Source organism: Xylophilus rhododendri, from assembly GCF_009906855.1.
Taxonomy (GTDB): Bacteria; Pseudomonadota; Gammaproteobacteria; order Burkholderiales; family Burkholderiaceae_C; genus Xylophilus; species Xylophilus rhododendri.
In genome coordinates, this window is the sequence record NZ_CP047650.1 from 732,509 (window position 1) to 846,683 (window position 114,175).

The following is a 114,175-nucleotide window of genomic DNA, read 5'->3' on the forward strand; positions in this document are numbered from 1 at the left end:
TTGACGATGGGCACGCCGCCTTCGAGCAGGCCCGACAGGCCCGGCGCCGTCAGGAAAGCCGTGCGGCCGCCGTTGATGATGTCTTCGAAAGCCTTGCTCTCGCGGCGGCCGACGGCGGCGGTATGCGCCTTGGCCGGGGCGATGCTGGCCGAGGTGGCGGCCGCGCCGTCGAGGCGCTGCACCCACAGCGGATAACCGCCGTCGTCGGCGATGGCGATGGTCACGGCCCAGCCGTTTTTCAGGGCTTCGGCTTCGGCGGCCGCGGCGATTTTCTTCACGTCGGCGAGTTCGAGTACGTATTTGGTTTTCATGCGGCTGATAGGTGGTAAGGTTTGACTCTGCTGCGGCGCAGGCCGAAAGCATAACGGGCGGTTACGCCTGCATTGGAACCTTGTGCGAATGATTGCCCTCTGAAAAAGCATGAAGTCGCCCGGGGCTTCAGGTCCGAAGGCCGATAACAACAACCTAGAATTTGCCGGAAGACGGTCCCATATGGGACACGGACGGCGCCCGATCGCGCACCTGCCCGCATTCCACCGATTCATCGATCACTCTGGGAGAACACCGTGAGCGAACCGCTTCAAACCTTCAACACCGGCACCGCCAATGGCTGGGCCACCGCGCAGCGCGACGAGCGCCAGCGCGTCATGCGCAACACCTACTGGCTGCTGGCCCTGAGCCTGCTGCCCACCGTGCTCGGCGCCTGGGCCGGCGTGGCCACCGGCATCACCCGCTCGCTGGGCGGCGGGCTGGGCCTGATCGTCTTCATGGCCGGCGCCTTCGGCTTCATGTATGCGATCCAGAAGACCAAAAATTCCGCAGCCGGCGTGCCGGTACTGCTGGGCTTCACCTTCTTCATGGGCCTGATGCTGTCGCGGCTGATCGCCATGGTGCTGGGTTACTCCAACGGCGCCTCGCTGGTCATGACGGCCTTCGCCGGCACCGCGGGTGTGTTCTTCGCCATGGCCTCGCTGGCCTCGGTGATCAAGCGCGACCTGTCGGGCATGGGCAAGTTCCTGTTCGTGGGCGTGATCGTGCTGCTGATCGCCTCGGTCATCGCCATGTTCGTGCCCTCCACCGGCGCGATGCTGGCGATCTCGGTGGCCTCCATCGCGATCTTCAGCGCCTACATGCTGTATGACTTGAAGCAGATCATCGACGGCGGCGAGACCAACTACATCAGCGCGACGCTGGCCCTGTACCTGGACCTGTTCAATGTGTTCCAGAGCCTGCTGGCCCTGCTGGGCATCTTCGGCGGCGAACGCGACTGAGATCCCGTCGGCTCCATCGAAAAAAGGCCCTTCGGGGCCTTTTTCTTTGTCAGTGGGGGCTTTGGATTTCAGTTGGCGGCGCAGCTGCCGATAATCTGGTGAACACCCGTCCAGAGCCTACGCCCATGTCCCCCCGCCTCATCGCGCTTCCCCTCATCGCCCTGCTGCTGGCCGGCTGCGAGATTCCGGGCATGGAGCCCGATCCCCGCATCGCCCAGCGCGAGGCCGATGCCAAGGCCACCGGCGGCGCCTGCCGCTACAGCCTTCGCGGCATCGAGGACTGCTATTCGCTCAATCCCAAGGCGAGCAAGTCCGCGGTCTTTGCCGGCTGGAAGGAGATGGACGCCTATATGCGCGAGAACAAGATCACCGGCCAGGCATCGGCCATCGCGCCGGTGCCCGCGGCGCCCGCTCCCACCGTCGATGCCGAGGCCAGCATCGACAAGGACACCGAAAAGGTCGTGGCGCCGCGCAAGTCCAAGGCCAAGGCGGCGCCGCTCTAGGCCCTATTCGGCGCCGAAACCCACGTAGTCGAACACCGCGATGCTCTCGACGTGCGCGGTGTGCGGGAACATGTTCACCGCCCCCGCCGCGCTGCAGCGGTAGCCGCCCAGGTGCACCAGCAGGCCCGCGTCGCGTGCCAGCGTCGCCGGATTGCAGCTGACGTAGACGATGCGCCGCGGCGGCGTCCAGCCCGCGAGCAAGGCCGGATCGACCGGCGCATTGGTGTTCTTGCTGTCCTCCCCCGCCTCGGCCTCGCCGGTGCCCACCGGCCCCAGGCCGGCGAGCTGGCGGCACAGGTCCGTCAGCGCGCGTGAGAGCGCGAAAGCCCCTTCGCGCGGCGGATCGACCAGCCACTTCTCGGCCACGCCGTCCTTGAGCAGCAGCTCGGGTGTCATGGAGAACAGATTACGCGCCATGAAGTCCGCCGGCGCCAGCGGCAGCGCCGGGCCGGTCGCCTGGTGGCGCTTGTAGTTGGCGCGCGCCCGCGCCACCAGCGTGTCGCTGCCCTCGATGCCGCGCACCTGGCGGGCGCGGGTGGCCAGCGGCAGGGTGAAGTTGCCCAGGCCGCAGAACCAGTCGATCACCCTTTCGGTCTTCTGCACATCCAGCAGGCGCAGCGCCCGGCCGACCAGCACCCGGTTGATGTGCGGGTTGACCTGGGTGAAGTCGGTCGGCTTGAAGGGCATCTCGATGCCGAATTCCGGCAGGCCGTAGGAGAGCGGGCGCGCATCGTCGGCATCGAGCAGCTGCACGGTATCCGGACCCTTGGGCTGCAGCCACCACTGCACGCCGGCATCGGCATGTTCGGCCGCGAAGCCGCGCAGGCGCTGCAGGTCGTCGGCGGACAGCGGCTCCAGGTGGCGCAGCACCAGCGCGGTGACGGCGTCGCCGCAGGCCAGCTCGATCTGCGGGCAGGTGTCGCGGGCGTCCATCGAGGCGATCAGCCCGCGCAGCGGCATCAGCAGCGCCTCCACATGCGGCGGCAGCACCGGGCAGACCTGCATGTCGGCGATGTAGCGGCTCTTGCGCTCGTGAAAGCCGATCAGCACCGTGCCCTTCTTCACCACATGGCGCACCGACAGCCGGGCGCGCCAGCGGTAGCCCCAGGTGGGGCCTTCGATGGGGCGCAGCAGCATGTCGGGCCGGGTCTTGCCCAGGTGCCAGAGGTTGTCCTCCAGCACCCGCTGCTTGACCGCCACCTGGGCGCCGGCGTGCAGATGCTGCATCTTGCAGCCGCCGCAGGCGCCCGGATGCAGGCCGAAATGCGGGCAGCCCGGCCGCACCCGCTGGGAGGATTCGCGGTGCACCGCCACCAGGCTGGCCGCCTCCCAGTTGTTCTTCTTGCGGTGCACATTGAAGCTGACGAACTCGGTCGGCAGCGCGCCTTCGATGAACACCACCTTGCCATCGGCGCGGCGGGCCACGCCCTGGGCTTCGAGGTCCAGCGATTCGACGGCGAGCGCGCCGGGAAACAGGGGGGAAAGCGGATCGGCCGGCCTCGTGGGGAGAGCCGCCGTCGCACCGTCTTCGGTGCGGGAGATGTCTTCTGTCATGGCGGCGATTGTCTCAGCACGTCGCGGGCCTAGTCCGGACGGCCTGCGCAGGCACCGTGCGCGGCGGGCATCCACCGGGCTACAACGCCGCTCATGCACTCAGACCACCTCGTCCGATGGCCCTTCAAACCCCGGATGCCGGACAGCATGCCCCCTGCCCTGCTCATCATGGCGATGGCGGGCGCCTTGCCGGGATGCGGCCCCGGCGCGGCCACGGTGGCCGAGCTCGCCGCGGCACGCCCCGGGTCCTGCGCCCCTTCCGCCGCCAACTACTGGCGCGAATGCAGCGATGGAGAGAACGCTACCAACTACCTCGACGGCCGCTCCGACGCACTGGTCAAGTCCGTCGCACCGGGAAACGTCAGCTGGGCGCCGGGCCAGTCGTTTTCGGGCTACTTCCAGGTGTCCGACGCGAACATCGATTACGCACCCGGCGACCATGCAGCGAAGGTCCGCTACGGCTTCTGGGGAACCGGCCAGTCCGGCGTGGTGATCGACAACGACGCTTCCGCCTTCTTCAGCGTCGGCACCATCACCGCCACCGACTTCGTGCACGGCAACAAGCTCTACCACTTCGACATCACCTGCCTGGCGCCGGGCACGGACGGCCGGCTGATGCTGACCTTCAACTACTACGGGCCGCGCCTGCGCACCTACATCGGCAGCGTGCACTGCCGCCCGGTGGCCGATCAGGCCAGTCCGTCGGCCACCGTCGGGTAACGCAGGCGCAGGCCGAGTTCGCGCTTCATGCGGCCGGCGTCCAGTTGCCGCGACTCCGACATGAAACTCAGCTGCATCGGCGAGAGCAGGGCCGCCGCCGTGGCCCGGTCCACCCTCGGCGGCGGCGGCAGGCCATAGAGCCTGGCCGCGAGCGCGAAGTAATCGCCCATCTTCAGCCGGGTATCGTCGTTCACGTGATAGACCCGCTGGGCTCCGCCGCGCCACATGGCGGCCAGGCAGGCGCGGGCCAGGTCGTCGGCGTGGATGTGGCTGGTGTGGACGTCGTCTTCTTCGCGCAGCACAGGCGTGCCGCGCAGCAGCCTGGCCCGGGGCGTGCCGCCTTCGCGGTCGGGCGCGTAGATGCCCGGAATGCGCAGGACCGACACCCGGCTGCCGCCCCGCCCGAATCGCCGCACGGCCTGCTCCGCCGCCACCCGGCGCCGGCCCCGCGCGGTCGCCGGCCGCACCGCGCGTGTCTCGTCGATGAGCGCGCCGCCGCAGTCGCCATAGACGCCGCTGGTCGATCCATACACCAGCGCCCGCGGCCGCGTGCGCAGCGCCAGCGCGCGCAGGAGCGCCACCGTGCGCGGATCGCCCTCGCCCTGCCCGGGCGGCGGCGCCAGCACCAGCACCCGCTGCGCCAGGCCGGCCAGGCGCCGCAGGCTCGCCGGATCGTCCAGGTCGCCCGCCAGGGGCACGATGCCGCGCCCACGCAAGGCCTCGCGGCGTTCGGGCGACGAGGTCAGCGCCAGCCGGCCGAGGGTGGCCGGCAGCAGATCCGCCGCCCGCAGGCCGACGTCGCCGCAGCCCACGATCAGGAGCCGGATGCGGCGAAAGCGCGCCGGCAGCGCGCCGGCAGAAAAGCGGGGATGGGCGGACACGGTCGTGACGGCCATGCACACGTTGGCATGGCGTGAAGCGGAGCCGTCAAGGATAACCATGCAGCGACAAGCCGGCGCATGGCGCATCTTTCGCCTTCGGTCCTGCAGCTTCGGATCGAGCGGCATCCGGCGGATGCGGGCTGGTCAAGCTCCGGCGACATGTCTGCCGCCGCAAAGCGGACGGCGCGCCGGACAGCCGCGCCGCCATCGAACGGCGCAGGCCCTTCGCATTCAAGGCCGCACATGTTCGATCCTGCTCCACCGCTGCCTCCAGGCCCACCGCCGCTGCAACCTCCTGCGCCTCCCGACGCCAGCCCCAGGCCGACGCCGTCACCGGTCAAAACCCCGACCCGCCATCCGCCAGTCCGGCCGTCGATCCGAAGAGTCTGCCGCTGCCCGTTTGCGCAGTCCCGTCCTTGGCCGCCGCGGACGATTTCGCAGCGCCCGCGGACACCGGCACCGACAACCCCTTCCAGCGCGCGCTCAACCTCACGGCCGTGCGCCTCTACACGCAGGGCGTGATCCTGCCCGGCGAACTCCAGGCGCAGACCGAAGCCGCCATCCACGCCCATGGCGCCGACGCCCCGGCCGCCGTGGCCTGCATCCTTCTGGCCATGGGCGCCTCCAACCCGCGACGGCCCTGCCCTTTTCTTCCCGGTGCCACCTGCTTCACCTCGGCCATGAACGCCTGCGCGAATGCCGGCCAGCCGCGCGAAGCCCTGAAGCTGCTCGACCTGCTGGAAACCCGGGCCGCGCTGCGCGGATTTCCGCCGACGCTGATGCATTACGAAATCGCCATGAAAGCCTGCATGAGACGCAAGCTGTGGCATGAAGCCCTGGAGGTGTTCGATGCCGCCGCCGCGCGCCTGTCTGCGACCGGCGTCTCATCGTTCCTTTATTCCACTGCGTCCCATGCCTGCGAGAAGTCGAAGGACACGGCCCGGGGCGCGCGCCTGCAGGCCATGCGCGCCGCGGCAGCGCTCCAGGAACCCCGCCTGCAGGCCCGCGGCGCCGACATCGCGCACAGCATCCGCAGCCTGCTGGAGGAAAAGCGCGCCCACGAAGCCCTGGCGATGGTCGGCGACTATTTCTGGGGCCGGTTCCGCTCGACGGTGGAGCCCGACAGCCACCTCTGCTCCGCCGCCATCGAAGCCTTCGGCATGGCGGGCATGACGGAATGCGCGCTCGGGCTTTTCTGGCAGCTGCAGCCGGCGGACCCCCGCGTGCGGCTGCGGGTGTTCGAATTCGCGGTGCATGTCTGCCACCAGACCGGACGCCAGGATCTGGTCGCCCTGCTGCTGCGCCAGGGCATCGACGAGGGCTCGCTGAGGCCGCAGCTGGGCCTGCTCATCGCCTGCAATGAGCTGGATTTCCACCGCAATGCCATCTACGCGGTCCTGCATCCGGGCAACGAGGGGGGTCGGGAAAACCACGGTGTCCACTGCGGCATGGCGCTGGGGATCTTCGAGCACTTCCGCTTGCTCGGCCTGATCAATCCGAAGACCCGCTTCGTGGTCGGCCGCCACGGCACGGGCGCGCTGCGAGAGGCAATCGCGCAGCGCATCCTGCAGCTGGGCTGCTGGCCGGTGGCCGGCACCGCCGCCGACGGCACGGGCAACCCGGGCGTCCTGACGGCCCGGCATGCGCCGCCGCCAGGCAAGACGGCCGGACGCCAGCCCGATCCGCTCGGGGAATGGTCGCGCAACCACCCGGCGCGCGAGCCCGACCGCCCGGATTGACCCACGGCGCGCGACTGCGCCCGGGTCCATCCGCGTTTGCGGGCAAAATCGAAGGTTCGACCCGAACACAGCGGGGCCCGCACCGGCGCCCCTCAGGACACCCCAGCGATGAGCTTTACCGCCTCCGTGCTGCCCAGCGGCCGCGCATTCACCCTCCAGGACGACGAAACCATCCTCGCCGCGGCGATCCGCCAAGGCATCGGCCTGCCCTATGGCTGCAAGGACGGCGCCTGCGGCTCCTGCAAGTGCAAGAAGCTCGAAGGCGAGGTCACCATGGCCGAACACCAGCCGCGCGCGCTCACGCCCGAGGAAGCCGCGCAGGGCTTCATCCTCACCTGCCGCGCCACCGCGCACAGCGACGTGGTGCTCGAATCGCGCAACGTGACGGATGAGAGCGCCTTCCCGATCCGCAAGATGCCGGTGCGCGTGGCCGCGCTGGAGAAGAAGTCCGACGACGTCATGCTGCTGCGCCTGCAGCTGCCGGCCACCGAGGCGCTGCGCTACCACGCCGGCCAGTACCTGGAATTCATCCTGCGCGACGGCAGCCGCCGCGCCTATTCCATGGCCACCGCGCCGCACCGCCAGGACGAGACCGGCCCCAGCACCGAACTGCACATCCGCCACATGCCCGGCGGCAAGTTCACCGACCAGGTCTTCAGTACCCTCAAGGAGCGCGACATCCTGCGCTGCGAAGGCCCTTTCGGCAGCTTCTACCTGCGGGAAGACAGCCAAAAGCCGATCGTGCTGCTGGCCTCCGGCACCGGCTTCGCGCCGATCAAGGCGCTGATCGAGCAACTGCGCCACAAGGGCAGCGATCGCCCGGTCACCCTGTACTGGGGCGGCCGCCGGCCGGCCGACCTGTACCTGCACGACTGGGTGCTGCAGCAGGCAGCGGAAATGCCCGGCCTCACCTATGTGCCGGTGGTCTCCAACGCCCTGCCGGAAGACGGCTGGACCGGCCGCGCCGGCTTCGTGCACCAGGCGGTGCTGGACGACTTCGCCGACCTCTCCGGCCACCAGGTCTATGCCTGCGGCGCGCCCATCGTGGTCGAATCCGCCCAGGCCGCCTACACCGCCCAGCGCGGCCTGCCGGCCGAGGAGTTCTACGCCGACGCCTTCACCAGCGAAGCGGACAAGCACCAGGTGGCCTGATCCATGCAGCGCCGCCAACTCATCCTCTCGGCCGCCGCCCTGGCCGCGCCCGCCGCCGGTTTCGCCCAGATGGGTGGCCGGCCGATCCGGCTGGTCGTGCCCTACGCCGCCGGCGGTCCGCTCGACGTCACCGCACGCATCCTGGCCGAACGGGTGAAAGACAGCCTGGGCCCGGTCATCGTCGACAACAAGCCCGGCGCCGGCGGCAACATCGGCGCCGACATCGTCGCCAAGGCCGCGCCCGACGGGCTGACCATCGGCCTCTCGGCCACCGCCACCCACGCGGTCAATCCCTGGCTCTACAAACGCATGCCCTTCGATGCGGCGAAAGACTTCGCCGGCATCACGCAGATGGTGCGGGTGCCCAATGTGCTGGTGATGAACACCGAGAACGCCCAGCGCCTGGGCATCCGGACCGTGGCCGATCTCATCGCCTATGCCAAACGCAATCCCGGCAAGCTCAACTACGGCAGCGGCGGCAACGGCAGCGCGGGCCACCTCGCCGGCGAGATGTTCAAGCAGCAGGCCGGCATCTTCGCCGTGCACATCCCCTACAACGGCGGCAGCCCGGCGCAGCTGGCGCTGCTGTCGGGCCAGGTCGATTTCAACTTCGACAACCTGGCCACCGCCGCGCCCAACATCCGCTCGGGCAAGCTGAAGGCCATCGCCGTGACCACCGCCGCCCGCAGCCCGCAGCTGCCGGAGGTGCCGCCGGTCTCCGAAACCCTGAAGGGTTTCGCCATCGACACCTGGTGGGGCCTGGTCGCGCCGGCCCATACGCCGCGCGACACCATCCAGCGCCTGAACCACGCCTTCGTCGAAGCGCTGCGCGACCCGGAAACCAGGACCCGCTTCGCCGCCCTGCTGGCCGAGCCGGTGGCGACCACGCCGGAAGCCTTCGACAGCTTCATGCATGCCGAACTCGCCAAGTACCAGCAAGTGGTCAAGGCCAGCGGCGCGAGCGTCGATTGACCGTGGCCGCCAGCCAGCCGTCCCCCGCCGACGAGGGCAGCGCGCCGCCGGTGCCCGGGGATGGCTATGTGCAGTCCTTCGCCCGCGGCCTGGGCGTGATCCGCAGCTTCAGCGCCGACGCGCCGCGCCAGACCATCACCCAGGTCGCCGCCAGCACCGGCCTGACCCGCGCCGGCGCCCGGCGTGTGCTGCTCACCCTGCAGTCGCTGGGTTATGCGGCCAGCGACGGCCGGCTCTTCTGGCTCACGCCCAAGATCCTGGATTTGGGCTTTTCCTACCTCTCCTCGCAACCGCTGTGGCATCTGTCGGAGCCGATCGTCGAGGCGCTGGTCGCCAAGGTGAAGGATTCCAGCTCGATCGCGGTGCTCGACGGCCACGAGATCGTCTACATGCTGCGGGTGCCCACCCGCAAGGTGATGCGGGTGACGCTGGGCGCCGGCAGCCGCCTGCCGGCGTTTTCCACCTCGCTGGGCCGCGTGCTGCTGGCCGGGCTGGACGACGAAACCCTGCAGGCCCTGCTGCGCCGCCATCCGCCGCAGGCCCTGACCGAGCACACACTCACCGATCCGGCGGCGCTGCTGGCGGCGGTGCACCAGGCCAGGCGCGAGGGCTTCGCCGCCAACGACCGCGAACTGGAGACCGGCCTGGTCTCGATCGCCGCACCGATTTTCGACCGCGCGGGCCGCACTGTCGCGGCACTGAACGTTGGCGCAGCTTATGCTCGCGATAGCGTCGCCCGCCTGCGCCAGGAAGTCCTGCCGGAATTGCTGAAGGCGGCGCACGACATCTCCGCCCTGCTACAGCGGACCTGATCCACCGTCCTTCTCCATCCATGCCCGACCAAAAAGCCGCCGCCGAATTTGCGCGAGAGACGTTCAAACAGCTGGCCCTGCGCCGGCTGCCGCCGACGCCGGAGAACTACCGCACGATCTTCGACGAAGTGGCCGGCACGCGGTCGATGCAGGGCTTTCCCGACCTGGCACTGCGTGCCATCCTGCGGGTGGTGCCGGGCCAGACGCCGGCGCAAAAGCGGCTGCTGCAGCAGTTCGAACACGCCATCGACCAGCAGAGCTGGAGCGAGCTGCAGCGCACCATCGTCGGTTATGCCAGCCTGGGCCTGGGCCAGAGCGCCGCTGGCGGACCCGGGCCGCGAACCCATCCGGACGCCCCCGCGCCGCAGGCCGCGGCACCCGCCGCGGCCGCGGTTGCGGCCCCTGCTGCCGAGCCATTCGCCCCGCCGCCAGCCACCATCGGCATCGCCACCCTCGCCGACGAAGCCGCCGCCGGCCTGCCGCGCGAAGTGCTGGAGCAGGTGGCGCGCCTGATCGAACATGTGGCGCCCGCCGCCTCGGCCGACGACGCCCGGGTGGGCGAGCAGGCGGTCGAGGTGGCGCAGGCCCTGCGCGACGCCCATCCGGATCCGGCCCGGCTCAAGACCCTGCTGGCCAATTTTTGCTTTCGCCTGTCCTTCGCGACCGAGGAGCAGACCGCCATCCGCAGCGCACTGCTGCTGGCCCTGCACGAACTGTTCCGCAACATCTCGGTGCTGGCGGCCGACGACAAGTGGCTCAAGGGCCAGGCCGAAGCCCTGCTGGCCGCCGCCACCCCGCCGCTGGAACTGCGCAAGCTCGACGACCTGCAGGCCCGGCTGCGCGACGTGATCTTCAAGCAGACCGAATCGCGCTCGCGCACCATCGAGGCGCAGGAACAGATGAAGGGCATGCTCAGCACCTTCATCGACCGGCTCGCCTCCATGACCGAGAAGAGCGACGTCTACCACGACAAGATGGAAGGCTGCGCCGAACGCCTGGGCTCGGCCCAGAACCTGGAAGACATCGCGCCGGTGCTGCAGGAGGTGATCGCCGCCACCCGCAGCATGGCGCTGGACAGCCGCAACACCCACGAAGACCTGCAGAGCATGCGCGAGCGCAGCGAGCGCGCGCAGGAAGACATGGGCCGGCTGCAGATGGCCCTGGAAAAGGCCAGCGCCGAGGCGCGGCACGACGCCCTCACCGGCGCACTCAACCGCAAGGGCATGGACGAGGCGCTGGAGCGCGAGATCTCGCGCGCCCGCCGGGCCGGCTCCAACGACGGCGTGGCGATCGCGCCGCTCTGCGTGGCCCTGCTCGACATCGACAACTTCAAGCTGCTCAACGACCGCATCGGCCACGACGGCGGCGATGCCGCCCTGGTGCATCTGGCCCGGGTGGCGCGCGAGGCCATGCGGCCGCAGGACATCCTGGCCCGCTACGGCGGCGAGGAGTTCGTGGTGCTGCTGCCCGACACGCCGCTGGATGCCGGCGTCGAAGCCATGCAGCGCCTGCAGCGCGAACTGACCCGCCGCTTCTTCATGCAGAACAACGACAAGGTGATGATCACCTTCAGCGCCGGGGTGGCCCAGGTGGCCGGCCACGAGGACCCCTTCGACGCCGTCAAGCGCGCCGACCAGGCCATGTACCTGGCCAAGCGCACCGGCAAGAACCGCGTGGTGCGTGCCTGAGGCGGACACGCATTAGCGCGGCTGATGGTTTGGATCGAAAAGTGATTTGAATCCGGGGTCCGGGGGCACATAAAGTGCAAGGGGTCTTATCTGACCGACCGTTTTCCCCGAGACCATGAGCATTCGCGACAGCGCCCTGCGCCCCCACAGTTCCCACTGGGGCGTCTTCTCCGCCGGCTGGCAAGACGGCCGGCTGCGGGTCGAACCCTATGCGGCCGACCCCGATCCCAATCCCCTGATCGAGAACTTCCCGGACGCGATCCACCACCGCGCCCGCATCGCCACGCCCATGGTGCGGCGCGGCTGGCTGGAGAACGGTCCGGGGCCGGATACGCGCCGCGGCTCGGACGAATTCGTGCCCATGGCCTGGGACGAGGTGCTCGACCGGCTGGCCGCCGAACTGCGCCGGGTGCGCGACCGGCACGGCCCGGGCGCGGTCTTCGGCGGCTCCTACGGCTGGTCGAGCGCCGGGCGCTTCCACCATGCGCAGAGCCAGGTGCACCGCTTCCTCAACGTCGCCATCGGCGGCTATGTGCGTTCGGTCAACAGCTACAGCGCCGGCGCCTCGGCACCGCTGATGCCGCACATCCTGGGCGGGCTCGACGAGGTGGCGCGGCGCAATGTCACCTGGGAGCAGATCGTCGAATACAGCGACGTGGTGCTGGCCTTCGGCGGCATGGCCCTGAAGAACTCGCGTGTGGCTTCCGGCGGCATCAGCCGCCATGTGGAGCGCGACGCGATGCAGGCGGCGGCGCGGCGCGGCTGCCGCTTCGTCTCGATCAGCCCGCTGCGTTCGGACATGCCCGAGGAAGCCGGCTTCGAGTGGCTGCCCGCCACGCCCGGCACCGACACCGCCCTGATGCTGGGCCTGGTGCACGAACTGGTGCGCCTGGGCCTGCACGACCGGGCCTTCCTCGCCAGCCACTGCGAGGGCTGGGACGGCTTCGAGGACTACCTGCTCGGCCGCAGCGACGGCGTGCCCAAGACCTGCGCCTGGGCCGCGCCGATCTGCGGCGTGCCCGAGGAACGGCTGCGCACGCTGGCCCGGTCGCTGGCCGGCAAGCGGGTGCTGGTGGTCATCTCGCATTCGCTGCAGCGCTCCGAGCACGGCGAGCAGCCGGTGTGGATGGGCGCGGTGCTGGCCGCCGCCCTGGGCCAGATCGGCCTGCCCGGCGGCGGCTACAACTACGCCCTGGGCACGCTGGCGCACTACGGCAAGCGCGACAACGCGGTGGCCGCCGCGGCCTTCCCGCAGGGCACGAACGGCGTGAAGGACTTCATTCCCGTGGCCCGCATCAGCGACATGCTGCTGCACCCCGGCCAGGCCTACGACTACAACGGCCAGCGGCGCGTGTACCCGCAGATCCGCCTGGCCTACTGGGCCGGCGGCAACCCCTTCCACCACCACCAGGACCTGGCGCGCCTCGGCCGCGCCTTCGCCACGCTGGACACCTTCGTGGTCCACGAAAGCGCCTGGACCGCCACCGCCCGCCATGCCGACATCGTGCTGCCCGCCACCATGACGCTGGAGCGCGAGGACATCGGCGCCACGCCCACCGACCCTGTCTTCGTGGCCATGCACCGCATCGCCGAGCCGCACGGGCTGAGCCGCGACGACTACGCGATCTTCTGCGACCTGTCCGAACGGCTGGGCGCGCTCGAAGCCTTCAGCGAGGGGCGCGACGCCCGCCAATGGCTGGCCCATCTCTACGAACGCACCCGCCAGGGCCTGGCCGACCTGGGCCTGGAAGCGCCCGACTTCGACAGCTTCTGGCAGCGCGGCATGCTGGAACTGCCGCAGAAGGAAGACCACGGCGGCATGCTGCGCGCCTTCCGCCAGGACCCGGTGCATGCGCCCCTGCCCACGCCCAGCGGCAAGGTGCAGATCTGCTCGCCGGCCATCGCCGCCTTCGGCTACGCCGACTGCCCCGGCCATCCCGCCTGGATGCCGCCGAAGTTCGCGCCCGACGCCACCCACCCCCTCTGGCTGGTGGCCAACCAGCCGCATTCCAAGCTGCACAGCCAGCTCGACTTCGGCGCCCACAGCCAGTCCACCAAACGCCGGGGACGCGAGGTCTGCACCCTGCATCCAGACGCGGCGCGCGCCCGGGGCATCGCCGAGGGCGACATCGTGCGCCTGTTCAACGAGGTGGGTGCCTGCCTGGCCAGCGCCACGCTGTCGCAGGACCTGCTGCCCGGCGTGGTGCAGCTGCCCACCGGCGCCTGGTACGACCCGCAGCCCGACGCCGAGGGCCGGCCGCTCTGCGTGCACGGCAACCCGAACGTGCTGACGCGTGACATCGGCACCTCCAGCCTGGCCCAGGGCTGCGCCGGCCAGCTCTCCACCGTGCAGGTGGAGCGCTGGGATGGCGCAGTGCCGGCCATCCGCGCCTTCGATCCGCCGATGCCGGCCGAACAGGCCCTGAAAGCCCTGGCGGCCTTGCAGGACTGAGAAGGATCAGCCGGCCATGGCGGCGAAGCCGCCGTCCAGGTCGGCCGTCAGGTCGGCCGGATCCTCCAGGCCGATGTGCAGGCGCAGGATGGGGCCGTGGGCGCTCCAGTCGGTCACGCTGCGCGCCGCGCGCAGGTTGGTGGGCGTGACCAGGCTCTCGTAGCCGCCCCAGGAGGCGCCCAGGCCGAAGAGCCGCAGGCCATCGACGAAACGGTCCACCGCCGCGGGCGCCGTGCCCTGGGCCAGCTCGAAGGACAGCAGCCCGTTGGTGCCCCGGCAGTCGCGCTGCCACAGCGCATGGCCGGGATGCTCCGGCAGCGCCGGGCAGTACACCGCCGTCACTTCCGGCCGCGCCTGCAGCCAGCGCGCCACCTCCAGCGCATGGCGCTGGTGCAGCTGCAGCCGGGCCGACAGGGTGCGCATGCCGCGCAGCACCAGCCAGGCGTCGTCCGGGCTCACCGTCATGCCGAAGGCGTCGCAGCGCTCGGCCAGCGGCTGCCAGCAGGCCTTGGTGGTGGCCACCGTGCCCATCATCACGTCGGAATGGCCGCTGAGGTATTTGGTCGCCGCCATCACCGAGATGTCCGCGCCCAGCGCCAGCGGCCGGTACTGCAGGCCCGATCCCCAGGTGTTGTCGGCCGCCAGCAGCGCGCCGTGGCCATGGGCCAGGGCGGCCAGGGCCGGCAGGTCGCACATCTCGTAGACCAGCGAGCCGGGGCATTCGGCATATACCAGCCGCGTATTGGGCCGCAGCTTGGCAGCCGCGTCGCTGCCGTCGGCCGCCATGAAGCTGCACTCGATGCCGTAGGGCGCGAGAAAGGCCTCGGAGAGCTTGCGCGCCGGCTCGTACACGCTGTCGGACATCAGCACATGGTCGCCGGGCTTGAGATAGCACAGCAGCATCATGCCGATGGCCGCCAGGCCGGTGGGGAACAGGCGGGTGCGGTAGGCGCCCTCCAGCTCGCTCACGGCATCCTCCAGCGCGAAGCTGGTGGGCGTGCCGCGCGCGCCGTAGCTGAAGATGCGTTCGCTGCCGCGGCGCTCGCGCATCTCGCGCTGCTCGGCGGTGTCGCGGAACAGCACGGTGCTGGCGCGCACCAGCGGCGGATTGACGGCGCTGCCGCCTGCATAGGCGGGCGACTTGCCGCTGCGGGTCAGGCGGGTCTGCACGGAGAGCGTGTCGGGGTCCGGTCGGCGGGGGTCGGTCATGGGTTCCGATCGGCGGGTGTCAGGCGGCAGCCGGGCTGTGCGCCGGCAGGTGGAAGGCGGCCAGCTCCTGCGCGTCGAGCTGGGCGACCAGGCCGGTCTCCCACTCCAGGTAGCGGCGCGCGGCGGCCTTGTTGCCGTCGTGGCGGTCGTGCACGAAGAAGAGGTAGTCGATGCAGTCGGCATCGGCCGGCAGCTGCGGGCTGGCCTCCACCGGCTGGCCGGCCGCGCGCCAGGCGGCCAGGCCGCCTTCGAGCAGCAGCGGCGCGGGCAGGCCCTGGGGCCAGTCGGAGGCGGCGGCCCAGGCGGCGAGTTCGGGCTCGTCGGCCACCAGCACCACCGGGCGGTTCACGCCCTGCAGGGCGGCGGCCAGGCGCGGGCGGATGGCCCAGCGCGAACCCGGCAGGTGGGCGGCGCGGTAGGCCATGCCGGGGCGCAGTTCGACCACTTGCACCTCGCCGCGCGCCAGGCGCTCGGCCAGGCGGGCGGCGTCGATGGCGGCCAGGGCCGGCGGCACCGGAGGCGCGGCGGGCGGCAGCGCCAGGCCGCTGGACAGGCCGCCGCGCAGCACGCTGGCCTCGTGGCCCATCTGGCGCAGCCAACTGGCCACGGTGGGTGCGCGGATGCCGTCGTCGTCGAACAGCACCAGCCGCGCGCCGCGCACGCCGAAATACTGGTCGCCCGCCTGCATCAGCTGGCCGCCAGGCGTGTGCTGGGCGCCCGGCAGGCTGCCGGCCGCGAATTCCTCGGGCGTGCGCACGTCGCACAGGAAGAGCGAGCGGTTCGCGTCTGCCGACCAGGCGCGCACGGTGTCGGCATCGACCTCGGGCACCTCGAAACGCTGCGCCAGCGCCCGGGCGCCGGCCTTCAGGCCATCGCCGGCCGAGCCGGGCGCGTAGCGGCGGGTGCCGCCATGCTCCAGCGAACGGTCGCTCAGGAACCAACCCTGGGTACCGTTCTCCAGCGCATAGACCGGGTTGGGCAGGCCGAGGTTGATCAGCGTCTGCGCGCCGATGATGCTGCGGGTGCGGCCGGCGCAGTTGATGACCACCGGCGTGCGCTCGTCCGGCACCAGGCTTTCGATGCGCAGCGGCAGTTCGCCGTTGGGGCAGCACACCGCCGTGGGGATGTTCATCTTGCGGAACTCGCTCACCGGGCGGCCGTCCAGCACCACCGGCGGCGTGGCGCTGGCCAGCATGGCGGCCAGTTCGTCGGCGCTGACGCGGGGTGTGCCGTAGGCATGCTCGGCCAGTTCGCCGAAGGTCTTGGACGGCAGGTTCACACCCGCGAACAGCGCATGGCCGGCCGCGCTCCAGGCCGCCGTGCCGCCTTCGAGCACACACACCTTCGCATAACCCAGCGCCCGCAGCCGCAGCGCGGCGCGTTCGGCCACGCCTTCGGTTCCACCGTCGTACACCACCGTGCGCACCGCGCGGCGCGGCAGCAGGCGCGGGGCGTCGAGTTCGAGCCGGCTGTAGGGCAGCGGCACGGCATAGAACAGATGCGATTCGCCGTACTGGCCTTGCTCGCGCACGTCGAGCAGTGCGATTTCCTGGCCGTCGTGCAGCCACGATTTCAGGGTCTGGGCGGAGATGTGCTGGGTCATGAAGAAAGGAAGTCTGTGGAATCGGGCGGCGCGGGGGCCTTGTCAGCGGCGGGTCTGCACGCCCACGCCCATCACCTCGCAGGTGCCGGCGGCCAGGTCGTAGCCGGTGCGGGTGCTCAGCGTCTCCAGCGCGCGGCCGTACATGTGCAGGTGGCGGATCACCTGGTCGCCCTGGATCTCCACCGAATGGATGTCCTCGGGCATGAGCGCGATGCCGGTGCCGGGCGAGACGACCACCAGTTCGGTCTCTTCCAGCTGTGCCTTGCCCGGCACCGAGCCGTCGTCCAGCCGGCGGTAGACACGGTTGTGCTCGGTGCCTTCGACAGCGGCGATGCAGGCCCAGGTGGTGTGGTTGTGCGGCACGATCTTCTTGCCGGGCCGCATCACGTTGAGATAGAGCGCGTAGCTCTGGTCGGCATCCTCGGCGATCAGGTAGCGGGCCTGGTGCTCGCCGGGCTCGGGGGCGGCGAAGCTGGATTCATCCCACAGGGAGGTGTCGGCGGCCAGGCCCTTGAGGCTGTCCAGCACCTGGCCGATGCTGGCGCGTGTGGGCCCGGCCTGGCCGATGGCGGTCTTCATCTGGCCGATGGCGGTGGCGACCGCCTCCTTGCGCGCTTCGGCGCGGCTGCTCATGACGGTACTCATCGGAAGGCTCCTTTTTTACTCGGATCGAAACAGGCACTGTAGTCCTGCCGCCGCCGCCGGACCGATTCAGGCCACGCAATAAAACATCAATAAAATTAATCGATGCGCACCTTCGACCTGGAACTGCTCCGCTCCCTTTCGGCCATCGTCACCCACGACAGTTTCGCGGCGGCCGCCATGCAACTGGGCCGGACGCAGTCGGCCGTCACCCAGCAGATGCAGCGGCTGGAGGAGCAGATCGGCCATCCCCTCTTCGAGAAGCGCGGCCGCCAGAAACGCCTGACCGAGCACGGCCAGCGCCTGCTGACCTATGCCCGCCACCTGCTGGCGATCAACGACGAGGCCATGCGCAACCTGCAGCAGGGCGCGCTGGAAGGCATGCTGCGCATAGGCGCATCGCTGGAGGTGTCGGGCTCCATCCTGCCGCCGCTGCTGGCCGAGGTGGCGCGCAGCTCGCCGATGCTGCAGCTCGACATCTCCATCGGCCGCAGCCCCTTCCTGGTGGAGTCGCTGCGCAGCGGCGAGATCGACATGGCCATCTCCAACCGGGTGGAGGACGACCTCGACGGCGTGGTGCTGCGCACCTCGCCCACCGTCTGGCTGTGCAGCGCCAGCTATGTGCACGACCCGGCCCTGCCGATCCCGCTGATCATGACCGACGCGCCCAGCATCTTCCGCCGCCTCGGCCAGGAGGCGCTGGACGCCTCCGGCATCCCCTGGACGCTGCGCACCAGTTCCTCCAGCCTGATCGGCGTGCGTGCCGCCGTGCAGGCCGGCCTGGGCGTGACCGCGCGCGGCGTGGAGCAGCTCGACGCCGGCCTGCGGGTGCTGGGCCTGAGCGACGGCCTGCCGCGCCTGCCCGACCTGGTCTACCGGCTCTACGTGCGCCGCAATGTGGTCAACCCGGTCACCCGGCAGGTCTTCGAGCACCTGAAGAGCCGCCTGCTGCTGCCCAGCGCCGAGCGCCTGCTCTAGCCGCACCGGCCCTCCCGGGCCATCCGCCACGCCGGCTTGGTGCGGTTTCGCACCCGGCCGCACCGCGCTGGCGCAATCCGCGCACCAAGTCCGTCCGCGCCCGCCAAGCATCAATTTTGCTTATACGTTTTGCGCAGGAACTAATTGGAAAACCGAGGAAGGGCCGCCCTACCATGGCCCACCGCCGCCCCTGGACTCAGGGTTTGCATGAGTAGACAAGGAATAAGTAAATGGCTTCGTTAGGTCAGATCGGTACCTGGCTGGCGTCCTCGCAGGACGCCGCCCGCACCTCCGGCACGCTGCGTGTCGGCTCCATGGCTTCGGGCGTGCCGGTGGCCCTGCCCTGGGTGGCGGTGCGTGGCGCCAGACCGGGCAAGACACTCTGGCTGCACGGCCAGGTGCATGGCGACGAGATCAACGGCATGGTCGCCGCCCTGCGTTTCATCCGCTCGCTCGATCCGCTGGCGATGTCGGGCAACGTGGTCGTCACGCCCACCGGCAATCCGCAGGCGCTGGATGCGCGCCGCAAGCGCAACCCCTACGACGAGCTCGACCTGGACCAGACCTATCCCGGCAATGCCGACGGCATGGTCAGCGAACGGGTCGCCCACGCCCTCTTCAGCGAAGTGGTGGGCGTGGCCGATGTGCTGATCAACCTGCACACCATGAACCCGCTGTTCGATGCGCGGCCCTACGCCGTCTACAAGGTGCATCCGGGCAGCAGCGTGACCGAGGACCAGGTGCTGGCCGCCCTGGGCAATTTCTTTCCCACGCTGTCCTGCCGCATGGACGTGGGCGGCAAGGGCGAGCTGCCCGGCAATATCGCCGGCGGCCTGGACTACCAGTGCCTGTCGCAGGGCATCTGCGCCTTCATGCTCGAACTCGGCAGCGGCAGCCGCCTGCAGCCGGACAACGTGGCGCTGGCCGAGCAGGGTTTCTTCGGCCTGGCGCAGCAGATGGGCATCCTGGGCGGCGAGCCGGCCCCGCGCGCCGCGCAGCTGCGCACCGTCAGCCGCCGCGGCTGGATCACGGCCGGTGAAGGCGGGCTCTTCGTGCCGCGTGTGCGCGCCGGCGACCTGGTGCGGGCCGGCGAATCGATCGGCGAGCTGCTCGGCCTGGACGGCAGCGCCCAGCCGGTGCCGCCCTTCACCCGCGACGGCATCCTGATCGGCCTGCGTTCCGACCCCGTCGTGCACACCGGCGAGCGCCTGGCCTTCGTGGCCTGGGAATGGACCGACCGCGCCACGCCCGCCGCTTCCTGACTCCCTCACTCCTCCATCGCATCGCCACAGGAACCGCCATGAACTCCGCCACGCGCACCTATTCCCGCCGCAGCCTGGTGGCTGCCGCCTGCCTGGCCGCCGCCTTCGGCGCGCAGGCCCAGCCGCAGGCCTGGCCCGAGGCCGGCCGGCCGATCCGCATCGTCGTGGGCTTTCCGCCCGGCGGCGGCGTGGACGCGCTGGCCCGCGCCGTCGCCGCGCCCCTGGCCGCCGAACTCGGCGGCGCCACCGTCATCGTGGAGAACCGCCCCGGCGCCGGCGGCCTCACCGCCACCGACTACGTGGCCAAGAGCGCGGGCGACGGCTACACCGTCTACCTGGCCACGCCCGGCTCCTTCACCATCTGGCCCTCGCTGCGCAAGCTGCCCTACGACGCCGGCAAGGACTTCGCCGCCGTCAGCCTGATGGTGACCATGCCCAACCTGCTGCTGGCCAGCGCCAATGCGCCCTTCAAGGACGTGCACGGCCTGATCGCCGCCGCCAAGGCACCCGGCGCGCAGATCGACTACGGCTCGGGCGGCGTGGCCACCATCGGCCAGATCGCCGCCGAGCAGTTCAACACCATGGCCGGCGTGCACATGAGCCATGTGCCCTACAAGGGCACCGCCCCGCTGCTGACCGACGTGATGGGCGGCGTGGTGCCGGTGACCTTCGCCGACCCGTCCGCCAAGCCCCTGATCGAGGGCGGCAAGATGCGCCTGCTGGCCGTGACCACCGCCAAGCGTTCGCGCCTGTTCCCCGACACGCCCACCATCGCCGAGGCCGGCGTGCCCGGCTACGACCTGATGAACTGGTACGGCATGGTGGCGCCCGTCTCCACGCCCAAGGCCATCATCGCCAAGCTGAATGCCGGCATGGTGAAGGTGATGGCCCAGGCCGATGTTCGCCAGCGCCTGGAGGCGGCTGGCATGGAGGCCACGTCGAGCACGCCGGAAGAATTCAACAAGCTGATGAACGGCGAGCGCGCCAAGTGGGCCGCCCTGATTGCCAAGGTGGGCATGCAGGCCGAATAAGCCTGCTGCCTTCCTGAAGAAAGGGGAGCTGCCGGGGGGCGCTCCCCTTTTTTCATGTCCCTCAGGCCGCCGCCGCCTTGCGCGCCGCCAGGGCCGGCACCGCGCGCTTGGCGCCGAGTGCCAGCAGCGCCGCCACCAGGCAGGCAGCGCCCGCCGCGTACAGCGCCGGGGTGTAGCTCATCAGGATGGTGCGCGAGAAACCCGCGCCATAGGCCGCCGTGGCGGCGCCCAGCTGGTGGGCGGCGAACACCCAGCCGAAGATCACGCCCACCTTCTGCGGCCCGAAGGCGTTGCCGGCCAGCTTGACGGTGGGCGGCACGGTGGCGATCCAGTCCAGCCCGTAGAACACCGCGAACAGGCCCAGGCCGTAGAACGAGAAGCCCGAGTGCGGCAGCCAGAATAGGGACAGGCCGCGCAGCCCGTAGTACCAGAAGAGCAGCTTGCGGCAGTCGAAGCGGTCCGACAGCCAGCCCGAGGCGATGGTGCCGATCAGGTCGAAGGCGCCCATCATCGCCAGCACCGAGGCCGCCGGCACGGCCGACAGGCCGTTGTCGCTGCACAGCGAGATGAAGTGCGTCTGCACCAGCCCGTTGGTCGAAAGGCCGCAGATGAAGAAGGTGCCCGCCAGGATCCAGAAGGTGCGGTTGCGCGAGGCCTCGGCCAGCGCCGCGAAGGGCGTGCGCCAGGTGGGCGACGGCGCAGGTGCGGCGGGCGGCGTGCCGGGCGCTTCGCCGTAGGGCGCCAGGCCCAGGTCCGACGGCCGGTCGCGCACCAGCAGCACCACCAGCACCGCCACGATGGCGCAGCCGGCGAACAGCGGCGCCACCGCCGAGCGCCAGCCCCAGTGCTCGATCATCCAGGCCGCGAAGGGCAGAAAGGCCAGCTGCCCGGTGGCCGCGCTGGCCGTGAGGATGCCCATCACCAGCCCGCGCCGCGCCACGAACCAGCGGCTCGACACCACCGCGCCCAGCACCATGGCCGTGAGGCCGGTGCCTATGCCCAGCATCAGGCTCCACAGCACGAAGAGCTGCCACAGCTGGGAGGCCTGCGTGACCAGCGCCATCGCCCCGCCCACCAGCGCCAGGCCGCAGAACATCACCCGGCGCAGGCCGAAGCGGTCCATCAGCACGGCGGAGAAAGGCCCCATCAACCCGAAGAGCGCGAAGCGGATCGCCAGCACCGACGAGACATCGGTGGTGGTCCAGCCGAACTCCTTGGTGAGCGGCTGCAGCATCGCGCCGGGCAGGCCCAGCGCGGCCGACATGGTGAGCATCGTCAGGAAGGTGACGGCGGCCACCACCCAGCCGTAGTGGATGCCGCGCGCCTGCAGGCGGGCGGAGAGGTCTCGGGACAACATGGGCGTGCCTTTCGGAGATGGGGGAAAAAAGGAAAGCGGGGACTCAGTGTTCGTGCAGGTTCTCGTCCGGCGCGGGCGCCAGCAGCGGCAGGGCCTCGTCGATCAGCGCATGCAGCGCCGCCACCCGCTCGGCGCCCAGCAGCGCCACCAGCGACTGCTGGGCCCGACGCCAGTGCACCCGGGCGGCGCGGCGCTGCGCCTTGCCGGCCTCGGTGATGCGCACCAGCCGGCTGCGGGCATCGGGGCCGTCGCCCAGTTCCACCCATCCGGCATCCACCAGCACATGCAGGTTGCGGCTGAGGGTGGAGGCGGTCATGTGCAGCAGCGCCGCCAGGTCCACCGATCGGATCGCTGCATGCGATTCGATGGTGGTGAGCAGCGAATACTGGGTGGTCTTCAGGCCCGACTGCGCGACTTCGGCATCGAAGTGCTGGCCGACCCGGCGCGTCAGCTGGCGCAGCTTGGCGTTGGTGCAGCCCTGCGGGGAATACGGGCCGGTGTCGGCGGCGGATGGCTCGGCGGATGTCATGGCGGCGGATTGTAGCTGCAATCGTTGCAGCTGCAATCATTTGCCTTCAGGGCTTTCCAGGATGCGGCTGCACACCTCCACCGAGGCCGCGCAGAATACCGGGCTCATCCCGCAACACCCCACCCATACAACCATGCGACTCCTCCACACCATGCTGCGCGTCGGCGACCTGCAGCGCTCCATCGACTTCTACACCGGCGTCATCGGCATGCAGCTGCTGCGCCGCTCCGAGAACGAGGAATACAAGTACAGCCTGGCCTTCCTCGGCTTCGACGGCGGCAACCCGGGCCAGGCCGAGATCGAACTCACCTACAACTGGGGCACCAGCCAGTACGAGCTGGGCAGCGCCTACGGCCATATCGCGCTGGGCGTGCCCGATGCCTACGCCGCCTGCGACAAGATCCGCGCGGCCGGCGGCACCATCAGTCGCGAGGCCGGTCCGGTCAAGGGCGGCAGCACGGTGATCGCCTTCGTGACCGATCCGGACGGCTACAAGATCGAGCTGATCCAGCGCGCCGACGACGCGGCCGGCGGCGGGCTGAAGGCGGCGTGATCCCCGGCCCGCGCGAGATCGCCGCCTGCCGTGTGCTGGTGGCCGGCGACGCCATCCTGGACCGCTACTGGCTGGGCAGCGTCGAGCAGATCTCGCGCGAGGCACCCGTGCCCATCGTGCAGGTGGAAGGCGAGCAGGAGCGCCTGGGCGGCGCGGCCAATGCCGCCATGAACCTGCGCGCGCTGGGCGCCGCCGCCACGCTGCTGTCGGTGCGCGGCGGCGATGCGGCCGATCGCAGCCTGCAGGACCTGCTGGAAGACGCCGGCATCGCATGGGCCGGCGCGGTCGATGCCGCCCTGCCCACCACCGTCAAGCTGCGTATCGTCGGCCGGGCGCAGCAGCTGCTGCGGGCCGACTTCGTGCGAGGCCTGCCCTCGGCGGCCGCGCTCGATGCTTTCGGCGCGGCTTTCGCCCAGGCCCTGCCGGGCCATGCGGCCGTGCTGCTGTCGGACTACGGGCGCGGTGCGCTGGCCCGGGTGCCGGACCTGATCCGGCAAGCCCGCGCCCTCGGCCTGCCGGTGGTGGTCGACCCGCGCGGCGGCGACTTCGACCGTTATGCCGGCGCCAGCCTGCTGACACCCAACCGCTCCGAACTGCGCGACGCCATCGGCGCCTGGCGCGACGAGGCCGACCTCGCCGCACGGGTCCAGCAGTTGCGCCAGCGCCTGGGCCTGCAAGCCTTGCTGGCCACCCGCGCCGAGGAAGGCATGACCCTCTTCGACGACCAGGGCGCGCTGCATGTGCCGGCCACCGCCCGCGAGGTCTTCGACGTGACCGGCGCGGGCGACACCGTGGCCGCCGTCATGGCCCTGCTGCTGGGCTGCGGCCTGACCATGCGCGCGGCGGTGCCGTATGCCAACAAGGCGGGCGGGATCGTGGTCGGGCGTTTTGGCACGGCCAGCGTCAGCCAGGCGGAGTTGTTTTCATGAACGCCGGCAAGGTTTGCGTAGCTGCGGATATCGCCGGCCGCATCGCCACGCTGCCGCGTCCGCTGGTGTTCACCAACGGCGTGTTCGACCTGCTGCACCGCGGACATGTCGAATACCTCGCGGCCGCCCGCGCGCTGGGCGCGTCGCTGGTGGTCGGGCTCAACTCGGACCTGTCCGCCCGCGGCCTGGGCAAGGGCACCGGCCGGCCGCTGGTGGCTTTCGAAGACCGCGCCGCCGTGCTCGCGGGCCTGGCCGCCGTGGACCTGATCGTGGGCTTCGACGAGCCCGCGCCCCTGGCCCTGCTGGAGGGGGTGCGGCCCGACATCTACACCAAGGGCGGCGACTACGACATGGACTGCCTGCCCGAAGCCGCCCTGGTGCGCGGCTGGGGCGGATCGGCCATCGCCCTGCCCTTTCTGCCCGGGCGTTCCAGCAGCACGCTGATCCGCCGCATTCAGGCCCTGCCGCATGAACATTGACGCCGTCGCCCAGGTGCTGGACGCGCTCGACACGGGCGATGCCCATGAGGCCTTCGCCATCGGCGAGCAGGCGCTGCGGGCCGATCCGCAGGACGCCGCGCTGTGGAGCGTCTGCGGCATCGCCGCCCGCCTGGCCGGCCGGCCCGCAGATGCCGAGCACTGCTGGCGCCGCTCGCTGGCGCTTCAGCCCGATGCGCGTGTCACCCAGCATCTCGGCGAACTGCTGCTGGCCGGTGGCCAAGCCGACGAAGCCCTGGCCTGCTGGCAGGACAGCGCCGACGACGGCAGCGCCGACGCCACCTGCTGGGCCAACCTGGGCCTGCTGCGCCTGCGCAAACGGCAAGACCAGGCCGCCGAAACCGCCCTGCGCCACGCCCTCTCGCTGGACGCGGGCCAGACTGCCACCTGGACCAACCTCGGCGTGCTGCTGGCCGCCAACAAACGCTGGCCCGAGGCCGAAGACGCCTACCGCCACGCGCTGGAACGGCGGCCGGACGACGTCGCCGCCCTCACCAATCTCGGCCTGACGCTGGAGGAACTGCGCCGCCACGACGAGGCCGAGGCCTGCCAGCGCCGCGCCCTGGCGCTGGCCCCCGACCGGCCCGAGGTGCACAACCACCTGGCCGGCGTGCTGGCGCGGCGCCAGGGCCTGGGCGGCGATGCGGAAGCCGAGGCCGAATTCCACTACCGCGAGGCACTGCGCCTGCAGCCGGAAAACGCCGCCCATCTCTCCAACCTCGGCGCCCTGTTCTTCGACCAGGGCCGCATCCACGAAGCGGAGTCCGCCTTCCGCGCCGCACTGGCGCAGGACGCGGAACTGGCCTCGGCCCACATCAACCTGGGTCAGCTGCTGCTGTCCATGGGCCGGCTGCCGGAAGGTTTCCAGCACACCGAGATGCGCTACCGCATGCGGGTGACAGGATCCGTCCCCGGCTTTCCGGAGCCGCCGCCAGCGGGCGCCGCCCGGCAGTGGACCGGCCAGCCGCTGGCCGGCAAACGCCTGCTGGTCTGGCCCGAGCAGGGACATGGCGACCAGCTGCAGTTCTGCCGCTACCTGGCCCTGGTGCGGACCCTGCACCAACCGGCCTTCATCACCTGCGCCTGCACCGATTCGCTGCTGGCGCTGATGCACACCGTGGCCGGCGCCGACCGCCATATCGCCCTGCAGGATGCGCCGGCCGCCCTGCCCGAGCACGACTACTGGGTGCCCATGCTGAGCCTGCCGCTGTTCTGCGGCACCACGGTCGGCACGATTCCCGGCGCCACGCCCTATCTCGCGGCCGATGCGGCCGACATCGCCCGCTGGGCGCCGCGCATCCCGCGGGCGCCGCTGCGTGTCGGCCTGGTCTGGCGCGGCAATGTGCAGCACGACAACGATGCCGACCGCTCCCTGGACAGCCTCGTCACCCTGGCTCCGCTGTGGCGGGTGCCGGGCGTGGTCTTCGTCAGCCTGCAGAAATGGGCCGGTGAGCACGAGGCCCGCCACCCGCCCGGCGATCAGCCGCTGGTGCACCTGGGCAGCGAGATCGAAAGTTTCTCCGACTCGGCCGCGATCCTCGCCCAGCTGGATCTGCTGATCGCGGTGGACACCGCCGCCTGCCACCTGGCCGGCGCGCTCGACATCCCCTGCTGGGTGATGCTGCCCGCCTTCCGCAACGACTGGCGCTGGCTGCGCGGCCGCTCCGACACGCCCTGGTACCGCCGCACCCGCCTGTTCCGCCAGACCCGGCGCGGCGACTGGCCGTCCGTCGTGGAAGAAATCGCCAAGGCCCTGGCTCGGCTGCGCGGCGGCTGACACGGTATCGTCACCGGGCCGTCATATTCGACCACCAGGATTGCGCCCTTCATGTCCCTCTCCCCCCAACAGGTCGCAGCCGCGTCCGCCAGCGACGATGCCGGCCTGATCTGCGGCTACCGCTTCGATGCCGATGCCGACCTGGCCCGGCCCTTGTCGCTGGACGAGGCCACCGTCTGGCTGCACGAGGCCACCAAGGCCGCGCCCGAGGACGACGCCTTCGCCTGGCTGCATTTCAACCTCAGCAACGCCCACGCCGAACGCTGGATCCAGCGCCACGCCGGCCTGCCCGATGCCTTCTTCGACGCCCTGCGCGAGGACTCCCACTCCACCCGCATCGAGCGCGACGACGACGCCCTGGTGGCCGTGCTCAACGATGTGCACTTCGACTTCGGCTTCGAGCCCAGCGACATCTCCACCCTGTGGATCTGCGTGCGCCCGCACCTGGTGGTGACCGCCCGCACCCGGCCGCTGCGTTCGGTCGATGCGCTGCGCACCGCCCTGCGCGACGGCCGCTCGCCGCGCTCCACCGTGGAGTTGCTGGAGCAACTGATGCGCACCCAGGCCGCCAGCCTGGTGGACATCCTGCGCGGCGTCACCCGCAAGGTGGACGATGCCGAAGACAAGCTGCTGGCCGGCCGCCGCGCCAGCGAACATGGCCGCCTGGGCACGCTGCGCCGCCTGCTGGTGCGGCTGCAGCGCCTGCTGGCGCCCGAGCCGGCCGCCCTGTTCCGTGTGCTGCACCATCCGCCCGCCTGGATGGCCGAGGACGACCTGCAGCAGTTGCGCGGATCGACGGAGGAGTTCTCCGCCGTGCTGCGCGACATGCAGGGCCTGCAGGAACGCATCAAGCTGCTGCAGGAAGAAAGCGCCGCCGCGGTCAACGAGGAGAACAACCGCAGCCTGTTCGTGCTGACCGTGGTCACCGTGCTGGCTCTGCCGATCAACATCCTGGCCGGCCTCTTCGGCATGAACGTGGGCGGCATTCCGCTGGCCGAGAGCAAACACGGGTTCTGGATCCTGGTCTCGCTGGTGATCGCCTTCACCGTCATCGCCGGCTGGCTGGCCCTGCGCAAGAAGGACCGTTGAGGCCTCAGCCCTGGCCCAGTGCCTCGGCCAGGTAGGCGGCCGTCCTGCCCTTGCCCGCACCCGCCACTTCCCGAGGCGTGCCACTTGCCACCACCTGGCCGCCCTGCAGTCCTGCGCCTGGGCCGATGTCGATCACCCAGTCGCTCTGCGCCACCAGGCGCATGTCGTGCTCGACCACCACCACCGTGTTGCCGGCATCGGCCAGGGCGTGCAGGTGCAGCAGCAGGCGGTCGACGTCGGCCGGATGCAGGCCGGTGGTGGGCTCGTCCAGCACATAGAGCGTGTCGCCGCGCCGCAGCCGCTGCAGCTCGGTCGCCAGCTTGATGCGCTGGGCCTCGCCGCCCGAGAGTTCGGTGGCCGGCTGGCCCAGGCGCAGATAACCCAGGCCGATCTGCTGCAGCACCTCCAGCGGCCTTGCGATGGCCGGCTCGGCCGCGAAGAACGCCGCGGCGCCATCGACCGTCATGCCCAGCACCTCGGCGATGTTGCGGTCCTGCCAGGTGACTTCCAGCGTCTCGGGCGCATAACGCGCGCCATGGCATTGCGGGCAAGGGGCGTAGACGCTGGGCATGAACATCATCTCGACGCTGACGAAGCCCTCGCCCTCGCAGACCGGGCAGCGGCCCTGAGGCACGTTGAAGGAGAAACGGCCGGCGCCGTAACCGCGCTCGCGCGCCTCGGGCGTGGCGGCGAAGAGCTTGCGCACCGCATCGAACAGGCCGGTATAGGTGGCGAGGTTGGAACGCGGCGTGCGGCCGATCGGCTTCTGGTCCACCTGCACCAGGCGCTGGATTCCTTCCATGCCCTCGGCGATGCGGCCGGTGGCGGCGGCTGCCATGTCCACCATGTCTTCGGCGGGCTCGTCGCCAGGGCTGTCGGGCTCGTCGGTCCGCTCGTCCGGCCTGTCCTGGCGCGCGGCGCCCAGCCGGTCCGACACCAGTTCGACCAAGGCCTGGCTCACCAGGCTGGACTTGCCGGAGCCCGAGACACCGGTCACGGCGCAAAGGCAGCCGAGCGGGACATCCGCATCGACCTCCATGAGGTTGTGGCGGCTGATGCCGCGCAGCCGCAGCCAGCCGGCCGGCGTGCGCGGTGTGCGTTCAGCCGCCGCACCCTGCGCAGGAAAAAGATAACGCGCCGTCTGCGACCCGGCCACCGCCTGCAGCCCTTCGGGCGGGCCGCTGTAGAGCACCTGGCCGCCGCCCTCGCCCGCCCCCGGGCCCACGTCCACCAGCCACTGCGCACGCCGCATGGTGGCGGTGTCGTGCTCCACCACGAAGACCGAGTTGCCCGCATCGCGCAGGCCTTCCAGCGCATCGAGCAGGGCCTCGCCATCGGCCGGATGCAGGCCGGCCGAGGGTTCGTCCAGCACATAGACCACACCGAAGAGCTGCGAGGCCAGCTGCGTGGCCAGGCGCAGGCGCTGCAGTTCGCCGGAGGACAACGTGGTCGTCGCCCGCTCCATGCCCAGGTAACCCAGGCCCAGCCTTGTCAGCCGGCCAATGCGCTCGCGCAGCTCGATGGCGATGCGCTGGGCGGCGATGCGTTTTTCGATCGACAGCGCGGAGGTGCGGGTGACATCCGGCGTGCCCTCGTGCCTGGCGCCGGCATGGCGCGCGGGCGTTCGCGCGGCGCGGGCGGTGGCCCGGCCGGGGGTGGCATCGCCGGTCTCGTCCTCGGCGGCGGGCCGCAGCCGCTCGGCCAGTTCGGCCAGCGGCAGGCGCGCCAGCTCGCCGATGTCCAGGCCCGCGAAACGCACGGCCAGCGCCTCGGGCTTGAGCCGCTTGCCCGCGCAGGCCGGGCATGGCGTGCCGACCAGGAAACGCGCCACCCGCTTCTTGGTGGAGGCGCTCTGCGTGGTCGCGAAGTTGTGCAGCAGGTAGCGGCGCGCGCTGCTGAAGGTGCCCATGTAGCTGGGCGCCAGCTGGCGCCGGATGGCGTCGGCGGTCTCCTCGGGCGAGAAGCCGGCATACACCGGCACCACCGGCTGCTCGTCGGTGAACAGGATCCAGTCGCGGGTCTTCTTGGGCAGCCTGTGCCAGGGCTTGTCCACATCGTGGCCGAGGGACACCAGGATGTCGCGCAGGTTCTGCCCGTACCAGGCCGGCGGCCAGGCGGCGATGGCGCGCTCGCGTATCGTCAGGCGGTCGTCGGGCACCATGGTTTTTTCGGTGGCGTCGTAGACCCGGCCCAGGCCGTGGCAGTGCGGGCAGGCGCCCTGCGGCGTGTTGGGCGAGAAGTCTTCGGCGAACAGCATCGCCTGGCCCGGCGGATAGCTGCCGGCACGCGAATACAGCAGCCGCACCAGGTCCGCCAGGTGGGTGACGCTGCCGACGCTCGATCGCGCCGTGGGCGCACCCCGCTGCTGCTGCAGGGCCACTGCCGGCGGCAGGCCGTCGATGCGGTCCACCTGGGGCGTGCCGGCCTGGTCCAGCAGGCGGCGCGCATAGGGCGCCACCGAGTCGAGATAGCGGCGCTGTGCTTCCGCGTAAATGGTGCCGAAGGCCAGCGAGGATTTGCCCGAGCCCGAGACACCGGTGAAGACCACCAGCCGGTCGCGCGGGATGTCGACATCGACATTGCGCAGATTGTGTTCACGGGCGCCGCGCACTTCGACCAGGCCCGGCTTGTCTTGTTCTGGGTTCGATGGCATGGGGGACAGCCTGCGCCGAGGGCCGGCCCGCACCTGTCGGGGGCGCGGGCCGCACGGATGTAGGAGGTTTGCGCATCCGGGCTTGCGCCAGCACGCCGCTTGCATTTGGTACCGCCTGCACCCACCGCCAGGATCAGACTGGTGGCGCGGGGATGACCCGCATCCAACTGGAGACCGACCATGAAACAGACCGCATCCACCATCCGCCTGCTGCTGACCGGCGCAGCCATCGCCCTCGCCGCTGCCGGCGCCGCCCAGGCCGCCGACAAGGCGCCCATGAAACACGGCGCCGTGACCTGCGCCGACGGCACGCATGCCACCGACAAGGCCACATGCGACAAGAGCGGCGGCGCCACGCAGATGACAACCAAGGCCGACACGACGGCGGTGCAGACCGAATCCGCCAAGGTCAATGCGACCGGCCAGGCACCGCAGACCGGCGCGCCGTCCAAGACGCCGGCCAAGCCCGATAGCGCCGCGAAGTAAGGCTCAGGCGCCCGTCGGCGGTGGCAGCACTGCTTCGAGCGCCTTGATGCGCTGCCAGACCTGCGCCCGCGTGGCCGTCATCGACATGGCGCTGATTCGCTTGTCGAGCAGGGCCGGCCGTTGGCGCAGGTAGTCGATGGCCTTGGCCAGGCAGGAATCGATGGAGTCGCCATAAGCCTCCCTGGCCTTCAGGCGCGCCTGCCGCAGCATCGGCATGGCCGGCTGCATCATGGCGAGGTCGATCACGTCTCTGCTCATGACGGAGTCGTCGCGCCATCGGTCGGCATTGGCCAGCAGCTTGCTGGTGGCCATGTCCAGCGGCGTCAATGCCAGCACGCCGCAGATGCGGTCGGCCTCGGCGGGTAGCGCGAAGCCGATGCGGCCTTCGTGCACGATCTCGAACTTGATCGGACGGTCCGCCGCCTGGACCAGCGTGCGGATGCCGTACTGGTCCGCTCTCACCTCGCGTATCGGGCCCGGGCTGCCTTCACGAAAGAGGGGCCGCAGTCCCTCGGGGCCGGACAGCAGCTCACGCAGCGCCCGGTAGCCGGCACGGTCCGACACCAGGAAATCGATATCGACCGACTCCCGGTATTCGCCGTAGCGCAGCGCTATTGCCGTGCCGCCGCCGAAGTAGCAGTGATGCGACTGCAGCAATTCGGCATTCAGCGCGCCCAGCACCGCTGCGATCCGCCGGTGATGGTCGCGCTCAAACAAGCAGGCGCCCTCCGCCCAGCTGCCGGGCGAGGGCGTCGATCAGACGCCGCTCCTGGGGCTCCAGCCGGCCGCGATCGACATGGCGCCAGCCGCGCTCGTAGAGTTCCAGCGCCTGCTGCGGGGTGACTTCACGCGCGTCCGGAAGATGCCAGGCCAGGAGTTTGAGCTGCGGATAGTCGTCCAGCAGAAGCGTGGCGGGGACGGCCTCCTCGGCCGGTTTGGGAGCCTGCGGATCGATCAGCTCCACCGACAGGCCCACGCTGTGCGCCGCTTCGAGGTAGGCACCCATGGTCACCGAAGGCTCGCCCTTCTCGATGCGATGCAGGGTGACACGCGACATGCCGGCCGCTTCGGCGGCCGTCGTCGCACTGACCTTCAGCGACTTGCGCCGGGCACGGATCTGCTCGCCCAGCGCGATCAGGTGCTGGGCAACGATGAGTCCGATGGGCGTGGAGGTGGCGGGCATTTGTTTCCCATTCTATTCAAAATCCAAATTTTGCAAAGAATGGGAAACGATTTTCAAAAGAACGTGTTTACTGGGCAGCGCGTTGCAGGGCTTTGGCTTCCTTGGCCAGCGCCGTGATCCGGGCCCAGCCGCCGGCCTTGACCGCGTCCCCGGGCGTGAGCCACGAGCCGCCCACGCAGGCCACGTTGGGCAGCGACAGCAGTTCACCCGCATTGCCCGCCGAGATGCCGCCCGTGGGGCAGAACACCACATCGGCGAACGGGCCGTGCCAGGCCTTGAGCATGCCGGGACCGCCGGCCTGCATGGCGGGGAAGAACTTCAGCGCGGTGAAGCCGTCTTCCAGCGCCGCCATGATTTCCGAGCCGGTCGCCACACCCGGCAGCAGCGGCAGGCCGGCTTCGCGGCAGGCGCGGCCGATGGTGGGTGTGTAGCCGGGGCTGACACCGAAACGCGCGCCGGCGGCCGCGGCGGCATCGGCGTCCGAGGCGGTGCGGATGGTGCCGGCGCCGACCACGGCATCGGGCACCTCACGCGCGATCGCCTCGATGCAGGCGATGGCCTGCGGCGTGCGCAGGGTCACTTCCAGCATGCGGATGCCGCCAGCCACCAGGGCGCGCGCCAGCGGCACCGCATGGGCCACGTCGTGCAGCACGATGACCGGGATGACCGGCGCATCGGCCATGACTTCGCGCGGGGTGAGGGAATGGGTCGGGTTCACAGCCATGTGCAGGCTCCTTCTTCAGCGGTGGTGGCATTGCGGCGCATGCCGGCAAACAGTTCGCGGCCCATGCCACGGCCGGATTCGACGGTGAGCGCGGGCGGCATGGTGGCATTCTCGCGGCCATCCCATTCGGCGGCCGGCACCAGCACTTCGAGGGTGCCGGCATTGGCGTCCAGGCGCACCAGATCGCCGTCGCGCACCTTGGCCAGCGGGCCGCCGGCCAGGGCTTCGGGCGAGACATGGATGGCGGCCGGCACATTGCCGGAGGCACCGCTCATGCGGCCGTCGGTGACCAGCGCCACCCGGAAGCCCTTGCCCTGCAGCACGGCCAGCGGTGGGGTCAGCTTGTGCAGCTCGGGCATGCCGTTGGCGCGCGGGCCCTGCCAGCGCACCACGCAGACCATGTCCTGCTCCATCTCGCCAGCGCTGAAGGCTTTCTGCAGCTGCTCCTGCGAATCGAAGACACGCGCGGGCGCCTCGATCACATGGCGGTCGTCCGGCACGGCCGAGACCTTGATGACGGCGCGGCCCAGGTTGCCGCGCAGCAGCTTCAGGCCGCCGATGGGGCTGAAGGGCTCGGTGGCCGGGCGGCAGACGCTGAGGTCGCCGGAGGCGCCGGTCTCCTGCCAGGAGAAGCCGCCTTCGCCCTCGACCGGCACCCGGGTCTGCTCACGCAGGCCGCCTTCGCGCACGGTGAGCACGTCCTCGTGCATCAGGCCGGCGTCCAGCAACTCGCGGATCACGAAGCCGGTGCCGCCGGCCGCCTGGAAGGCGTTCACGTCGGCGCTGCCGTTGGGATAGACACGCGAGAGCAGCGGCACCACTTCCGACAGGGTGGCGAAGTCGTCCCAGTCGATATGGATGCCGGCCGAGCGCGCCACCGCCACCCAGTGGATCAGGTGGTTGGTGGAGCCCCCGGTGGCCAGCAGCGCGGCCATGGCGTTGACGATGCAGCGCTCGTCCACGATGCGGCCGATGGGCGCGAAGCGGCGCTGCGGCAGGATGCCCATCAGCGTGCGCACCGCCTCGCGGGTCAGCTGCTCGCGCAGCGCCGTGCCGGGGGTGACGAAGGCGGCGCTGGGCACATGCAGGCCCATGGCTTCGAGCAGCATCTGGTTGCTGTTGGCCGTGCCGTAGAAGGTGCAGGTGCCCTGGGCGTGGTAGGCCTTCTGTTCGGCCTCCATCAGCTCCTTGCGGCCGACCAGGCCCTGCGCGGCCTGCTCGCGCACCTTGGCCTTGTCCTTGTTGGACAGGCCGCTGGTCATCGGCCCGGCCGGCACGAAGACGGTGGGCAGGTGGCCGAAATGCAGGGCGCCGATCAGGAGGCCCGGCACGATCTTGTCGCAGATGCCGAGCATCAGCGCGCCGTCGAACACATCGTGCGACAGGGCGATGGCCGCGCCCATGGCGATGGTGTCGCGCGAGAACAGGCTCAGCTCCATGCCGGGCGTGCCCTGGGTCACGCCGTCGCACATGGCCGGGGTGCCGCCGGCCACCTGGGCGGTGGCGCCCAGGCTGCGCGCCTCGTGCTTGATGATGTCCGGATAGCCGGCATAGGGCGCGTGGGCCGACAGCATGTCGTTGTAGGCGGTGACGATGCCGAGATTGGGCACCCGCTCGGCCACCACCTTGAACCTGTCGCCGGTGGGCATGCCGGCGAAGGCGTGGGCGACGTTGGCGCAGCCCATGCGGTCGGCGCCGCGCTGGCGCTGGGTCATCTGATCGATGAGGCCGAGATAGGCAGCGCGGCTGTCGCGGCTGCGTTCACGGATGCGTTCGGTGACGCGGTCTACGGTGGAGTGGAGTTTCATCGTCGTGATCTGTGGTGCGCGCCGCGGCGGGCGCATGTTCCGCCATCGTAGGCGCGTGCCATGGCGTTTTCGTGTGGCGCAGTAACGAACCGGGTACGAACAGGGTTACCAGGGCCGTCGTGAGTTCGGATAATGACGGCTTCGCCCATGTCCCGCATGCCGCCAGACCCCGCCAGCACCCCGACTGCCTGCCGCGATCCGCAGGAGATGCTGGCGCGCGCCCGGGCGCAATGGGGCGGCCAGCGCGACCTGTGGGTGTTCGGTTATGGCTCGCTGCTGTGGAAGCCCGAACTCGATTTCGTCGAGCGGCGCGCGGCCCAGGTCTTCGGCTGGCACCGGGCCCTGAAGATGTGGAGCCGCGTCAACCGCGGCACGCCCGAATGCCCGGGCCTGGTCTTCGGCCTGCTGTCGGGCGGCAGCTGCCGGGGCATGGTGTTCCGCCTGCCGCGTGAGGACTGCGAGCAGGGTTTCGTCACCCTGTGGCAGCGCGAGATGGTGACCGGCGTGTACGACCCGCGCTGGCTGCCCTGCCGCACCGACCAAGGCACGGTGCAGGCGCTGGCCTTCACCCTGTCGAAACAGAGCCCTCAGCACACCGGATCGCTGGACGACCAGGAATACCGGCGCATCTTCTCCACGGCGGCCGGCCGTTTCGGCACCACCCGCGACTACGCCCGCAAGACCTACGAGGAACTGCGCCGCCTGGGCATCGAGGACCGTGCGCTGGCGCGGCTGCTGCGTTTGTCACAGGCCGATTCAGATGGGGGCGGCGCCAGCGCTTAGAGTGTCGCGTCCATCCCGATACAACCGGAGCCAACGCCCCATGAACTTCCGCATCGCTTCCCGCCTGTCGGCCGCCCTCGGCACCGCCGCCCTGCTCACCCTGGCCGGCTGCGCCACGCCCGCCATGGGCCCCACGGCATCGGCCGACCTGCTGCCGACCACCGGCAACGCCGTCACCGGCAACGCCGTCACCGGCAATGTGCAGTTCGTGCAGCTGGGCACCATGGTGCGGGTCAACGGCACCATCAAGGGCCTGAAGCCCAATGCCGAGCACGGCTTCCACATCCACGAAAAAGGCGACTGCAGCAGCGGCGACGGCATGAGTGCCGGCGGCCACTTCAACCCCAACGCCGGCGTGCACGGCCATGCGGGCGAGCCCGGCGTGCATGCGGGCGACCTGCCCAGCCTGCATGCGGACGCCACCGGCACCGCCACCTTCAGCGTGGAGCTGCGCGGCGTGACGGTGGGCAGCGGCCCGACCGACGTGGTCGGCCGCGGCCTGATCGTGCATGCGATGCCCGACGACTTCGTCACCCAGCCCACCGGCAATTCCGGCGGCCGGCTGGCCTGCGCGGTGATCGTCAAGCGCTAAGCATCCAGGGCCTGGCGGGCGCGCCACAGGGCCTGGGCGCGCTGCAGGTCTTGCGGTGTGTCGATGTCTTCCAGGGCGCCGGCGTCCGTGCTGGCGATCTCCCTTGCCAGGCCGGCGGCACGCAGCTCGCCGAGGATGGAGCGGGCGCCCTCGTCGCCCGACAGCGCCATCAGCCGCTCGCGCTGAGCGGCGGCAAAACCCACCGGATGGCCGCGCCGTCCATCAACCACCGGAAAGGCCGCCTGCGCGCCCTCCTCCAAGGCCCGGGCCACTTGTTGCATGGTGGCCGGCAGCACCAGCGGCATGTCGGCCGGCAGGATCAGCCAGCCGTCGGCCGCGGCGGTGGCCCGCACCGCGGCGGCCAGCGCATCGCCCATGCCCGGGTGCGAAGCACGCTCCAGATGCCAGGCTAGGCCGCTGGCCTGCGCCGCGTCCAGGGTCCGCGCCAGCACCTCCCGGCCGCCGAGATCGGCCTGCAGCTTGTGCGTGGCGCCGCCGGCCGCCCGAAAACGGCGGCCCTGGCCCGAGGCCAGGATGAGGATGATGGGTTCCATGCGACAAAAGTATCATGCCGACCATGCCCGACACGCCCCTGAACCCCGCCATCGCCGACCTGCGCAAGAGCTACGAGAAAGCCGAGCTCGGCGAACAGGACTCCGACGCCGATCCCCTCCAGCAGTTCGACCGGTGGCTCAATGAAGCCCTGGCCGCCCAGGTGCCCGAGCCCAACGCGATGACACTCGCCACCGTCGGCGGCGACCTGCGGCCCAGCACCCGCATCGTGCTGATCAAGGGCTACGACGCCCGCGGCATCGTCTTCTTCACCAACTACGACAGCAGGAAGGGCCAGGAGCTGGCCGGCAATCCTTACGCAGCGCTGCAGTTCCACTGGGTGGAGCTGGAACGGGTGGTGCGTATCGAGGGCCGCATCGAGCGCACCTCCGCCGAGGAGAGCGATGCCTATTTCGCAAGCCGCCCGCTGGACTCGCGCATCGGCGCCTGGGCCAGCCCGCAGAGCCAGGTGATCTCCAGCCGCGCCGTGCTGGTGGCCAATGCCGCCAAGACCAGTGCGCGTTACCTGCTGAACCCGCCGCGCCCGCCGCACTGGGGCGGTTTCCGCCTGGTGCCGGATGGCTGGGAGTTCTGGCAGGGCAGGAAGAGCCGGCTGCACGACCGCCTGCACTACCGGCAGCAAGGCGGCGCCTGGCAACGCGAGCGGCTGGCGCCCTGAGGGCGCTCAGCAGGCGAAGGTCTTGTGCAGGAAGTAAAGCCATTCCGGTGCCCAGCGGTTGCGAATCCAGTCGATGCGGCACTTCACGCGCTCGTTCAGCCACACCAGGATGTCCTCGTCCGGACGGTTGCCAGCCGCCATCGCGCGGAATGCGCCGGGCAGTTTTTTGGCAAGCTCCTCGTGAACGACGTAGGCATAGCGCTTCGCATGCTGGGTGCGGACAAGCAGCTGCGTGATGCGTGCCAATTGCACATAGTCCGCGATGCGGTTGTAGCGCCGCGCGAACTCGCGGCCGAGCCGGCTGTCCATGCCGCCCAGCGCCCGCACGGCTTCGTCCTTCAGCATGCGGGCCATGCCCAGCTGCGGGCCGCCCTGCGAGATGTCAAAGAGGATGACGCCGATCCGCTCCAGCGTCGCGCCCACCGTCATGTGGCCTGCCGGCGCACTGGGCCGCAGGTCCTTGCGCAGATCGACCGACCAGCTCTGGGCCGCCCGCGGATCGACCGGCCAGCGCATGGCAGCAGCACGCGGCAAACGCCGGGTCCGCACGGCGCCAGGCGTGCTCTGCGGATGTTTCTCGTCGCCGGAGAGGTCAGCCGTTTTGTCGCCGCCCCAGTCAGGATCGACAGGGCCCAGTGCCAGGAGCGCGGCCAAGGTTTCCTCGGCCTTCGCATAGGTGCCCACCACACGCGGATCGCCCCAGGCGACGCGCCGCCCGGCCTGGGGCGGGTCCGGCAGGACGGTTGACTGAGCGCCTGACGGGGCGAAGCTGGAATAAGCAGCGTTGGCGGCGGTGGACTGCAAGACATTCATGGCGATCGCTTTCTCGGATCAAGGAAAGCGAACGATTCTGGAGACGCGATGCCGCCGTGCCCCGCAGGCTCCGAAGGCCCGGACACTGCGCACGAAAGCCGGCGGCGCGGCGCCCCGACCGCTACAGCCCGACGACCGCCAGCAGCATCAGCGGCAGGGTGACCAGCGCCAGCACGGTGGACACCGCCACACTCGCCGTCACCACATCCTCGGCCGTGCGGTAGCGCTGCGAGAACAGAAAGACATTGGCGCCGATCGGCAGCGCGGCCGTCACCACCATCACCTGCAGCGTCACGCCCGACAGGCCCAGCAGCTTGCCCACCAGCAGCATGCCCAGCGGGTGGAGCACGATCTTCACCGAGCTCAGCGCCAGCGCACCGCGCAGCTGGTGGCCGACCCGCGAGAAGGCCAGCGTGACGCCCACCAGCACCAGCGCCACCGGCACCTGGGCGCCGCCCAGGATCAACAGGCCCTGGTCGATCACCTTGGGCAGCGGCAGGCCGGTCAGCGCATAGAGCAGGCCCAGTACGATGGGCAGCGGCACCGGATGCAGGATGCCCTTGCGCACCGCCCGCAGCACCGTGGCCGCCATGTGGTGCTGGCCGCTGCGGCCGGCGGCGGCGTCTTCCCGGGCCACCGCCAGCTCCAGCAGGATGGTGGCGCAGGTCAGCAGCACGAAGGCATGCACCGAGATCAGGGTGAACAGCACCACCAGGCCCGCCTGCCCGAAGGCCAGGCCGACCAGCGGCACGCCGATCATGGTGGTGTTGCTGAAGGTGCCGGCCAGCGCCAGCACGATGCCGTGCCGCCCGAAGCCGCCGCGCGACAGGCTCACGGCGCAGAACACGCAGAAGACCACCGCGAAATAGATGCCGATGGGCCGGAAGTCCAGCTGGTCCACATGCACCGAACTCATGGTGCGAAAGAGCAGCGCCGGCGTCAGCACCAGGAAGGTGAGGTTCGACAGGTCGGGGATCGCGCTGGCCCGGATCCAGCCGCGGATGCCGCAGACATAGCCCACCAGGATGAAGAGAACGACCGGGACGAGTGCGGAAAAGACGGCTTGGAACACGAAGGGCGGGGATGGGCAGGACCAAAGGCAGGCACTGTAGCGCACCGCCCGGGTTTACCCCTAGCGCCGGCTATCTGCGCCACGCGGCCGCCGCCTGGTCGCCCTGCAGGATCTCGCTGTAGCGGTCGTCCTCGCGCAGCAGCGCCACGTCCGATTTCGACAGCCGGGCATCCACCAGCAGCAGCCCTTCGCGCTCGGGCAGCCGGCGCAGGTCGATGACCTCCTGGTCGCCGGCCGTCAGCACCCGCAACACGCCGCCCGCATCGATCAGCGCCACCTGCGTCGGCGGCGCCGCGCCGCGCCGGCCCTGCGGGATGCGGGCTTGTTTGCGCTCGTCCTCCAGCTGGCACCAGGCCTGGATCTCGATGTTGCCGCCCCAGACGCCGGGCACCCGCTGCAGTTCGGCATAGGCCGCGTGGCCCAGGCTGGCGCGCAGAGCTTGCGGCGGCAGCGGCCTTTCCGGCCAGCTGCGGTTCAGCGCCTCGACCATGGCGCGGGCCAGGCGCCGGCCGGACGCGGGGGTGTCGGTCTGGCGGGCCGTGGCGTCGGCGAGATCGTGGCGCAGCTGCTGCAGCTGCCCGGCATCGAGAAGGCCGCCGGACAGGGCCAGCAGGCAGGCATCGCCCTCGGCCGGCAGCTGGCGCAGCTGGTAGCCGGAGCGCTCCAGCCAGGCACGCCAGTCGATGCTCGGCGGGCGGCCGGCCTGCGGCTGCCAGCTCGCCGGTGCATCGCCCGATGGCGGCGGCAGCGCATCCAGCGCCGACAGGAACTGCTCCAGCGTGCCGGCCGGCCGTTGTCCGCCCTCCTGCTTGACCCGCGGCCAGGCCGGCAGCGGCCGCAGCGAATCCGAGACGAAATGGCAGAACTGCACGCCATAGTCCAGGAACAGCTCCCGCCCCGGCCGGATCGCCCGCACCGTCACAATCACCGGCAGGCCGAAAGGCAGGCCCGGCACACGCAGCAGCAGCGCCGCCACATTGGCCGCCTGGCGCAGTTCCCGCGGCGTGCCGCGCAGCCGCCGGGCATTGAGGCTGGCGGCGATATTGCCCTCGGGATAGCCGAAGCAGGTGGCCTCGCGGGCGGGCAGCTCCGCGCAGTCGGCATCGGCCAAACCCACGTAATGGGCATAACGCCAGCAGCCCGGATAACGCAGGTGGTAGGCATCGACCTCGGCCCGGTCGGCGCACACCGTGCCGCCATAGAGGAACAGGACTTCGAAGGCTTCCAGCGCCTGCAGGCTCACCACGCCCTGGCCGCGTTCGGGGCCATCGTCGAGCGTGGTCACGAACTGGAAGCGGCCCGGCACCGGCGATTCGGCCGCGGGTTCGCACAGCAGCCGCCGTGCCTGGGCCTGCAGGCGGCACTTCAGGGTTTCCCGGGCGCGGCGCGGCAGCGCGGCGGCTTCGAGATAGTGGCGCTCGAAATCCGCCCAGGCGGCCGCGGACCATTCGGCCCGGTCCAGCGCCAGGCCCTGGAGCCAGTCGCCGCCCGATGCGGTGGCGGCGCGGATATGGGGCGAGAAACGCTGAACTTCCAGGCCTTCGACATCGTCGTTGTCCGGATCGGGCTTGATCCGCTTGCTGGGCACCGCATCGGCCTGGGCGGTGTTCTGCTGCCGCGCGGCCTGCAGCAGGACCGCCAGCTGTTCGCGCAGCGAGCCCACCAGCGCCGAACCGCCACCCGGCTGCGATCGCGCCGCCAGCACGGCGGCATGGCGCGGCAGCAGGCCGCGCCAGTCCACCGCGTGCGCCATCTCCCGTACCAGCGGATTGCCGGTGCACAGGCGCATCACACGGCAGAACGGATCGATGCCACCGGCCTGGACCACGCAGGCGCGCAGGTCCGCCACGCTGAAATCGGACGAAGCCTCCAGGAAGGCATCGAGTGCCTGCGCCTGTTCGCTCTCGCGGCGGCTCGCCTGGCCCTCGCCCGCCTTCAGCGCCGCCAGCAGGCGGATCAGCCGCGCCAGCGCGGCCTCGTCGGCCTGCGCCAGCGCTTCGTCGCGCGCCCGACGGGCCAGCACCGCCCTGGCCCGCGCCATGCAGTCGGCACGAAACCGCGCCGAGCCGAGCATGTAGCGCTCCAGCATCGAACTGGCATCGTCGGCCAGGGACAGCTCCCAGGCCATCGAGACGGCATGCCAGCTGCCGAGCCGGAAGGCCATCAGCCGCAGGTCCTCCAGGTACTGCGCATCGACGGTGAGCAGCAGGGCCAGGAACTGGTCGCGCACGCCGTCGGCGGCGCTGCGCGCGGCGGCGGCCTCGGCCGCCCGCAGCGCGCGCGGCGTGTTGAGCGGCAGCCGGGCCTCGATGCGCCGGCCCAGGGCGAAGATCTTCTCGACCGGCCCTTGCAGCACGAAGGCCAGCACGTCGCGCACGCCCTCCCAGATCAGGCGCTCATCGGCAGGCAAGGTGTCGAGTTCCTCCACAGGCAGGTCCGGCACGGCGGGCAACTGGTCGACGTCCTCGCGCAAACAGATCTTGGCCTTGTCGATCAGGCTCAGCCGGGCCGGGCGGTTCTCGAGGCCGAGCAAGCGGGCCAGCAAGGCGGGGCTGCTCTTGCGCCGGATGGTCTCGCGGTCGACCGCACCCATGCGTTTGATCTGGGCCAGCGCGCAATGCTGGATGTAGCGGGCCAGGCCCGCCGCCTGCTTGCGCGGCTGTGCATCTTCCGGCGTGGGCGTGGGGCTGCCGGATGCGGGCGCCGTGAAGGCCGGATCGGCCGCGGCGGGCTGCTCCTGGCCCGCCGGCTGCGGCAGCGCAGGGGCCGGCGGGCTGGCCACGGGCGGGGTGTCCGCGGCGCCATCGCTGCTGGGATCGGGCGACCCGCGCGGCTCCTCGGTCGAGATGCGGATCTGTTGGGGGATGTAGGGCGGCAAGCCGGCGCTTTCCAGGGGCATGCGAGGTTGTCGCCGCCCGGCGCCGCGCCCGCCATGGCCGATCCGAAAGCGCCTGCCGGCCGCCGAACACGACGGCCGGCGCGCCTTGCTTAGAAGCTCGCCTGCACACCCACCCGCAGGCTGCGGCCCGGCAGCGGCGCCTTGGGATAGGCGGTGGTGGTCAGGATCGAGGTGGCGCTGTAGGCCAGCTTGTCGGTGATGTTGTCCAGGCGGGCGAACCACAGCAGATTGGTCTTGAGGGCACCGAACTGCGCCTGGGTGCGCCAGCCCAGGGCGGCGTTCCACAGGGTGTACGAGGGCACGGCGCGGTCACCTTCGGGCACCCGGTCCTGCGAGGCCAGGTGGTCGAAGCCGCCGGACAGGCGCCACGGGCCCTGTGCCCAGGCCAGGGTCGCACCCAGGCGTGCCGGCGCGATGCGCGGCAGCGGCTCGCCGGTGTCGCGGTTCTCGGCACGGGTCAGGTCGGCGCGCAGCTGCAGGTCGAGCGTGCCGCCAGCCAGCGGGCCGGTCAGGCCCTGCTCGCCGGCCAGGCGCACCGTGCCGCTGGACTCGATGCCGTAGAAGCGTGCGCGCATGGAGCTGTAGCGGTACTCGGGGAAGGTCTCGATGCTCGCGTCCGTGGGGTTGCGCTCGCCGTCCGCGCTCAGCACATCGTCGGTACGGGCCAGGCCGATGTAGTTGCTGAAGTTGCTGACATAGGCCGTCGCCTTGAAGCGGTTCGGGCCGCTCTTCCATTCGGCGCCCAGGTCCAGGCTGGTGGATTTCTCCACCTGCAGCGAGGTGTCGCCGGTCTCCCAGGCGGCCGTGGCCAGGTGGGGGCCGTTGGCGAAGAGTTCGTAGTCCTTGGGTGCGCGTTCGGTATAGGCCAGGTTGGAGGTCAGCGCCCAGGTCGGCGTGAGGTTGACCAAAGCGCCGGCCGCCGCGCTGTGCGGGTTGAAGCTGTACTTGCCGGATGCGAAACGGTCGATCGAGGGATTGCCGAAGGACTCCACCTCCACATGCTCGGTGCGCGCGCCGAAGTTGAGCTTGCCCCAGGACATCGGCAGCTCCTCATGGATGAAGAGCGCGGTGTTGTGGGTGCGGCTGTAGGGCGCGAAGGCCTCGTCGCCCACGGCCGAGAAGCTGTTCGATTCGACCTGCAGGCCGATCAGGCCCTGGAGCCGGCCGATGGGCAGGTGGCGCGCTTCCAGGCGCAGCTCGTTGCCGCGGTTGCGGAAGGTGGTGCCGGGCTCGCCGCCTTCGTATTCGGTGTGCTCGTAATCGGTGTGGCTGGCCTGCATCTTGATGCTTTCCAGGCCCAGCGCGTTGATGCGGTACTCGCCTTCGAGCGCGTAGCGGTCCGAACGCATGCCGATGGTCACATCGTCTTCGGCCACCGTGCCGTAGCGGCTGCGGTAGGTGCTGACCGAGGCGCCCAGATAGCCGCGGTCGAAGAACATGGTGCCGCCGACCGCGCCGCCGTGGCTCTGGCTTTCCGAGTTGCAGATGCGGCGCGACAGGCCGAGGTTGCTGGGTTTCTCGCAGTCCAGCGCCACCGGCACCCGCACATTGCCGGTGTGGCGGTCGAAGGCATCCACATGCAGGGCGAAGCGTTCGTTGCCGCCCTCCACCATCGCGCTGCCGCCGGCCGCGCGGTTGCCGGTGGCGCCGTCGAGTTGCGCCTTGCCGTCGATGCCGGACAGGGGTTCGCGCGGGATGCGGTTGTCGATCACGTTGACCACGCCGCCCACCGCGCTGCCGCCGTAGAGCAGCGCCGCCGGGCCGCGCAGCACCTCGACACGGTCGATCAGCATCGGCTCGATCGGCACCGCGTGGTCGAAGCTCAGCGAGGAGGCATCGACGGAAGAGCCGCCGTTCTGCAGCACGCGGATGCGGTCGCCGTCCTGGCCGCGGATGATGGGCCGGCTGGCATTGGGGCCGAAATAGGTGCTGGAGACGCCGGGCAGGCCGTCGAGCGTCTCGCCCAGGGTGGGCTTCTGGCGCAGCACCAGGGCGTCGCCCGAGAGCTGCTCGACCGGCTGCACCATGGCGTCGGAGCCCAGCGGGTTGCCGGTGACGGTGACTTCGCGCAGCGTGGAGACCGGAGCGGTGGGAGCCGTGGCGGGAGCGGTCTGGGCCAGCGCAGAGACGGAGATGAGGGAGAGCACGGCGGCGCGCACGGCGCTGGCCTGGAAGGAGACGGACATGGAAAGACACTCGCTGAAATCGAAGCCGGCCGGATGGCGGACGCGGCAGACGGCCCGGTGCCATGAGGAAACCGGCACCGGAGGGGGACGGCGCTTGTCGGGAAGCGCCGGACTTCAGGCGAGTGGAGGCGGCCCGCGGGCGTCGAACAGCGTGGCCCAGCGGCGCAGGCATTCGCCTGCGTGCCAGGCCAGCGTGGCTGCGGGGGGCAGCAATACCGGCGGGAGGGCCGGCAGCGATTGCAGGCCGTCGGCGTGGGAGAGCTGGTCGTAGAGGCGGCAGTCGCCGCTGTGGCTGTGGTCGCCGAAGAGGCGGCGCAGTGCCGAGGGGGCTGCGGCATCGGCCGCTGGCTCCGTTGCCGCTGCTGCCGAAACCACCTGCGGGCGGGCGTGGAAGACCGAGTGCACTGCGCCCAGCCAGGGGGAGGCGAACAGGGCTGCCAGCAGGAGTGCCATCGCCCACGCGGCCAGCCGGGACGCGGGGGGCGTCCTGGGGGGGCTGAGGCTTTGTGACTTGGTCATGGTGGCGGGGAGCCGCCGATTCTCGCCGATATTTGTGACGCTTCTTGACGGGGGGTCCTGGAGGGGGTGGTTACTCCTGCGGAGGGCGGGGCTGGGGCTGCGCGCTCCAGACCGCGCTCACTTTCTTTGCTTCGCCAAAGAAAGTAAGCAAAGAAAGGCGACCCGACACCCGAGGCCCTTCGGGCACCGCTGCGGTACTCGCAAAGGCGGGGTCCACGACAACTCGCTTCGCTCAAACAGGTCGTGGCCCTGATCCGCCTTTGCTCCGTTCCTCGCTCTCGGGCTCACGGGACCCGGGAGCGGGGACAGCCACTGCTTCGCAGGGCGACGGGCCGTCGCTGCGCTCGGCCTCCACTGAAATGCGGCGCACAAGCTGGGGCGGGTATTCATCAGCCACAGGCCGAGCGCAGCGATGGCCCGTTGCGCTGCGAAGCAGCCGCTGTCCCCGCATCCGGGTCCCGTCTGCGGGTGAGCGAGGAGCGCAGCAAAAGCGGATCAGGGCCACGACCTGTTTGAGCGAAGCGAGTTGTCGTGGACCCCGCTTTTGCGAGCACCGCAGCGTGCCCCCTCCGCAGGAGGGGGACTCCCGCAGCCGGGTCGCCTTTCTTTGCTTACTTTCTTTGGCGAAGCAAAGAAAGTGAGCGCGGTCTGGGGCGCGCAGCCCCAGCCCCGCCCTCCGCCAAGGAGAAGAACAAGTCAAGACTTCACATGCCGAGCAAACGTCTTGCGAAACTTCTGCACCTTGGGACTAACAACCATGGCGCAGTACCCTTGACCGGGATGGTTGGCAAAGTAGTTCTGGTGATAAGCCTCCGCAGGCCAGTAATCCGCCAGCGGCAGCACCTCGGTGACGACAGGACTCCCACGGTAGACCCCACTCGAAACCATCTCGGCGATCACGGCATCGGCAACAGCCTTCTGCGCCTCGTCACGGTAGTAAATGCCGCTGCGGTACTGCGTACCGGTATCGTTCCCCTGCCGGTTAAGCGTGGTCGGATCGTGGATCACGAAGAAGATCTCGAAAATCTCCCGCAGCGAGATGAGCTCAGGATCGAACTCCAGCCGCACCACCTCGGCATACCCGGTCTGCCCGGTACAGACATCCTCGTAGCTGGGCTGCCGCGGGTTCTTGCCGTTGGAATAGCCGCTCTCGACCGCGACGACGCCGGCCACTTCGAGAAAGACCGCTTCGGTGCACCAGAAGCAGCCGCCGCCGAGCACGATGGTTTCGGGATTTGCCATGAAATGAATCCTGCCTTTTTTTGATGGAGCCTGAGCACCGGACTTGGGGCCAGCATGCCATGGCGCAAGCCCCCATCGGTGAGCTTTGGTACGCGGGTCACGGCCCTGCCCTAAAATCGCGGGCTTCACGCACTGCGCGACCCGCCGAGAACGCCACGATGTCCCTCCCGCTCAATACGCCCATCACCCACGCCAGCTCGCAAGACCAGGCCCGATTCAACATGATCGAGCAGCAGATCCGGCCCTGGGACGTGTCCGACAACGACGTGCTCGACCTGCTGGCCGTGCTGCGCCGGGAAGACTTCGTGCCCCTGGCCCACCGCAGCCTGGCCTTCATGGACCTGGAACTGCCGCTGCCCGGCGGCCAGAACATGCTGGCCCCGCGCGTCGAGGCCCGCACCCTGCAGGACCTGCGCATCCAGCCGGGCGACTCGGTGCTGGAGATCGGCACCGGCTCCGGCTACATGGCCGCGCTGCTGGCCAGCCGCGCCAAGAAGGTGCTGAGCCTGGAGATCGATCCGGCGCTCGCCGAATTCGCCCGCGAGAACCTGCAGCGTGCCGGCATCGCCAACGCCGAGGTGCGGGTGGCCGACGGCTCCAAGCTGCCGGTGGACGGCGGACCTTTCGACGTGATCGTGCTCAGCGGCTCGGTGGCCCAGGTGCCGGCGGCGCTGCTGGCCCAGCTGAAGGTGGGCGGCCGGCTCGGCGCCATCGTCGGCGAGCTGCCGATGATGCGCACCCACATCATCACCCGCACCGGCGAAGCCAGCTTCGACACCGCCGAGCCCTGGGACACCGTGGCCCAGCGCCTCTCCGGTTTCGCCGAGCATTCGCGTTTCCATTTCTGAGCCAGGACGGTCATTCCATGCACAGCATCGCCCAGCTCCGCCCGGCCGATTTCGACGACTGGGTCGCACAGCATGGCGGGGAGATCCCCGTCCTGCTCGATGTGCGTGAACCCTGGGAGCTGCAGACCGCCAGCGTGCAGCCAGCGGCCGGCTGGCGCCTGGTGGGCATTCCGATGAACGACATCCCGGCACGCCTGGCCGAGCTGGACCCCGACGTGCCGGTGGCCTGCCTGTGCCACCACGGCGCACGCAGCCAGCGGGTGGCGATGTTCCTGGCGGGCAACGGCTTTTCCGCCGTGAGCAACGTGGCCGGCGGCATCGATGCCTGGGCGCGCGAGCGCGACAGCGCCGTGCCGCTCTACTGAGAAGAAGCTTTCTTCAGCCGGCTTTGGCCACCAGCAGCGCGCACAGCGCATCGGCGGTACGGGCCGCCGCGCCGCGGTGGGCGCCGGCAAAGGACAGCGCCGCGCCGCGGGTAATGCCCAGCCGCGCCGGCTCGGCCACCAGCGCCGAGGCCATCTGCACACCCTGGCCCATGTCGGCCACCCGGATCGCAGCGGCGGCTGCTTCGGCCAGGGCTGAGGCCTCGGCGAAGTTGTAGGTGGACGGGCCCATCACCACCGGACAGCCGCAGGCGGCCGCCTCGATCAGGTTCTGGCCGCCAGTCATGCCGAAGCTGCCGCCCAGCAGCGCGGCATCGGCCAGGCTGTAGTAGAGCGCCATCTCGCCCAGGGAATCGCCCAGCCAGACATCGCAGGGCGGCGGCGCGTCGTCAGGCCCCACATCATTCCAGGCGCTGCGGCGCGAGACCTGCAGGCCGCCGTCCTGCAGCAGCCGGGCGACTTCGTCGAAGCGCTGCGGATGGCGCGGCACGATCAGCCACTGCACCGCCGGCCCGATCGGCGGATAGGCGCGCACGGCCTCCAGCCACAAGGCTTCCTCGCCCTCGCGGCTGCTGGCCAGCAGCACCACCGGGCGGCCGGATGCGCGACGCCAGCGGCGGCCGGCTTCCAACTGGACCGGGTTGGGAGCCATGTCGAACTTGAGGTTGCCGAAGACGGCGCTGACCGGCGCGCCGAGTTCACGCAGGCGCTGCGCATCGGCCTCGGACTGCGCCCATACCGCCGCCAGCGCGGCGAAGGCCGGGCGCGCCAGCAGGCCGAGCCGCTGCGCGCTCTGCAGGGATTTATCGCTGAGCCGGGCATTGGCCAGCACCAGCGGCACGCCGGCGGCGCGGCAGCCGGCGGCCAGGTTGGGCCAGACCTCGGTTTCCATCAGCAGACCGGCGTCGGGCCGGAAATGCGTCAGGAAACGCCCGACCGCGCCCGTGGTGTCCCAGGGCAGCCAGGCCTGCAGGTCGCCCGGCACCATCCACTTCAAGCCCTCGGCGCGGCCGGTGGCCGTGCCGTGGGTCAGCAGCAGCTGCACGCCGGGCAGGCGTTCGCGCAGGGCGGCGATCAGCACGCCGGCGGCGCGGGTCTCGCCGAGCGAGACCGCATGGATCCAGACCCGCGGGCCGCTGGCCGGCGCGACTGCTTCGACATAACGGCCGAAGCGCTCCTCCACCGCTTCCAGGTAACCCGGCTCGGCCACGCCGCGCCGCCGCAGCTTGCGCCGCAGCAGGGGCTGGGCAGCGGCCATGCCGGCCGAATACACCGCGCGCAGGGCGCGATCGAAAGGCACCGTGGTCAGTGGGCAGCCGCGCCCAGCTGGGCATCGGGCTTGAAGGTCTTGAGCAGCTTGACCATGACATCCTCGATGCGGTGCATCGCCGCCTCGGTGTGTCCTTCGAAACGCAGCACCAGCACCGGCGTGGTGTTGGAGGCTCGGATCAGGCCGAAGCCGTCGGACCAGTCGACCCGCAGGCCGTCGATGGTGGAGACCTTGGCGTCGCCCTCGAACTTCGTGGCGCTTTCGATGAGCTTCTGCACCACGGCATGGGGTTCGCCCTCGGCGCAGGCCACGTTGAGTTCGGGCGTGGAGAAGCTGGTGGGCAGTTCGTTGAGCACCTTGCTGACGTCCTCGCTGCGGCTCAGGATCTCCAGCAGGCGGCAGCCGGCATAGGTGCCGTCGTCGAAGCCGTACCAGCGTTCCTTGAAGAAGATGTGGCCGCTCATTTCGCCGCCGAGAGGCGAGTTGGTCTCGCGCATCTTGGCCTTGATCAGGGAGTGGCCGGTCTTGAACATCACCGGCTCGCCGCCGGCGGCCGCGATGGCCGGCGCCAGGCGCTGGGTGCACTTCACGTCGAAGATGATCTTGCCGCCGGGCACGCGGGTGAGCACGTCCTGTGCGAACAGCATCATCTGCCGGTCGGGGAAGATGTTCTGGCCGTCCTTGGTGACGATGCCCAAGCGGTCGCCGTCGCCGTCGAAGGCCAGGCCGATCTCGGCGTCGGAGCTCTGCAGGGCGGCGATCACGTCCTTCAGGTTGTCGGGCTTGCTGGGGTCGGGATGGTGGTTGGGGAAGTTGCCGTCCACCTCGCTGAACAGCTCGATCACCTCGCAGCCGATGGCGCGGAAGATGGCGGGCGCCGAGGCACCGGCCACGCCGTTGCCGGAATCGACCACCACCTTGATCGGGCGGGCCAGCTTGATGTCGCCGACGATGCGCGAGATGTAGGCCGGCAGCACGTCGACCTGGCGCACGCTGCCGCCTTCCTGGTGAGGCGCACTGGCGGCGTCCATGGTGCGGCGCAGGGACTGGATCTCCTCGCCGTAGATGGCCTTGCCGGCCAGCACCATCTTGAAGCCGTTGTAGTCCTTGGGGTTGTGGCTGCCGGTGACCTGGATGCCGCTGTGGCAGAGCGTTGCAGCGGCAAAGTACAGGATGGGCGTGGTGACCATGCCCACGTCGATCACCTGGATGCCGGCATCGACCAGGCCGGCGATCAGCGCGGCCGACAGGGCGGGGCCGGACAGGCGGCCGTCGCGGCCCACGGCCACGCTCTTCTCGCCGAGTGCCAGGGCGGCGGCGCCGAAGGCCTGGCCGAGGGCGCGGGCGACTTCCTCGTCGAGGGTGGACGGCACCACGCCGCGAATGTCGTAGGCCTTGAAGATCGACGGGGAAAACGGCATGGAAAGCGCTCCGGATGCGGACGGTTGGATGACAAAAATCGCTGGTGATTGTAGGCAGGACCGAAGCGCTGCGGTGTCGGACATGGGCGCTCCGTGAAGGCTGCATGCAGATGGCCGGAAACGGCCAGTGCCGGGCCGCCGGCTTCGTATCATGGATCGATGCCGAGCACCGACCACTCCCCTGCCCTGCCCGCCGATGCCGACGGCTGCTGGCGCGCGCTGGCCTCGCACGACGCGCGTTTCGACGGGCGCTTCTTCACCGGCGTGACCAGCACCGGCATCTATTGCCGGCCGGTCTGCCGGGTGCGTACGCCGCGGCAGGAGAACTGCCGATTCTTTGCGCTCGCGGCGCAGGCCGAGCAGGCGGGTTTCCGCCCCTGCCTGCGCTGCCGGCCGGAACTCGCACCGCCGCCCGGCGCCGCCGCGGCCTGGAGCATGCACGACGCCGCCGGCCTGCTGGCCCACGAGGCCGCACGCTGGCTGGACGATCCGCAGCACTGGCAGGACGAGACCGGCACCAGCCTGCTGGCCCGCGCCGCCGCCCACCTGGGTGTGGGTGACCGCCATCTGCGGCGGGTGTTCCAGGCGAGCTTCGGCGTGTCGGCACTGCAGTACCTGCAGACCCGCCGCCTGCTGGCCGCCAAGCAGCTGCTGACCGACACCCGCCTGCCGGTCGCCACCATCGCCCAGGCCAGCGGCTTCGCCAGCCAACGCCGCTTCAACGCCGCCTTCCTGCAGCACTACCGGCTCAACCCGACCCAGCTGCGGCGCGAGGGCGGCGGCAGCGATCCGCTGGCCACGGTGCGCCTGCCCTGGCGCGCGCCCTACGATGCGGCCGGCATGCTGGCCTTCTTTAAAAAGCGGCTGGTGAGCGGACTGGAGACGCTGGTGGAGGACGGGCGCCAGCCCTGGCTCACCCGCACGCTGCGCCTGGGCCGCTGCACCGGCTGGCTGCAGATCGCCTTCGACCACGCCGGACAGCAGCTGCTGCTGCGGGTGGGCGAAGGCCTGGCGCCTGCGCTGCCCGCGCTGATCCCGCGGATGCGCGCCATGTTCGACCTAGACGCCGACCCGGCCGCGATCGATGCGGTGCTGCTGCCGCATTTCCCCGGCAGCGCCGGCATGCGGGTGCCGGGCGCGCTGGACGGCTTCGAGCTGGCGGTGCGCGCCATCCTCGGCCAGCAGGTGACGGTGGCCGCCGCGCACACCGTGTGCGGCCGGCTGGTGGCCCGCTACGGCGAGCCGGTGCAGACGCCATTCCCGGGAGTGAACAGGCTCTTTCCCACGCCGGCCGCCCTGGCCCTGGCCGATGGCGACGCGCTCGGCAGCCTGGGCATCGTGCGCCAGCGCCAGGGCGCCATCGTGGCCCTCGCGCGCGAATGCGAGGCCGGCCGGCTCGCCCTGCGGCCGGGCGATGCGCCGGAGCCGGCCATGGCCGCCCTGCGCGCCCTGCCCGGCATCGGCGACTGGACCGCGCAATACATCGCCATGCGCGCGTTGCGCTGGCCCGATGCCTTTCCGGCCGGCGACGTGGCGCTGCAGAAGGCCCTGGGCGTGCGCGGCGCGCCCAAACCGGCGCAGGCCGCCATCGACGCATCGCAGGCCTGGCGCCCCTGGCGCAGCTATGCGGTGCTGCGCGCCTGGCACGGCACGCCCGAAGCGACAATTCCCCCAGACCCATCCGGAGAGACAAGCCCATGAAATATGCCCAGGACACCGTGCAGCGCCGCTGGATCAGCCCGCTCGGCGCCATCGACCTCGCCGCCACGCCGCGCGGCCTGGCCGGCCTCTGGTTCGACGACCACAAATACCGCCCCGCCGCGCTGGACGCGCCCGACGGCTGGCCGCGCCATGACGGGCCGCATGCCGTGCTGGACGCCACCGAGCGCGAGCTGCAGGCCTATTTCGACGGCCGGCTGCAGCGCTTCGAAGTGCCGATCGAACTGCCGGCCGGGACGGAGTTCCAGATGGCCGTGTGGGCCGGCCTGCTCAAGCTCGATCATGGCCAGACCTGCAGCTACGGCGCGCTGGCCGTGGCGACCGGCAGGCCTTCGGCGGTACGCGCGGTGGGCGCGGCCGTAGGCCGCAACCCGGTCTCCATCCTGGTGCCCTGCCACCGGGTGGTGGGCGGCGCCGGCGCGCTGACCGGTTATGCCGGCGGACTGCCGCGCAAGTCGGCGCTGCTGGCACTGGAGCAGCCCCAGCGCAACCTGACCGGGCTGGAGCGGCAAGGGTCGGCGGCATGAACGATGGCTCGCGCGGCTGGCTCGGCAGCTTCATCGCCCTGGCGGCCATCTGGGGCGCCTCATTTCTCTTCATGCGCATGGGCGCGGCGGAATTCGGCCCCTTCGCCACGGCGGGACTGCGGGTTGGCCTGGCGGCCCTGGTGCTGGCGCCGGCCCTCTGGCTGCAGCGGCCGGCCAGCGGCATGACGGCCCGACGCTGGGCCTGGCTGATCGCCACCGGCGCCTTCAACTCGGGCATCCCCTTCGCATTGTTCTCGTACGCGGTGCTGCACCAGCCGACCGGGCTGACCTCCATCCTCAACGCCACCGCGCCGCTGTTCGGCGCCCTGGTGGCCTGGGCCTGGCTGGGCGAGCGGCCGGATATCTCGCGCTGCATCGGCCTGGCCGTCGGCTTCGGCGGCGTGGCGCTGATCGCCCAGGGCGGCGGCCGGCTGGACGGCAGCATCGGCCTGCTGCCGGTGCTGGCCTGCCTGGGCGCCACGCTCTGCTACGGCATCGGCGCGACGATGGCGCGGCTGCACCTCAAGGGCCTGTCGCCGCTGTTCAGCACCGCCGGCAGCCTGGCCGGCGCCACCCTGGTACTGGCCCTGCCCACGGTGCTGGACTGGCCCGCCCGGCCGCCCGGCACCAGCGCCTGGATGGCGGTGCTGGCGCTGGCCCTGCTGTGTTCGGCCCTGGCCTATTTCCTGTATTACCGGCTGATCCAGCGGGCCGGCGCGGCGCGCGCCATGACGGTGACCTTCCTGATCCCGGTGTTCGGCGTGAGTTACGGCGCGGTGCTGCTGCAGGAGCCGGTCACCGCCACCACCATCGTCGGCGGCCTGGTGGTGCTGGCCGGCACGCTGCTGGCGAGCGGGCTGGTGCGGCTGCCGCGGCCGCACGAGGTGTGAATCAGAGGGCGGACGCCAGCGCGTTGATGCCCAGCGCCAGCAGCACCACGTTGAAGACGAAGGCCAGCAAGGCATGCACCGTGGTCAGCCGACGCATGCGGCCGGTGGTGACCTGCACATCCGAGACCTGCGAGGTCATGCCGATCACCAGCGCGTGATAGAGGAAGTCGAAATACTCCGGATCTTCCGGACCGGGGAAATCCAGCCCCGCGCTGTCGGCGGCGTTCTCGGCCTTCTCGTCCTCGCTCTGGTAGTAGAGATGGGAATAGTGGAAGGCGAACAGGCTGTGGATCCACAACCAGGACGCCGCCAGCGCCAGCGCCGACAGCAGCAGTTGCAGCACCCGCTGTGCCGGCGGCAGGTTCTTGGCATGGCCGATCAGCAGCACGATGGCCGCCACGCTGGCGCACAGGGCCACCACCATCACCAGGAACAGCACCCAGGCGGATTCGTCCTGCGCCTTGGCGCGCTCGCGGATGCGGCAGGCATCGAAGCCGCTGGCCAGGCGCGCGGCCAGGCCCAGGTCGATGGCCGCGGCGGCGATCCAGGCGAGCAGGCCGCGGGCCGGCCATTCGATGGGCAGGGGCAGCAGGGCGACCACGATGAAGGCCAGGGCGGCATAGGCCAGGCGCTGCGGGCCGGTGGTTTCGGAGAAGTGCATCGAAGGATTGTGACGCGGGGTCGGCGTGGCTGACGAGCGGGATGCACGGCCGAAAACAATTCGGCCTACCGCAACTTCGGACTTGTTTTTATGTATTCTGCAGGATACATTCTCAGCTTCACCGTGCAGACCACCCGCGCCTTTGGCGAATGGCTCGACGGCCTGCGGGATGCACGGGCCAAAGCCGCCGTCGCCCGCCGGCTCAAACGCATGCAGGCAGGCAATTTTGGCGACATGAAGCCGGTGGGCGATGGCGTATCGGAGCTGCGCGTGGACGTCGGCCCAGGCTATCGCGTCTACTTCGTGCAGCGCGGTCAGCGGCTGGTGGTGGTCCTGGCGGGCGGAGACAAGTCCAGCCAGGACCGGGACATCCAACGGGCGAAAGCCCTGGCAAAGGAACTGTGAAGATGGAACTCAAGGAATTCGACATCGCCGATTACCTGGACAGCCCGGAAGTCATCGCCGAATACCTGTCCCAGATACTCGAGGACGGCGATCCCGCCGAACTGGTGGATGCACTGGGCGATGTGGCACGTGCGACCGGCATGTCCCATATTGCCGAGCTCACCGGCCTGGGACGCGAAAGCCTCTACAAGACTTTCAAGGAAGGCACCCAGCCGCGCTTCGATACCGTGGTGAAGGTATTGAAGGCCGCCGGCCTGCAATTGACAATCGTCCCGGCACGCCATGCGCGTGCAAGCGGCGGCTCATCACAAGGTCTTGGTTAGCCCTCGCCCCACCGCCTCCCGCACCTGCTGCAGCGCCCCCGGGTCCTCCAGCGTGCTGAGATCCCCGGTATCCCGCCCCTCACATACCGCCTGGATCGCCCGCCGCAGCAGTTTGCCGCTGCGTGTCTTGGGCAGCAGCCCCACGAAGACCACCCGCGAGGGCCGCGCAATCGCCCCCAGCTGGGCGCCGACATGCGCCAGCAGTTCGGCCTCGAGGGCCGCGGCCCGGGCCGGATCGCCGCCGGCCGCCGCATCGCGCGGCACCACCACCGCCAGCGCGGCCTGGCCCTTGACCGCGTCGGCCACACCCACCACCGCGACTTCCGCCACGCCGGCATGGCCGGCCAGCACCTCCTCGATCTCGCGGGTGCCCAGGCGGTGGCCGGCCACGTTGATCACGTCGTCGGTGCGGCCCAGGATGAAGTAATAGCCGTCCTCGTCGCGCACGCCCCAGTCGAAGGTGTTGTAGACGAAGCGGCCGGGCAGGCTCTTCCAGTAGGTGTCGACGAAGCGTTCGTCGTCGCGCCACACCGTCTGCATGCAGCCGGGCGGCAGCGGGCCTTCGATGGCGATCACGCCCTTCTGTCCTGCACCCTGCAGGTCTTGCCCGGTGGCCTCGTCGATCAGGCGCAGGTCGTAGCCGTACATCGGCACGCCCGGGCTGCCGATGCGGCCGGCCGAGCGCTCCACGCCGTTGGCGATGGTCATGATCGGCCAGCCGCTTTCGGTCTGCCAGTAGTTGTCGACGACGGGCACGCCCAGCGCGTCCTGGATCCACCGTGCGGTCGGCTCGTCCAGCGGCTCGCCGGCCAGCCAGAGCGCCCGCAGGCTGGAGATGTCGTAGCGCTTGAGATGCTCCGGATCCTGCCGCCGCAGCACCCGGATCGCCGTCGGCGCCGAGAACATGTGGGTGACGCCATGCCGCTGCACCAGCCGCCACCAGACGGCCGGATCGGGCGTGGCGCCCGCCGCCACCGGCAGGCCTTCGTAGACCAGGGTGGTCATGCCCGCGATCAGCGGGCCGTAGACGATGTAGCTGTGGCCCACCACCCAGCCGATGTCGCTGGTGCAGAAGAAGGTCTGGCCGCCGCGCGCATCGAAGATGTGACGCATGCTGGCCGCCAGCGCCACGGCGTAGCCGCCGGTGTCGCGCTGCACGCCCTTGGGCCGGCCGGTGGTGCCGCTGGTGTAGAGGGTGTAGCTGGGATGGGTGGCGTCCACCCATTCGCAGGGCACCACCGCATCGGCGTGGGCCTGGCGCAGTTCGCTCCAGAGCAGGTCGCGGCCCGGCTGCAGCGGCAACGGCGCCAAGCCGCGATCGACCAGCAGCACCTGCGCGGGCGGCCGGGTGGCGCGCTGCAGGGCTTCATCCAGCAAGGGCTTGTAGGCCAGCACCCGGCCGCCACGGGAGCCGGCATCGGCGCTCACCACCACCCGCGGCTCGGCATCGTCGATGCGTGCTGCCAGCGCGGCCGGTGCGAAGCCGCCGAAGACCACCGTGTGCAGGGCTCCCAGCCGCACGCAGGCCAGCATCGCGAAGACCGCCTCGGCGATCATGGGCATGTAGATCAGCACCCGGTCGCCGCGCACCACGCCCAGTGATTGCAGCGCGGCAGCCATGGCATTGACCTCGCGGTGCAGCTCCTCGTACGTGTAGCTGCGTTCGGTGCCGATCTCGCTGGAAATGGCCACCAGCGCCGGCTGCGCCGCCCGCAGCGCCAGATGGCGGTCGACCGCGTTGTGGCAGAGGTTGGTGGTGCCGCCCTCGAACCAGCGGGCGAAGGGCGGGCGGCTCCAGTCGCAGATTTGCTGCGGCGGCGTGTGCCAGTCGATGAGCCGGGCCTGCTCGGCCCAGAAGGTGTCGCGCTCTTCGATGGAGCGGCGGTGGAAGTCCGCGAAGGTCGTCATGGGCTGTCTCCTGCAGCCGATTATTCGAGACCTTCTTGCGCCGCGCTGACGCGGCGCGGCCTATTTGATCAGGGCTTGTACCTGCTTGAACAGCGGATGCTCGGCGCCGCCCAGCCATTCGAAGAGCACCATTTCCGTGGTCACCAGCTCGGCGCCGGCGCCGGCCAGGCGGTCGAAGGCGGCATCGCGGTTGCGTTCGGTGCGTGAGGCGCAGGCATCGGTCACCACCCAGACATCGAATTCGTCGTCCAGCAGGTCGAGCGCCGTCTGCAACAGGCAGATGTGGGCCTCGCAGCCGGCCAGCACGATGCTGCCCCGGCCGGGTGCCTGCTCCTGCGGCTTCTGCAGGTGGCGCGGCAGGCTGCGCGCATTGCCCTGGGGCGCGGTCTTCTGCGGCGGGCGCAGCCATTCGGTCAGGCCTTCGGCGCAGGCGCTGAATTCCATCTTGGCCAGCACCCGGCGGCAGCGTTCGCGCAGCTCGGGCGGCAGCGCACCGAGCTTGGACGGATTCTGCTCGGTACCCCAGACCGGCACTTCCAGCAGCTGCGCCGCTTCTGCCAGGCGGGCGGCGTTGGCCAGCACCGCATCGGCATCGCCCATGGCGGGCATCAGGCGGGCCTGGTAGTCGATCAGGACGAGTTGGGATTCGGAAACGTCGAGCAGCATGGCGGGGCTTGTCTGAGAGAAGGCCGGCGATTAGAACCGAAACCGGCGCCCTACTTCACCGGGTCCAGCCGCAGCAGCCGGCCGCTGGGGTTGTCGGTGAGCACATAGAGCAGGCCGTCCGGGCACTGGCGCACGTCGCGGATGCGTTCCTTGAGGTCGGCCAGCAGCTTGTGTTCGGACTGCACCTTGCCGCCCGACAGCACGATGCGGTCCAGGTAGCGGAACTTGAGCGAGCCCACGAAGAGGTTGCCGCGCCAGGCCGTGCCGTAGCGCAGGCTGCCGAGGAAGGCCATGCCGGACGGCGCTATGGATGGCGTCCATTGGTGCAGCGGCTGCTCCATGCCTTCCTGCGCGGTGATGCCGGCGCCGATCTTGCCGCCGCCGTAGTTCTCGCCGTAGGTGATCACCGGCCAGCCATAGTTGCGGCCGGCCACCGGCAGGTTGATCTCGTCGCCGCCCTGCGGACCGTGCTCGTGCGTCCAGAGCCGGCCGTCCGGGCCGATGACGGCGCCCTGCACATTGCGGTGGCCGTAGCTCCAGATCTCCGGCAGCGCGCCGGGGCGGTTCACGAAGGGATTGCCCTTGGGCACCGAGCCGTCCTTGGCGATGCGCACGATCTTGCCCAGGTGGTTGTCGAGCTTCTGCGCCTCTTCCTTCTCGCTGAAGCGTTCGCCCAGGGTGAGGAACAGGTTGCCGTCGCTGGCCTCGACGATCCGGCAACCGAAGTGGCTGCCGCTGTCCACCTTGGGCGTCTGGCGGAAGATGACCTGCACATCCTCCAGCGCATCCTGCTTGCGCGACAGGCGGGCGCTGGCCAGCGCCGTGCCGTTGCTGCTGCCCTCGCCCGGCTCGGAGTAGCAGAAGAAGATCTGGCGGTTGTGGGCGAAGTCCTTGTCGGTGACCACATCCAGCAGCCCGCCCTGACCGCCCGTGGCCACCGCCGGCACGCCGGCGATGGGCGCGCCGACCTTGCCGTCCGCGCCGACCAGCCGCATCGTGCCCGGGCGCTCCGTCACCAGATACTGCGATCCGGGGAGAAAGGCCACGGCCCACGGATATTTCAGGCCTTGGGCCACCGTGACGGCGCGCACCGAGGTCTCCGCGGCGATGGCGCCGTGGGCCGCCAGCAGGCCTGCCAGGCAGTACATCAGAGGAGAACCCGGTCGAGAACGCAGTCGCAGAGGCATCGCTTCGTCGCTTTTTTGCAAAAAATTTTGTTTGTGCGCTTGACGATAACCGATGACTGAGAGCATGTAACCATCCTTGACGTAGGCGGCGTCTGACGACAGAATCCGCACCCATGCCCAAGAAAGCCCTGTGCGTCCTGTTGTTGTCGTGTGCCGCCGCTCTAGCCAACGCCGCTCCTACCACCACCGCCGAACAACCTGACGAACTGGCCGCCCTGGTCGCACAGAAGGGCCTGATGGGCCATCTGCGCGATGTGCAGAGCTCGGTGACCGAACGGGCCTCCGACCTCGTCGTGAACGCCATGGGCTTCATCGGCGTGCCCTACCGCCGCGGCGGCAGCAGCGAAAAGGGCGTGGATTGCAGCGGTTTTGTCCGCACCATCTACGAACAGACCGTCGGCCTGCTGCTCCCGCACCGCGCCGCCGAGCAGGCAGCCAGCACCCAGAAGATCGACCGCGACGACCTGAAGCCCGGCGATCTGGTCTTCTTCAACACGATGCGTCGCGCCTTCAGCCACGTGGGCATCTACGTCGGCGACAACAAATTCATCCACGCGCCCAAGCCCGGCGCCAAGGTGCGTGTGGAAGACATGCGCATCGGCTACTGGAATGCGCGTTTCGACGGCGCCCGCCGTGTGGAAGGCGGCGACGAGGCCGCGGCAGCGGTGGCCGCCAGCGCCAACCTGCCCGCCACGCGCTGAAGGACGTTTCCGACATCGCTGTACGCCCCAGGCGTACGACAAAAAGCCCGGTCCAGCCGGGCTTTCTGCTTTCTGGCCGGCCTCGTTGCCGAGGCCGGGCGCTGACTTACTTCTTGCGCGGCGGCGGCACGTCGGTGCAGCTGCCATGCGCCACTTCCGCGGCCAGACCGATGGATTCGCCCAGCGTCGGATGCGGATGGATGGTGCGGCCGATGTCCACCGCGTCCGCGCCCATCTCGATGGCCAGGGCGATCTCGCCGATCATGTCGCCCGCATGGGTGCCGACGATGCCGCCGCCCAGGATGCGATGGGTCTCGGCGTCGAACAGCAGCTTGGTGAAGCCCTCGTCGCGGCCGTTGGCAATCGCCCGGCCCGAAGCCGCCCAGGGGAACAGGCCCTTCTCGACCTTGATGCCCTGCGCCTTGGCCTGGTCCTCGGTGAGGCCCACCCAGGCCACTTCCGGATCGGTGTAGGCCACGCTGGGGATCACCCGGGCGTCGAAGACGGCCGAAGCCAGCTCCTTGTCGCCCAGCAGTTCGCCCGCGATGACTTCGGCCGCCACATGGCCTTCGTGCACCGCCTTGTGGGCCAGCATGGGCTGCCCGACCAGGTCGCCGATGGCGAAGATGTGGCCGACGTTGGTGCGCAGCTGGATGTCGACGTTGATGAAGCCCCGGTCGGTGACTTCCACGCCGGCCTTGTCCGCGCCCACCTTCTTGCCGTTGGGCGTGCGGCCCACGGCCTGCAGCACCAGGTCGTAGACCTGGGGTTCCTTCGGCGCGCCCTCGCCTTCGAACGTGACTTCGATGCCGGCCTCGGTGGCCTTGGCGCCCACCGTCTTGGTCTTCAGCATGATGTTGTCGAAGCGCGGGGCATTGAATTTCTGCCAGACCTTGACCAGGTCGCGGTCGGCGCCCTGCATCAGGCCGTCGAGCATCTCCACCACGTCCAGGCGCGCGCCCAGGCTGGAATACACCGTGCCCATTTCCAGGCCGATGATGCCGCCGCCGACGATCAGCATGCGTTTGGGCACCGCCGTCAGCGCCAGCGCACCGGTGGAATCGACCACCCGCGGATCGTCCGGCAGGAAGGGCAGGCGCACCGCCTGCGAGCCGGCCGCGATGATGGCGCGGCGGAAACTCACCGACTGGGTCTTGCCGGTCTTCTCCTGGCCGCTGCCGGAGGTCTCGGCCACGTCCATGGTGTGGGCGCCGGAGAAGCTCGCCAGGCCGCGCAGCACCGTCACCTTGCGCATCTTGGCCATCTGGCCCAGGCCGCCGGTCAGCTTGCCGATGACCTTTTCCTTGTGGGTGCGCAGCTTGGCGATGTCGAGGCTCGGCTCGCCGAAACTCACGCCCAGGTCGGCGAAATGCTTGACCTCGTCCATGACGGCCGCCACGTGCAGCAGCGCCTTGGACGGGATGCAGCCCACGTTCAGGCAGACGCCGCCGAGGGTGGTGTAGCGCTCGACGATGGCGACCTTCAGGCCCAGGTCGGCGGCACGGAAGGCGGCGGAATAACCGCCGGGGCCGCCGCCGATCACGACCAGGTCGTAGTCGGCATCGGGCTTGTCGGAGACGGGGCCGGAGGCCTTGGCGGCGACAGGCGCGGGCGCGGGAGCCGCCTTGGGAGCGGGAGCGGCGGCGTTTGCAGCAGCAGGCGCGGCAGCCGGTGCAGGCGCCGCGGCGGCCGGCGCGGGCGCGGCGGCACCACTGGCCTCCACGCTCAGCAGGATGCTGCCCTGGCTGACCGTGTCGCCGATCTTGACCTTGATCTCCTTGACCACGCCGGCGGCCGACGAGGGAATCTCCATCGAAGCCTTGTCCGACTCGACGGTCACGAGCGACTGGTCCACGGCGATGGTGTCGCCGGGCTTGACCAGGATCTCGATGATCGGAACGTCCTTGAAGTCACCGATATCGGGAACGGCGATGTCTTGCTGGCTCATGTGTCAGCTTTCAATTTGAGGGTGAACAGGTTGACCGGGCCTTCGGAATTGCGGTCGAACTCGCAGCCGGCATCGACGCCGGCCTGGGCGATCTCGCGCGCGGTCTTGGCCTTGCCGTAGGCCGCGTGCATGGCGCCGAGCGCGAAGCTGCGCCCGGAGCCTATGCCCCAGAACTCCTTGAACTCGAAGACTTCGCGGTAGCTGTAGAGGCCGAAGATGCCCGCCGGGTTGGCCAGCAGCACGCTGAACTGGCTGGACTCGTAGGGGTCGTTATCGTCTTCCTTGGTCTGCAGGAAGAAGTTGTCCTTCAACACCGCATGCAGCCGCGAGAAGGTGTCGAAGATCTCGTCCTTGCTGCCGAACAGGCGCTGCTCGGGCGCCATGGCGGCGAGCGACTTGCGCAGCACCGGGAAGTGCGCCACCGTGCCGGCCATGCCGACGTAGGTGGTGCCTGCCGGCGTGTCGAGGGAAAAGATCTTCGAGTTGTCCTCGAAGCGGTGCTTCAGGCGGGTGTCGCCGAAGGTCACCAGCGTGTCGGCGGCCAGGGCGACCTGGCCGTTCTTGCGGACGACGACGACGGTCGTCATGCGGCTAAAGCGTGATGCGGCGGAGGTCGCCGAGCAGCTGGCCCAGGTACGCATTGAAGCGTGCCGCGGAAGCGCCGTCGATGACCCGGTGGTCGTACGACAGGCTCAGCGGCAGCACCAGGCGCGGCTGGAAGGCCTTGCCGTCCCACACCGGCTTCATCTGGCCCTTCGAGAGGCCCAGGATGGCCACTTCCGGTGCGTTGATGATGGGCGTGAAATGCGTGCCGCCGATGCCGCCCAGCGAGCTGATCGAGAAGCAGCCGCCGGACATGTCGCCGCCGCCGAGCTTGCCGTCGCGCGCCTTCTTGGCGAGTTCGCCCATCTCCTGGCTGATCTGCAGGATGCCCTTCTTGTCGGCGTCCTTCAGCACCGGCACCACCAGGCCGTTGGGCGTGTCCGCCGCGAAGCCGATGTTGAAGTACTGCTTGTAGACCAGGGTGTCGCCGTCGAGGCTGGCGTTGAACTCGGGGAATTTCTTCAGCGCCGCGACCACCGCCTTGATGACGAAGGCCAGCATGGTCACCTTCACGCCGCTCTTCTCGTTCTCCTTGTTGGTGGAGACACGGAAGGCTTCCAGCTCGGTGATGTCGGCCTCGTCGTTGTTGGTGACGTGGGGAATCATCACCCAGTTGCGGTGCAGGTTGGCGCCGCTGATCTTCTTGATGCGCGACAGGTCCTTGCGCTCCACCGGGCCGAACTTGGCGAAGTCCACCTTGGGCCAGGGGATCAGGCCCAGGCCGGCACCATCGCCGCCGCCGGACGCGGGCGCCTTGGCCGCCGAGGCCTTGGTGCTGGCCGCGCCGGACATCACCGCCTTGGTGAAGTTCTGCACGTCGTCCTGGGTGATGCGGCCCTTGGCGCCGGAGCCCTTGACCTCTTCCAGCGGCACGCCGAGTTCGCGGGCGAACTTGCGCACCGAGGGCGATGCATGCGGCAGCGCGCCGGTAGGCGTGGTGGGCTGGTGTGGCGGCAGGGCCGCGTTGGGGTCGGTGCGTTCGACCGGCTGGCTGGCCATGCCGGCGGGCGCGGCGGCGGCCGGAGCCGGAGCGGCTGCCGCGGGCGCCGGGGCGGCGGCGGCAGGGGCCGGAGCGGCAGCGGCGCTGCCCTCCAGGATCGCCACCAGGTCGCCGATGTTCACCACATCGCCGACCTTGACCTTCAGTTCCTTCAGCACGCCGGCGGCCGACGACGGGATCTCCATCGAGGCCTTGTCCGATTCGACGGTGATCAGCGACTGGTCGGCCTCGACCTTGTCGCCGGGCTTGACCAGCAGTTCGATGACCGAGACGTCCTTGAAGTCGCCGATGTCCGGCACCTTCACCTCGACCGGGCCGGACGCCGCAGCGGGTGCGGCGGCGGCGGCCGGCGCCGGAGCGCTGGCCTGGGCCGGTGCCGCGGCAGGCGCTGCGGCGGCAGGCGCCGGTGCAGCGGCGGCCGGAGCCGGCGCAGCAGCCGCATCCGATTCCAGCATCGCGATCAGGTCACCGATGTTCACGGTATCGCCGATCTTGACCTTGAGTTCCTTGAGCACGCCGGCGGCCGACGACGGGATCTCCATCGAGGCCTTGTCCGACTCCACCGTCATCAGCGACTGGTCGGCCGCGACGGTGTCGCCCGGCTTGACCAGCAGTTCGATGACGGCGACGTCCTTGAAGTCGCCGATGTCCGGGACTTTTACTTCCACCAATGCCATATCGTGTGTCTCCGGGTCGCGTTCAGGCGTAGAGCGGGTTCAGCTTGTCGGCATCGATGCCGTACTTCTTGATGGCTTCGGCCGCCTTGGTGGCGGGCAGTTTGCCATCGTCGGCCAGCGACTTGAGCGCCGCGACCACGATGTAGTGGCGGTTGATCTCGAAGTGCTTGCGCAGTTCGGTGCGGAAGTCGCTGCGGCCATAGCCGTCGGTGCCCAGCACGCGGTAGCTGCGGCCAGCGGGCACGAAGGGGCGGATCTGCTCGGCGTAGGCCTTCATGTAGTCGGTGGAGGCGACCACCGGGCCTTCGCTCTTGCCCAGCTGCTCCGCCACGAAGGAGGTGCGCGGCTTGTCGGTCGGGTGCAGCAGGTTCCAGCGGTCGGCGTCCTGGCCTTCGCGGGCCAGCTCGTTGAAGCTCGGGCAGCTCCACACGTCGGCGGACACGCCCCAGTCGGCGGCCAGCAGTTCCTGGGCCGCGATGCTCTCGCGCAGGATGGTGCCGGAGCCCAGCAGCTGCACCTTCGGACCCTTGGCGAGCGTGGCCTCCTTGCAGAGGTACATGCCCTTGATGATCTGCTCTTCGGTGCCGGCCTTCAGGCCCGGCATCGCGTAGTTCTCGTTGAGCAGCGTCAGGTAGAAGTAGACGTTCTCCTGCTTCTCGACCATGCGCACCAGGCCGTGGTGCATGATCACCGCGACTTCGTGGGCGAAGGTCGGGTCGTAGCTGATGCAGTTCGGGATGGTGCCGGCCAGGATGTGGCTGTGGCCGTCTTCGTGCTGCAGGCCTTCGCCGTTGAGCGTGGTGCGGCCCGAGGTGCCGCCCAGCAGGAAACCGCGCGCCTGCATGTCGCCGGCCGCCCAGGCCAGGTCGCCGATGCGCTGGAAACCGAACATCGAGTAGTACACGTAGAACGGCACCATGATGCGGTTGTTCGTGCTGTACGAGGTGGCCGCGGCGATCCAGCTGGCCATGCCGCCGGCTTCGTTGATGCCTTCCTGCAGGATCTGGCCGCTCTGGTCTTCCTTGTAGTAGGAGACCTGGTCTCGGTCCTGCGGGGTGTATTGCTGGCCGGCCTGGTTGTAGATGCCGATCTGGCGGAACAGGCCTTCCATGCCGAAGGTGCGGGCTTCATCGACCAGGATGGGCACGGCGCGGGGGCCGAGCTGCTTGTCGCGCAGCAGCGTGGTCAGGAAACGCACGTAGGCCTGCGTGGTCGAGATCTCGCGGCCTTCGGCGGTCGCATCCAGCACGGCCTTGAAGGTTTCCAGCGGCGGCACCGGGATCGTCTCGTCGGCCTTGGTGCGGCGGTGCGGCAGGTAGCCGCCCAGTGCCTTGCGGCGGGCGTGCAGGTATTGCATTTCCGGCGTGTTGTCGGCCGGCTTGTAGAAGGGGATGTCGGCCAGCTGCTCGTCGGTGACCGGGATGTTGAAGCGGTCGCGGAAGGTCTTGATGTCCTCGTCGGTCAGCTTCTTGGCCTGGTGGGCGGTGTTCTTGCCCTCGCCGGCCTTGCCCATGCCGAAGCCCTTGACGGTCTTGATCAGCAGGATGGTGGGCTGGCCCTTGTGCTTGACGGCCGCGTCGTAGGCGGCGAAGACCTTCTGCGGATCGTGGCCGCCGCGCTGCAGGCGCCAGATGTCCTCGTCGCTCATGTGCGAGACCATCTCCAGCGTGCGCGGATCGCGGCCGAAGAAGTTCTTGCGCACGAAGGCACCGTCGTTGGCCTTGAAGGCCTGGTAGTCGCCGTCGAGCGTGTCCATCATGATCTTCTTCAGGGCGCCGTCCTTGTCGCGCGCCAGCAGCGGATCCCAGTAGCTGCCCCAGAGCAGCTTGATGACGTTCCAGCCCGCGCCGCGGAACTCGCCTTCGAGCTCCTGCACGATCTTGCCGTTGCCGCGCACCGGGCCGTCGAGGCGCTGCAGGTTGCAGTTCACCACGAAGATCAGGTTGTCGAGCTTCTCGCGCGCGGCCACGCCGATGGCGCCCAGCGATTCGACCTCGTCCATCTCGCCGTCGCCGAGGAAGGCCCAGACCTTGCGGTTGGAGGTATCGGCGATGCCGCGGGCATGCAGGTACTTCAGGAAGCGCGCCTGGTAGATCGCCATCAGCGGGCCCAGGCCCATGGAGACGGTGGGGAACTGCCAGAACTCGGGCATCAGCTTGGGATGCGGATAGCTCGACAGGCCCTTGCCCTGCACTTCCTGGCGGAAGTTCAGCAGCTGCTCCTCGGTCAGCCGGCCTTCCATGAAGGCGCGGGCATAGATGCCGGGCGAGCTGTGGCCCTGGATGTAGAGCAGATCGCCGCCATGGCCTTCGCTCTCGGCATGCCAGAAGTGGTTGAAGCCGGCGCCGAACATGGTGGCCAGCGAGGCGAAGGAGCTGATGTGGCCGCCGAGGTCGCCGCCGTCTTCCGGATGCAGGCGGTTGGCCTTGACCACCATGGCCATGGCGTTCCAGCGCATGTAGGCGCGCAGGCGCTCCTCGATGTCGTTGTCGCCCGGGGTGCGTGCTTCGGCGTCCGGCGCGATGGTGTTCACATAGGCCGTGTTGGCCGAGAAGGGCATGTCGATGCTGTTCTGGCGCGCCTGGTCGAGCAGCTGTTCGAGCAGGTAGTGGGCGCGTTCAGGACCTTCGCTCGCGATGACGGCCTTGAGGGCATCGGTCCATTCGCGGGTTTCCTGCGGATCTGCGTCCTGCGGGGTGCGCGCGGCGGCGCCGATCGAATCATCGGGAAGGGCTGACATGCTTTGTCTCCATGGAGGGAGTGCCTGGCTGGCACGGGCGGCGGCGAGTTTCTCACACTTTTATTGCATTTCGAATGGTGCACCGACGTTTCATATTACGGAATTCAATGCTGCGCTGCAATAAGATATGTACGCCCGGCCCCCTACACTCGCCACCATGGTCAACCCTCCCGTCCCCGGCACCCGCAGCCGATCCTTTCCGGCGCGCATGGCCGCGGTGTGGCGCCGCTGGTGGCAGCGCCAGCCGCCGCAGCGCCAGGACCGCTTCGCCATGCTCGCGCCGCTGGCCGCGGTGGTGCTGTTCCTGGCCGCCATCGCCATCGCCTTCTCCTATCTGCGCACCGAGGAGCGCGACCGCGAACAGGAGGCCGTGCGGCGCGACGTGGAATACGCCCAGCAGCGCCTGCGCCTGCGCCTGCTGGAGCGCCAGGAGCAGCTGATGCGCATCGCGCGCGATGTCTCCAATGGCGAGATCGACCGGCAGGAGTTCAACAGCCGCTCCGAATCCCTGATCAGCCAGTACCCCGAGATGCAGGCCCTCACCTGGATCGACGAACGCCGCAAGGTGCTGGCCAGCCATGCAGCCCCCTCGCTGCCGGCCAGCCAGCTGCGCCACACCGACGACCTGCTGCGCCCCGGCGAGACCGAGAACCTGTTCAGCCTGACCCGCGACCTGCAGCAGCCGGTGTATTCCCAGCCGGTCGGCGGCAACAGCCCGAGCACGCTGCTGCAGCTGCAGATTCCCCTTTCCATCCAGGGCCACTTCTCCGGCGTGCTGCTGGGCGAGTACTCGATCGACAGCCTGCTGCGCTACGGCGTGCCCAGCGAGGTGCTGGCGCGGTATGCCGTCACCCTGCAGGACGGCAGCGGCCGCCCCGTGGCCGGCACGCCGCTGGCGCCGCGCACCGGCGCCAAGCGCCTGGTGCCCTGGGGCGCCAATTCGATCACCTACGAAGTGCCGGTCTCGCCGGTCGGCAACGCGCTGGTGCTGCATGCCCAGGCCTACCGCACCTCGCTGGGCGTGGTCGGCAGCGGCTTCTTCTGGCTGGTCGGCATGCTGAGCGCGATGACCGCCTGGATGCTGATCGCCAACTGGCGCCACACCCGGCGCCGCATGCGGGCCCAGCAGGCGCTGATCGCCGAGACCAACTTCCGCCGCGCGATGGAGAACTCGGTGCTCACCGGCATGCGCGCCCTGGACATGGAAAGCCGCATCACCTATGTGAACGCCGCCTTCTGCCAGATGACCGGCTGGACCGAGAGCGAGCTGGTCGGCCAGACCCCGCCCTACTCCTACTGGCCCGACGAGGACCACAGCCACCTGGCCAATCTGCTCAACGACGAACTCACCGGCCGCCACAAGCCCGGCGGCTTCCAGGTGCGGGTCAAACGCAAGAGCGGCGCCATCTTCGACGCACGCCTCTATGTGTCGCCGCTGATCGACCCGCACGGGCAGCAGACCGGCTGGATGACCTCGATGACCGACATCACCGAGCCCAACCGCATCCGCGCCCAGCTCACCGCCTCGCACGAGCGCTTCACCATCGTGCTGGAGGCGCTCGATGCATCCGTCTCGGTGGCGCCGCTGGGCAGCCAGGAGATCCTCTTCGCCAACCGCCTCTACCGCCAGTGGTTCGGCGCCGAGGCCGAAGGCCATCTTCAGATGGCCGCCCAGGCCGGCGTGCAGCCGGCCGACGCCACAGGCGAGGACACGCTCGACGACGTCGACGGCCTGGCCGGCCTGCCCACCACCTCGCTGACCCAGGCGCAGACCGAGAACTCCGAGATCTTCATCCCCTCGCTAGGCCGCTGGCTGGAAGTGCGTTCGCGCTATCTGAACTGGGTGGACGGCCGCCTGGCGCAGATGGTGATCGCCACCGACATCACCAGCCGCCGCAATGCCGAGGAGCAGGCCGCGGCGCAGGCCGAACGCGCCCAATCGATCAGCCGGCTCATCACCATGGGCGAGATGGCCTCCTCGGTGGCGCACGAACTCAATCAGCCGCTGACCGCCATCAGCAACTACTGCAGCGGCCTCATCTCGCGCATCAAGGGCGGCAACACCGAACAGCAGATGCTGCTGTCGGCGCTGGACAAGACCGCCCACCAGGCGCAGCGCGCCGGCCAGATCATCCAGCGCATACGCGCCTTCGTGAAACGCAGCGAGCCCAACCGCACCCCCTCCGACGTGGCCAGCATGGTGGCCGAGGCCGTGGAGCTGGCCGACATCGAAATGCGCCGCCGCAACATCCGCCTGTCGCACTACGTGGCGGCGCGCCTGCCCACGCTGATGGTCGATCCGATCCTGATCGAGCAGGTGCTGGTCAACCTGATGCGCAACGCCGCCGAATCGGTGGACAACGCCGCCCGCCCGCCCGGCCGCCGCAGCGTGGAACTGCGGGTGGTGCCGCGCCATGTGGAGGCCCAGGCTGCCATCGAATTCACCGTGCTCGACACCGGCGGCGGCCTCGCGCCGGAGGTGCTCGAACGCCTCTTCGAAGCCTTCTTCTCCACCAAGTCCGAAGGCATGGGCATAGGCCTGAACCTGTGCCGCAGCATCGTCGAATCGCACCAGGGCCGGATGCATGCGGAGAACCTCTACAATGGCTCGGAGGTCGCCGGCTGCCGCTTCTCCTTCTGGATACCGCTGCGGCCACCCTCCGACACCCCCTCCGCCACCAGCCCGCATAAACCGAGCGTGACCGCATGAGCTTGATTCCCAAAAAAGGCACTGTGTACGTGGTGGACGACGACGAAGCCGTTCGCGATTCCGTGCAATGGCTGCTCGAAGGCAAGGACTTCCGGGTCCGCTGTTTCGAATCCGCCGAGTCCTTCCTCTCCCGTTTCGACCCGCGAGAAATCGCCTGCCTGGTCGTCGACATCCGCATGGGAGGCATGAGCGGCCTCGAACTGCAGGACCGTCTGATCGAGCGCAAGTCGCCGCTGCCCATCGTCTTCATCACCGGCCACGGCGACGTGCCCATGGCCGTCGAGACCATGAAGAAAGGCGCCCTGGATTTCATCCAGAAGCCCTTCAAGGAAGACGAGCTGGTGGCCGTGGTGGAGCGCATGCTCGACCGCGCCAAGGAAGTCTTCGCCGACTCCCAGCAGGCCGCCAGCCGCGATGCGCTGCTGGCCAAGCTCACCTCGCGCGAGGCGCAGGTGCTGGAACGCATCGTCGCCGGCCGCCTGAACAAGCAGATCGCCGACGACCTGGGCATCAGCATCAAGACGGTGGAGGCGCACCGCGCCAACATCATGGAAAAGCTCAACGCCAACACCGTGGCCGACCTGCTGAAGATCGCCCTCGGCCAGAGCCACCACGCCCATCCGGCGCACGCCGCCGCCGCCAAGGCCTGAGGCTTCGCCCGCACGGCGCCCGCCTGACCATGGTCAAGCGGGCGTTTTTCATTTCCGAAACCCGATCCCCACTCGTCTTCCCATGAGCGCCCAAATCATCGACGGCAACGCCCTCTCCCGCCAACTCCGCACCGAGGTCGCCGAACGCGCCGCCGCCCTGCGCGCCAGGGGCGTCACGCCCGGCCTGGCGGTGGTGCTGGTGGGCGACAGCCCGGCCAGCCAGGTCTATGTGCGCAACAAGGTCAAGGCCTGCGAGGACAACGGCCTGCATTCGGTGCTGGAGAAGTACGCCGCCGACATGAGCGAGGCCGAGCTGCTGGCGCGCGTCGATGCGCTCAACCGCGACCCCTCCATCCACGGCATCCTGGTGCAGCTGCCGCTGCCGGCGCACATCGATGCGCAGAAGGTCATCGAGGCGATCGCGCCCGAGAAGGACGTGGACGGCTTCCACGTCGCCTCCGCCGGCGCGCTGATGACCGGCACGCCCGGCTTCTGGCCCTGCACGCCCTACGGCTGCATGAAGATGCTGGAGTCCATCGGCTTCGAATTGCGCGGCAAGCATGCGGTGGTGATCGGCCGCAGCAACATCGTCGGCAAACCCATGGCCCTGATGCTGCTGGCCAAGAGCGCCACCGTCACCATCTGCCACAGCGCCACCGCCGACCTCGGTGCCATGACCCGCCAGGCCGACGTGATCGTGGCCGCCGTCGGCAAGCGCAACGTGCTGACCGCCGACATGGTCAAGCCCGGCGCGGTGGTGATCGACGTCGGCATGAACCGCGACGACGCCGGCAAGCTCTGCGGCGACGTGGACTTCGAGGGCGTGAAGGAAGTCGCCGGCTGGATCACCCCGGTGCCGGGCGGCGTCGGCCCGATGACCATCACCATGCTGCTCGTCAACACCATCGAGGCGGCCGAGCGCAGCGCGGGCTGATCGCCGACATTGAATGGCTCTATGGTCCGGGGGCTTGAACCCGGGCCGAGTGACGCAAAATCCAGGGCATGACCAACGCCCTCCTCGACTTCTCCCACCTGCCCCTGTTCGACCGCGTCCGTCCCGAGGACGTCGCCCCCGCCACCGACCAGCTGATGGCCGAGGCGAGCCAGGCCCTGGAGACCGTCACCGCGCCGGACTTCCCCGCCGACTGGACGGAGATCTCCAAGGTGCTCGACGTGGCCACCGAACGCCTGGGCCGCGCCTGGGGCGTGGTCGGCCACCTGAACGCCGTGGCGGACACCCCCGAACTGCGCGCCGCCTACAACGCGGCCATGCCCAAGGTCACCGAGTTCTGGACCCGCCTGGGCGCCGACGAACGCCTCTACGCCAAGTACAAGGCGATCGACACCGCCACGCTCGACGCCGAGCAGCGCCAGGCCCACCGCAACGCCATGCGCAACTTCGTGCTGTCGGGCGCCGAACTGCAGGGCGCCGCGCGCGAGCGTTTCGCCGAGCTGCAGGAACGCCAGGCCGAACTCGGCCAGAAGTTCAGCGAGAACGCCCTCGACGCCACCGACGCCTTCGCCTACTACGCCACGCTCGAAGAGCTGGCCGGCGTGCCCGACGACGCCATCCAGGGCGCCCGCGCCGCCGCCCAGGCCGATGGCCGCGAGGGCTACAAGATCACCCTCAAGATGCCGAGCTACCTGCCGGTGATGCAGTTCGCGCACAGCTCCGAGCTGCGCCAGAAGCTCTACACGGCCTATGCCACCCGCGCCAGCGACATCGGCACCGAGGAGCAGCGCAAGTTCGACAACAGCGCCATCATCCAGGAGACCCTGGCCCTGCGCCGCGAGGAAGCCCGCCTGCTGGGCTACGACAACTTCGCCGAAGTCTCGCTGGTGCCCAAGATGGCCGAGTCGCCCGCCGAAGTGATCGCCTTCCTGCGCGACCTCGGCAAACGCGCAAAACCATACGGCGAACAGGACGTGGCCGACATGCGCGCCTTCGCCGCAGAAAAGCTCGGCCTGGCCGACCCGCAGCCCTGGGACTGGACCTACATCTCCGAGAAACTCAAGGAAGAGCGCTATGCCTTCAGCGAGCAGGAGGTCAAGCAGTACCTGCCGGCGCCCAAGGCCCTGGCCGGCCTGTTCAAGATCGTCGAGACCCTGTTCGGCGTGCAGATCCAGCGCGACGAGGCGCCGGTCTGGCATCCCTCGGTGGAGTTCTACCGCATCGAACGCGCCCGCCCGGACGGCCATGCGCCCATGCTGGTCGGCCAGTTCTATCTCGACCCGTCCGCCCGCGCCGGCAAGCGCGGCGGCGCCTGGATGGACGACGTGCGTTCGCGCTGGCTGCGCCCCGACGACGGCCGGCTGCAGACCCCATCGCCCAGCTGGTCTGCAACTTCGGCGAAGGCCTGGACGGCAAGCCGCCCATGCTCACGCACGACGACGTGATCACCCTCTTCCACGAGTTCGGCCACGGCCTGCAGCACATGCTGACCCAGGTCAACGAGCGGGACGTCTCCGGCATCAACGGCGTGGAATGGGATGCGGTGGAGCTGCCCAGCCAGTTCATGGAGAACTTCGTCTGGGAATGGGATGTGCTGCGCCACATGACCGCCCATGCCGACACCGGCGAGCCGCTGCCGCGCGAGCTGTTCGACAAGATGCTCAAGGCCAAGAACTTCCAGAGCGGCCTGGCCACGCTGCGCCAGGTGGAGTTCGCCCTGTTCGACATGCTGCTGCACTCCAGCCACGACCCGGCCGAGGATTTCAAGCCCCTGCTGCAGGCCGTGCGCGAGGAAGTGGCCGTGCTGCCCTCGCCGTCCTTCAGCCGCAGTGCCCACACCTTCAGCCATATCTTCGCGGGCGGCTATGCGGCCGGCTACTACAGCTACAAGTGGGCCGAGGTGCTGAGCGCCGATGCCTACGCGGCTTTCGAAGAGGCCGCCGGCCCGCAGGGCGAGCCCGATGCCGAGACCGGCCGGCGCTACCGCGAGGCCATCCTCGAATCCGGCGGCAGCCGCTCGGCCATGGAGTCCTTCAAGGCCTTCCGCGGCCGCGCGCCCAGCATCGACGCGCTGCTGCGCCACCAGGGCATGGCCCCCGCCGCGCAATGAAACGGATCGCCTTCGCACTGCTGCTGGCCGCCGCGGCGGGCGCCCAGGCCCAGCAGGTCTACCGCATCGTCGGCCCGGACGGCCGGGTGACCTTCTCGGATCGTCCTGCCACCAGCCTGGCCGACCAGGCGCCGGCCGGCACCGCCACGCCGGTCGATACGCCGGCCGCGTCCGTCAACACCGCCGCGCTGCCCTACGAACTGCGCCAGGTGGTGCAGCGCTACCCGGTGACGCTCTACACCTCCGACGGTTGCGCGCCCTGCAACGACGGCCGCTCGCTGCTGCGCTCGCGCGGCGTGCCCTTCGTGGAAAAGACCGTCACCACGGCCGCCGACAGCGAGGCCCTGACCCGCATCAGCGGCGGCACCTCGATTCCCTTCGCCACCATCGGCGCGCAGGCGCTGCAGGGCTTCTCCAGCGCCGAATGGAGCCAGTACCTGGACCTGGCCGGTTATCCCAAGCAGTCGCAACTGCCCGCCACCTACCGGGCTCCGCCCGCCGCGCCGCTGGTGACGGTGGCCGCGCCCCGGTCCGCCTCGCCTGCAGCGGCGGCCGGCCAGCCGTCGCGCTCGGCGCCCTCCGCGCCGCCGCGCAACCCGGCCGGCATCCAGTTCTGAGCGACTAGAACAGCAGCGTCTGCACGCCGGCCGGGCTGGCCAGCAGGCAGACGTTGGCGCGCTGGTGGGCGAACACGCCCACCGTGACCACGCCGGGCCACTGGTTGACCTCGGACTCGAAACCCAGCGGATCGGTGATCCGCAGGCCGCGCACGTCCAGGATGTGCTGGCCGTTGTCGGTCACCAGCGGCTGGCCGTCCTTCAGGCGCAGCGTGGCTTCGCCGCCCAGGGCCGCGAAGGAGCGGGCGATGCGCTGCGCGGCCATGGGGATCACCTCCACCGGCAGCGGGAACCTGCCCAGCACCTCGACCTGCTTGGAGGCATCGGCGATGCAGACGAACTGCCGCGCCAGCGCCGCGACGATCTTCTCGCGCGTCAGCGCCGCGCCGCCGCCCTTGACCATATGGCCCTTGCCGTCGATCTCGTCGGCGCCGTCGATGTAGACGGCCAGCGACTCGACCTCGTTGGCATCCAGCACCGGAATGCCCAGGGCCTGCAGCCGCTCGGTGCTGGCCAGGGAGCTGGAGACCGCGCCGGGGATCTGGTCGCGCATGCTCGCCAGCGCCTCGATGAACTTGTTGACGGTGGAGCCGGTGCCCACCCCCACGATCTGGCCGGGCACCACGTAGGCCAGTGCGGCGCGGCCGACCTGGGCCTTGAGTTCATCCTGGGTGGAAGCTGCGATGGGGGCGGTATTCGGGGAGGGTGTCGTCATGGGAGAAAATCCGGCGCTGTTGATCCGGAATTATCCAATGCCCCTGCTGCCCTATCCGCTTGTCCGCCCCCTGCTCTTCCAACTCGATGCGGAAGCCGCGCACGATCTCACCATCGACTGGCTGGAGCGCGGCCAGAACACCCCGCTGCAGGCCCTGTGGAAACAGCCCCTGGTGCAGGACCCGATCCGCCTGGCCGGCCTGGACTTCCCCAACCGCATCGGCATGGCCGCCGGCCTGGACAAGAACGCCCGCTGCATCGATGCGCTGGGTGCCATGGGTTTCGGCTCGGTGGAGGTGGGCACGGTCACGCCCAAGCCGCAGCCAGGCAATCCCAAGCCGCGCATCTTCCGCCTGCCGCAGGCCGAGGCGCTGATCAACCGTTTCGGCTTCAACAACCTGGGCCTGGACGTGTTCCTGCAGAACGTCGCCCGCTCGCGCCTGCGCCAGCGCAAGTCGCCGATGGTGCTGGGCCTGAACATCGGCAAGAACGCCGCCACGCCGATCGAGCGCGCCACGGACGACTACCTGATCTGCCTGGACGGCGTGTACCCGCATGCCGACTACGTGGTGGTCAACATCAGCTCGCCCAACACCAAGAACCTGCGGGCGCTGCAGTCCGACGAGGCGCTGGACGGCCTGCTCGCCGCCGTCTCCACCCGGCGGGCGCAGCTGGCCGAAACCCATGGCAAACGTGTGCCGCTGTTCGTGAAGATCGCGCCCGATCTGGATGAGCTGCAGGTGCAGGCCATCGCCGATGCGCTGCTGCGCCACGGCATGGACGGCGTGATCGCCAGCAACACCGCGCTGGACCGCAGCGCCATCCAGGGCATGCCGCATGCCGAGGAGGCCGGCGGCCTGTCCGGCCGGCCGGTGCAGGTGGCGAGCAACCGGGTGATCGCCGGCCTGCGCGCGCGCCTGGGCGCCGGTTTTCCCATCATCGGCGTGGGCGGCATCATGAGCGGCGAGGACGCGCTCGCCAAGCTGCGCGCCGGGGCGGACATGGTGCAGGTCTACACCGGCTTCATCTACCGCGGCCCGGCGCTGGTGCCGGAAGTGGCCCGGGCGCTGCGCGACGCTCGCCGGGCCTAACCCGCCATCGCCGGCACCACGCCGCCGGCCGCACCTATGCCGGCCATCATCGCCTCCACCGGCGCCGGCCGGCTGAAGTAATAGCCCTGGAAGGCGCGGCAGCCGCTGCGCCGCAGGAAGTCGAGCTGGCCCGCGGTTTCGACGCCCTCCGCCACCACCGCCAGGTCCAGGCTCTCGGCCAGGGCCAGGATGGTGCGCACGATGGCCGCATCGTTGGGGTCGGTGAGCACGTCGCGCACGAAGGACTGGTCGATCTTCAGCTGGTCCAGCGGCAGGCGCTTCAAGTAGCTCAGCGACGAATAGCCGGTGCCGAAGTCGTCCAGCGAGAAGCCCACGCCATGCGCCTTGAGCGCCGTCATCTTGCCGATGATGTCCTCGACGTCGCTCAGCAGCAGGCTCTCGGTCAGCTCGATTTTCAGCCGGTCCGGCCGCGCGCCGGTGCGCTCCAGCACACCCAGCACCGTCGCCACGAAATCGACCTGGCGGAACTGCCGCGCACTCACGTTGACCGCCAGCGTCAGCTCCCGGGTCGCGGGCTGCGCGCCCCAGCGCACCAGCTGCTCGCATGCCGTCTCCAGCACCCAGTTGCCGACCGGCAGGATCAGCCCGGTCTGCTCGGCCAGCGGAATGAACTCGCCCGGCATGACCATGCCGCGCACCGGATGCTGCCAGCGCAGCAGCACCTCGGCGCCGGTCAGGCGGCTCTGCTCGTTGACCACCGGCTGGAAGAACAGCAGCAGCTCATGGTTGCCGATGGCCGAGCGCAGGTCGGCCTCCAGCGCCGAGCGGGCGGTGACCGCCTCCTGCATCTCCGGCTGGAAGAAGCAGATGGTGTTGCGGCCGGCCGCCTTGGCCTGGTACATGGCCAGGTCGGCGCGCTTGAGCAGGTCGTCCACGCTCTCGATGTCGCCGTCGAAGAAGGCGATGCCGACGCTGGGCGTGCTGTGGTGCTGGTAGCCCTCCAGCAGATAGGGATGGTTGAGCGCCTCCAGCACATGCCGGGCGACGGCCGACACCGCCTGCGTGGCCTCGTCGTCGGCATGGGGCAGGCCTTCGAGCATCACCACGAACTCGTCGCCGCCCAGGCGCGCCACCGTGTCGCCGGGCCGGGCGCAGCTGACGATGCGGTTGGCCACCCGCTCCAGCAGCGAGTCGCCCACGTCGTGGCCCATGGTGTCGTTCAGGTCCTTGAAGTTGTCCAGGTCGATGAAGAGCAGCGCGCCGCGCTGGGTGCGCTCGCGGCAGCGGTCGAGCGCCCCGGTGAGGCGGTCCAGCAGCAGGCGGCGGTTGGGCAGGCCGGTGAGCGCATCGTAGAAGGCCAGGCGCTCGATCTCGTCCTCCACCCGCTTGCGTTCGGTGATGCTGCGGCCGATGCCGCGGTAGCCGCCGAAACGGCCTTCCTTGTCGAAGATGGGCGCACCGCTGATCGACACCCAGTAGATGTTGCCGTGGGTGTCCAGGCGCTGCAGCTCCAGGTCGTGGAACACCTCGTGCGCATCGAGCGTGGCGCGGTGGCGGGCCCATTGCGCATCGGTCATGTTGAGCGCGCCCAGGTCCCAGCGCGTCAGGCCGATGTTGTCTTCCTTGGGCAGGCCGATCTCGGTGTCGGAATAACCTTCGAAATGCATGAAGCGGTGGTGCTCGTCCAGCTCCCAGTACCAGTCGGAGGACAGCTCGGTCAAGGCGCGGAAGCGGGCCTCGCTCTGGCGCAGCGCCTCCTCGGCGCGGCGGTGCGGCGTGATGTCCATGTGCGCGCCCACGATGCGCAGCGGCACGCCGTGCTCGTCGCGCGCCATCACCTTGCCGCGGTCCTGCAGCCAGATCCAGTGGCCCAGGCGGTGGCGCAGGCGGAACTCCACCTGGTGCACGGTGGCGTCGTTCTCCCAGTACCGCGCGATGGCCGCGCGCAGGCGGGCCAGGTCCTCGGGATGGACCAGCGCCTGCCAGTCTTCCGGGCCCTTGCCGATCTCGCCGACCGACATGCCCAGCATGTCGTACCAGCGCTGGTTGAAGTCGACCCGGCGGCCGGCCACGTCCCAGTCCCACAGCCCGATGTCGGCGCCGGCCAGGATGAAGTCCAGGCGCTCGGCCTGCGAGCGTTGTTCCTGCAGCTCCTCGAACTGTCGGATCTCGCGCTCGCGGCGGCGTCGCTGGAAGACATGCAGCATCACGCTGCACAGGAGCGTGGTGCTCAGGAAGACCGCCAGGAAGGCGGTAGACCGGCCGCGCCAGCCGGCCTGGATCGCGGTGCGCGAACGGCTGGCCACCACGAAGAGCGGCTGGTCGAGCTGCATGGTGCCGGCGTGGACCTGGTAGCGCGTCAGCAGCCGGTCGCGGCCGGGGGCGTCCAGGGACTCGGTCTCGCCGCCCGCGCCGGAGACGCTGGAGAGCACCTCGCCGTCGCGCGTCGCCAGGGTCATGCGCATGTCGGGCGCATAGACGATGGAGGACAGCATCGCGGCCAGGCGCTCCTCGTCCAGCACCGCGTAAGTCACGCCGGCGAACTGCGCGCCGTCGAAGATGATGCGCACCACCACCACGCCCCGGGGCGCATCGGCCTGGCCGGATGCCGGCAGGCGCGAGATGCGCAGCACCTGGCCCTCGTCGACATGGGCGCGGGCTTCGCGGAAGAAGCGCTGGTCCTGCACGCTGCGGCCGACGAAGTCCCGGTCGGTGGCGGCCCGCACGATGCCCTGGGCATCGACCAGATTGAAGTGCGCCACCGAGGGCACCAGCCGCGCCAGCCCGCGCAGGCGGCGCGAGGTGCGCTCGTCGGCGTCGCTGCGGTCGAAGATCTCCGGTGCGTCGCGCACCCCGTCGAGCGCGCCGGCCAGGCTGAAGAGTTGCGAGCCCAGCCGTTCGTCGAGGATGCGCACCTGGGATTCGAGGCGCCGGCGTTCGTAGTTGCCGGTGCGTTCGCGCTCCTGCCAGGACACATAGCCGCCATAGGCGCCCAGCGCCAGCAGCCCCGCCAGCAGGAACAGCCACTCCCATGCGACACGGCCGAAGCGGCTGCGTGACTGGAGGGCGGAAAAGGCGGGCAAACCGGCGCGTGCCATCCGTCCTACCGGAAGGCCCTGGTTTCAAGCATCGATCGGATCGAACCGCGCACGTCGCAAACCTGCCATTCAGACGTAGAACACCCCCATGGGATGACATGGGGAGTACGTCCAGAGGCCCGGCCCGGATGCAAAAGCCCGGGCTCAGGCGCGGCACTTCCCGCTGCAGACGCGAAACGGGTCGAATAAACCCACTGTCACGTCGGTTTCTAGTTTACACGCTGATGCAGGTCCGACCCGGTTCTATCCGGCCGTGGGGCGGCTGGACTCGAAGAGGAACCAGGTGCGGCGCTCGGTCTCGTCGATCCAGTTCTCCAGCAGGCTGGAGGAAGCGATGTCGCGGTGCTCGTCGGTCACGTTGTGGGCCTCGCGCAGCCGCCCGGCCAGCACCTGGTTGTCCTCGCGCAGCTCGGCCAGCATGTCCAGCGGATCGACATAGTCGGCGTCGTTGTCGGCGATGCGCTGCATGCGGGCGATGTGGCCGATGGAACGCAGCGTGGTGCCGCCCACCTTGCGGATGCGTTCGGCCAGCGGATCGGTCATGGCGAAGAGCTGGTCGCCCTGTTCGTCGAGCAGCAGGTGGTAGTCGCGGAAGTGCGGGCCGCTCATGTGCCAGTGGAAGTTCTTGGTCTTCAGGTAGAGCGCGAACACATCGGCCAGCACGCCGTTGAGGGCGGCGGCGATGTCGGTGGCGGCGGCCGCGCCCAGGTCGCTGGGCGTGCCCAGGGGGCGAAGCCGGCGGGCGCGCAGTTCGGCGGCCTGGTTGTCGGTCGGGTGATGGCTCATGGCTTTTCCTTGTGGACGGTTGGTTCGATGCATCGGCGCCACACTGTGCCGATGCGCGGGCGGCACCGTTTTGATTTCGGTCATGGATGGTGCAGGCAGCCGGCGGCCCCGGTCTATTGGCCATAAGAGGGTGGGCGGAACACGCGGCCGTCATAAATGTTTCATGACATCGAAATACGATTTGTGACAAACCACTTTGGCGCGTGCCATGGCCGAAGCCAGCGAATACCTCAGCGAATTCCGCCCCCGTCTCCAGCAGCCCAATGCCGAGGCGCTCTGCAATCCCGCACCCTGTCTCACCGCGGACGAGACCAATGACAAGGTGCTGGAGATCTTCACGCGCCTGCGGGACCTGAGCAGCCTGCCGGTGGTCGAGGGCAATCGGCCGATCGGCCTGATCAACCGCAACATCTTCCTGTCGCAGATGAGCCAGCCCTTCCGGCAGGAGCTCTACGGCAAGAAGAGCTGCATCGCCTTCATGGACAAGGAACCGCTGGTGGTCGATGCCGACCTGGGCCTGGAGGCGCTGACCTTCAAGGCGGTGGCGCACGGCGAGAAGGCGCTGGCCGACGGTTTCATCATCACCCGCGAAGGCGAATTCGTCGGCGTGGGCAGCGGCCTGCAGCTGATGCAGGTGGTGGCGGACCTGCAGGCCTCGCGCAACCGCCAGATCATGCACAGCATCGAATACGCCAGCGTGATCCAGCAATCCACGCTGCGCAGTTCGCGCGAGGCCCTGGCCCGCGCCTGCCCCGAGGCAGCCCTGGTGTGGGAGCCGCGCGATGTCGTCGGCGGCGACTTCTACCAGTTCAGCGTGCAGCCCGAGGGCTGGCTGGGCACGGTGGCCGACTGCACCGGCCATGGCGTGCCGGGCGCCTTCATGACGCTGATCGCCTCCACCAGCCTGAACCAGGCGATCGAGCAGCACGGCCCGCGCGATCCGGCGCGGCTGCTGGGCAGCGTCAACCGCAGCATCAAGCAGATGCTCGGCCAGATGGACGGCAAGGACGGCACGCCGGGCTCCGACGACGGCATGGACGCCGCCTGCTTCTGGTTCGAACCCGCCGCCGGCCGGCTGGTGTTCGCCGGCGCCCGCCTGGCGCTCTTCGTGCTGCGGCCGGGCGCAGAAGAAGTCGACACCACCGAAGGCCAGCGCAAGGGCGTGGGTTATGTGGACAGCGAATTCGACTTCGCCTGGGCCAACCAGGAACTGACCGTGCCGCCGGGCAGCCTGGTGTTCGTCACCACCGACGGCCTGATCGACCAGATCGGCGGCCCGCGCGCCCTGGCCTTCGGCAAGCGCCGCCTGCGCGAGCTGTTGCTGACCCAGCGCGATCAGCCCGCCGCCCAGGTCAACGAGGCCGTCAGCCAGGCCCTGCGCGACTGGCAGGCGCAGAACCACCGCCGCGACGACCTCACCTTCTTCTGCTTTCGCGCCTGATTCACCCCGAGATTGCCACCATGCCTTCCCCATTGATCACCGAAAAATACGGCTCGTTTTTCAATCTCGCGCGGCAGCACCAGGTCATTTTTTATTATGTCGGGTATTTTTCCCAACATATCGTGGCGGCGATGGCGGATGCGGTGAAACTGCAGCTCGAAGTCTCCGGCGTGGCCGGCCCGACGCGCCGCAAGCTGTTCTCGTCCTTCATCGAGATGGCACAGAACATCATTCATTATTCGTCCGACTCGCTGACGCCCCACACCCACAGCGACGGCGAATTGCGCCACGGCTCGGTGTGCATCCGGCGCGAGGACGACGGCAGTTTCCAGCTGCTCTGCGCCAACCCGGTGGAGCAGCGCATCGCCGACGAACTGCGCGTCAAGCTCGACGCGCTGCGCGCCATGACGCTGGAAGAAATCAAGCAGGCCTATCGCCAGACGCTGCGCGATGAAACGCCCGAAGGCAGCAAGGGCGCAGGCATCGGCCTTCTCACCGTGGCGCGTGACGCCCGTGCGCCGCTGGATTTCGATTTCGAGCCAGCCGACAACACCGGTGCCGCGCCGGTGTTCTATCTCAAGGCCACGATCTGAGAAACAAGATGGACAACCTTTATATCGCCCCGACGCCCAGCACTCCTGAAGTGGATTTCAAATTCGACGCGCACCGCCTGAGCCTGCGCGGCGAATCCTATCCGGAAAATGCCGCGGCGTTCTACGGCGACATCATCGCCAAACTCAAAGATTATCTCGGCGGACAACAGAGCGAGAAAATCGAGGTGAATATCGCGCTGGCGTATTTCAACAGCTCCAGCACCAAGATGCTGTTCAACCTGATCGAGGCGCTCAACGATGCCGTCGACACCGGCAACCAGGTGCAGCTGAACTGGTTCCACGACGAGGAAGACGACACCATCCTGGAGTTCGGCCAGGAGTTGAGCGAAGACTTCACCTCCATCGAATTCGTCAGCCACGCGGTGAGGCCGAGCTAGATGAACGCCCAGGCCCTGCCGACCGATATCTTCGAGGCCGAGACCCGGGCGCTGGAAGTGGCGCGGGCCGCGCATGACAGCGCCTCGGCCGCCGGCGATGCGGCTGGAGCGCGCTCCCATCAGGCCCTCGGCGAACTGCTGTCGGCCTATGAACGGCTGCTGCGCGAAACCCGCCGCCTGGTGCGCCGCAGCGACCGCACCGAGCGCGAGATGAGCCAGCTCAACCAGCGCCTGCAGGACCTGGCCACCGAACTGGAATACCGCGCCACCCACGACCCCCTGACCGCCGTGCTCAACCGGGCGGCCATCATCGAGCGGGTCAACGGCTGCTTCGAGCGGCAGGACCTGTCGCTGGTGGTGCTGGACATCGACCACTTCAAGCGCATCAACGACAGCTTCGGCCATCCGGTGGGCGATACCGTCATCGTCGGCGTGGTGCACTGCCTGAAGAACGTGGTGCCGGAAAGCGCCCATGTCGGGCGGGTCGGCGGCGAGGAATTCACCGTGCTGCTGCCCGGCCAGGGTCCCGAGGAAGCGGTGGCCGTGGCCGACGCGATGCGGCGCTGCATCGAAAGCCATGACTTCGCCCTGCCCGACGGCAGCGACATCACCGCCAGTTTCGGCGTGAGCTGGGCCGCCCGCGGCGGCCGCTTCGACGATGCCTACAACCTGGCCGACGAGGCGCTCTACGCCGCCAAGCGAGGCGGCCGCAACCGGGTGGAACTGGCCGCGATCCAGCAGGCGATGCCGGCGTCATGACCCAGATCATTCCCGCACCGAGCCGCGCGGCCACCCGCCGCCGCGACTCCACCTACTTCGATCAGCTGGTGCAACTGCCCAACCGGGCGCACTTCGTCAAGCAGGTGGATGAATGCGTGCGCCGCCGCAGCGGCCACCACATCCTGGCGCTGCTCGACATCGACGACTTCAGCGCCGCCAACGAGGTGATGGGCCACCGCTTCGGCGACCGCCTGCTGGCCACCGTGGCCGAATGCCTGGCCCGCGCCCTGCCGGAAGGCGTGCTGCTGGCCCGCGTCGGACCCGACACCTTCGGTGTGCTCGGCGCGGTGGCCCGGGTGGAGCCGCGGCATCTGCTCGACTGCGTGCGCCAGCCGCTGATCGTCGAAGGTGTGCCCTACAAGGTCTCGCTGACCTGCGGTTATGTGCTGCTGCCCAGCGACGTGCAGGCCGGCGCCGACCTGGTGAAGGACGCCACCATCGCGCTCAAGCGCGCCAAGCGCGACCACCGCGGCGAATACGTGCAGTACCTCGACCACATGGGCACCGAGGCGCGCGCCCGCGCCCTGCTGCTGTCGAACCTGCGCGCGGCCATCGACGACAAGCTGCTGTTCCTGGCCTACCAGCCGCAGATCGACCTGCAGACCGGCACCGTGATCGGGCTGGAGGCGCTGCTGCGCTGGCGCACCCGCGAGGGCAGCTTCGTGCCGCCCGACCAATTCATCCCGGTGGCCGAGGCCTCGGGCCTGATCGTGCCGCTGGGCCGCTGGGTGCTGTCCACCGCCTGCCAGGCGATGCGCCGGCTGATCGATGCCGGCTGCGCGCCGCAGCGCATGGCGGTCAATGTGTCGATGGTGCAGCTGCGCGATCCGGGCTTCTACAGCGCCGTCTGCGCCGCCCTGCTGGGCGGCGGGCTGCAGGGCCGGCACCTGGAGCTGGAGATCACCGAATCGGTGGCGGTGCTGCCCACCCAGCAGCTCGAAGCCACGCTGTCGGCGCTGCGGGCCATGGGCATCTCGATCGCCATCGACGATTTCGGCACCGGTTATTCCTCGCTCAGCCGCCTGGAGCGCCTGCCGCTGGACCGCATCAAGATCGACCGCTCCTTCGTCAGCCAGCTCAGCCAGCCGCCGGGCGGCCGCATCGCGGAAATGGTGGCCCAGCTCGGCCGCAAGCTCGGGCTGCAGGTGCTGGCCGAAGGCATCGAGGACGAGGCCACCTGGAAGGCCCTGCTGTCCATCGGCTGCCAGCAGGGCCAGGGCTATCACATCGCCCGGCCGATGGCCGAGGCCGACATCCTGGCCTGGCTGCAGGAACGCGTCAAAGCATCGCGCGGATGAGCTGCCCCAGCTCGACGTAGGCCTGCTCCACCGCGGGCGAGAAGGGCATGCCGCAGCTCAGGCGGATGAATCGTTCATAACGGCCGCTGTTGGAGAACATCGGCCCCGGCGCGATGCGGATGCCGCGCGCCAGCGCCTGCTCGTGCAGCAGCGTGGACGACGCGCCGTCCGGCAGTTCCAGCCACAGGCTGAGGCCGCCCGGCGGCAGGCTCAGGTGCACCCCCGGCGGGAAATGGCTGGCGATGGCCTGGGCGCTGGCCTCGCGCTGGGTGCGCAGTTCCGAACGCAGCTTGCGCAGCCGCCGGTCGAAGGACGGCGCGCTGACGCCCCGCGCCGCCAGCAGCTGCGACCAGCTCTGCATGTTGCGGGTGCGGGCGTACTTCAGCATCTGCACCCGGGTGTGCCAGCGGCCGGCGTTCATCCAGCCCTGGCGCAGGCCGGGGGCGAAGGTCTTGTTGAAGGAGGCGCAGTAGATCACCTGGCCTTCGGTGTCCCAGGCCTTGATCGGGCGCGCGGGATGGGTGGACTCGACCAGGTCGCGGTAGATGTCGTCCTCGATCAGCGCCAGGTCGTGTTCGGTGCAGAAGGCCAGCAGGCGCTGCTTGTGCGAATCGGGCATGACGCAGCCGGTGGGCATCTGCAGGTGCGGCACCACGATCACCGCCTTGATGCGCGGCTGGCTGCGCACCGCCAGCTCCAGCGCCTCCAGCGAGATGCCGGTGTGCGGGCTGCTGGGGATCTCCAGGGTGCGCAGCCCCTGCGTCTCGATGCCCTGCAGCAGGCCGAAGAAGGTGGGCGATTCCACCGCCACGATGTCACCCGGCTGGGTGACCGCGGCCAATGCCAGGTTCACCGCTTCCGAATTGCCCAGGGTGGCCATCACCTCTTCCGGCGCGATGCGCACGCCGCAGTCCAGCGCATGGCGGGCCATGGCGGCCTGGAATTCCGGATGCGTGCCGCGGATGGTGGCGCCGCGCAGCAGGATGTTGGGCTGCTCGCGCAGCAGCGCCGTCGCCAGGCGGTTGAGCGAGGCCGCGTCGAACAGCTCGGGCGCCGGCATGGCCGTGCCGAGGTCGATCTTCACATCGGCCTGCCGCGCCTTCTCCAGGAACAGCGAGATGCGGGGATTGATGCCGCTGAAGGGCGAGGCATCGATGTCGGTGGGGCTCTCCATCTCCAGGCTGGGCTCGCGTGCCGCCGGCAGCCGGGCCAGAGCCGGCTGGCGCACGAAGTAACCCACGCGCGGCCGGGCTTCGAGCTGGCCCTGCTCCTCCATCCACCGCAAGGCCTGCAGGCCGGTGGACAGGCTGACCTGGTGGCGCAGCATCAGTTCGCGCACCGAGGGCATGCGGCTGCCCGGCGGCAGCGCGCCCTGCTCGATCGCCGAGCCGTAATGGCCGGCCAGTTGGCGGTACAGCAGTTCCTGATGCGGGGCGGCCTTGGCCGGGGTCGGGGATGACAGCATCGGGCCAATATCGCATCGTTGCCGCTGTACCGCAACAGATACAGCTACCGTGAATTCCGGGCAGAACAGAACAGATTCAAATGCACTGATACGGTCGCTTCTGTTGTGGTCTGTGCCTGCCCTTCGAGGCAGCCAAAACCTACAGTGGAGTCTCCTAATACGGGAGATCACCATGTCTCTGAACAACCCTCTTTTGCAATCGATCGCCGCCCACCAAGAGCAACTCATCCACCTGGAAACCGGCAGCGAAGTGCGCTGCGTCGCCGGCTCGCTGCGCCTGCAGCTGGTCCACGAAGGACTCGCCATGACGCTGTCCGCCGGCCAGGCCACGCGTGTTCCGGCCGCCCAGTGGGTGGCGCTGGAAGGGCTGCAAGGCGCGCGTTTCTCGGTGCAGTGTCACGCTGATGAAGTGGCCTCGCAGCCGGTGCTGCCGGTGCAACAGGGCCGTGCGGCCCAGGCCGGCATCTGGCACACGGTGGCGGCAGCGCTGGCGCGGCTGACGCAGCGGCGCGGCCCTCGCACGGCCTGAGGACGGCGCAGCGCGGGCTGCGTGGTGGGTTTTAAATCTGGATACAGATGAATGATTTCTGAATGGTAAGTTCAGCTTCATGAATGTGATCGCCGGAATCCCCACCACCTCGCTCGCAGCGCTTTTCCTGGGACTGGGCGTGGCGGGGCTGGTCCTGTTTCTCTGTTTCGACAAGCTGCCCCGCAAGCTGGCGCTTGCGGCCGCCGTCGCATTCGCCCTGGCGGAGCTATCGACCCTGTCCGTGGTGTCGGTGGGCCTTGCCTACGACCCGATGGAGCGGGGCCCGATGCCGCAGGCCCAGGCCGAGGCGCAGCGCGCGCCCGGCCAGCAGTCGGCGCAGACGTCACGGCCGAACACAGCCTCCGGGACCTGAGGCGACATCCTTCTTCCTGCGCGCGCACCGGCCAGCACCGGCCGGGCGGGCATTCGGTGGACATCCGCCGCTGAAGCGGCCGGCCGGCGTTTAGGATCGTCCTTCCGCCCGCCGCCCCGTCACCGATGTCCTCAGCAGAAAACCATCCCTGGAACGGCTTCATGGCCGTTCACGGCAACCAGCCCGAACAGCTGCGCGACCTCATGCTGGCCTGGGCCGCGCGCCATCCGCTGGCGCCCCTGGAAGACGAACGCATCCTGGTGCAGAGCAACGGCGTGGCGCAGTGGCTCAAGCTCTCACTGGCGCGCGATCCGGCGCAGGGCGGCATCGGCATCGCGGCCGCCCTGCGCATGGAGCTGCCCTCGCGTTTCTTCTGGCAGGCCTACCGCGCGGTGCTGGGCGCCGAGGGTGTGCCGGCCACCTCGCCTTTCGACAAGCAATTGCTGGTCTGGCGCCTGATGCGCCTGCTGCCCGCGCTGCTGCAGGAGCCGGTGTTCGCGCCGCTGGAGCGTTTCCTGCAGGACGACAGCGACATGCGAAAACGCTGGCAGCTGGCCCAGCGCCTGGCCGACCTGTTCGACCAGTACCAGGTCTACCGCGCCGACTGGCTGGCCGACTGGGCCGCGGACCGCGACGAACTGCTGACCAGCCGACACGGCCGCCAGGAGGTGCCCCAAGCCCTCGCCTGGCAACCCCGGCTGTGGCGCGCGCTGCTGGACGACGTCGGCGTGAAGCCCGCCGAAACCAGCCGCGCCGCCGTGCACCGCCGCTTCCTCGCAGCAGCCGAAGCCTGGGACCACGACGAGGCCCCGGCCGGCCTGCCGCGCCGGCTCATCGTCTTCGGCATCTCGTCGCTGCCGCAGCAGGCGCTGGAGGTGCTGGCCGCCCTGTCGCGCTGGGTGCAGGTGCTGCTGTGCGTGCACAACCCCAGCGAGCACGACTGGTCCCACATCGTCGCCGACCAGGACCTGCTGCGCGCCGGCCGCCAGCGCCAGCGCCGCCGCGCCGGCAGCCCGGCCGAGGTGCCCGAGGACCAGTTGCACCTGCATGCCCAGCCCCTGCTGGCGGCCTGGGGCAAGCAGGGCCGCGACTTCATCCGCCTGCTCGACCAGCACGACGAACACGAGCGCTACGCCGGCCGCTTCGCCGCCATCGACCAGCGCATCGACTGCTTCGTGCCCAATGCCGGCGACACCCTGCTGCGCCAGCTGCAGGACGACATCCGCGCCCTGCGCCCGCTGCACGAGACCCGCGCCACCTGGCCCGCGCTGGACGCGGCGGCCGATGCATCCCTGCGCTTTCACATCGTGCACAGCCCGCAGCGCGAGGTGGAGGTGCTGCACGACCAGCTGCTGGCCGCCTTCGCCGCCGACTCGACACTCACCCCGCGCGACGTGATCGTGATGGTGCCGGACATCGCCGCCTACGCACCGCACATCCAGGCCGTCTTCGGCCTGCTGCCGGCGGACGACGCGCGCCACATCGCCTTCCATGTGGCCGACCGCGAACAGCGCCACCACGACCCGCTGCTGGTGGCGCTGGAAAGCCTGCTCGCCCTGCCCGACTCCCGCCTGGCCACCAGCGACATCCTGGACCTGCTCGAAGTACCGGCCCTGCAGGCGCGCTTTCGCATCGCCGACGAAGACCTGCCGCTGCTGCGCCGCTGGATCGCCGCCGCCCATGTGCGCTGGGGCCTGCATGCCGAGCACCGCGAGTCGCTCGCCCTGCCCGCCGGCATGGCGCAGAACAGCTGGGACTTCGGCCTGCAGCGCATGCTGCTCGGCTATGCCGTCGGCAGCGGAGGCGCCTGGGAAGGCGTGGAGCCGCTGGCCGAGATCGGCGGGCTGGACGCGGCCGTGCTCGGCCCGCTGGTCGATCTGGTGAACGCGGTCGAAGCGCTCTGGCGCCAATTGAGCACCGACGCCACGCCGGCCGAATGGGCGCTGCGCCTGCGCGGCCTGCTGGAGACCTTCTTCGAAGCCGAGGACGGCAGCGACGGCTTCACCCTGGTCAATCTCGACAGCGCCCTGCAGTCCTGGCTGGAGGCCTGCGACAGCGCCGGCATGCACGACGAACTGCCGCTGTGCGTGGTGCGCGAAGCCTGGCTGGAGCGCCTGGATGCGGCCGGACTGGAGCAGCCCTTCTTCTCCGGCGCGGTCACCTTCGCCACGCTGCTGCCGATGCGTGCGATTCCCTTCCGGGTGGTGGCGCTGCTGGGCATGAACGACGGCGACTATCCGCGCGCCCGGCCGGCCATGGACTTCGACCTGATGCGCGCCGACTACCGCCCCGGCGACCGCTCGCGCCGCGAGGACGACCGCTACCTGTTCCTGGAAGCGCTGCTGTCGGCGCGCGACCGGCTGCATGTGAGCTGGGTCGGCCGCAGCATCCAGGACCAGTCCGAGCGCCCGGCCTCGGTGCTGGTGGCGCAGCTGCGCGAACACATCGCGGCCGGCTGGCGGCTGGCGGGCGACGAGGCCGTGGCACAGGCCTACGCCGGCGAGCGGCTGCTGGATCGCCTCACGCTGACGCACCGCCTGCAGCCCTTCGACGATGCCTATTTCACCGCCGGCGGCGATCCGCGCCTGTTCAGTTATGCCCGCGAATGGCATGCCGAGCCGCAGGCGCAGGCCCCGGCGGCCGCAGCCGCGCTGGCGCCATGGGACTTCGAAGGCCCGCTCACCCTGAAGACGCTGACCGCCTTCCTGAAGGACCCCGTCGGCCAGTTCCTGCAGCAGCGGCTGCAGGTGCACCTGCGGCTGTACGAAGAGGCCAGCGCCGACCAGGAACCCTTCGCGCTCGACGGCCTGAAGAACTGGTCGCTGCAGGACGAACTCATCCAGGCGCAAGCCGCCGCCATGGCCCGCGGCGAGCCGCGCGAGGCGGTGCTGCAGGACCGGCTGGAGCGTATCGCCCGGCGCGGCGAACTGCCGGTGGGCGTGTTCTCGCTGCTGCAGCAGGAAGACCTGCGCGAGCCGATGGAGCGCATGTTCGGCAACTACGCGGAGGCGCTCCAGACCTGGCCCCTGCCGCTGCCGGACGCCTGGCTGGAGCACGAAACCGCGAGCGCCGCCGGGCCGGTGCGTTTCGAGGATTCGCTGGATTCCCTGCATGCCGACGCCGCCGGAAAGCGCTGCCGCATCCTGCTCGACAGCGGCTCCCTGGTGGATGGCATCCGCACGCCGAGCTATCGCCTCGACCAGCTGCTGGCGCCCTGGGTCGCCCATGTGGCCGCGCAGCTCGACGGCCAGCCGCTCAGCACCCACATCATCAGCAAGGTCGGCAGCGTGACCCTGCGGCCGCTGACCCGGGAGCAGGCAGGGAACTACTGGTCCACCCTGATCGATGCCTGGCAGCAAGGCATGCGCCGCCCCCTGCCCTTCGCCCGGAAAACCGCCGCGGCCTGGCTCAACGCCAAGGGATCGAACGACGAGAGGCGGGACAAGGCTCGCGCCAGGTACGAGCTGCACGACCCCGAACAACAGCAGTTCGGCGAGCGCCACGACAACCCCGCCCTGGCGCGTGCCTATGCGGACTTCGATGCCCTGTGGTCGGACGGCGAATTCGCCGACTGGATAGACCGGCTGCTCAAGCCCATCGACCAGGCCATAGAACGCGCCAGCGACAAAACACGCGGCGCCGAGACAGACACCGGAGAAGCGGCATGAGCCCCGACCTGCAGCCCGCCCACCTGCCGCCCCTGCTGGACCCCTTGCGTTTCCCGCTCAGCGGCAGCCGGCTGATCGAGGCCAGCGCCGGCACCGGCAAGACCTTCACCATCGCCGCGCTCTATCTGCGCCTGGTGCTGGGCCATGGCGGCGAGGCGGCCTTCAGCCGCGCGCTGACGCCGCCCGATATCCTGGTCGTCACCTTCACCGACGCCGCCACCAAGGAGTTGCGCGACCGCATCCGCGCCCGGCTCTCGGAGGCCGCCGACGCCTTCCTGCAGGAGCCCGCCACGGTGCCAGCGCTGTCGCCCGGCGAGGACCTGCTCTACGACCTGCGCGCCGACTACCCCTGCGCCGACTGGCCGCGCTGCGCCCGCCTGCTGCGGCTGGCGGCGGAGTGGATGGACGAATCCGCCGTCTCCACCATCCACGGCTGGTGCGCCCGCATGCTGAGCGAACATGCTTTCGACAGCGGCAGCCTGTTCACCCAGGCCCTGCAGGCCGACCAGAGCGGCCTGCAGGCGGAGGCCGAGCGCGACTACTGGCGCAGCCATGTGGCGCATCTGGGCGAGGCCGATGCGCGCCAGTTCCGCGAGTGGTGGAAGACACCCAAGGATTTCTGGAAACAGGTGCGGCAGCTGCTGAAGGTGCAGTCCGCGCTGCCGCCCGGCCTGCCGATGGGCCAGGCCCTGGCGCCGGCCCGCGCGGCCCAGGCGCTGGCCCTGGAGCCGGTGAAGGCGCCCTGGCGCGGCGAGAGCGGCTGGGCGATGGAGCTGCTGGGCCTGCTGGACCAGGGTTTCGCCGCCGGCCATTTCAAGATGCCCGCGCGCAAGGACTGGATGCACAAGCTGCGCGCCTGGGCCGAGAGCGACTCCGCCGCGCCCTGCTTCAAGAGCACCGACACGGCGGCCAAGCGTTTGACTCGCCCCGCGATGCGGGCCGCCTGGCAGAAGGGCGATCCCGAAGCCCTGCTTTCGCATCCCGCCTGGCCCGCGCTGGAACGCATGCAGGCCGACATCGCCGGCCTGCCCGACGGCAGCGAGGCCGTGCTGTGCCACGCCGCCCACTGGATCGCCGCGCGCCAGCAGACCGAGCAGGCACGCCGGGCGGAGATGGGTTTCGACGACCTGCTGTCGCGCCTGGACGCCGCGCTCGGCGGTCCCAACGGCGCACGCCTGGCCGCGCTGATCCGCGAGCAGTTCCCGGTGGCGCTGATCGACGAGTTCCAGGACACCGACCCGGTGCAGTACCGCATCTTCGACCGCATCTACGGCGTGGCCGCGCACGACCCGTCCTGCGCGCTGGTGCTGATCGGCGATCCCAAGCAGGCGATCTACGGCTTTCGCGGCGCCGACATCCACACCTATCTGCATGCGCGGCGCGACACCGAGGGCCGCCATGCCACGCTGGGCCGCAACTTCCGCTCCAGCGATGCGATGGTGGCCGCCGTGAACCATGTCTTCCACCGCGCCGAGGAGCGGACGCAGGGCGAAGGCGCCTTCCTGTTCCGCGCGGCGCAGGGCAATCCGGTGCCCTTCCAGCGGATGGATGCGCGGGGCCGCAAGGAAGTCTGGACACGCGGCGAAGACGTACCCGCCGCTCTGACCCTGTGGCAATGGCCGCAGGACCCGGAACAGAAAAGCGCCCCGACGGCCGAGGCAGTGCGCTCGCGCGGCGCGCAGGCCTGCGCCGCCCACATCACCGAACTGCTGGCCGAAGGGCGGGCGGGCCGCAGCGGCTTCGTCCACCCGGACGGCCGCCTGCAGGGCCTCAAACCCAGCGACATCGCGGTGCTGGTCAACAGCGGCGTGCAGGCGGACGCGGTGCGGCGGGCCCTGTCGCGGCACGGCGTGCGCAGCGTCTACCTGTCGGACCGCAGTTCGGTCTTCGCCAGCCCTTTGGCGGCCGACCTGCAGCGCCTGCTCTTCGCCTGCGCCGAACCCGACGACAACCGCGCCCTGCACACCGCCCTGGGCTGCGCGCTGCTCGGCCGCAGCTGGGCCTGGCTCGACCGGCTGGGCCACGACGAACTGCAGTGGGAGGCATTGCTGCTGCAGTTCCGCGGCTACCGGCAGCTCTGGGCCCGCCAGGGCGTGCTGCCGATGCTGCGCCATCTGCTGCAGGACTTCGAGGTGCCCCAGCGCCTGCGCGCCGCCCAGGACGAGCGCGGCCTGACCGATGTGCTGCACCTGGCCGAGCTGCTCCAGCAGGCCAGCGTGCGCCTGGACGGCCAACATGCGCTGATCCGCTGGCTGGCCGAGGAAAGGCTGGAGCCCGGCCAGGACAACGACGAACGAAAGCTGCGCCTGGAAAGCGATGCCGCCCTGGTCAAGGTGGTCACCATCCACAAGTCCAAGGGCCTGGAATATCCGCTGGTCTTCCTGCCCTTCGCCAATGTCTTCCGCGCCGCCACGGCCAAGGACATGCCGCTGAAATGGACCGACGCCGGGGGCACATCGCGCATCGACCTGAACGGCACCAGCGCCGCCGTGGAAGCGGTGGACCGCGAACGCCTGGGCGAGGACCTGCGCAAGCTCTACGTGGCCCTGACCCGGGCGCGCCATGCGACCTGGGTGGCCACCGCGCCGGTCAAGGACCTGGAACGCAGCGCGCTCGGTTATCTGCTCGGCGGCGGCGCATCCCTGGCCGGCCCGGCGCTGCCCGAAGCCCTGCACACACTCGCCGCCGGCGACGAGGCGATCGCCGTAGAGCCCCTGCCCGAACCGACCGACCTGGTGCTGCCGCCCGAAACCGACAGCCGCGAACCCGCCCCCGAACCGCCGCTGCCCACCAGCCTGCGCGAGCCCTGGTGGGTGACCAGCTATTCGGGCCTGAACCGCACCGCGGCCATGCCCCTGGACGACGGCGACACCATCCCCGCGACCGCGCCCGACAGCGCCACCCAGGATGTCTACACCGAGAGCCTGCGCGATGCGCTGGACAGCGCGGCGCCGCTCGCCGCCCCGGCCAGCGCGGCCGGCCTGCATGCTTTCCCGCGCGGCGCCGGACCCGGCCTCTTCCTGCACGGCCTGCTCGAATGGGCCGGCCAGCAGGGCTTCGCCCGCCTGCGCACCGATGCCGCCCTGCAGGCGGAACTGGCCGAGCTGGTCGCCAGACGGTGCCGGCAGCGCGGCTGGGACGCCTGGGCCGATCCGCTGCGCGCCTGGCTGCTGGCCTGGATCGAGACACCGCTGCGCCTGACCGGGCTGGAGGCCGCATCGCCCATCGCACCCGCCGAGCTGTCGCCATCGCAGTACCAGGTCGAGATGGAGTTCTGGTTCGCGGTGAACCACACCGGCACACTCGCCCTCGACGCCCTGGTGCGCCGCCACACCCTGGGCGGCGCGCCGCGGCCGGCGCTGCTGCCGCGCCAGGTCAACGGCATGCTCAAGGGCTTCATCGACCTGACTTTCGAACACGAGGGCCGCTACTACGTGGCCGACTACAAATCCAACGCCCTGGGACCGGACGCAGCCGCCTACAGCGCCGAGGCCATGGGCGCGGCGATCCTGCAGGCCCGCTACGACCTGCAGTACGTGCTCTACGTCTACGCCCTGCACCGCCTGCTGCGCAGCCGCCTGCCGGACTACGACTACGAGCGCCATGTCGGCGGCGCCGTCTACCTCTTCCTGCGCGGCGGCGACGCCCCCACCCAGGGCCTGCACTGCGAACGCCCGCCCCTCGCGCTGATGGAGGCGATGGACCGGCTGTTCGCCGGGGGCCCCACATCGCCCGGCGAGCCCGCGTCCGCCGACCTGTCCGCCATCGCATGAGCACCACCTCCTCCTCCACCCTCTTCGGCCTGCTCGATGGCTGGGTCGCCAGCGGTGCCCTGCGCTCGCTCGACCGCGCCTTCGCCCGCTTCCTGCTGCAACACGACGCACAGGCCGGCGAACCGGCCCTGCTGGCCGCCGTGTTCGCCAGCCACCAGCTCGGCCGCGGCCATGCCTGCCTGGACCTGCGGGCGGCGCTGCACGATCCCGCCGGCACGCTCGCCTTCGGCCAGGACGATGCGGACAGCGCCGATGAGGCCGCCGACACATCGCCCGCCGCCGCGCTCGCCGGCATCGACCTGGCGCGCTGGATCGCCGCCATCGACGCCGCGCGTTTCGTCGACGGCGACGGCCCCGGCGGCCAGGCGCCGCTGGTGCGCAGCGGCGAGCGCCTCTATCTGCGGCGCTACTGGCAGTACGAACAGTCGGTGCGCCAGGCCATCGACAGCCGCGTCGCCACCCCGAGCGCCGCCGCCCGGTCGCAGGCCCACGCGGGTTTCGTCCAGGCGCTCGAAGCGCTGTTCCCCCGCGAGCCCGGCGCACCCGCCAACTGGCAGAAGATGGCCTGCGCCCTGGTCGCGCGCCAGGGTTTCGGCATCGTCACCGGCGGGCCCGGCACCGGCAAGACGACCACCGTGGTGCGCCTGCTGGCCCTGCTGCAATACCTCGCGCTGTCGGGCGACGGCCAGCGCCTGCGCATCCGCCTGGCCGCACCGACCGGCAAGGCCGCGGCCAGGCTGGGCGAATCGATCTCGGGCGCCGTCTCCCGGCTCGCGCTGCAGGACCTGCCCGGCGCCGCGGGCGTGCGCGAGGCCATCCCCACCGCCGTCACCACGGTGCACCGCCTGCTGGGCAGCAAGCCGGACTCGCGCCAGTTCCGCCACGATGCGCAGAACCCGCTGCCGCTGGACGTGCTGGTGCTGGACGAAGCCTCGATGCTCGACCTGGAGATGTTCGCCGCCGTGCTCGCCGCCCTGCCCGCCCATGCGCAGCTGCTGCTGCTGGGCGACAAGGACCAGCTGGCCTCGGTGGAGGCCGGCTCGGTGCTGGGCGACCTCTGCCAGCGCGCCGATGCCGGCCACTACCTGCCGGCCACCGCCGCCTGGCTGGCCGACATCACCGGCGAACAGGTCGACCCGGCCCTGATCGACCCGCACGGCCATGCACTGGACCAGGCCGTGGCCAAGCTGCGCGTCAGCTACCGATTCCACGAGAACAGCGGCATCGGCCGCCTGGCCGACGCCGCCAACCGGGGCGACGTGAGCGCCGTGCGGCAGGCCCTGTCGCACGGTTATGCCGACCTGGCCTTCCAGGCAGACACCGGCGACGCCGCCCTGCGCCGCCTGGTCACCCACGGCGCGGCGCAAGCCTTTCGCGGCACCGACGACACGAACCACCCCGCCGGCTACAGCCACTACCTCGCCCTGGTGCGCGACGGCCGCCCGCCAGCCGATGCGCCCCGGGACGACTTCGACCGCTGGGCAGCCGAAGTGCTGCGCCGCTACGGCGAATTCCAGCTGCTCTGCGCGGTACGCGCCGGCCCCCTGGGCGTGGAGGCGGTCAACGAACGCATCGCCCGCCTGCTGCGCGCCGGCGGCTGGCTGGACACCGCGGCCGGCGACTGGTACAGCGGCCGGCCGGTGATGGTGACCCGCAACGACCACGCCCTCGGCCTGATGAACGGCGATGTCGGCATCACCCTGGCCCTGCCCCTGCAAGCGCCCGACGGCGCACTGGTCTGGGTGCCCCGCGTGGCTTTCGCCGCGCCCGGCAGCCCCGGCGGCATCCGCTGGGTCATGCCCAGCCGCCTGACCGAGGTCGAGACGGTGTTCGCGATGACCGTGCACAAATCGCAAGGCTCGGAATTCACCCACGCCGCCCTGCTGCTGCCGGCGCAGCCCAGCCGGGTGCTGACCCGGGAGCTGGTCTACACCGGCGTGACGCGCGCCAAACGCTGGTTCACCCTGGTCGCGTCGCCGCAGATGCTGGAGGCGGCCGTGCTGCAGCGGATCGAGCGGGCCAGCGGGTTGGCTGCGGAACAGAGCGGCGCCAGCATGGATTGATGAAGGTCCAGCAAATGTCGAGATCGTCGATTACCACTGACGGGAGAAAGTCATGAGCACCAGATTCAAGAACGGCATGCGCCCTATCCACCCGGGCGAGATCCTGCGGGAGGAATACCTCGTCCCCATGGGTATGAGCGTCAACGCCCTCGCCAAAGCGCTTCGCCTGACCACGAGCCGGGTCAACGACATCGTTCGTGAGCGGCGCGGTATCACCCCGGACACGGCGCTACGCCTGGCCAGGTATTTCGGCGCGGATGCCCAATCCTGGCTCAATCTGCAACAAGCCTTTGAATTGCGCGTGGCTGAGACGGACGTTCAACTACAACAAGCACTGGAAGAGATTGAACCGATGGCGCTGGCCGCCTGAGCCAGCGAAATCCAGGCCCGCTTCGCACCGATGCATCGCGCCAACTTTCAGACGCACTGGATCATGGCCAAGCCGCTGCAGGAAATGAGCCTTAGGGATGTGCACTCGCCATGCCTGCACTCGTGGCTTCAATCCGCATGCACCAGCGCAGCATTGTTCCGAAGGCGCTCCACCGCCAGATCGATGAAGGCCCTTGCCTTGGCCGTGACCCTGCGGCCTTCCGCATGGACGACATGCACGGGCAAGGCGGGTTCCTCGAACTCGGGAAGCACCACTTCCAGCCGTCCCGCATGGATGTCCGCGGCCACCTGGTAGGACAGCACCCGCGTGATGCCCCAGCCTTTCAGCGCGGCTTCGATGGCCGCTTCGTTGGTATTGCAGAACAGGCGCGGCCGCACCTGGATGCCGGCCCGATGGCCGTGCCCGAAACGCCATTCGAGCGATGACCACGCGCCGACGGCCGCGATGATCCTGTGCTGGCCGAGATCGCCGGGGCGTTCCGGCCGGCCGGCTGCCGCGAGGTAGGTCGCGGACGCACAGACCACCCGGCGCACGCTGCCCACCTTGATGGCGTGATAGCCCGAGGACGGCAGGTGTCCGATGCGCACGGCGACATCGATTCCTTCTTCGACGAGATGGGTGTTCCGGTCCACGAACAACGCCTGCCCGGTCATGGTCGGATAGCGGTCCAGGTATTCCGTGAGGATGGGCAGCACGTGCAGGGTGCCGAATCGCGTCGATGCCGTCACCGTGAGGGTTCCGCTGGGCGTGGCATGGGCACCCGCGGCGCCGGCGTCGGCTTCCTCCACCTCCAGCAGGATGCGGCGGCAGTCCTCCAGGTACCGGGCGCCCGCCTCGGTCGGTTTCACCGAACGTGTGGTGCGTTGCAGCAGGCGTGCGCCGACACCCTCCTCCAGCATGGCGATGGCCCGCGTCACGGCGGGCGGACTCATGTGCAGCGCCCTCGCCGCGCCCGCGAAGCCGCCCACCTCCGCCACCTTGACGAAGACCGTCATGCACAGCAATTTGTCCATTCGCCATTCCGATTTGTGGAATACAGGATTCTATGTTTTCGGGATTCTCTTCACCGAGGGGAATTATCAGAATGCGGCCCTGTCAGTCACCACAGGAACTCCCGCCATGAAGCTCTACCACTTTCCCTTGTCCGGCCACGCCCACCGAGCACGCCTCTTTCTTTCCCTGCTGGATGTGCCGCACGAAGTCATCGACGTGGACCTGGCCAACGGCGCCCACAAGACGGCCGGCTTCCTCGCCATCAACGCCTTCGGCCAGGTACCGGTGCTGGACGACGACGGCACGCTCGTCAGCGACTCCAACGCCATCCTCGTGTACCTCGCCAAGAAGCTGGGCCGCACCGACTGGCTGCCGGAGGACGCGGCGGGCGCGGCACGGGTGCAGCGCTGGCTGTCCGTGGCGGCCGGTGAAATCGCCTACGGCCCCGCCGCGGCCCGCCTGATCACGGTTTTCAAATCCTCGCATCGGGCCGAGGAAGTCATCGCACGGGCCCATGCGATCTTCGAACGCATGGAACAGGCGCTGGAGGGCCGGGACTGGATCGCAAGCGCAAGACCCGGGACCGTCTCGGCACCGACCATCGCCGACGTGGCGCTGTACAGCTACACCGACCGCGCGCCGGAAGGCTGCGTGGACCTGGTGGCCTATCCCAACATCCGGGCGTGGCTGGCGCGCGTGCAAGCCTTGCCCGGCTTCGTTCCGTTCCAGAGGACGCCCGTCGGCCTGGCCGCCTGAAGCGCGCGGAAGGATCCTCCAATGGCTGCGCCCGCCCCCTCCCGCCCGACACCGCTTCCCCCTGGCATCCGGGCGAGCTGGAAATCCAGCGCAAGGCAGGCGTGGTGGCGCAGATGGACTCTTTCGGGCGCCAGTACGTACGGACCTTCATGCCCGAGCAGCACCGGGAGTTCTTTCCGCTGCTGCCCTTCGTTCTGCTGGGTGCGGTCGATCCAGGCGGGGATGTGTGGGCCACCATGCGCGCGGGCGTGCCCGGTTTTCTGAGCGCGCCGGACGAACATCACCTGAGCGTCGACACGGTGCGTGAACCCGCCGACCCCGCGGACGCCGGCCTGGAAGACGGTGACGCGGTCGGCCTGCTGGGCATCGACCTGATGACACGCCGGCGCAACCGGCTCAACGGGATCATCCGCCGCACCGTGGGCGAAGACCGGTTTTCCATCGAAGTCGGGCAGAGCTTCGGCGCCTGCCCGCGCTACATCACCAACCGCTCCTGCGTGCCGACCCGGCCACCCGGTCGAACGTCGCCGCAAGCCCCCCGTCTCGCCGACGGGATGGACGCCGAGGCACGCCGCCTGATCGCCAGTGCCGACAGCCTGTTCGTCGCCTCCTACATCGAGGCGAAGGACAGCCGCGACGGCCGGCGCCAGGTGGATGTGTCGCACCGCGGCGGCAAGCCCGGCTTCGTGCGGCTCGACGCCGATGGCGGTCTCACCGTGCCGGAGTTCAACGGCAATCTCTTCTTCAATACCCTGGGCAACTTCGTCCTCAACCCCAAGGCGGGCCTGCTGTTCGTCGATTACGAGACGGGCGACATGCTGCAGATGACGGGTGTGGCCGAGGTGATCCTGGACTCGCCGGAAATCGCCGCCTTCCAGGGCGCCGAGCGCCTGTGGCGTTTCATGCCCCGCAAGGTCGTCCACCGACCGGCGGGCCTGCCGCTGCGCTGGGACCGACGCCCGGACGGCGCATCGCCCAGCGTGTTCCTGACCGGCAGCTGGGACGAAGCTTCCGCCCGCCTGCAGGCGCAGGCGCTGGCCGGCCGGTGGCGGCCGTTCCGCATCGCGCGGGCCACCGAGGAAAGCAGCACGGTCCGCTCCCTCGTGCTCGAAGCGGCCGATGGCGTGGCCATGGTTCCGCATCTGGCGGGGCAGCACCTGCCCTTGCGTCTGGTCGATGCCGATGCGTCCGCAGCTTCCGGCCCTGCGCCGATCCGCAGCTACACCCTGTCGTCCGCGCCGGGAGACAAGCTCTACCGCATCAGCGTCAAGCGCGACGGCGTGGTATCGCAAGGCCTGCACCGGCTGCAGGAAGGCGAGCTGGTCGAGGTACAGGGCCCCGCAGGCGCCTTCACCATCGACGCTTCGCAGCGGCGCCCGGCGGTGCTGCTGGCGGCGGGCATCGGCATCACGCCCATCCTGTCCATGCTGCGGCATCTGGTGCTGGAGGGCGTTCGTACGCGGCATCGCCGGCCGGCGTGGATCTTCCATTCGGCCCGAACGAAAGCCGAGCGCGCGTTCGACCGTGAAATCGCCCAACTGGCCGGCGCTTCGGAAGGAGCCGTTCGGCGGGTGCGTGTGCTCGGCTCCGGCCAGGGCGCGAAGGCCGTGGCCGACTACGACGCCATCGGCCGCATCGACCTGGATCTGCTTCAGGCGCACCTGCCGCTGGCCGACTACGACTTCTACCTGTGCGGGCCGGCGGGCTTCATGCAGTCGCTGTACGACGGCTTGCGCTCCCTGAACATCGCCGACGAACGCATCCACGCCGAATCGTTCGGACCCGCCGGCCTGAAACGGTCGGGCCTGGCCGCCAGCTCCGGCCGTGCGGACGCGGCGCCGTCGCCGGTCGCCGCCGAGGTGGTCTTCTCGGTATCGGGCAGACAGGCGACCTGGAAGCCCGGCGATGGCTCGATCCTGGAGATCGCCGAAAAGGCAGGTCTGGCGCCGGCCTACGGCTGCCGCAGCGGCAGTTGCGGGACTTGCAGGACCAGGATCGGCGGCGGACAGGTCGCATACATCACCACCCCCACCGCACCTGTCGGCGCCGACGAAGCCTTGGTCTGTTGCGCCGTGCCCGCCACCGCCTTGGTCTCGGTCATTTGCTAGGGCACACCTGCTGCGAGCTATAAATGAAAAAAACCCCGCAAGCCTGAGACTTGCGGGGTTTTTGAATTGGTGGGTGATGCAGGGTTTGAACCTGCGACCCCTGCCGTGTGAAGGCAGTGCTCTACCGCTGAGCTAATCACCCGTCAAAACGCTGTTGCGTCCTGAGCCCACGATTATGCCACAGGATTTTCGAACTTTCGCCAGATTGCAGCGCCGCCTGCAGATTTATCGAGCTGCTTGAGCACGCCGTCATGCGCGCTGACCTCCTGCTCGGTCGCCATCAGCACCGGCAGGGTGAACTGGCTCAGGTCGATGCGGATCACTTCCACGGTGCCATTGGAATCGTCCGAGCCGGCATCCATGATCAGCGCGTCCTGGCCGCGGGTCATGTTGATGTAGACGTCGGCCAGCAGCTCCGCGTCCAGCAGCGCGCCGTGCAGCGTGCGGCCGGAGTTGTCGACTTCCAGGCGGTCGCACAGGGCATCGAGCGAATTGCGCTTGCCGGGGAACATCTCCTTGGCCATCAGCAGCGTGTCGGTCACGCTGGCGACGATGTTGCGAATGCCCGGGCGGCCCACGAGCTGCAGTTCCTTGTTGAGGAAACCCACGTCGAAGGCGGCGTTGTGGATGATGAGTTCGGCGCCGGCCAGGTAGTCCAGCACCTCGTCGACCACTTCGGCGAACTTGGGTTTGTCCTTCAGGAACTCGTTGCTGATGCCGTGCACCCGCAGCGCGTCTTCATGGCTGTCGCGCTCGGGGTTCAGGTAGAGGTGCAGGTTGCGGCCGGTGAACTTGCGGTTGACCATTTCGACCGCACCGATCTCGATGATGCGGTCGCCGGCCTCGGCCGAGAGGCCGGTGGTTTCGGTATCGAAGACGATCTGGCGGCTCATGTGCTGCGGCCCTTTTTCAGTGGTTTTCCTTGGCGTGGTTGATCGAGTACTTGGGTATCTCGATCGTCACGTCCTGCTGCGCCAGGATGGCCTGGCAGGACAGGCGCGACTGCGGCTCCAGGCCCCAGGCGCGGTCGAGCAGGTCTTCCTCGGCCTCTTCCGCCTCGTTGAGCGAGGCCAGGCCCTGGCGCACCACCACATGGCAGGTGGTGCAGGCACAGCTCATGTCGCAGGCATGCTCGATGTCGATGTGGTTGTCGAGCAGCGCCTCGCAGATGGAGGTGCCGGCGGGAGCGCTGATTTCGGCGCCCGCGGGGCAGTACTCGGGATGCGGCAGGATCTTGATGACGGGCATGTCGTGGGGTCTATCGGTTCTTCTGAAGGGCGGCGGCTCAGAGGCTCTGCACCTGGCGGCCGGCCAGCGCGCGGCGGATGCCGCGGTTCATGCGTTCGGCGGCGAAAGCTTCGGTGCCGTGGGCCAGGGCCTTGGTGGCGGCCTCGATGGCGGCGGTGTCGCTGCCTTCGCGGCTGGCTTGCAGGGCGACGATCAAGGCTTCGACCTGGGCACGCTCCTCGGCCGGCAGCAGGTCGCCGTCGGCCTGCAGTGCGCTGCGGGTGGCCAGCACCAGGCGGTCGGCATCGACACGCGACTGCACCAGCGCACGCGCGGCCATGTCCTGGGCGGCGGTGCTGAAGCTGTCCTGCAGCATGCGGGCGATGGCGTCGTCGCTCAGGCCGTAGGAGGGCTTGACGTCGATGCGCGCTTCCACGCCGCTGGTCTGCTCGCGCGCGGCCACGCTCAGCAGGCCGTCGGCATCGACGGTGAAGGTGACGCGGATGCGCGCGGCGCCGGCGGCCATGGGCGGAATGCCGCGCAGCTCGAAGCGGGCCAGGCTGCGGCAGTCGGCGACCAGATCGCGTTCGCCCTGCACCACATGCAGGGCCAGGGCGGTCTGGCCGTCCTGGTAGGTGGTGAAGTCCTGACCGCGGGCGCAGGGGATGGTCTCGTTGCGCGAGACGATGCGCTCCACCAGTCCGCCCATGGTCTCGATGCCGAGCGAGAGCGGGATCACGTCGAGCAGCAGCAGGTCGTCGGCACCCTGGTTGCCGATCAGCTGATCGGCCTGGCGGGCGGCGCCGAGGGCCACGACCTGGTCGGGGTCTAGGTTGGTCAGCGGCTCCTGGCCGAAGTGGCGGGCCACGGCGGCGCGGATCTGCGGCATGCGGGTGGAACCGCCGACCAGCACCACGCCCTGCACTTCCTCGGCCGAGACTTCGGCGTCGCGCAGCACGCGGCGCACCGAGTCCATGGTGCGTGCGGTGAGGCTGGCCGTGGCGGATTCGAAGTCGGCGCGAGTGAGTTGCTGGTGCAGCGGGCCGTCGGAGAGTTCGGCCGAGAACTCGGCCGAGTCCGCATCCGACAGCGCTTCCTTGCAGGCGCGCGCGGCCTGGCGAAGCGCGGCGCGGTCGCCCGCCTGGTCGGCATGGCGGGGCGACTGGCGCATCACCGATTCGGCCAGGGCCGCGTCGTAGTCGTCGCCGCCCAGCGCGGCATCGCCGCCGGTGGCCACCACTTCGAACACACCGCGCGACAGGCGCAGCAGGGACACATCGAAAGTGCCGCCGCCCAGGTCGTACACGGCGTAGAGGCCTTCGCTGCCGTTGTCCAGCCCGTAGGCGATGGCGGCGGCGGTGGGCTCGTTGATCAGGCGCAGGACTTCCAGGCCAGCCAGGCGGGCCGCATCCTTGGTGGCCTGGCGCTGGGCGTCGTCGAAATAGGCGGGCACGGTGATGACGGCGCCGTCGATGTCGGCATCGAAGCTGTCTTCGGCGCGCTGGCGCAGCACGGCGAGGATCTCGGCGCTTACTTCCACCGGCGACTTGGTGCCGGCCACGGTGGCGATGCCGACCATGCCGCCCTGCCCTGCTTCGGGGCTGTCGACCAGCGCATAGGGAAGGCGCTGCTTGTTCTGCACATCGGACAGGCCGCGGCCCATCAGGCGCTTGACCGAGACGATGGTGTTCTCCGGATCGCTCACCGCGGCCGCCTGGGCCGCCGAGCCGATCTGCCGGCCTGTGGCCGAGAGGTAGCGCACCACCGAAGGCAGCAGCACTTCGCCGCTCTCGTCCGGCAGGCATTCGGCCACGCCGCTGCGCACCGCGGCGACCAGGGAATGCGTGGTGCCCAGGTCGATGCCGACGGCGATCCGGCGCTGGTGCGGATCGGGAGACTGGTCGGGTTCTGAAATCTGGAGGAGCGCCATGCGGGGAAAAGGGAAACGAAAGAACGAAAGGCGCCGCGAGGACCGCGGCGCAGGAGGCTATTGTCCGACCAACGCGCGGCGCGCATCGATGTCGTCGGCAAAGCGCGCAAGAAACATAAGGGCACGGACTTGCGCTGACGCGGCGGGGTAGTCGTGCTTTTCATCGAGCAGCTCGGCGCAGCGGGCGATGGCGGCCTGGCGGGCGGCTTCGACCTCGGCTTCCAGTGCATCCACGGCGGCGCGGTTTTCCGCATCGTCGAGCGCCTCGCGCCACTCCATCTGCTGCATCAGGAAGGCGGCCGGCATGGCGGTGTTGGTCTCGGCGGAGATCGGCGCGCCGTTCAGCTCGCACAGATAGGCGGCGCGCTTGAGGGGACTGCGCAGCCGGCGGTTGGCCTCGTTGATGCGCACCGACCATTGCATGGCCAGGCGCTGGGCCGCCGCGCCCTGGGCGGCGAAACGGTCAGGATGTGCCTCGCGCTGCAGCGCCTTCCAGCGCTCGTCGAGCTGTGCAAGATCCTGGGCGAAGGTGGCGGGCACGCCGAACAGTTCGAAATCGTTGGCCTGGATGTCCATTGGAGGCAGAAAAAAGCCGCCCGCGCGAGCTTGGGCGGCTGTCGCGAGCAGGCTCGCTTCAGATACGGAAGGACTCGCCGCAACCGCAACGATCGCGCTCGTTGGGGTTGAGGAACTTGAAGCCTTCGTTCAGGCCTTCGCGCACGAAGTCGAGCTGGGTGCCGTCGATGTAGGCCAGGCTTTTCGGATCGACCAGCACCTTGATGCCATGGTCCTCGAACACGATGTCGCCATCGGCGTTGTCGTCCACGTACTCCAGCTTGTAGGCCAGGCCGGAACAACCCGTGGTCTTCACGCCCAGGCGCACACCGATACCGCGACCGCGCTTGGTGAGGTAGCGGTTCACATGCCGCGCAGCGGCTTCGGTAAGGGTGACGGCCATGATCAGGCGGCCGCGGCGGCTTCGACGTGCTTCTTGCGGTAGTCGTCCACCGCCGCCTTGATGGCGTCCTCGGCCAGGATGGAGCAGTGGATCTTCACCGGCGGCAGCGCCAGCTCTTCGGCGATCACGCTGTTCTTCAGCGCGGCCGCTTCGTCCAGCGTCTTGCCCTTGACCCATTCGGTCACCAGCGAAGACGAGGCGATGGCGGAGCCGCAGCCGTAGGTCTTGAAACGCGCGTCCTCGATGACGCCGGTTTCCGCATTAACCTTGATCTGCAGCTTCATCACGTCGCCGCAGGCCGGCGCGCCGACCATGCCGGTGCCCACGCTGTCGTCGCCCTTTTCGAAGGAGCCGACGTTGCGGGGGTTTTCATAGTGGTCGATGACCTTGTCGGAGTAAGCCATGGTGGGGTCCCTTCTTGCTTATGACGGCCGCGGCGCTTAGTGCGCGGCCCACTGGATGGTGCTGATGTCGATGCCGTCCTGGAACATTTCCCAGAGCGGCGACAGTTCACGCAGCTTGGCCACGTTGTGGCGGATGGTGGAGATCGCGTAGTCGATCTCTTCCTCGGTCGTGAAACGGCCGATGGTCATGCGCAGGCTGCTGTGCGCCAGCTCGTCGCTGCGGCCCAGGGCGCGCAGCACATAGCTGGGCTCCAGGCTGGCCGAGGTGCAGGCCGAGCCCGAAGACACCGCCAGGCCCTTGATGCCCATGATCAGCGACTCGCCTTCGACGAAGTTGAAGCTCATGTTCAGGTTCTGCGGCACACGGTGTTCCATGCTGCCGTTGATGAAGACCTGTTCGATGTCCTTCAGGCCGTCGAGCAGGCGCTGCTGCAGCGCGCGCGCCTTGGCGTTCACCTCGGCCATCTCCAGCTTGATGATGCGGAAGGCCTCGCCCATGCCGACGATCTGGTGCGTGGGCAGCGTGCCCGAACGCATGCCGCGCTCGTGGCCGCCGCCGTGGATCTGCGCCTCCAGCCGCACGCGCGGCTTGCGGCGCACGTACAGGGCGCCCACGCCCTTGGGGCCGTAGGTCTTGTGCGCGGTCATGCTCATCAGGTCGACGGGCAGGGCCTTCATGTCGATGTCGACACGGCCGGTGGCCTGCGCGGCATCGACGTGGAAAAGGATGCCCTTCTCGCGGCACAGGGCGCCGATGGCGGGGATGTCCTGGATCACGCCGATCTCGTTGTTCACGAAGAGCACGCTGATCAGGATGGTGTCGGGGCGGATCGCGGCCTTCAACTTTTCCAGATCGACCAGGCCGTCTTCCTCGACATCGAGGTAGGTGGCGTCGAAGCCCTGGCGCTCCAGTTCGCGCACCGTGTCGAGCACGGCCTTGTGCTCGGTCTTGAGCGTGATCAGGTGCTTGCCCTTGCCCTTGTAGAACTGGGCGGCGCCCTTCAGGGCCAGGTTGATCGACTCGGTGGCGCCGCTGGTCCAGACGATCTCGCGGGGGTCGGCGCCGATCAGGTCGGCGACCTGGCCGCGCGCCCGCTCGATGGCTTCTTCGGCTTCCCAGCCCCAGGCGTGGCTGCGCGAGGCTGCGTTGCCGAAGTGCTCGCGCAGCCAGGGGATCATGGCGTCGACCACACGCGGGTCGCAGGGCGTGGTGGCGCCGTAATCGAGGTAGATCGGAAAGTGCGGGGTGATATCCATGGCAGAACTGACGTTAGCTGGCTGTAGAGCTGGCTATGAAGCTGGCGAAACCAAAAGGAACGAAAGGCGGGCCCGGCATGCCGGCGCCCGCGGACTCAGGATTTGGCGAAGGCGTTGCCCAGCGCGAAAACCGAGTTCGGCGCGTTCACGCGGATCGGCTTGACCACCGGCTGGCTCGAGATGGCGCGGCGCACGGCCGGCTTGTCCTCGATCTGCACACCCTTGGCGATCTGTTCGTCGACCAGTTTCTGCAGCGTGACCGAGTCCAGGAACTCGACCATGCGCTGGTTGAGCGATGCCCACAGCTCGTGCGTCATGCAGCGGCCGGCTTCGCCCAGGCAGTTTTCCTTGCCGCCGCATTGGGTGGCGTCGATGGGTTCGTCCACCGAGACGATGATGTCGGCCACCGTGATGTCGGCCGCCTTGCGGCCCAGGGTGTAGCCGCCGCCGGGGCCGCGGGTGGATTCCACCAGTTCGTGGCGGCGCAGCTTGCCGAAGAGCTGTTCGAGATACGACAGCGAAATCTGCTGGCGTTGGCTGATGGCAGCCAGCGTGACCGGGCCGTTGTTCTGGCGCAGGGCCAGATCGATCATCGCGGTGACCGCAAAACGGCCTTTGGTTGTGAGACGCATGGCAAGCTCCTTGGCTATTGCACTGTATGAACACCCCGTCGGGCATGGACCCGAAGGGCACCGTCTCCACCCATTCCCTGCCGCAATCGTGCTGTTTTGCACGACGGACAGAGCCCTGCATCGTCGGGAATCGCTTTGTTGTCTTTGTTGAGTATTTGAATCAAGTATAACCCAAGACCCGCTACTTTGGTCGGGAATCGGCCGAAGGGGGCGTAGGAAAGGCCACCACGTTGTCGTGGCCGGAGGCGCCGAGCGCCCTTTCCTTCAGGCGCGAAAGCTGGTCTCGCAGGCGGGCGGCCTTCTCGAATTCGAGGTTGCGGGCGTGCTCCAGCATCTGCTTTTCCAGGCGTTTGATCTCGCGGGCCAGGTCCTTCTCGGACAGGTCTTCCAGCAATGTGTCGCCGCGTGTGCCGGCGTCCGCCCCCACCGCGTCGCGGCCGGCCTTCTCGCCATAGACACCGTCGATCAGCTCGCGCACCTGCTTGACCACGCTGCGCGGCACGATGCCGTGCAGCTCGTTGTGGGCGATCTGCTTCTCGCGCCGGCGCTCGGTCTCGCCGATGGCCTTGCGCATCGATTCGGTCACCCGGTCGGCGTAGAGGATGGCGCGGCCGTTCAGGTTGCGCGCGGCCCGGCCTATGGTCTGGATGAGGCTGCGTTCGGCGCGCAGGAAACCTTCCTTGTCGGCATCGAGAATGGCCACCAGGCTCACCTCCGGAATGTCCAGGCCCTCGCGCAGCAGGTTGATGCCCACCAGCACGTCGAAGGTGCCCAGGCGCAGGTCGCGCAGGATCTCCACCCGCTCCACCGTGTCGATGTCGCTGTGCAGGTAGCGCACCTTCACGCCGTTGTCGCTGAGGTAGTCGGTGAGCTGCTCCGCCATGCGTTTGGTCAGGGTGGTGATCAGCACCCGCTCGTTCTTGTCGACGCGGATGCGGATCTCCTGCAGCACGTCGTCCACCTGGTGCGTGGCGGGCCGCACTTCCACGATGGGATCGACCAGGCCGGTCGGCCGCACCACCTGCTCGACCACCTTGCCGGCATTGCGTTTCTCGTAGTCGGCCGGCGTGGCCGAGACGAAGACCACCTGGCGCATGCGGGTCTCGAACTCGTCGAACTTCAGCGGCCGGTTGTCCAGGGCCGAGGGCAGGCGAAAGCCGTAATCCACCAGCGTGCTCTTGCGCGCCCGGTCGCCGTTGTACATGCCGCCGAGCTGGCCGATCATGACGTGGCTCTCGTCCAGGAACATGACCGCGTCCTTGGGCAGGTAGTCGGTCAGCGTGGCCGGCGGCGCGCCGGGCGGCGAGCCCGAGAGGTGGCGCGAGTAGTTCTCGATGCCCTTGCAGTGACCGATCTCGGCCAGCATCTCCAGGTCGAAGCGGGTGCGCTGCTCCAGGCGCTGAGCTTCCACCAGCTTGCCTTCGGAGACGAAGAACTTCAGCCGCTCGCGCAGCTCCTCCTTGATCGAATCGACCGCGCTCAGCACCTTGTCGCGCGGCGTCACGTAGTGGCTGGCCGGGTAGATCACGAAACGCGGCACCTTCTGCCGCACCTTGCCGGTGAGCGGGTCGAAGAGCTGCAGCGACTCGACCTCGTCGTCGAAGAGTTCGATGCGGATCGCAAGCTCCGAATGCTCGGCCGGGAACACGTCGATGGTGTCGCCGCGCACCCGGAAGCTGCCGCGCGAGAAGTCCTGCTCGTTGCGGGTGTACTGCATGCGGATCAGCTGGGCGATGGCCTCGCGCTGGCTCTGCTTGCTGCCCACCCGCAGGATGAAACGCATCTGGGTGTAGTCCTCGGGTGCGCCTATGCCGTAGATGGCGCTGACCGAGGCCACGATGATCACGTCGCGCCGCTCCAGCACGCTCTTGGTGGCCGACAGGCGCATCTGCTCGATGTGCTCGTTGATCGCGCTGTCCTTCTCGATGAACAGGTCGCGCTGGGGCACATAGGCCTCGGGCTGGTAGTAGTCGTAGTAGCTGACGAAGTACTCGACGGCGTTCTTGGGGAAGAACTCGCGGAACTCGGCGTAGAGCTGCGCCGCCAGCGTCTTGTTGGGCGCGAAGACGATCGCCGGCCGGCCGGTGCGGGCGATCACGTTGGCCATGGTGAAGGTCTTGCCGGAGCCGGTCACGCCCAGCAGGGTCTGGAAGACCTCACCGTCGGCTATGCCTTCGACCAGCTGGTCGATGGCCACCGGCTGGTCGCCGGCCGGCGGATAGGGCTGGTACAGCTCGAAGGGCGAGCCCTCGTACTGGATGAAGGTGCCCGGCTTATCGGTAGCGGGTGCGTCGGATGGAACTGCGGCGATGGGGGCGGTATCAGGCATGTTGGCAAACACTGTACAGGCCGACAGCCGGCCACTGGTTAAAATTCCAGATGGCCCCGGGCACCGCCGATTCAAGCTTGCCGGCACCGGCCATCCATCCGTCTGCATCCAATAGGACTCTCCAGCCATGTCTTTGTTCACCGCCGTCGAAATGGCGCCGCGCGATCCGATCCTGGGCCTGAACGACCAGTTCAACGCCGACACCAACCCCAAGAAGGTCAACCTGGGTGTGGGCGTCTACTTCGACGACAAGGGCAAGCTGCCGCTGCTCGAGTGCGTGCAGAAGGCCGAGCAGGCCATGATGGCCGCCCCCAAGGCCCGCGGCTACCTGCCGATCGACGGCATCGCCGCCTATGACGCCGGCGTGCAGAAGCTGGTCTTCGGCGAAGGCAGCGAGCCGCTGACTTCCGGCCGCGTGGCCACCGTGCAGTGCCTGGGCGGCACCGGCGGCCTGAAGGTCGGCGCCGACTTCCTGAAGTTCATCAGCCCCGATGCCAAGGTGCTGATCAGCGAGCCAAGCTGGGAGAACCACCGCGCGCTGTTCACCCGCGCCGGCTTCCAGGTCGATGCACACCCCTACTACGACGCTGCCAAGCGCGGCGTTGATTTCGAAGGCATGCTGGCCGCGCTGAACGCAGCCGCCGCCGGCACCATCGTCGTGCTGCACGCCTGCTGCCACAACCCGACCGGCTACGACATCACCTCGGCCCAGTGGGACCAGGTGGTCGCCGCCGTCAAGGCCAGGAACCTGGTGGCCTTCCTCGACATGGCCTACCAGGGCTTCGGCCACGGCATCGCCGAGGACGGCGCGGTGGTCGGCAAGTTCGTCGCCGCCGGCCTGACCTTCTTCGTCTCCACCTCGTTCTCCAAGAGCTTCAGCCTCTACGGCGAGCGTGTGGGCGCGCTGTCGGTGCTGTGCGCCGACAAGGCCGAGGCGGCCCGCGTGCTGTCGCAGCTCAAGATCGTCATCCGCACCAACTACTCCAACCCGCCCACCCATGGCGGCGCGGTGGTGGCAGCGGTTCTCAACGACCCGAGCTGCGCGCCCTGTGGGAGGCCGAGCTGGCCGCCATGCGCGTGCGCATCAAGGAAACCCGCCAGAAGCTGGTCGACGGACTGAAGAAGGCCGGCGTGAAGCAGGACATGTCCTTCATCGCCGAGCAGATCGGCATGTTCAGCTACTCGGGCCTGAGCAAGGACCAGATGGTGCGCCTGCGCAGCGAGTTCGGCGTCTACGGCACCGACACCGGCCGCATGTGCGTGGCCGCCATCAACAGCCAGAACATCGACTACGTCTGCGAAGCGATCGCCAAGGTGGCCTGATCCGGCCCCTTGTCAATCGGCAAAGCCGCCCCTTTCGGGGGCGGCTTTTTTCATGGTGCTGCCATGGTTCAACTGCTATATTGCACTGCAGCAAAAACATCGGACAACGCCCATGCTTTACCAGATCTACGAGGCGCAACGCGCGCTGATGGAGCCCTTCGCGGAGTTCGCGAACGCCGCTTCGAAGATGTTCAGCAACACGCTCAACCCGGTTGCCAAGCTGCCGCTGGCGCACCGGCTCTCGGCCACCTACGACCTGCTCTACCGCCTGGGCAAGGACTACGAGAAACCCACCTTCGGCATCCAGACCGTCTCCATCGGCGACACCGAAGTGGTGATCCATGAAGCGGTGGAGCTGACCAAACCCTTCTGCGAACTGCTGCGCTTCAAGCGCTTCACCGACGACTCGACCACGCTGGCCAAACTCAAGTCGCAGCCGGCCGTGCTGATCGTGGCGCCGCTGTCGGGCCACTACGCCACCCTGCTGCGCGACACGGTGCGCACCATGCTGCAGGACCACAAGGTCTACATCACCGACTGGAAGAACGCCCGCACCGTGCCCCTGGCCGAAGGCGAGTTCCACCTCGACGACTATGTGAACTATGTGCAGGACTTCATCCGCCACCTGCAGGCGCAGTACGGCAACTGCCACGTCATCAGCGTCTGCCAGCCCACCGTGCCGGTGCTGGCCGCCGTCTCGCTGATGGCCTCGCGCGGCGAGACTACGCCGCTGTCCATGACCATGATGGGCGGCCCGATCAACGCCAAGAAGTCGCCCACCGCGGTGAACAACCTGGCGATGAACAAGAGCTACGAATGGTTCGAGAACAACGTCATCTTCCGGGTGCCGCCGGGCTTTCCCGGTGAGGGCCGGCTGGTCTACCCGGGCTTCCTGCAGCACACCGGCTTCGTGGCGATGAACCCCGATCGCCACCTGAGCAGCCACTACGACTATTTCGAGAACCTGATGAAGGGCGACGACACCAGCGCCGAGGCCCATCGCAAGTTCTACGACGAATACAACGCCGTGCTCGACATGGACGCGGCCTACTACCTGGAGACCATCCGGGTGGTGTTCCAGGACTTCTGCCTGGTCAATGGCAACTGGGACGTGAAGAACCCCAAGGGCGTGGCCGAGCGGGTCAAGCCCGAGGCCATCGCCGGCACCGCGTTGCTGACCGTCGAAGGCGAACTCGACGACATCTCCGGCTCCGGCCAGACCGAGGCCGCGCACGACCTGTGCACCGGCATCCCGAAGGCCATGCAGAAGCATGTGGAAGTCAAGGGTGCCGGCCACTACGGCATCTTCAGCGGCCGCCGCTGGCGCGAGCTGACCTATCCCGCCGTGCGCGACTTCATCCTGAAGTACGAACCGGTGCATGAAGCTTCGCAGCCGCCGCAGCCCAAGGCCGAATCGACCGCCGCCAAGGCCGCGCCGGTCACGCCGGTGGCCCTGGCAGCCGCCAACGAGACCGTGGCCAAACCCTCGGCCGACACTCCGTCCGATGCTCCCGCAGCGGCAGCCGCCGCCAGCCAGGCCACGACCCGCTCGAAGACCACCGCCAAGCGCATCGCCGCGGTGAAAGACTCACCCAAGGCCGCGCCGCCAGCCAAGATACCAGCGCCGGCCAAGGCCGCGCGCAAACGCGCGGCAGCCCCCGCAGCGCCGCCCCTCAGGCCGCCGCGCCCGCGCCGCGCAAGAGGGCCGCAGCCTGAGCCTTACGCCGACCGACATGCAGGACAGCCGCCAGGCGCTGGCCGCTCGCCTGGACGCGGCCCTGCCGCAGACCCAGTGCACCCGCTGCGGCTATCCCGACTGCGCCGCCTACGCCCACGCCATCGCCTTCGAAGCAGCAGCCGTCAACCGCTGCCCGCCCGGCGGCCAGGAAGGCGTGGCACGGCTGGCCGCCATCGCCCGCACCGAGGTGCTGCCGCTCGATGCCGACTGCGGCGCCGAGGCCCCGCGCCAGCTCGCCGTGATCGACCCGGCCTGGTGCATCGGCTGCACCCTCTGCCTGGACGCCTGCCCCACCGACGCCATCCTGGGCGCCAACAAACGCATGCACACCGTGATCGACCTGCATTGCACCGGCTGCGAGCTGTGCGTGCCGGCCTGCCCGGTGGACTGCATCGCGCTGGAGAACGCCTCGGGCGAACGCAGCGGCTGGCAGGCCTGGTCGCAGCAGCAGGCCGAGACCGCCCTGCAGCGCTACCGCCTGCACCAGGCGCGCAAGAGCCCGCCACCGCCACCGGCCGCCCCCACCGAAGCCGAGGGTGCCGGCGACCGCAAGCGCTCCGCCGTGGAAGCCGCCCTGGCACGGGCACGCGCCCGGCGCCAGCCGTAAGACGCGGCCAACGCCCCGGCTCTTAGCCGGTCTTCAACTCCAGATGCTTGCGGGCCTGGTGGGCCTCCTGGCGAAGCGCCTCCACCGCCACATGCTCGGCACCCGCCTCCGCCTGCCCGTGCGAGGCCTGGTCCGCCAGCGCCAGATCGTGGGCTGCCGCATCGACCTCGCCCTTGCCGATCTTCAGCAGGGCGTGGCGGATCTTGGCGGCATGCCAGGGGTCCATGGTGTGGCCGGTCGCGCCTTCCAGGTAGCGGTCGATCATGCCGAGCAGGGCCAGCAGTTGCTCCTGCGGCGCGAGGGCTTCGAATTGTTCCGCGGAAATCGCGCTGTCGGTGAGGCGTCGGGTCATGGCTTGCTCCATCCAGTAAGAGGCCCAGTATGGCCCGGCCGAGCCCCGCTGCCCGGGCGCGGGCCGCTGCCAGAGGAGCAGCCCCGGCCTGCCTCCGAAGACATAGCCGTTCGATCCATGGCCGCCAGCGTCAGGCGGGTGCGCTGCACGTACGGCGTCTTGCGCACGGGTCCGATCAGCCATTGGAAGGACAGGAACCGCAAGCTCAATCGACCTTGGCGCCCGAGATCTTCACGGCGCGGGCGAACTTCACCGTCTCCTCGGCGATATAGGTCCTGAAGGCCGCCGGCGGCATGGTCACCGATTCGCCGCCCAGCGCCGCCATCTGGCTTTTGACCTCCGGCTTGGTCCAATGCAGCGCGATCGTCTTGTGGAGCTGCTCGACGATCTCCGGCGGCACACCCCTGGGCGCCACCAGGCCGACCCAGGCGGCGACGTCGAAGGAGGTGCCGCTCAGCTCCGCGATGGAGGCGATGGCGGGCGTGAGGCTTGAGCGCTCGCGGGTGGTCACCGCCAGCACCCGCAGCTTGCCGGCGGCCATATTGGGCAGGATGGCCGGGCCGGTATCGACGATGGCCGGCACCTGCCCGGCCATCACGTCGCTCACCGCCTGGCCGCTGCCGCGATAGGGCACATGCAGCAGGAACAGGCCGAACTGGCTCTTGATGAGCTCCATCGTCAGGTGGCTGGTGACCCCGTTGCCCGCCGAGGCGTAGTCGTACTTGCCCGGGCTGGCCTTCACCAGCTTCAGGAACTCGTCGAAGGTTTTGGCCGGAAAGGACGGGTTGACCGCCAGGTACAGCGGCAGCCGCACCAGCATCGAGACCGGTTCCAGGTCCTTCTCCGGCGCATAGGGCAGCTTGGCATACAGGCTGGGATTGACCGACAGCGGGCCGCTGGAGCTGACCAGCAGGGTGTAGCCATCGGGCGCGGCGCGTATCGCCTCGACCGTGCCGTTGATGCCGCCGGCGCCGGGCCGGTTCTCCACCACCACCGGCTGGCCCAGCGCGTCCTGCAGCACCTTGCCGAGCATGCGGGCGATGACGTCGGTGGCCTGGCCGGGCGGGAAACCGACGATCAGGCGGATCGGCCTGTCCGGATAGGCGGCTTGGGCGGCACCGCTGCCCAGCGCGGCCCATACGGCAGCCAGCGCCATGGCGGACGCGGCCAGGTGGCGAGTCCAGCGCTCGAGGAGCTTGTTCATGGCCGCCTCAGTCGTCGATGCCATAACCGCGCTTGGGCACGAGCACCGTGCGCTCGAAGCTGATGAACTCGGTGCCGTCGCTCTTCGTGCCGATGGTGCGCACCGTCACGATGCCCTGGGTGGGCCGCGAGGCGGATTCGCGTTTGCCCAGCACATGCGACTCCGCATAGAGCGTGTCGCCGACGAACACCGGCGCGCTCAGTTTGATGTCGTTCCAGCCCAGGTTGCCGATGGCCTTCTGGCTGACGTCGCTGACACTCATGCCGACGACGATGGACAGCGTCAGGCAGCTGTTGACCAGCGCCTTGCCGAACTCCGACTTGGCCGCATAGGCATTGTCGAAATGCAGCGGATGGGTGTTCATGGTCAGCAGGGTGAACCAGATGTTGTCGGTCTCGGTCACGGTGCGGCCGGGCCGGTGTTCGTAGATGTGGCCGACCTCGAAATCCTCGTAGTAGCGGCCGAAACTCTCGCGAAAGCGCTGGGGCGCCAGCTGCACTGCATCCTTGCTCATGCTCGTCTCCTGGGGTTGTTATCGATGGGTGTCGGGGCCGGCGTAGCCGCCCAGCGCCGGCACGGTGAAATCCGGCTCGGCCGGCTCGTCCGCGAAATGGATGGGACTGCCGATGTGGCGCAGGCCGGCGTCGTCGGTCAGCACCATGGCGCGGCGGGCCAGGTGCGGGTCGGCCAGCGCCTCGGGCAGGGTCTTGACCGGGCCGTAGCAGACATCGAGGCCGCCCAGCCAGGCATCCCACTCGTCGCGTGTGCGGGTGAGGAAGACGCCCGTGAGGTAGTCCACCACCGGCTGCTGGTGGCGGCCCGGCCCCTGCAGCACCAGCTCGGCCAGCTCCGGCCGGCCGAGGGCGCCGAGCAGGCAGTGCACGAACTTCGGCTCCTGCCCGGCCATGGAGATATGGCCGCCGTCGCCGGTCCGGTAGACCCGGTAGAAGGCCGAGCCGCCGGTCGTGCGCTCCTCGCGCGGATCGGGCTGCCGGCCCTCGGCCAGCGTGGGGCCGAGGATGTTCAGGCAGGCGCCGACGGTGGAGTCCAGCATGGAGATGTCGAGGTAGTCGCCCTGCCCGGTCGATTCCCGACGCAGCAGCGCCATCAGCACGCCGCTCAGGCCGTGCAGGCCGCTCAGCACATCGGCCACCGGGATGGCGGGGATCGCAGGCGATCCGTCCGGGCCGAGGGACATGCTCAACACCCCCGCCATCGCCTCCACGCCCAGGTCATGGGCCGGCCGCGCCGCGTAGTCGCCGTCCTGGCCGAAGGCGGAGATGGAGCAGTAGACGAGCCGGGGATTGCGCCCGCGCAGCGTCTCCTGCCCGAAACCCAGCCGCGCGGCCACGCCCGGCCGGAAGGATTCGACGAACACATCGGCCTCGTCGCACAGCCGCAGCAGGCGCTCGCGGTCGGCTTCCAGCTTCAGGTCCAGGCAGAGGCTTTGTTTGCCGCGGTTGAGATTGCGGAAGAACACCGCATGCCCCCCTTGCCGCTCGCCGATGCCGCGTCCGGGGTCGCCCGCGGGCGGCTCCACCTTGATGACTTCGGCGCCGTGGTCGCAGAGCGCCAGAGTGAGATAGGGTCCGGGCAGGAACAGGGACAGGTCGATCACCTTCAGGCCG

Annotated in this window: 95 protein-coding genes, 1 tRNA gene and 4 pseudogenes (2 of these 100 cut by a window edge); 51 read left to right on the top strand and 49 right to left on the bottom strand. The window is 69.4% G+C overall.

The window, feature by feature from the left end; translation table 11 throughout:
- A protein-coding gene (locus GT347_RS03490) for a GlcG/HbpS family heme-binding protein (protein ID WP_160550642.1) crosses the window boundary here: on the bottom strand, positions 1-311 show its 5' portion. The gene continues 97 nt to the left of window position 1, outside the view; the window shows 311 of its 408 coding nt (coding positions 1-311); the start codon lies at positions 309-311; its stop codon lies off the left edge, out of view.
- Between the two features lie 255 nt (positions 312-566).
- Here GT347_RS03490 and GT347_RS03495 point away from each other — a divergent pair, with 255 nt between their 5' ends.
- Positions 567-1,271, top strand: a complete 705-nt coding sequence (locus tag GT347_RS03495) for a Bax inhibitor-1/YccA family protein (RefSeq protein WP_195812396.1) — start codon at positions 567-569, stop codon at positions 1,269-1,271.
- A gap of 125 nt (positions 1,272-1,396) precedes the next feature.
- Positions 1,397-1,774: a hypothetical protein gene (locus GT347_RS27370; protein WP_229722657.1), complete on the top strand. Its 378-nt coding sequence runs from the start codon at positions 1,397-1,399 to the stop codon at positions 1,772-1,774.
- A gap of 3 nt (positions 1,775-1,777) precedes the next feature.
- Here the strand turns inward: GT347_RS27370 and rlmD are convergent, their stop codons facing one another.
- Positions 1,778-3,328, bottom strand: coding sequence for a 23S rRNA (uracil(1939)-C(5))-methyltransferase RlmD (gene rlmD / locus GT347_RS03505; RefSeq protein ID WP_160550643.1), 1,551 nt, complete (start codon positions 3,326-3,328; stop codon positions 1,778-1,780).
- 147 nt (positions 3,329-3,475) lie between these two features.
- On the opposite strand from rlmD, the gene GT347_RS03510 reads away from it, so the two are divergent.
- Positions 3,476-4,048, top strand: a complete 573-nt coding sequence (locus tag GT347_RS03510; protein ID WP_160550644.1) for a hypothetical protein — start codon at positions 3,476-3,478, stop codon at positions 4,046-4,048.
- Here the strand turns inward: GT347_RS03510 and GT347_RS03515 are convergent.
- Positions 4,018-4,944, bottom strand: a complete 927-nt coding sequence (locus GT347_RS03515; protein ID WP_160555204.1) for an NAD-dependent epimerase/dehydratase family protein — start codon at positions 4,942-4,944, stop codon at positions 4,018-4,020. The two genes, GT347_RS03510 and GT347_RS03515, sit on opposite strands and share 31 nt — an antisense overlap.
- 401 nt (positions 4,945-5,345) lie before the next feature.
- Here GT347_RS03515 and GT347_RS03520 point away from each other — a divergent pair, with 401 nt between their 5' ends.
- The 6 genes from GT347_RS03520 to GT347_RS03545 all read left to right on the top strand — a co-directional run bounded on the left by GT347_RS03520 (position 5,346) and on the right by GT347_RS03545 (position 13,744).
- The gene (locus tag GT347_RS03520) at positions 5,346-6,668 is read left to right on the top strand and encodes a hypothetical protein (RefSeq protein ID WP_160550645.1); all 1,323 of its coding nucleotides are present in this window, start codon (positions 5,346-5,348) and stop codon (positions 6,666-6,668) included.
- A 108-nt stretch (positions 6,669-6,776) separates the two neighbouring features.
- Positions 6,777-7,820: a CDP-6-deoxy-delta-3,4-glucoseen reductase gene (locus GT347_RS03525; RefSeq protein WP_160550646.1), complete on the top strand. Its 1,044-nt coding sequence runs from the start codon at positions 6,777-6,779 to the stop codon at positions 7,818-7,820.
- A 3-nt stretch (positions 7,821-7,823) separates the two neighbouring features.
- Positions 7,824-8,792, top strand: coding sequence for a tripartite tricarboxylate transporter substrate binding protein (locus GT347_RS03530; protein ID WP_160550647.1), 969 nt, complete (start codon positions 7,824-7,826; stop codon positions 8,790-8,792).
- Positions 8,789-9,604 carry an IclR family transcriptional regulator domain-containing protein gene (locus GT347_RS03535; RefSeq protein ID WP_407704134.1) on the top strand — a complete coding sequence of 272 codons (816 nt, stop codon included), beginning with the start codon at positions 8,789-8,791 and terminating at the stop codon, positions 9,602-9,604. The genes GT347_RS03530 and GT347_RS03535 overlap by 4 nt, the downstream gene beginning before the upstream one ends.
- Positions 9,605-9,624: 20 nt before the next feature.
- Positions 9,625-11,292, top strand: coding sequence for a GGDEF domain-containing protein (locus tag GT347_RS03540; RefSeq protein WP_160550648.1), 1,668 nt, complete (start codon positions 9,625-9,627; stop codon positions 11,290-11,292).
- 115 nt (positions 11,293-11,407) lie between these two features.
- On the top strand, positions 11,408-13,744 hold the full coding sequence (locus tag GT347_RS03545) for a molybdopterin guanine dinucleotide-containing S/N-oxide reductase (RefSeq protein WP_160550649.1): 2,337 nt from the start codon (positions 11,408-11,410) through the stop codon (positions 13,742-13,744).
- 6 nt (positions 13,745-13,750) lie between these two features.
- Here GT347_RS03545 and metC read toward each other — a convergent pair whose 3' ends face one another.
- The 3 genes from metC to GT347_RS03560 are packed head-to-tail and all read right to left on the bottom strand — an operon-like array spanning position 13,751 to position 17,189.
- Positions 13,751-14,953: a cystathionine beta-lyase gene (metC, locus tag GT347_RS03550; protein WP_160550650.1), complete on the bottom strand. Its 1,203-nt coding sequence runs from the start codon at positions 14,951-14,953 to the stop codon at positions 13,751-13,753.
- Positions 14,954-14,972: 19 nt separating this feature from the next.
- Positions 14,973-16,556: a rhodanese-like domain-containing protein gene (locus GT347_RS03555; protein WP_160550651.1), complete on the bottom strand. Its 1,584-nt coding sequence runs from the start codon at positions 16,554-16,556 to the stop codon at positions 14,973-14,975.
- A gap of 42 nt (positions 16,557-16,598) precedes the next feature.
- Complete coding sequence (locus tag GT347_RS03560; RefSeq protein WP_160555206.1) at positions 16,599-17,189, bottom strand: cysteine dioxygenase family protein; 591 nt, start codon at positions 17,187-17,189, stop codon at positions 16,599-16,601.
- Between the two features lie 114 nt (positions 17,190-17,303).
- On the opposite strand from GT347_RS03560, the gene GT347_RS03565 reads away from it, so the two are divergent.
- From GT347_RS03565 to GT347_RS03575, 3 genes are all read left to right on the top strand, one after another.
- A complete protein-coding gene (locus tag GT347_RS03565) occupies positions 17,304-18,176 on the top strand; it encodes a LysR substrate-binding domain-containing protein (protein WP_160550652.1) in 873 nt (290 codons plus the stop codon).
- Positions 18,177-18,406: 230 nt separating this feature from the next.
- Entirely contained in the window at positions 18,407-19,438 is a 1,032-nt protein-coding gene (locus GT347_RS03570) for a M14 family metallopeptidase (RefSeq protein WP_160550653.1), read from the top strand.
- Between the two features lie 38 nt (positions 19,439-19,476).
- Positions 19,477-20,469, top strand: a complete 993-nt coding sequence (locus GT347_RS03575) for a tripartite tricarboxylate transporter substrate binding protein (RefSeq protein WP_160550654.1) — start codon at positions 19,477-19,479, stop codon at positions 20,467-20,469.
- Between the two features lie 61 nt (positions 20,470-20,530).
- Here GT347_RS03575 and GT347_RS03580 read toward each other — a convergent pair whose 3' ends face one another.
- Positions 20,531-21,826, bottom strand: a complete 1,296-nt coding sequence (locus GT347_RS03580) for an MFS transporter (RefSeq protein ID WP_160550655.1) — start codon at positions 21,824-21,826, stop codon at positions 20,531-20,533.
- 43 nt (positions 21,827-21,869) lie between these two features.
- The gene (locus GT347_RS03585) at positions 21,870-22,355 is read right to left on the bottom strand and encodes a MarR family winged helix-turn-helix transcriptional regulator (protein ID WP_160550656.1); all 486 of its coding nucleotides are present in this window, start codon (positions 22,353-22,355) and stop codon (positions 21,870-21,872) included.
- 133 nt (positions 22,356-22,488) lie between these two features.
- Here GT347_RS03585 and gloA point away from each other — a divergent pair, with 133 nt between their 5' ends.
- The 5 genes from gloA to GT347_RS03610 are packed head-to-tail and all read left to right on the top strand — an operon-like array spanning position 22,489 to position 27,200.
- The gene (gloA, locus tag GT347_RS03590; protein WP_229722660.1) at positions 22,489-22,908 is read left to right on the top strand and encodes a lactoylglutathione lyase; all 420 of its coding nucleotides are present in this window, start codon (positions 22,489-22,491) and stop codon (positions 22,906-22,908) included.
- The gene (locus GT347_RS03595) at positions 22,905-23,837 is read left to right on the top strand and encodes a bifunctional heptose 7-phosphate kinase/heptose 1-phosphate adenyltransferase (RefSeq protein WP_160550658.1); all 933 of its coding nucleotides are present in this window, start codon (positions 22,905-22,907) and stop codon (positions 23,835-23,837) included. Before gloA ends, GT347_RS03595 begins: the two co-directional genes overlap by 4 nt.
- Positions 23,834-24,316: an adenylyltransferase/cytidyltransferase family protein gene (locus GT347_RS03600; protein ID WP_160550659.1), complete on the top strand. Its 483-nt coding sequence runs from the start codon at positions 23,834-23,836 to the stop codon at positions 24,314-24,316. Before GT347_RS03595 ends, GT347_RS03600 begins: the two co-directional genes overlap by 4 nt.
- Positions 24,306-26,111 (top strand): tetratricopeptide repeat protein, encoded by a 1,806-nt coding sequence (locus GT347_RS03605; RefSeq protein ID WP_160550660.1) that lies wholly within the window; start codon positions 24,306-24,308, stop codon positions 26,109-26,111. Before GT347_RS03600 ends, GT347_RS03605 begins: the two co-directional genes overlap by 11 nt.
- A gap of 51 nt (positions 26,112-26,162) precedes the next feature.
- The gene (locus tag GT347_RS03610; RefSeq protein WP_160550661.1) at positions 26,163-27,200 is read left to right on the top strand and encodes a transporter; all 1,038 of its coding nucleotides are present in this window, start codon (positions 26,163-26,165) and stop codon (positions 27,198-27,200) included.
- 4 nt (positions 27,201-27,204) lie between these two features.
- On the opposite strand, the gene GT347_RS03615 is transcribed toward GT347_RS03610, so the two are convergent.
- Positions 27,205-29,853 (bottom strand): excinuclease ABC subunit UvrA, encoded by a 2,649-nt coding sequence (locus GT347_RS03615; protein ID WP_160550662.1) that lies wholly within the window; start codon positions 29,851-29,853, stop codon positions 27,205-27,207.
- 180 nt (positions 29,854-30,033) lie between these two features.
- Here GT347_RS03615 and GT347_RS03620 point away from each other — a divergent pair, with 180 nt between their 5' ends.
- Positions 30,034-30,339, top strand: a complete 306-nt coding sequence (locus GT347_RS03620) for a hypothetical protein (RefSeq protein ID WP_160550663.1) — start codon at positions 30,034-30,036, stop codon at positions 30,337-30,339.
- A 3-nt stretch (positions 30,340-30,342) separates the two neighbouring features.
- Here the strand turns inward: GT347_RS03620 and GT347_RS03625 are convergent, their stop codons facing one another.
- The 4 genes from GT347_RS03625 to edd all read right to left on the bottom strand — a co-directional run bounded on the left by GT347_RS03625 (position 30,343) and on the right by edd (position 34,054).
- The gene (locus tag GT347_RS03625; RefSeq protein ID WP_160550664.1) at positions 30,343-31,056 is read right to left on the bottom strand and encodes a nucleotidyl transferase AbiEii/AbiGii toxin family protein; all 714 of its coding nucleotides are present in this window, start codon (positions 31,054-31,056) and stop codon (positions 30,343-30,345) included.
- On the bottom strand, positions 31,049-31,522 hold the full coding sequence (locus GT347_RS03630; RefSeq protein ID WP_160550665.1) for a helix-turn-helix domain-containing protein: 474 nt from the start codon (positions 31,520-31,522) through the stop codon (positions 31,049-31,051). Before GT347_RS03630 ends, GT347_RS03625 begins: the two co-directional genes overlap by 8 nt.
- Before the next feature lie 67 nt (positions 31,523-31,589).
- Entirely contained in the window at positions 31,590-32,246 is a 657-nt protein-coding gene (gene eda, locus GT347_RS03635; protein WP_160550666.1) for a bifunctional 4-hydroxy-2-oxoglutarate aldolase/2-dehydro-3-deoxy-phosphogluconate aldolase, read from the bottom strand.
- The gene (edd, locus tag GT347_RS03640) at positions 32,237-34,054 is read right to left on the bottom strand and encodes a phosphogluconate dehydratase (protein ID WP_160550667.1); all 1,818 of its coding nucleotides are present in this window, start codon (positions 34,052-34,054) and stop codon (positions 32,237-32,239) included. Before edd ends, eda begins: the two co-directional genes overlap by 10 nt.
- A 156-nt stretch (positions 34,055-34,210) precedes the next feature.
- Here edd and GT347_RS03645 point away from each other — a divergent pair, with 156 nt between their 5' ends.
- Together GT347_RS03645 and GT347_RS03650 are read left to right on the top strand one after the other, a co-directional pair.
- On the top strand, positions 34,211-34,837 hold the full coding sequence (locus tag GT347_RS03645) for a gamma-glutamylcyclotransferase (protein WP_229722662.1): 627 nt from the start codon (positions 34,211-34,213) through the stop codon (positions 34,835-34,837).
- 40 nt (positions 34,838-34,877) lie between these two features.
- A complete protein-coding gene (locus tag GT347_RS03650; protein WP_160550668.1) occupies positions 34,878-35,429 on the top strand; it encodes a superoxide dismutase family protein in 552 nt (183 codons plus the stop codon).
- On the opposite strand, the gene GT347_RS03655 is transcribed toward GT347_RS03650, so the two are convergent.
- Entirely contained in the window at positions 35,426-35,983 is a 558-nt protein-coding gene (locus tag GT347_RS03655; protein WP_160550669.1) for a nucleotidyltransferase family protein, read from the bottom strand. The genes GT347_RS03650 and GT347_RS03655 overlap by 4 nt on opposite strands.
- A gap of 14 nt (positions 35,984-35,997) precedes the next feature.
- Here GT347_RS03655 and pdxH point away from each other — a divergent pair, with 14 nt between their 5' ends.
- Entirely contained in the window at positions 35,998-36,660 is a 663-nt protein-coding gene (gene pdxH, locus GT347_RS03660; protein WP_407704135.1) for a pyridoxamine 5'-phosphate oxidase, read from the top strand.
- 6 nt (positions 36,661-36,666) lie between these two features.
- On the opposite strand, the gene GT347_RS03665 is transcribed toward pdxH, so the two are convergent.
- The 6 genes from GT347_RS03665 to msrA all read right to left on the bottom strand — a co-directional run bounded on the left by GT347_RS03665 (position 36,667) and on the right by msrA (position 45,391).
- A complete protein-coding gene (locus tag GT347_RS03665; protein WP_160550671.1) occupies positions 36,667-37,473 on the bottom strand; it encodes a hypothetical protein in 807 nt (268 codons plus the stop codon).
- Positions 37,474-37,594: 121 nt separating this feature from the next.
- Positions 37,595-38,545 carry an AEC family transporter gene (locus tag GT347_RS03670; protein ID WP_160550672.1) on the bottom strand — a complete coding sequence of 317 codons (951 nt, stop codon included), beginning with the start codon at positions 38,543-38,545 and terminating at the stop codon, positions 37,595-37,597.
- Positions 38,546-38,615: 70 nt separating this feature from the next.
- Positions 38,616-41,444, bottom strand: coding sequence for an SET domain-containing protein (locus GT347_RS03675; protein ID WP_160550673.1), 2,829 nt, complete (start codon positions 41,442-41,444; stop codon positions 38,616-38,618).
- An 89-nt stretch (positions 41,445-41,533) separates the two neighbouring features.
- The gene (locus GT347_RS03680) at positions 41,534-43,630 is read right to left on the bottom strand and encodes a TonB-dependent receptor (protein ID WP_160550674.1); all 2,097 of its coding nucleotides are present in this window, start codon (positions 43,628-43,630) and stop codon (positions 41,534-41,536) included.
- A gap of 114 nt (positions 43,631-43,744) precedes the next feature.
- On the bottom strand, positions 43,745-44,083 hold the full coding sequence (locus GT347_RS03685; RefSeq protein WP_229722664.1) for a hypothetical protein: 339 nt from the start codon (positions 44,081-44,083) through the stop codon (positions 43,745-43,747).
- 762 nt (positions 44,084-44,845) lie between these two features.
- Entirely contained in the window at positions 44,846-45,391 is a 546-nt protein-coding gene (msrA, locus tag GT347_RS03690; protein WP_160550676.1) for a peptide-methionine (S)-S-oxide reductase MsrA, read from the bottom strand.
- A 158-nt stretch (positions 45,392-45,549) separates the two neighbouring features.
- Between msrA and GT347_RS03695 the strand changes: the two genes are divergently transcribed.
- Together GT347_RS03695 and GT347_RS03700 are read left to right on the top strand one after the other, a co-directional pair.
- The gene (locus tag GT347_RS03695; RefSeq protein ID WP_160550677.1) at positions 45,550-46,239 is read left to right on the top strand and encodes a protein-L-isoaspartate O-methyltransferase family protein; all 690 of its coding nucleotides are present in this window, start codon (positions 45,550-45,552) and stop codon (positions 46,237-46,239) included.
- A 17-nt stretch (positions 46,240-46,256) separates the two neighbouring features.
- Positions 46,257-46,604: a rhodanese-like domain-containing protein gene (locus tag GT347_RS03700; RefSeq protein WP_160550678.1), complete on the top strand. Its 348-nt coding sequence runs from the start codon at positions 46,257-46,259 to the stop codon at positions 46,602-46,604.
- A gap of 13 nt (positions 46,605-46,617) precedes the next feature.
- On the opposite strand, the gene GT347_RS03705 is transcribed toward GT347_RS03700, so the two are convergent.
- Positions 46,618-47,880 carry a 3-deoxy-D-manno-octulosonic acid transferase gene (locus GT347_RS03705; protein ID WP_160555208.1) on the bottom strand — a complete coding sequence of 421 codons (1,263 nt, stop codon included), beginning with the start codon at positions 47,878-47,880 and terminating at the stop codon, positions 46,618-46,620.
- Between the two features lie 47 nt (positions 47,881-47,927).
- Positions 47,928-49,313, bottom strand: coding sequence for a phosphomannomutase/phosphoglucomutase (locus GT347_RS03710; protein WP_160550679.1), 1,386 nt, complete (start codon positions 49,311-49,313; stop codon positions 47,928-47,930).
- A 159-nt stretch (positions 49,314-49,472) separates the two neighbouring features.
- On the opposite strand from GT347_RS03710, the gene GT347_RS03715 reads away from it, so the two are divergent.
- The 3 genes from GT347_RS03715 to GT347_RS03725 are packed head-to-tail and all read left to right on the top strand — an operon-like array spanning position 49,473 to position 52,449.
- Complete coding sequence (locus tag GT347_RS03715; protein ID WP_160550680.1) at positions 49,473-51,014, top strand: DNA-3-methyladenine glycosylase 2 family protein; 1,542 nt, start codon at positions 49,473-49,475, stop codon at positions 51,012-51,014.
- Entirely contained in the window at positions 51,011-51,559 is a 549-nt protein-coding gene (locus GT347_RS03720; protein WP_160550681.1) for a methylated-DNA--[protein]-cysteine S-methyltransferase, read from the top strand. Before GT347_RS03715 ends, GT347_RS03720 begins: the two co-directional genes overlap by 4 nt.
- On the top strand, positions 51,556-52,449 hold the full coding sequence (locus tag GT347_RS03725; RefSeq protein ID WP_160550682.1) for a DMT family transporter: 894 nt from the start codon (positions 51,556-51,558) through the stop codon (positions 52,447-52,449). Before GT347_RS03720 ends, GT347_RS03725 begins: the two co-directional genes overlap by 4 nt.
- Before the next feature lies 1 nt (position 52,450).
- Here the strand turns inward: GT347_RS03725 and GT347_RS03730 are convergent, their stop codons facing one another.
- Positions 52,451-53,110, bottom strand: coding sequence for a DUF1345 domain-containing protein (locus tag GT347_RS03730; protein WP_160550683.1), 660 nt, complete (start codon positions 53,108-53,110; stop codon positions 52,451-52,453).
- 90 nt (positions 53,111-53,200) lie between these two features.
- On the opposite strand from GT347_RS03730, the gene GT347_RS03735 reads away from it, so the two are divergent.
- Together GT347_RS03735 and GT347_RS03740 are read left to right on the top strand one after the other, a co-directional pair.
- Positions 53,201-53,515, top strand: a complete 315-nt coding sequence (locus tag GT347_RS03735; RefSeq protein WP_160550684.1) for a type II toxin-antitoxin system RelE/ParE family toxin — start codon at positions 53,201-53,203, stop codon at positions 53,513-53,515.
- Positions 53,516-53,517: 2 nt separating this feature from the next.
- Positions 53,518-53,838, top strand: a complete 321-nt coding sequence (locus GT347_RS03740; protein ID WP_160550685.1) for an addiction module antidote protein — start codon at positions 53,518-53,520, stop codon at positions 53,836-53,838.
- On the opposite strand, the gene GT347_RS03745 is transcribed toward GT347_RS03740, so the two are convergent.
- From GT347_RS03745 to GT347_RS03755, 3 genes are read right to left on the bottom strand one after another with little or no spacing between them, the layout of a single operon-like run.
- A complete protein-coding gene (locus tag GT347_RS03745; RefSeq protein WP_160550686.1) occupies positions 53,821-55,746 on the bottom strand; it encodes a propionate--CoA ligase in 1,926 nt (641 codons plus the stop codon). The genes GT347_RS03740 and GT347_RS03745 overlap by 18 nt on opposite strands.
- 60 nt (positions 55,747-55,806) lie before the next feature.
- A complete protein-coding gene (locus GT347_RS03750) occupies positions 55,807-56,412 on the bottom strand; it encodes an isochorismatase family protein (protein WP_160550687.1) in 606 nt (201 codons plus the stop codon).
- 50 nt (positions 56,413-56,462) lie between these two features.
- Positions 56,463-57,560 carry a PQQ-dependent sugar dehydrogenase gene (locus GT347_RS03755; RefSeq protein WP_195812397.1) on the bottom strand — a complete coding sequence of 366 codons (1,098 nt, stop codon included), beginning with the start codon at positions 57,558-57,560 and terminating at the stop codon, positions 56,463-56,465.
- A 152-nt stretch (positions 57,561-57,712) separates the two neighbouring features.
- On the opposite strand from GT347_RS03755, the gene GT347_RS03760 reads away from it, so the two are divergent.
- Positions 57,713-58,300 carry a C40 family peptidase gene (locus GT347_RS03760; RefSeq protein WP_160550689.1) on the top strand — a complete coding sequence of 196 codons (588 nt, stop codon included), beginning with the start codon at positions 57,713-57,715 and terminating at the stop codon, positions 58,298-58,300.
- Positions 58,301-58,406: 106 nt separating this feature from the next.
- Here the strand turns inward: GT347_RS03760 and lpdA are convergent, their stop codons facing one another.
- The 4 genes from lpdA to aceE are packed head-to-tail and all read right to left on the bottom strand — an operon-like array spanning position 58,407 to position 65,268.
- On the bottom strand, positions 58,407-60,248 hold the full coding sequence (gene lpdA / locus GT347_RS03765; protein ID WP_160550690.1) for a dihydrolipoyl dehydrogenase: 1,842 nt from the start codon (positions 60,246-60,248) through the stop codon (positions 58,407-58,409).
- Entirely contained in the window at positions 60,245-60,835 is a 591-nt protein-coding gene (locus GT347_RS03770; RefSeq protein WP_160550691.1) for an Ntn hydrolase family protein, read from the bottom strand. Before GT347_RS03770 ends, lpdA begins: the two co-directional genes overlap by 4 nt.
- Positions 60,836-60,839: 4 nt before the next feature.
- A complete protein-coding gene (gene aceF / locus GT347_RS03775) occupies positions 60,840-62,528 on the bottom strand; it encodes a dihydrolipoyllysine-residue acetyltransferase (protein WP_160550692.1) in 1,689 nt (562 codons plus the stop codon).
- Positions 62,529-62,550: 22 nt separating this feature from the next.
- Positions 62,551-65,268, bottom strand: coding sequence for a pyruvate dehydrogenase (acetyl-transferring), homodimeric type (aceE, locus tag GT347_RS03780; protein ID WP_160550693.1), 2,718 nt, complete (start codon positions 65,266-65,268; stop codon positions 62,551-62,553).
- Between the two features lie 157 nt (positions 65,269-65,425).
- On the opposite strand from aceE, the gene GT347_RS03785 reads away from it, so the two are divergent.
- The 5 genes and pseudogenes from GT347_RS03785 to GT347_RS03805 all read left to right on the top strand — a co-directional run bounded on the left by GT347_RS03785 (position 65,426) and on the right by GT347_RS03805 (position 72,307).
- Complete coding sequence (locus GT347_RS03785; protein ID WP_160550694.1) at positions 65,426-67,978, top strand: PAS domain S-box protein; 2,553 nt, start codon at positions 65,426-65,428, stop codon at positions 67,976-67,978.
- Entirely contained in the window at positions 67,975-68,628 is a 654-nt protein-coding gene (locus GT347_RS03790; RefSeq protein ID WP_160550695.1) for a response regulator transcription factor, read from the top strand. Before GT347_RS03785 ends, GT347_RS03790 begins: the two co-directional genes overlap by 4 nt.
- A gap of 82 nt (positions 68,629-68,710) precedes the next feature.
- Entirely contained in the window at positions 68,711-69,562 is an 852-nt protein-coding gene (folD, locus tag GT347_RS03795; RefSeq protein ID WP_160550696.1) for a bifunctional methylenetetrahydrofolate dehydrogenase/methenyltetrahydrofolate cyclohydrolase FolD, read from the top strand.
- A gap of 68 nt (positions 69,563-69,630) precedes the next feature.
- A pseudogene (locus tag GT347_RS03800) lies at positions 69,631-71,690 on the top strand (M3 family metallopeptidase).
- Positions 71,687-72,307 (top strand): glutaredoxin family protein, encoded by a 621-nt coding sequence (locus GT347_RS03805; protein ID WP_160550697.1) that lies wholly within the window; start codon positions 71,687-71,689, stop codon positions 72,305-72,307. Before GT347_RS03800 ends, GT347_RS03805 begins: the two are co-directional and overlap by 4 nt.
- A gap of 4 nt (positions 72,308-72,311) precedes the next feature.
- Here GT347_RS03805 and rpiA read toward each other — a convergent pair whose 3' ends face one another.
- The gene (gene rpiA / locus GT347_RS03810) at positions 72,312-73,022 is read right to left on the bottom strand and encodes a ribose-5-phosphate isomerase RpiA (RefSeq protein WP_160550698.1); all 711 of its coding nucleotides are present in this window, start codon (positions 73,020-73,022) and stop codon (positions 72,312-72,314) included.
- A gap of 37 nt (positions 73,023-73,059) precedes the next feature.
- Between rpiA and GT347_RS03815 the strand changes: the two genes are divergently transcribed.
- On the top strand, positions 73,060-74,112 hold the full coding sequence (locus tag GT347_RS03815; protein WP_160550699.1) for a quinone-dependent dihydroorotate dehydrogenase: 1,053 nt from the start codon (positions 73,060-73,062) through the stop codon (positions 74,110-74,112).
- Here the strand turns inward: GT347_RS03815 and GT347_RS03820 are convergent.
- Positions 74,109-76,280, bottom strand: coding sequence for a putative bifunctional diguanylate cyclase/phosphodiesterase (locus GT347_RS03820; RefSeq protein WP_407704159.1), 2,172 nt, complete (start codon positions 76,278-76,280; stop codon positions 74,109-74,111). The two genes, GT347_RS03815 and GT347_RS03820, sit on opposite strands and share 4 nt — an antisense overlap.
- Positions 76,281-77,414: 1,134 nt before the next feature.
- Positions 77,415-77,957: a Dps family protein gene (locus GT347_RS03825; protein WP_160550700.1), complete on the bottom strand. Its 543-nt coding sequence runs from the start codon at positions 77,955-77,957 to the stop codon at positions 77,415-77,417.
- 208 nt (positions 77,958-78,165) lie between these two features.
- On the opposite strand from GT347_RS03825, the gene GT347_RS03830 reads away from it, so the two are divergent.
- The 5 genes and pseudogenes from GT347_RS03830 to GT347_RS03850 form a co-directional block, all read left to right on the top strand.
- Positions 78,166-79,398, top strand: coding sequence for a SpoIIE family protein phosphatase (locus GT347_RS03830; protein WP_160550701.1), 1,233 nt, complete (start codon positions 78,166-78,168; stop codon positions 79,396-79,398).
- Positions 79,399-79,418: 20 nt separating this feature from the next.
- Positions 79,419-79,991 (top strand): SiaB family protein kinase, encoded by a 573-nt coding sequence (locus GT347_RS03835; RefSeq protein WP_160550702.1) that lies wholly within the window; start codon positions 79,419-79,421, stop codon positions 79,989-79,991.
- Positions 79,992-79,999: 8 nt separating this feature from the next.
- A complete protein-coding gene (locus tag GT347_RS03840) occupies positions 80,000-80,389 on the top strand; it encodes a DUF1987 domain-containing protein (RefSeq protein ID WP_160550703.1) in 390 nt (129 codons plus the stop codon).
- On the top strand, positions 80,390-81,148 hold the full coding sequence (locus tag GT347_RS03845; protein ID WP_160550704.1) for a GGDEF domain-containing protein: 759 nt from the start codon (positions 80,390-80,392) through the stop codon (positions 81,146-81,148).
- A 35-nt stretch (positions 81,149-81,183) separates the two neighbouring features.
- A pseudogene (locus tag GT347_RS03850) lies at positions 81,184-82,467 on the top strand (putative bifunctional diguanylate cyclase/phosphodiesterase); the annotation flags it as partial.
- Here the strand turns inward: GT347_RS03850 and GT347_RS03855 are convergent.
- On the bottom strand, positions 82,448-83,932 hold the full coding sequence (locus GT347_RS03855) for an aminotransferase-like domain-containing protein (RefSeq protein WP_160550706.1): 1,485 nt from the start codon (positions 83,930-83,932) through the stop codon (positions 82,448-82,450). The pseudogene GT347_RS03850 and the gene GT347_RS03855 sit on opposite strands and share 20 nt — an antisense overlap.
- A gap of 172 nt (positions 83,933-84,104) precedes the next feature.
- Here GT347_RS03855 and GT347_RS03860 point away from each other — a divergent pair, with 172 nt between their 5' ends.
- From GT347_RS03860 to GT347_RS03885, 6 genes are all read left to right on the top strand, one after another.
- Positions 84,105-84,461 (top strand): hypothetical protein, encoded by a 357-nt coding sequence (locus GT347_RS03860; RefSeq protein ID WP_160550707.1) that lies wholly within the window; start codon positions 84,105-84,107, stop codon positions 84,459-84,461.
- 79 nt (positions 84,462-84,540) lie between these two features.
- The gene (locus GT347_RS03865) at positions 84,541-84,834 is read left to right on the top strand and encodes a hypothetical protein (RefSeq protein ID WP_160550708.1); all 294 of its coding nucleotides are present in this window, start codon (positions 84,541-84,543) and stop codon (positions 84,832-84,834) included.
- 125 nt (positions 84,835-84,959) lie between these two features.
- Positions 84,960-88,502, top strand: coding sequence for an exodeoxyribonuclease V subunit gamma (gene recC, locus GT347_RS03870; RefSeq protein ID WP_160550709.1), 3,543 nt, complete (start codon positions 84,960-84,962; stop codon positions 88,500-88,502).
- Positions 88,499-92,275 carry an exodeoxyribonuclease V subunit beta gene (gene recB / locus GT347_RS03875; RefSeq protein WP_160550710.1) on the top strand — a complete coding sequence of 1,259 codons (3,777 nt, stop codon included), beginning with the start codon at positions 88,499-88,501 and terminating at the stop codon, positions 92,273-92,275. Before recC ends, recB begins: the two co-directional genes overlap by 4 nt.
- Positions 92,272-94,338: an exodeoxyribonuclease V subunit alpha gene (gene recD, locus GT347_RS03880; RefSeq protein ID WP_160550711.1), complete on the top strand. Its 2,067-nt coding sequence runs from the start codon at positions 92,272-92,274 to the stop codon at positions 94,336-94,338. The genes recB and recD overlap by 4 nt, the downstream gene beginning before the upstream one ends.
- 52 nt (positions 94,339-94,390) lie before the next feature.
- Positions 94,391-94,708, top strand: a complete 318-nt coding sequence (locus GT347_RS03885; protein ID WP_160550712.1) for a HigA family addiction module antitoxin — start codon at positions 94,391-94,393, stop codon at positions 94,706-94,708.
- 128 nt (positions 94,709-94,836) lie between these two features.
- Here the strand turns inward: GT347_RS03885 and GT347_RS03890 are convergent, their stop codons facing one another.
- Positions 94,837-95,742 (bottom strand): LysR family transcriptional regulator, encoded by a 906-nt coding sequence (locus tag GT347_RS03890; protein ID WP_160550713.1) that lies wholly within the window; start codon positions 95,740-95,742, stop codon positions 94,837-94,839.
- A gap of 106 nt (positions 95,743-95,848) precedes the next feature.
- On the opposite strand from GT347_RS03890, the gene GT347_RS03895 reads away from it, so the two are divergent.
- Both GT347_RS03895 and GT347_RS03900 read left to right on the top strand, forming a co-directional pair.
- Positions 95,849-96,478: a glutathione S-transferase family protein gene (locus GT347_RS03895; RefSeq protein ID WP_160550714.1), complete on the top strand. Its 630-nt coding sequence runs from the start codon at positions 95,849-95,851 to the stop codon at positions 96,476-96,478.
- A 113-nt stretch (positions 96,479-96,591) separates the two neighbouring features.
- The gene (locus GT347_RS03900; protein ID WP_160550715.1) at positions 96,592-98,586 is read left to right on the top strand and encodes a 2Fe-2S iron-sulfur cluster-binding protein; all 1,995 of its coding nucleotides are present in this window, start codon (positions 96,592-96,594) and stop codon (positions 98,584-98,586) included.
- A 67-nt stretch (positions 98,587-98,653) separates the two neighbouring features.
- Here the strand turns inward: GT347_RS03900 and GT347_RS03905 are convergent.
- The 10 genes from GT347_RS03905 to uvrB all read right to left on the bottom strand — a co-directional run bounded on the left by GT347_RS03905 (position 98,654) and on the right by uvrB (position 107,323).
- Positions 98,654-98,728: transfer RNA gene (locus GT347_RS03905), tRNA-Val, on the bottom strand.
- Positions 98,729-98,759: 31 nt separating this feature from the next.
- Positions 98,760-99,479 (bottom strand): DNA polymerase III subunit epsilon, encoded by a 720-nt coding sequence (dnaQ, locus tag GT347_RS03910; RefSeq protein WP_160550716.1) that lies wholly within the window; start codon positions 99,477-99,479, stop codon positions 98,760-98,762.
- 16 nt (positions 99,480-99,495) lie between these two features.
- Positions 99,496-99,834, bottom strand: coding sequence for an ISC system 2Fe-2S type ferredoxin (fdx, locus tag GT347_RS03915; RefSeq protein WP_160550717.1), 339 nt, complete (start codon positions 99,832-99,834; stop codon positions 99,496-99,498).
- A gap of 37 nt (positions 99,835-99,871) precedes the next feature.
- Positions 99,872-101,743, bottom strand: a complete 1,872-nt coding sequence (gene hscA, locus GT347_RS03920) for a Fe-S protein assembly chaperone HscA (RefSeq protein WP_160550718.1) — start codon at positions 101,741-101,743, stop codon at positions 99,872-99,874.
- A 57-nt stretch (positions 101,744-101,800) separates the two neighbouring features.
- Positions 101,801-102,319 (bottom strand): Fe-S protein assembly co-chaperone HscB, encoded by a 519-nt coding sequence (gene hscB, locus GT347_RS03925; protein ID WP_160550719.1) that lies wholly within the window; start codon positions 102,317-102,319, stop codon positions 101,801-101,803.
- A 58-nt stretch (positions 102,320-102,377) separates the two neighbouring features.
- The gene (iscA, locus tag GT347_RS03930) at positions 102,378-102,701 is read right to left on the bottom strand and encodes an iron-sulfur cluster assembly protein IscA (RefSeq protein WP_160550720.1); all 324 of its coding nucleotides are present in this window, start codon (positions 102,699-102,701) and stop codon (positions 102,378-102,380) included.
- A gap of 2 nt (positions 102,702-102,703) precedes the next feature.
- Positions 102,704-103,105: a Fe-S cluster assembly scaffold IscU gene (iscU, locus tag GT347_RS03935; protein ID WP_160550721.1), complete on the bottom strand. Its 402-nt coding sequence runs from the start codon at positions 103,103-103,105 to the stop codon at positions 102,704-102,706.
- A gap of 36 nt (positions 103,106-103,141) precedes the next feature.
- Positions 103,142-104,362 carry an IscS subfamily cysteine desulfurase gene (locus tag GT347_RS03940; protein ID WP_160550722.1) on the bottom strand — a complete coding sequence of 407 codons (1,221 nt, stop codon included), beginning with the start codon at positions 104,360-104,362 and terminating at the stop codon, positions 103,142-103,144.
- 95 nt (positions 104,363-104,457) lie between these two features.
- Positions 104,458-104,994, bottom strand: a complete 537-nt coding sequence (gene iscR, locus GT347_RS03945; RefSeq protein ID WP_160550723.1) for a Fe-S cluster assembly transcriptional regulator IscR — start codon at positions 104,992-104,994, stop codon at positions 104,458-104,460.
- Positions 104,995-105,175: 181 nt separating this feature from the next.
- The gene (gene uvrB / locus GT347_RS03950) at positions 105,176-107,323 is read right to left on the bottom strand and encodes an excinuclease ABC subunit UvrB (RefSeq protein ID WP_160550724.1); all 2,148 of its coding nucleotides are present in this window, start codon (positions 107,321-107,323) and stop codon (positions 105,176-105,178) included.
- Positions 107,324-107,450: 127 nt separating this feature from the next.
- On the opposite strand from uvrB, the pseudogene GT347_RS03955 reads away from it, so the two are divergent.
- The 3 genes and pseudogenes from GT347_RS03955 (at position 107,451) to GT347_RS03965 (ending at position 110,991) form a co-directional block, all read left to right on the top strand.
- Positions 107,451-108,646 (top strand): annotated as a pseudogene (locus GT347_RS03955) (amino acid aminotransferase).
- Between the two features lie 112 nt (positions 108,647-108,758).
- Positions 108,759-110,297, top strand: a pseudogene (locus GT347_RS03960) (polyhydroxyalkanoate depolymerase); the annotation flags it as partial.
- An 82-nt stretch (positions 110,298-110,379) separates the two neighbouring features.
- The gene (locus tag GT347_RS03965; RefSeq protein WP_160555210.1) at positions 110,380-110,991 is read left to right on the top strand and encodes an RnfABCDGE type electron transport complex subunit B; all 612 of its coding nucleotides are present in this window, start codon (positions 110,380-110,382) and stop codon (positions 110,989-110,991) included.
- 22 nt (positions 110,992-111,013) lie between these two features.
- Here GT347_RS03965 and GT347_RS03970 read toward each other — a convergent pair whose 3' ends face one another.
- From GT347_RS03970 to GT347_RS03985, 4 genes are all read right to left on the bottom strand, one after another.
- Positions 111,014-111,343, bottom strand: a complete 330-nt coding sequence (locus tag GT347_RS03970; protein WP_160550725.1) for a hypothetical protein — start codon at positions 111,341-111,343, stop codon at positions 111,014-111,016.
- Positions 111,344-111,548: 205 nt separating this feature from the next.
- Positions 111,549-112,547, bottom strand: coding sequence for a Bug family tripartite tricarboxylate transporter substrate binding protein (locus GT347_RS03975; protein WP_160550726.1), 999 nt, complete (start codon positions 112,545-112,547; stop codon positions 111,549-111,551).
- Between the two features lie 7 nt (positions 112,548-112,554).
- Complete coding sequence (locus GT347_RS03980; protein WP_160550727.1) at positions 112,555-113,061, bottom strand: MaoC family dehydratase; 507 nt, start codon at positions 113,059-113,061, stop codon at positions 112,555-112,557.
- Positions 113,062-113,079: 18 nt separating this feature from the next.
- Positions 113,080-114,175, bottom strand: the 3' portion of a protein-coding gene (locus GT347_RS03985) for a CaiB/BaiF CoA transferase family protein (RefSeq protein WP_160550728.1). The gene runs 11 nt beyond the window's last position; 1,096 of the gene's 1,107 nt are visible here — the last part of the coding sequence; its start codon lies beyond the right edge, outside the window; the stop codon is at positions 113,080-113,082.

Coding starts and splice junctions, on each gene's coding strand:
- GT347_RS03515 (WP_160555204.1), bottom strand. CDS start 4,944: ATGGCCGTCACGACCGTGTCCGCCCATCCCCGCTTTTCTGCCGGCGCG.
- GT347_RS03540 (WP_160550648.1), top strand. CDS start 9,625: ATGCCCGACCAAAAAGCCGCCGCCGAATTTGCGCGAGAGACGTTCAAA.
- GT347_RS03530 (WP_160550647.1), top strand. CDS start 7,824: ATGCAGCGCCGCCAACTCATCCTCTCGGCCGCCGCCCTGGCCGCGCCC.
- msrA (WP_160550676.1), bottom strand. CDS start 45,391: ATGGCAAATCCCGAAACCATCGTGCTCGGCGGCGGCTGCTTCTGGTGC.
- GT347_RS03965 (WP_160555210.1), top strand. CDS start 110,380: ATGCAGGACAGCCGCCAGGCGCTGGCCGCTCGCCTGGACGCGGCCCTG.
- GT347_RS03680 (WP_160550674.1), bottom strand. CDS start 43,630: ATGTCCGTCTCCTTCCAGGCCAGCGCCGTGCGCGCCGCCGTGCTCTCC.
- GT347_RS03605 (WP_160550660.1), top strand. CDS start 24,306: ATGAACATTGACGCCGTCGCCCAGGTGCTGGACGCGCTCGACACGGGC.
- recC (WP_160550709.1), top strand. CDS start 84,960: ATGTCCTCAGCAGAAAACCATCCCTGGAACGGCTTCATGGCCGTTCAC.
- GT347_RS03815 (WP_160550699.1), top strand. CDS start 73,060: ATGCCCCTGCTGCCCTATCCGCTTGTCCGCCCCCTGCTCTTCCAACTC.
- GT347_RS03750 (WP_160550687.1), bottom strand. CDS start 56,412: ATGCTGCTCGACGTTTCCGAATCCCAACTCGTCCTGATCGACTACCAG.
- hscA (WP_160550718.1), bottom strand. CDS start 101,743: ATGGCGCTCCTCCAGATTTCAGAACCCGACCAGTCTCCCGATCCGCAC.
- GT347_RS03740 (WP_160550685.1), top strand. CDS start 53,518: ATGGAACTCAAGGAATTCGACATCGCCGATTACCTGGACAGCCCGGAA.
- GT347_RS27370 (WP_229722657.1), top strand. CDS start 1,397: ATGTCCCCCCGCCTCATCGCGCTTCCCCTCATCGCCCTGCTGCTGGCC.
- GT347_RS03770 (WP_160550691.1), bottom strand. CDS start 60,835: ATGACGACCGTCGTCGTCGTCCGCAAGAACGGCCAGGTCGCCCTGGCC.
- rlmD (WP_160550643.1), bottom strand. CDS start 3,328: ATGACAGAAGACATCTCCCGCACCGAAGACGGTGCGACGGCGGCTCTC.
- GT347_RS03585 (WP_160550656.1), bottom strand. CDS start 22,355: ATGACATCCGCCGAGCCATCCGCCGCCGACACCGGCCCGTATTCCCCG.
- GT347_RS03790 (WP_160550695.1), top strand. CDS start 67,975: ATGAGCTTGATTCCCAAAAAAGGCACTGTGTACGTGGTGGACGACGAC.
- GT347_RS03845 (WP_160550704.1), top strand. CDS start 80,390: ATGAACGCCCAGGCCCTGCCGACCGATATCTTCGAGGCCGAGACCCGG.
- iscR (WP_160550723.1), bottom strand. CDS start 104,994: ATGCGTCTCACAACCAAAGGCCGTTTTGCGGTCACCGCGATGATCGAT.
- GT347_RS03900 (WP_160550715.1), top strand. CDS start 96,592: ATGGACTCTTTCGGGCGCCAGTACGTACGGACCTTCATGCCCGAGCAG.
- uvrB (WP_160550724.1), bottom strand. CDS start 107,323: ATGCCTGATACCGCCCCCATCGCCGCAGTTCCATCCGACGCACCCGCT.
- GT347_RS03510 (WP_160550644.1), top strand. CDS start 3,476: ATGCCCCCTGCCCTGCTCATCATGGCGATGGCGGGCGCCTTGCCGGGA.
- GT347_RS03865 (WP_160550708.1), top strand. CDS start 84,541: ATGAATGTGATCGCCGGAATCCCCACCACCTCGCTCGCAGCGCTTTTC.
- iscU (WP_160550721.1), bottom strand. CDS start 103,105: ATGGCTTACTCCGACAAGGTCATCGACCACTATGAAAACCCCCGCAAC.
- GT347_RS03645 (WP_229722662.1), top strand. CDS start 34,211: ATGCCGCCAGACCCCGCCAGCACCCCGACTGCCTGCCGCGATCCGCAG.
- GT347_RS03970 (WP_160550725.1), bottom strand. CDS start 111,343: ATGACCCGACGCCTCACCGACAGCGCGATTTCCGCGGAACAATTCGAA.
- recD (WP_160550711.1), top strand. CDS start 92,272: ATGAGCACCACCTCCTCCTCCACCCTCTTCGGCCTGCTCGATGGCTGG.
- GT347_RS03940 (WP_160550722.1), bottom strand. CDS start 104,362: ATGGATATCACCCCGCACTTTCCGATCTACCTCGATTACGGCGCCACC.
- GT347_RS03830 (WP_160550701.1), top strand. CDS start 78,166: ATGGCCGAAGCCAGCGAATACCTCAGCGAATTCCGCCCCCGTCTCCAG.
- edd (WP_160550667.1), bottom strand. CDS start 34,054: ATGAAACTCCACTCCACCGTAGACCGCGTCACCGAACGCATCCGTGAA.
- GT347_RS03730 (WP_160550683.1), bottom strand. CDS start 53,110: ATGCACTTCTCCGAAACCACCGGCCCGCAGCGCCTGGCCTATGCCGCC.
- GT347_RS03725 (WP_160550682.1), top strand. CDS start 51,556: ATGAACGATGGCTCGCGCGGCTGGCTCGGCAGCTTCATCGCCCTGGCG.
- recB (WP_160550710.1), top strand. CDS start 88,499: ATGAGCCCCGACCTGCAGCCCGCCCACCTGCCGCCCCTGCTGGACCCC.
- GT347_RS03980 (WP_160550727.1), bottom strand. CDS start 113,061: ATGAGCAAGGATGCAGTGCAGCTGGCGCCCCAGCGCTTTCGCGAGAGT.
- hscB (WP_160550719.1), bottom strand. CDS start 102,319: ATGGACATCCAGGCCAACGATTTCGAACTGTTCGGCGTGCCCGCCACC.
- GT347_RS03715 (WP_160550680.1), top strand. CDS start 49,473: ATGCCGAGCACCGACCACTCCCCTGCCCTGCCCGCCGATGCCGACGGC.
- aceE (WP_160550693.1), bottom strand. CDS start 65,268: ATGTCAGCCCTTCCCGATGATTCGATCGGCGCCGCCGCGCGCACCCCG.
- GT347_RS03700 (WP_160550678.1), top strand. CDS start 46,257: ATGCACAGCATCGCCCAGCTCCGCCCGGCCGATTTCGACGACTGGGTC.
- GT347_RS03705 (WP_160555208.1), bottom strand. CDS start 47,880: ATGGCCGCTGCCCAGCCCCTGCTGCGGCGCAAGCTGCGGCGGCGCGGC.
- GT347_RS03840 (WP_160550703.1), top strand. CDS start 80,000: ATGGACAACCTTTATATCGCCCCGACGCCCAGCACTCCTGAAGTGGAT.
- GT347_RS03860 (WP_160550707.1), top strand. CDS start 84,105: ATGTCTCTGAACAACCCTCTTTTGCAATCGATCGCCGCCCACCAAGAG.
- GT347_RS03545 (WP_160550649.1), top strand. CDS start 11,408: ATGAGCATTCGCGACAGCGCCCTGCGCCCCCACAGTTCCCACTGGGGC.
- GT347_RS03720 (WP_160550681.1), top strand. CDS start 51,011: ATGAAATATGCCCAGGACACCGTGCAGCGCCGCTGGATCAGCCCGCTC.
- GT347_RS03760 (WP_160550689.1), top strand. CDS start 57,713: ATGCCCAAGAAAGCCCTGTGCGTCCTGTTGTTGTCGTGTGCCGCCGCT.
- GT347_RS03675 (WP_160550673.1), bottom strand. CDS start 41,444: ATGCCCCTGGAAAGCGCCGGCTTGCCGCCCTACATCCCCCAACAGATC.
- GT347_RS03615 (WP_160550662.1), bottom strand. CDS start 29,853: ATGCCATCGAACCCAGAACAAGACAAGCCGGGCCTGGTCGAAGTGCGC.
- GT347_RS03650 (WP_160550668.1), top strand. CDS start 34,878: ATGAACTTCCGCATCGCTTCCCGCCTGTCGGCCGCCCTCGGCACCGCC.
- pdxH (WP_407704135.1), top strand. CDS start 35,998: ATGCCGACCATGCCCGACACGCCCCTGAACCCCGCCATCGCCGACCTG.
- GT347_RS03630 (WP_160550665.1), bottom strand. CDS start 31,522: ATGCCCGCCACCTCCACGCCCATCGGACTCATCGTTGCCCAGCACCTG.
- lpdA (WP_160550690.1), bottom strand. CDS start 60,248: ATGAGCCAGCAAGACATCGCCGTTCCCGATATCGGTGACTTCAAGGAC.
- GT347_RS03570 (WP_160550653.1), top strand. CDS start 18,407: ATGGCTTCGTTAGGTCAGATCGGTACCTGGCTGGCGTCCTCGCAGGAC.
- GT347_RS03975 (WP_160550726.1), bottom strand. CDS start 112,547: ATGAACAAGCTCCTCGAGCGCTGGACTCGCCACCTGGCCGCGTCCGCC.
- fdx (WP_160550717.1), bottom strand. CDS start 99,834: ATGCCCGTCATCAAGATCCTGCCGCATCCCGAGTACTGCCCCGCGGGC.
- iscA (WP_160550720.1), bottom strand. CDS start 102,701: ATGGCCGTCACCCTTACCGAAGCCGCTGCGCGGCATGTGAACCGCTAC.
- GT347_RS03665 (WP_160550671.1), bottom strand. CDS start 37,473: ATGAATGTCTTGCAGTCCACCGCCGCCAACGCTGCTTATTCCAGCTTC.
- GT347_RS03835 (WP_160550702.1), top strand. CDS start 79,419: ATGCCTTCCCCATTGATCACCGAAAAATACGGCTCGTTTTTCAATCTC.
- GT347_RS03820 (WP_407704159.1), bottom strand. CDS start 76,280: ATGCTGCATGTCTTCCAGCGACGCCGCCGCGAGCGCGAGATCCGACAG.
- dnaQ (WP_160550716.1), bottom strand. CDS start 99,479: ATGAGCCGCCAGATCGTCTTCGATACCGAAACCACCGGCCTCTCGGCC.
- GT347_RS03885 (WP_160550712.1), top strand. CDS start 94,391: ATGAGCACCAGATTCAAGAACGGCATGCGCCCTATCCACCCGGGCGAG.
- eda (WP_160550666.1), bottom strand. CDS start 32,246: ATGGCTGTGAACCCGACCCATTCCCTCACCCCGCGCGAAGTCATGGCC.
- GT347_RS03575 (WP_160550654.1), top strand. CDS start 19,477: ATGAACTCCGCCACGCGCACCTATTCCCGCCGCAGCCTGGTGGCTGCC.
- GT347_RS03895 (WP_160550714.1), top strand. CDS start 95,849: ATGAAGCTCTACCACTTTCCCTTGTCCGGCCACGCCCACCGAGCACGC.
- GT347_RS03755 (WP_195812397.1), bottom strand. CDS start 57,560: ATGTACTGCCTGGCAGGCCTGCTGGCGGCCCACGGCGCCATCGCCGCG.
- GT347_RS03890 (WP_160550713.1), bottom strand. CDS start 95,742: ATGGACAAATTGCTGTGCATGACGGTCTTCGTCAAGGTGGCGGAGGTG.
- GT347_RS03695 (WP_160550677.1), top strand. CDS start 45,550: ATGTCCCTCCCGCTCAATACGCCCATCACCCACGCCAGCTCGCAAGAC.
- GT347_RS03685 (WP_229722664.1), bottom strand. CDS start 44,083: ATGGCACTCCTGCTGGCAGCCCTGTTCGCCTCCCCCTGGCTGGGCGCA.
- GT347_RS03555 (WP_160550651.1), bottom strand. CDS start 16,556: ATGACCCAGCACATCTCCGCCCAGACCCTGAAATCGTGGCTGCACGAC.
- GT347_RS03825 (WP_160550700.1), bottom strand. CDS start 77,957: ATGAGCCATCACCCGACCGACAACCAGGCCGCCGAACTGCGCGCCCGC.
- GT347_RS03745 (WP_160550686.1), bottom strand. CDS start 55,746: ATGACGACCTTCGCGGACTTCCACCGCCGCTCCATCGAAGAGCGCGAC.
- GT347_RS03620 (WP_160550663.1), top strand. CDS start 30,034: ATGAAACAGACCGCATCCACCATCCGCCTGCTGCTGACCGGCGCAGCC.
- rpiA (WP_160550698.1), bottom strand. CDS start 73,022: ATGACGACACCCTCCCCGAATACCGCCCCCATCGCAGCTTCCACCCAG.
- GT347_RS03655 (WP_160550669.1), bottom strand. CDS start 35,983: ATGGAACCCATCATCCTCATCCTGGCCTCGGGCCAGGGCCGCCGTTTT.
- GT347_RS03805 (WP_160550697.1), top strand. CDS start 71,687: ATGAAACGGATCGCCTTCGCACTGCTGCTGGCCGCCGCGGCGGGCGCC.
- GT347_RS03610 (WP_160550661.1), top strand. CDS start 26,163: ATGTCCCTCTCCCCCCAACAGGTCGCAGCCGCGTCCGCCAGCGACGAT.
- GT347_RS03560 (WP_160555206.1), bottom strand. CDS start 17,189: ATGAGCAGCCGCGCCGAAGCGCGCAAGGAGGCGGTCGCCACCGCCATC.
- gloA (WP_229722660.1), top strand. CDS start 22,489: ATGCGACTCCTCCACACCATGCTGCGCGTCGGCGACCTGCAGCGCTCC.
- GT347_RS03785 (WP_160550694.1), top strand. CDS start 65,426: ATGGTCAACCCTCCCGTCCCCGGCACCCGCAGCCGATCCTTTCCGGCG.
- GT347_RS03735 (WP_160550684.1), top strand. CDS start 53,201: ATGTATTCTGCAGGATACATTCTCAGCTTCACCGTGCAGACCACCCGC.
- GT347_RS03565 (WP_160550652.1), top strand. CDS start 17,304: ATGCGCACCTTCGACCTGGAACTGCTCCGCTCCCTTTCGGCCATCGTC.
- GT347_RS03710 (WP_160550679.1), bottom strand. CDS start 49,313: ATGCCGTTTTCCCCGTCGATCTTCAAGGCCTACGACATTCGCGGCGTG.
- metC (WP_160550650.1), bottom strand. CDS start 14,953: ATGACCGACCCCCGCCGACCGGACCCCGACACGCTCTCCGTGCAGACC.
- GT347_RS03600 (WP_160550659.1), top strand. CDS start 23,834: ATGAACGCCGGCAAGGTTTGCGTAGCTGCGGATATCGCCGGCCGCATC.
- folD (WP_160550696.1), top strand. CDS start 68,711: ATGAGCGCCCAAATCATCGACGGCAACGCCCTCTCCCGCCAACTCCGC.
- GT347_RS03855 (WP_160550706.1), bottom strand. CDS start 83,932: ATGCTGTCATCCCCGACCCCGGCCAAGGCCGCCCCGCATCAGGAACTG.
- aceF (WP_160550692.1), bottom strand. CDS start 62,528: ATGGCATTGGTGGAAGTAAAAGTCCCGGACATCGGCGACTTCAAGGAC.
- GT347_RS03525 (WP_160550646.1), top strand. CDS start 6,777: ATGAGCTTTACCGCCTCCGTGCTGCCCAGCGGCCGCGCATTCACCCTC.
- GT347_RS03580 (WP_160550655.1), bottom strand. CDS start 21,826: ATGTTGTCCCGAGACCTCTCCGCCCGCCTGCAGGCGCGCGGCATCCAC.